Annotated in this window: 115 protein-coding genes, 1 tRNA gene and 2 pseudogenes (1 of these 118 cut by a window edge); 67 read left to right on the top strand and 51 right to left on the bottom strand. The window is 71.3% G+C overall.

Annotated elements, in window-relative coordinates:
- Positions 1-293 carry the 3' portion of an MFS transporter gene (locus tag I4Q55_RS31795; RefSeq protein ID WP_206793015.1) on the top strand. The gene continues 979 nt to the left of window position 1, outside the view, so only the last 293 of its 1,272 coding nucleotides appear in the window; its start codon lies off the left edge, out of view; its stop codon occupies positions 291-293.
- Here the strand turns inward: I4Q55_RS31795 and I4Q55_RS31790 are convergent.
- The 4 genes from I4Q55_RS31790 to I4Q55_RS31775 all read right to left on the bottom strand — a co-directional run bounded on the left by I4Q55_RS31790 (position 290) and on the right by I4Q55_RS31775 (position 2,903).
- Positions 290-1,063 (bottom strand): enoyl-CoA hydratase family protein, encoded by a 774-nt coding sequence (locus I4Q55_RS31790; protein WP_206793014.1) that lies wholly within the window; start codon positions 1,061-1,063, stop codon positions 290-292. The genes I4Q55_RS31795 and I4Q55_RS31790 overlap by 4 nt on opposite strands.
- Positions 1,064-1,101: 38 nt before the next feature.
- Entirely contained in the window at positions 1,102-1,605 is a 504-nt protein-coding gene (locus I4Q55_RS31785; protein WP_206793012.1) for a DUF3291 domain-containing protein, read from the bottom strand.
- A 43-nt stretch (positions 1,606-1,648) separates the two neighbouring features.
- The gene (locus I4Q55_RS31780; protein ID WP_206793010.1) at positions 1,649-2,278 is read right to left on the bottom strand and encodes a cyclase; all 630 of its coding nucleotides are present in this window, start codon (positions 2,276-2,278) and stop codon (positions 1,649-1,651) included.
- A 202-nt stretch (positions 2,279-2,480) separates the two neighbouring features.
- Positions 2,481-2,903 (bottom strand): MerR family transcriptional regulator, encoded by a 423-nt coding sequence (locus tag I4Q55_RS31775; protein ID WP_206793008.1) that lies wholly within the window; start codon positions 2,901-2,903, stop codon positions 2,481-2,483.
- Positions 2,904-2,958: 55 nt separating this feature from the next.
- Here I4Q55_RS31775 and I4Q55_RS31770 point away from each other — a divergent pair, with 55 nt between their 5' ends.
- A complete protein-coding gene (locus I4Q55_RS31770) occupies positions 2,959-3,951 on the top strand; it encodes an SDR family NAD(P)-dependent oxidoreductase (RefSeq protein WP_206793006.1) in 993 nt (330 codons plus the stop codon).
- Here I4Q55_RS31770 and I4Q55_RS31765 read toward each other — a convergent pair.
- From I4Q55_RS31765 to I4Q55_RS51050, 7 genes are all read right to left on the bottom strand, one after another.
- Entirely contained in the window at positions 3,923-4,666 is a 744-nt protein-coding gene (locus tag I4Q55_RS31765) for a sirohydrochlorin chelatase (protein ID WP_206793004.1), read from the bottom strand. The two genes, I4Q55_RS31770 and I4Q55_RS31765, sit on opposite strands and share 29 nt — an antisense overlap.
- Complete coding sequence (locus I4Q55_RS31760; RefSeq protein WP_206793002.1) at positions 4,663-5,925, bottom strand: sulfate adenylyltransferase subunit 1; 1,263 nt, start codon at positions 5,923-5,925, stop codon at positions 4,663-4,665. The genes I4Q55_RS31765 and I4Q55_RS31760 overlap by 4 nt, the downstream gene beginning before the upstream one ends.
- Positions 5,925-6,845, bottom strand: a complete 921-nt coding sequence (gene cysD, locus I4Q55_RS31755; protein ID WP_206793000.1) for a sulfate adenylyltransferase subunit CysD — start codon at positions 6,843-6,845, stop codon at positions 5,925-5,927. The genes I4Q55_RS31760 and cysD overlap by 1 nt, the downstream gene beginning before the upstream one ends.
- Positions 6,846-6,856: 11 nt before the next feature.
- Positions 6,857-7,552 carry a phosphoadenylyl-sulfate reductase gene (locus I4Q55_RS31750; protein WP_206792998.1) on the bottom strand — a complete coding sequence of 232 codons (696 nt, stop codon included), beginning with the start codon at positions 7,550-7,552 and terminating at the stop codon, positions 6,857-6,859.
- On the bottom strand, positions 7,549-7,698 hold the full coding sequence (locus I4Q55_RS31745) for a hypothetical protein (RefSeq protein ID WP_043777745.1): 150 nt from the start codon (positions 7,696-7,698) through the stop codon (positions 7,549-7,551). Before I4Q55_RS31745 ends, I4Q55_RS31750 begins: the two co-directional genes overlap by 4 nt.
- On the bottom strand, positions 7,695-9,383 hold the full coding sequence (locus I4Q55_RS31740; RefSeq protein WP_206792996.1) for a nitrite/sulfite reductase: 1,689 nt from the start codon (positions 9,381-9,383) through the stop codon (positions 7,695-7,697). Before I4Q55_RS31740 ends, I4Q55_RS31745 begins: the two co-directional genes overlap by 4 nt.
- A gap of 105 nt (positions 9,384-9,488) precedes the next feature.
- The gene (locus tag I4Q55_RS51050; RefSeq protein ID WP_368660830.1) at positions 9,489-9,575 is read right to left on the bottom strand and encodes a putative leader peptide; all 87 of its coding nucleotides are present in this window, start codon (positions 9,573-9,575) and stop codon (positions 9,489-9,491) included.
- A gap of 173 nt (positions 9,576-9,748) precedes the next feature.
- Here I4Q55_RS51050 and I4Q55_RS31735 point away from each other — a divergent pair, with 173 nt between their 5' ends.
- The 3 genes from I4Q55_RS31735 to I4Q55_RS31725 are packed head-to-tail and all read left to right on the top strand — an operon-like array spanning position 9,749 to position 12,425.
- A complete protein-coding gene (locus tag I4Q55_RS31735; protein ID WP_206792994.1) occupies positions 9,749-10,165 on the top strand; it encodes a VOC family protein in 417 nt (138 codons plus the stop codon).
- Between the two features lie 46 nt (positions 10,166-10,211).
- A complete protein-coding gene (gene hemW, locus I4Q55_RS31730; RefSeq protein WP_374194502.1) occupies positions 10,212-11,444 on the top strand; it encodes a radical SAM family heme chaperone HemW in 1,233 nt (410 codons plus the stop codon).
- A 60-nt stretch (positions 11,445-11,504) separates the two neighbouring features.
- Positions 11,505-12,425 carry an NADP-dependent oxidoreductase gene (locus I4Q55_RS31725; protein WP_206792990.1) on the top strand — a complete coding sequence of 307 codons (921 nt, stop codon included), beginning with the start codon at positions 11,505-11,507 and terminating at the stop codon, positions 12,423-12,425.
- On the opposite strand, the gene I4Q55_RS31720 is transcribed toward I4Q55_RS31725, so the two are convergent.
- Complete coding sequence (locus I4Q55_RS31720) at positions 12,422-13,123, bottom strand: TetR/AcrR family transcriptional regulator (protein ID WP_307793361.1); 702 nt, start codon at positions 13,121-13,123, stop codon at positions 12,422-12,424. The two genes, I4Q55_RS31725 and I4Q55_RS31720, sit on opposite strands and share 4 nt — an antisense overlap.
- 79 nt (positions 13,124-13,202) lie before the next feature.
- Between I4Q55_RS31720 and I4Q55_RS31715 the strand changes: the two genes are divergently transcribed.
- The 7 genes from I4Q55_RS31715 to I4Q55_RS31685 all read left to right on the top strand — a co-directional run bounded on the left by I4Q55_RS31715 (position 13,203) and on the right by I4Q55_RS31685 (position 20,191).
- Positions 13,203-13,616, top strand: coding sequence for an SgcJ/EcaC family oxidoreductase (locus tag I4Q55_RS31715; RefSeq protein ID WP_206792988.1), 414 nt, complete (start codon positions 13,203-13,205; stop codon positions 13,614-13,616).
- A 499-nt stretch (positions 13,617-14,115) separates the two neighbouring features.
- The gene (locus I4Q55_RS31710) at positions 14,116-14,928 is read left to right on the top strand and encodes a siderophore-interacting protein (RefSeq protein WP_206792986.1); all 813 of its coding nucleotides are present in this window, start codon (positions 14,116-14,118) and stop codon (positions 14,926-14,928) included.
- A 9-nt stretch (positions 14,929-14,937) separates the two neighbouring features.
- Positions 14,938-16,167, top strand: a complete 1,230-nt coding sequence (locus tag I4Q55_RS31705; RefSeq protein WP_206792984.1) for a serine hydrolase — start codon at positions 14,938-14,940, stop codon at positions 16,165-16,167.
- A gap of 46 nt (positions 16,168-16,213) precedes the next feature.
- Complete coding sequence (locus I4Q55_RS31700) at positions 16,214-17,035, top strand: helix-turn-helix domain-containing protein (RefSeq protein WP_206793138.1); 822 nt, start codon at positions 16,214-16,216, stop codon at positions 17,033-17,035.
- Positions 17,036-17,099: 64 nt separating this feature from the next.
- Positions 17,100-17,681: a dihydrofolate reductase family protein gene (locus tag I4Q55_RS31695; RefSeq protein ID WP_206792982.1), complete on the top strand. Its 582-nt coding sequence runs from the start codon at positions 17,100-17,102 to the stop codon at positions 17,679-17,681.
- A gap of 196 nt (positions 17,682-17,877) precedes the next feature.
- On the top strand, positions 17,878-18,819 hold the full coding sequence (locus I4Q55_RS31690; protein ID WP_206792980.1) for a hypothetical protein: 942 nt from the start codon (positions 17,878-17,880) through the stop codon (positions 18,817-18,819).
- A 76-nt stretch (positions 18,820-18,895) separates the two neighbouring features.
- Complete coding sequence (locus I4Q55_RS31685; protein WP_206792978.1) at positions 18,896-20,191, top strand: styrene monooxygenase/indole monooxygenase family protein; 1,296 nt, start codon at positions 18,896-18,898, stop codon at positions 20,189-20,191.
- Here I4Q55_RS31685 and I4Q55_RS31680 read toward each other — a convergent pair.
- The 5 genes from I4Q55_RS31680 to I4Q55_RS31660 all read right to left on the bottom strand — a co-directional run bounded on the left by I4Q55_RS31680 (position 20,122) and on the right by I4Q55_RS31660 (position 26,386).
- On the bottom strand, positions 20,122-21,567 hold the full coding sequence (locus tag I4Q55_RS31680) for an alpha/beta hydrolase (RefSeq protein ID WP_206792977.1): 1,446 nt from the start codon (positions 21,565-21,567) through the stop codon (positions 20,122-20,124). The genes I4Q55_RS31685 and I4Q55_RS31680 overlap by 70 nt on opposite strands.
- A 78-nt stretch (positions 21,568-21,645) precedes the next feature.
- On the bottom strand, positions 21,646-22,644 hold the full coding sequence (locus I4Q55_RS31675) for a TIGR03842 family LLM class F420-dependent oxidoreductase (RefSeq protein ID WP_206792975.1): 999 nt from the start codon (positions 22,642-22,644) through the stop codon (positions 21,646-21,648).
- 7 nt (positions 22,645-22,651) lie between these two features.
- Positions 22,652-24,034 carry a dihydropyrimidinase gene (gene hydA, locus I4Q55_RS31670; RefSeq protein ID WP_206792973.1) on the bottom strand — a complete coding sequence of 461 codons (1,383 nt, stop codon included), beginning with the start codon at positions 24,032-24,034 and terminating at the stop codon, positions 22,652-22,654.
- Positions 24,034-24,816, bottom strand: coding sequence for a nitrilase-related carbon-nitrogen hydrolase (locus tag I4Q55_RS31665; protein WP_242547159.1), 783 nt, complete (start codon positions 24,814-24,816; stop codon positions 24,034-24,036). The genes hydA and I4Q55_RS31665 overlap by 1 nt, the downstream gene beginning before the upstream one ends.
- Before the next feature lie 10 nt (positions 24,817-24,826).
- Positions 24,827-26,386 (bottom strand): NCS1 family nucleobase:cation symporter-1, encoded by a 1,560-nt coding sequence (locus I4Q55_RS31660; protein ID WP_206792969.1) that lies wholly within the window; start codon positions 26,384-26,386, stop codon positions 24,827-24,829.
- 241 nt (positions 26,387-26,627) lie between these two features.
- Between I4Q55_RS31660 and I4Q55_RS31655 the strand changes: the two genes are divergently transcribed.
- From I4Q55_RS31655 to I4Q55_RS31645, 3 genes are all read left to right on the top strand, one after another.
- Entirely contained in the window at positions 26,628-27,299 is a 672-nt protein-coding gene (locus I4Q55_RS31655) for a response regulator transcription factor (RefSeq protein ID WP_374194506.1), read from the top strand.
- Entirely contained in the window at positions 27,296-28,288 is a 993-nt protein-coding gene (locus tag I4Q55_RS31650; RefSeq protein WP_206792965.1) for a HAMP domain-containing sensor histidine kinase, read from the top strand. Before I4Q55_RS31655 ends, I4Q55_RS31650 begins: the two co-directional genes overlap by 4 nt.
- Before the next feature lie 208 nt (positions 28,289-28,496).
- Positions 28,497-29,993: a DUF4153 domain-containing protein gene (locus tag I4Q55_RS31645; RefSeq protein ID WP_206792963.1), complete on the top strand. Its 1,497-nt coding sequence runs from the start codon at positions 28,497-28,499 to the stop codon at positions 29,991-29,993.
- A gap of 104 nt (positions 29,994-30,097) precedes the next feature.
- On the opposite strand, the gene I4Q55_RS31640 is transcribed toward I4Q55_RS31645, so the two are convergent.
- Both I4Q55_RS31640 and I4Q55_RS31635 read right to left on the bottom strand, forming a co-directional pair.
- On the bottom strand, positions 30,098-30,430 hold the full coding sequence (locus tag I4Q55_RS31640; RefSeq protein ID WP_206792960.1) for an SSI family serine proteinase inhibitor: 333 nt from the start codon (positions 30,428-30,430) through the stop codon (positions 30,098-30,100).
- A gap of 58 nt (positions 30,431-30,488) precedes the next feature.
- The gene (locus I4Q55_RS31635) at positions 30,489-32,126 is read right to left on the bottom strand and encodes a PucR family transcriptional regulator ligand-binding domain-containing protein (RefSeq protein WP_206792958.1); all 1,638 of its coding nucleotides are present in this window, start codon (positions 32,124-32,126) and stop codon (positions 30,489-30,491) included.
- A gap of 141 nt (positions 32,127-32,267) precedes the next feature.
- On the opposite strand from I4Q55_RS31635, the gene I4Q55_RS31630 reads away from it, so the two are divergent.
- The gene (locus I4Q55_RS31630) at positions 32,268-33,758 is read left to right on the top strand and encodes a CoA-acylating methylmalonate-semialdehyde dehydrogenase (protein WP_206792956.1); all 1,491 of its coding nucleotides are present in this window, start codon (positions 32,268-32,270) and stop codon (positions 33,756-33,758) included.
- Here I4Q55_RS31630 and I4Q55_RS31625 read toward each other — a convergent pair.
- From I4Q55_RS31625 to I4Q55_RS31610, 4 genes are read right to left on the bottom strand one after another with little or no spacing between them, the layout of a single operon-like run.
- Positions 33,755-34,249 (bottom strand): hypothetical protein, encoded by a 495-nt coding sequence (locus I4Q55_RS31625; protein ID WP_206792954.1) that lies wholly within the window; start codon positions 34,247-34,249, stop codon positions 33,755-33,757. The two genes, I4Q55_RS31630 and I4Q55_RS31625, sit on opposite strands and share 4 nt — an antisense overlap.
- Positions 34,246-35,439 carry a hypothetical protein gene (locus I4Q55_RS31620; RefSeq protein ID WP_206792952.1) on the bottom strand — a complete coding sequence of 398 codons (1,194 nt, stop codon included), beginning with the start codon at positions 35,437-35,439 and terminating at the stop codon, positions 34,246-34,248. Before I4Q55_RS31620 ends, I4Q55_RS31625 begins: the two co-directional genes overlap by 4 nt.
- Positions 35,436-35,753 (bottom strand): type VII secretion target, encoded by a 318-nt coding sequence (locus tag I4Q55_RS31615; protein ID WP_206792950.1) that lies wholly within the window; start codon positions 35,751-35,753, stop codon positions 35,436-35,438. Before I4Q55_RS31615 ends, I4Q55_RS31620 begins: the two co-directional genes overlap by 4 nt.
- Positions 35,753-36,151 (bottom strand): YbaB/EbfC family nucleoid-associated protein, encoded by a 399-nt coding sequence (locus I4Q55_RS31610; RefSeq protein ID WP_307793360.1) that lies wholly within the window; start codon positions 36,149-36,151, stop codon positions 35,753-35,755. The genes I4Q55_RS31615 and I4Q55_RS31610 overlap by 1 nt, the downstream gene beginning before the upstream one ends.
- Positions 36,152-36,361: 210 nt before the next feature.
- Between I4Q55_RS31610 and hrcA the strand changes: the two genes are divergently transcribed.
- From hrcA to I4Q55_RS31505, 21 genes are all read left to right on the top strand, one after another.
- Entirely contained in the window at positions 36,362-37,387 is a 1,026-nt protein-coding gene (gene hrcA / locus I4Q55_RS31605; protein WP_206792948.1) for a heat-inducible transcriptional repressor HrcA, read from the top strand.
- Positions 37,388-37,418: 31 nt separating this feature from the next.
- The gene (dnaJ, locus tag I4Q55_RS31600; RefSeq protein WP_206792946.1) at positions 37,419-38,585 is read left to right on the top strand and encodes a molecular chaperone DnaJ; all 1,167 of its coding nucleotides are present in this window, start codon (positions 37,419-37,421) and stop codon (positions 38,583-38,585) included.
- A 2-nt stretch (positions 38,586-38,587) separates the two neighbouring features.
- A complete protein-coding gene (locus I4Q55_RS31595; protein ID WP_206792944.1) occupies positions 38,588-39,340 on the top strand; it encodes a 16S rRNA (uracil(1498)-N(3))-methyltransferase in 753 nt (250 codons plus the stop codon).
- Between the two features lie 235 nt (positions 39,341-39,575).
- Entirely contained in the window at positions 39,576-39,944 is a 369-nt protein-coding gene (locus I4Q55_RS31590; protein WP_206792942.1) for a histidine triad nucleotide-binding protein, read from the top strand.
- An 86-nt stretch (positions 39,945-40,030) separates the two neighbouring features.
- Positions 40,031-41,098, top strand: coding sequence for a PhoH family protein (locus I4Q55_RS31585; RefSeq protein ID WP_206792940.1), 1,068 nt, complete (start codon positions 40,031-40,033; stop codon positions 41,096-41,098).
- On the top strand, positions 41,095-41,673 hold the full coding sequence (gene ybeY, locus I4Q55_RS31580) for an rRNA maturation RNase YbeY (RefSeq protein WP_206792938.1): 579 nt from the start codon (positions 41,095-41,097) through the stop codon (positions 41,671-41,673). The genes I4Q55_RS31585 and ybeY overlap by 4 nt, the downstream gene beginning before the upstream one ends.
- 125 nt (positions 41,674-41,798) lie before the next feature.
- Positions 41,799-43,142, top strand: a complete 1,344-nt coding sequence (locus I4Q55_RS31575; RefSeq protein WP_206792936.1) for a hemolysin family protein — start codon at positions 41,799-41,801, stop codon at positions 43,140-43,142.
- Positions 43,135-43,473 (top strand): cytidine deaminase, encoded by a 339-nt coding sequence (locus tag I4Q55_RS31570; RefSeq protein ID WP_206792934.1) that lies wholly within the window; start codon positions 43,135-43,137, stop codon positions 43,471-43,473. The genes I4Q55_RS31575 and I4Q55_RS31570 overlap by 8 nt, the downstream gene beginning before the upstream one ends.
- Positions 43,470-44,366: a GTPase Era gene (era, locus tag I4Q55_RS31565; protein WP_206792933.1), complete on the top strand. Its 897-nt coding sequence runs from the start codon at positions 43,470-43,472 to the stop codon at positions 44,364-44,366. Before I4Q55_RS31570 ends, era begins: the two co-directional genes overlap by 4 nt.
- A 189-nt stretch (positions 44,367-44,555) precedes the next feature.
- On the top strand, positions 44,556-44,927 hold the full coding sequence (locus I4Q55_RS31560) for a CD225/dispanin family protein (RefSeq protein WP_206792931.1): 372 nt from the start codon (positions 44,556-44,558) through the stop codon (positions 44,925-44,927).
- A gap of 26 nt (positions 44,928-44,953) precedes the next feature.
- Positions 44,954-45,307, top strand: coding sequence for a CD225/dispanin family protein (locus I4Q55_RS31555; RefSeq protein ID WP_206792929.1), 354 nt, complete (start codon positions 44,954-44,956; stop codon positions 45,305-45,307).
- Positions 45,304-45,756 carry a DUF2752 domain-containing protein gene (locus tag I4Q55_RS31550; RefSeq protein ID WP_206792927.1) on the top strand — a complete coding sequence of 151 codons (453 nt, stop codon included), beginning with the start codon at positions 45,304-45,306 and terminating at the stop codon, positions 45,754-45,756. Before I4Q55_RS31555 ends, I4Q55_RS31550 begins: the two co-directional genes overlap by 4 nt.
- 184 nt (positions 45,757-45,940) lie before the next feature.
- Positions 45,941-47,095: an RDD family protein gene (locus I4Q55_RS31545; protein WP_206792925.1), complete on the top strand. Its 1,155-nt coding sequence runs from the start codon at positions 45,941-45,943 to the stop codon at positions 47,093-47,095.
- Positions 47,096-47,163: 68 nt separating this feature from the next.
- A complete protein-coding gene (locus I4Q55_RS31540) occupies positions 47,164-47,631 on the top strand; it encodes a CD225/dispanin family protein (RefSeq protein ID WP_206792924.1) in 468 nt (155 codons plus the stop codon).
- Positions 47,632-47,680: 49 nt separating this feature from the next.
- A complete protein-coding gene (recO, locus tag I4Q55_RS31535) occupies positions 47,681-48,442 on the top strand; it encodes a DNA repair protein RecO (RefSeq protein WP_206792922.1) in 762 nt (253 codons plus the stop codon).
- A 41-nt stretch (positions 48,443-48,483) separates the two neighbouring features.
- Positions 48,484-49,299 (top strand): isoprenyl transferase, encoded by an 816-nt coding sequence (locus I4Q55_RS31530; protein WP_091315980.1) that lies wholly within the window; start codon positions 48,484-48,486, stop codon positions 49,297-49,299.
- Positions 49,296-49,721: a YbjN domain-containing protein gene (locus tag I4Q55_RS31525; protein ID WP_206792920.1), complete on the top strand. Its 426-nt coding sequence runs from the start codon at positions 49,296-49,298 to the stop codon at positions 49,719-49,721. Before I4Q55_RS31530 ends, I4Q55_RS31525 begins: the two co-directional genes overlap by 4 nt.
- Before the next feature lie 120 nt (positions 49,722-49,841).
- A complete protein-coding gene (locus I4Q55_RS31520) occupies positions 49,842-50,855 on the top strand; it encodes a permease (protein WP_206792918.1) in 1,014 nt (337 codons plus the stop codon).
- Positions 50,852-51,589, top strand: coding sequence for a TIGR03943 family protein (locus I4Q55_RS31515; RefSeq protein WP_206792915.1), 738 nt, complete (start codon positions 50,852-50,854; stop codon positions 51,587-51,589). The genes I4Q55_RS31520 and I4Q55_RS31515 overlap by 4 nt, the downstream gene beginning before the upstream one ends.
- A 45-nt stretch (positions 51,590-51,634) precedes the next feature.
- The gene (locus tag I4Q55_RS31510) at positions 51,635-52,438 is read left to right on the top strand and encodes an alpha/beta fold hydrolase (protein WP_242547129.1); all 804 of its coding nucleotides are present in this window, start codon (positions 51,635-51,637) and stop codon (positions 52,436-52,438) included.
- Between the two features lie 10 nt (positions 52,439-52,448).
- A complete protein-coding gene (locus I4Q55_RS31505; protein ID WP_307793359.1) occupies positions 52,449-53,279 on the top strand; it encodes a helix-turn-helix domain-containing protein in 831 nt (276 codons plus the stop codon).
- Between the two features lie 89 nt (positions 53,280-53,368).
- Here I4Q55_RS31505 and I4Q55_RS31500 read toward each other — a convergent pair whose 3' ends face one another.
- A complete protein-coding gene (locus tag I4Q55_RS31500; protein WP_206792914.1) occupies positions 53,369-53,782 on the bottom strand; it encodes a Fur family transcriptional regulator in 414 nt (137 codons plus the stop codon).
- Positions 53,782-54,147 (bottom strand): metalloregulator ArsR/SmtB family transcription factor, encoded by a 366-nt coding sequence (locus I4Q55_RS31495; RefSeq protein WP_206793130.1) that lies wholly within the window; start codon positions 54,145-54,147, stop codon positions 53,782-53,784. The genes I4Q55_RS31500 and I4Q55_RS31495 overlap by 1 nt, the downstream gene beginning before the upstream one ends.
- A 263-nt stretch (positions 54,148-54,410) precedes the next feature.
- Between I4Q55_RS31495 and I4Q55_RS31490 the strand changes: the two genes are divergently transcribed.
- The 13 genes from I4Q55_RS31490 to I4Q55_RS31430 all read left to right on the top strand — a co-directional run bounded on the left by I4Q55_RS31490 (position 54,411) and on the right by I4Q55_RS31430 (position 67,687).
- On the top strand, positions 54,411-55,499 hold the full coding sequence (locus I4Q55_RS31490; protein ID WP_206792912.1) for a hypothetical protein: 1,089 nt from the start codon (positions 54,411-54,413) through the stop codon (positions 55,497-55,499).
- Complete coding sequence (locus I4Q55_RS31485; RefSeq protein ID WP_206792910.1) at positions 55,500-56,141, top strand: class F sortase; 642 nt, start codon at positions 55,500-55,502, stop codon at positions 56,139-56,141. It abuts the gene before it with no gap.
- A 79-nt stretch (positions 56,142-56,220) separates the two neighbouring features.
- Entirely contained in the window at positions 56,221-56,874 is a 654-nt protein-coding gene (locus I4Q55_RS31480; RefSeq protein ID WP_206792908.1) for a class F sortase, read from the top strand.
- An 87-nt stretch (positions 56,875-56,961) separates the two neighbouring features.
- A complete protein-coding gene (locus I4Q55_RS31475) occupies positions 56,962-58,350 on the top strand; it encodes a glycine--tRNA ligase (RefSeq protein WP_206792907.1) in 1,389 nt (462 codons plus the stop codon).
- 191 nt (positions 58,351-58,541) lie between these two features.
- Positions 58,542-59,474: an ABC transporter ATP-binding protein gene (locus tag I4Q55_RS31470; RefSeq protein WP_206792905.1), complete on the top strand. Its 933-nt coding sequence runs from the start codon at positions 58,542-58,544 to the stop codon at positions 59,472-59,474.
- Positions 59,471-60,211, top strand: a complete 741-nt coding sequence (locus I4Q55_RS31465) for an ABC transporter permease (RefSeq protein WP_206792902.1) — start codon at positions 59,471-59,473, stop codon at positions 60,209-60,211. The genes I4Q55_RS31470 and I4Q55_RS31465 overlap by 4 nt, the downstream gene beginning before the upstream one ends.
- Positions 60,212-60,236: 25 nt before the next feature.
- Positions 60,237-61,430, top strand: a complete 1,194-nt coding sequence (locus tag I4Q55_RS31460) for a sensor histidine kinase (RefSeq protein WP_206792900.1) — start codon at positions 60,237-60,239, stop codon at positions 61,428-61,430.
- Positions 61,427-62,032: a response regulator gene (locus I4Q55_RS31455; protein WP_206792898.1), complete on the top strand. Its 606-nt coding sequence runs from the start codon at positions 61,427-61,429 to the stop codon at positions 62,030-62,032. The genes I4Q55_RS31460 and I4Q55_RS31455 overlap by 4 nt, the downstream gene beginning before the upstream one ends.
- Positions 62,033-62,056: 24 nt before the next feature.
- Entirely contained in the window at positions 62,057-62,710 is a 654-nt protein-coding gene (locus I4Q55_RS31450) for a YdcF family protein (protein WP_206792895.1), read from the top strand.
- A gap of 34 nt (positions 62,711-62,744) precedes the next feature.
- Positions 62,745-64,019: a deoxyguanosinetriphosphate triphosphohydrolase gene (locus tag I4Q55_RS31445; RefSeq protein ID WP_206792893.1), complete on the top strand. Its 1,275-nt coding sequence runs from the start codon at positions 62,745-62,747 to the stop codon at positions 64,017-64,019.
- A gap of 241 nt (positions 64,020-64,260) precedes the next feature.
- On the top strand, positions 64,261-65,340 hold the full coding sequence (locus I4Q55_RS31440; RefSeq protein WP_206792891.1) for a serpin family protein: 1,080 nt from the start codon (positions 64,261-64,263) through the stop codon (positions 65,338-65,340).
- Entirely contained in the window at positions 65,337-67,157 is a 1,821-nt protein-coding gene (locus tag I4Q55_RS31435) for a glycosyl transferase (protein WP_374194501.1), read from the top strand. Before I4Q55_RS31440 ends, I4Q55_RS31435 begins: the two co-directional genes overlap by 4 nt.
- A complete protein-coding gene (locus tag I4Q55_RS31430) occupies positions 67,154-67,687 on the top strand; it encodes a DinB family protein (RefSeq protein ID WP_206792889.1) in 534 nt (177 codons plus the stop codon). Before I4Q55_RS31435 ends, I4Q55_RS31430 begins: the two co-directional genes overlap by 4 nt.
- 19 nt (positions 67,688-67,706) lie before the next feature.
- On the opposite strand, the gene I4Q55_RS31425 is transcribed toward I4Q55_RS31430, so the two are convergent.
- Positions 67,707-68,156, bottom strand: a complete 450-nt coding sequence (locus I4Q55_RS31425) for a MarR family winged helix-turn-helix transcriptional regulator (protein WP_206792887.1) — start codon at positions 68,154-68,156, stop codon at positions 67,707-67,709.
- Between the two features lie 24 nt (positions 68,157-68,180).
- Here I4Q55_RS31425 and I4Q55_RS31420 point away from each other — a divergent pair, with 24 nt between their 5' ends.
- The 3 genes from I4Q55_RS31420 to I4Q55_RS31410 all read left to right on the top strand — a co-directional run bounded on the left by I4Q55_RS31420 (position 68,181) and on the right by I4Q55_RS31410 (position 70,961).
- A complete protein-coding gene (locus tag I4Q55_RS31420) occupies positions 68,181-69,539 on the top strand; it encodes an MFS transporter (protein WP_206792885.1) in 1,359 nt (452 codons plus the stop codon).
- A 22-nt stretch (positions 69,540-69,561) separates the two neighbouring features.
- On the top strand, positions 69,562-70,128 hold the full coding sequence (locus I4Q55_RS31415; RefSeq protein WP_206792883.1) for a carboxymuconolactone decarboxylase family protein: 567 nt from the start codon (positions 69,562-69,564) through the stop codon (positions 70,126-70,128).
- Positions 70,129-70,190: 62 nt separating this feature from the next.
- A complete protein-coding gene (locus I4Q55_RS31410; RefSeq protein ID WP_206792881.1) occupies positions 70,191-70,961 on the top strand; it encodes a hypothetical protein in 771 nt (256 codons plus the stop codon).
- Here I4Q55_RS31410 and I4Q55_RS31405 read toward each other — a convergent pair.
- Positions 70,933-71,886 (bottom strand): sigma-70 family RNA polymerase sigma factor, encoded by a 954-nt coding sequence (locus I4Q55_RS31405; RefSeq protein WP_206792879.1) that lies wholly within the window; start codon positions 71,884-71,886, stop codon positions 70,933-70,935. The genes I4Q55_RS31410 and I4Q55_RS31405 overlap by 29 nt on opposite strands.
- A 59-nt stretch (positions 71,887-71,945) precedes the next feature.
- Between I4Q55_RS31405 and dnaG the strand changes: the two genes are divergently transcribed.
- Genes dnaG through I4Q55_RS31390 form a run of 3 tightly spaced genes read left to right on the top strand, consistent with a single transcriptional unit; the run spans position 71,946 to position 75,190 of the window.
- A complete protein-coding gene (dnaG, locus tag I4Q55_RS31400) occupies positions 71,946-73,850 on the top strand; it encodes a DNA primase (RefSeq protein WP_307793358.1) in 1,905 nt (634 codons plus the stop codon).
- A gap of 1 nt (position 73,851) precedes the next feature.
- Positions 73,852-74,373, top strand: coding sequence for a hypothetical protein (locus I4Q55_RS31395; protein ID WP_206792874.1), 522 nt, complete (start codon positions 73,852-73,854; stop codon positions 74,371-74,373).
- 49 nt (positions 74,374-74,422) lie between these two features.
- Positions 74,423-75,190 carry a trans-aconitate 2-methyltransferase gene (locus I4Q55_RS31390; RefSeq protein ID WP_206792872.1) on the top strand — a complete coding sequence of 256 codons (768 nt, stop codon included), beginning with the start codon at positions 74,423-74,425 and terminating at the stop codon, positions 75,188-75,190.
- On the opposite strand, the gene I4Q55_RS31385 is transcribed toward I4Q55_RS31390, so the two are convergent.
- A complete protein-coding gene (locus I4Q55_RS31385) occupies positions 75,180-75,350 on the bottom strand; it encodes a hypothetical protein (RefSeq protein WP_003097798.1) in 171 nt (56 codons plus the stop codon). The two genes, I4Q55_RS31390 and I4Q55_RS31385, sit on opposite strands and share 11 nt — an antisense overlap.
- A 167-nt stretch (positions 75,351-75,517) precedes the next feature.
- Here I4Q55_RS31385 and I4Q55_RS31380 point away from each other — a divergent pair.
- Positions 75,518-75,590 (top strand) — tRNA-Asn (locus I4Q55_RS31380).
- 622 nt (positions 75,591-76,212) lie between these two features.
- On the opposite strand, the gene I4Q55_RS31375 is transcribed toward I4Q55_RS31380, so the two are convergent.
- A complete protein-coding gene (locus I4Q55_RS31375) occupies positions 76,213-77,727 on the bottom strand; it encodes a lectin (protein WP_374194505.1) in 1,515 nt (504 codons plus the stop codon).
- Here I4Q55_RS31375 and I4Q55_RS51045 point away from each other — a divergent pair.
- A complete protein-coding gene (locus I4Q55_RS51045) occupies positions 77,639-77,977 on the top strand; it encodes a hypothetical protein (RefSeq protein ID WP_374194507.1) in 339 nt (112 codons plus the stop codon). The two genes, I4Q55_RS31375 and I4Q55_RS51045, sit on opposite strands and share 89 nt — an antisense overlap.
- Before the next feature lie 179 nt (positions 77,978-78,156).
- On the opposite strand, the pseudogene I4Q55_RS31370 reads toward I4Q55_RS51045, so the two are convergent.
- Both I4Q55_RS31370 and I4Q55_RS31365 read right to left on the bottom strand, forming a co-directional pair.
- Positions 78,157-78,288, bottom strand: a pseudogene (locus I4Q55_RS31370) (IS701 family transposase); the annotation flags it as partial.
- A gap of 122 nt (positions 78,289-78,410) precedes the next feature.
- The gene (locus I4Q55_RS31365) at positions 78,411-79,382 is read right to left on the bottom strand and encodes an NAD(P)-dependent alcohol dehydrogenase (RefSeq protein ID WP_242547127.1); all 972 of its coding nucleotides are present in this window, start codon (positions 79,380-79,382) and stop codon (positions 78,411-78,413) included.
- Between the two features lie 396 nt (positions 79,383-79,778).
- Here I4Q55_RS31365 and I4Q55_RS31360 point away from each other — a divergent pair, with 396 nt between their 5' ends.
- Entirely contained in the window at positions 79,779-80,189 is a 411-nt protein-coding gene (locus I4Q55_RS31360) for a hypothetical protein (RefSeq protein WP_206792868.1), read from the top strand.
- Between the two features lie 193 nt (positions 80,190-80,382).
- The gene (locus I4Q55_RS31355; protein ID WP_206792866.1) at positions 80,383-81,429 is read left to right on the top strand and encodes a glycoside hydrolase family 43 protein; all 1,047 of its coding nucleotides are present in this window, start codon (positions 80,383-80,385) and stop codon (positions 81,427-81,429) included.
- Between the two features lie 20 nt (positions 81,430-81,449).
- Here the strand turns inward: I4Q55_RS31355 and I4Q55_RS31350 are convergent, their stop codons facing one another.
- From I4Q55_RS31350 to I4Q55_RS31330, 5 genes and pseudogenes are all read right to left on the bottom strand, one after another.
- The gene (locus I4Q55_RS31350; protein ID WP_206792864.1) at positions 81,450-82,259 is read right to left on the bottom strand and encodes a CPBP family intramembrane glutamic endopeptidase; all 810 of its coding nucleotides are present in this window, start codon (positions 82,257-82,259) and stop codon (positions 81,450-81,452) included.
- Positions 82,260-82,376: 117 nt separating this feature from the next.
- A pseudogene (locus I4Q55_RS31345) lies at positions 82,377-83,867 on the bottom strand (non-reducing end alpha-L-arabinofuranosidase family hydrolase).
- Between the two features lie 191 nt (positions 83,868-84,058).
- Positions 84,059-84,835 carry a hypothetical protein gene (locus I4Q55_RS31340; protein ID WP_206792862.1) on the bottom strand — a complete coding sequence of 259 codons (777 nt, stop codon included), beginning with the start codon at positions 84,833-84,835 and terminating at the stop codon, positions 84,059-84,061.
- Positions 84,832-85,362 (bottom strand): SigE family RNA polymerase sigma factor, encoded by a 531-nt coding sequence (locus tag I4Q55_RS31335; protein WP_206792860.1) that lies wholly within the window; start codon positions 85,360-85,362, stop codon positions 84,832-84,834. Before I4Q55_RS31335 ends, I4Q55_RS31340 begins: the two co-directional genes overlap by 4 nt.
- Before the next feature lie 104 nt (positions 85,363-85,466).
- The gene (locus I4Q55_RS31330; protein WP_206792858.1) at positions 85,467-88,139 is read right to left on the bottom strand and encodes an RICIN domain-containing protein; all 2,673 of its coding nucleotides are present in this window, start codon (positions 88,137-88,139) and stop codon (positions 85,467-85,469) included.
- A gap of 150 nt (positions 88,140-88,289) precedes the next feature.
- On the opposite strand from I4Q55_RS31330, the gene I4Q55_RS31325 reads away from it, so the two are divergent.
- A complete protein-coding gene (locus I4Q55_RS31325; protein WP_242547126.1) occupies positions 88,290-90,527 on the top strand; it encodes an autotransporter-associated beta strand repeat-containing protein in 2,238 nt (745 codons plus the stop codon).
- Positions 90,528-90,789: 262 nt separating this feature from the next.
- Complete coding sequence (locus tag I4Q55_RS31320; RefSeq protein ID WP_206792856.1) at positions 90,790-91,062, top strand: hypothetical protein; 273 nt, start codon at positions 90,790-90,792, stop codon at positions 91,060-91,062.
- Here the strand turns inward: I4Q55_RS31320 and I4Q55_RS31315 are convergent.
- The 4 genes from I4Q55_RS31315 to I4Q55_RS31300 form a co-directional block, all read right to left on the bottom strand.
- Positions 91,028-91,537, bottom strand: coding sequence for a hypothetical protein (locus I4Q55_RS31315; protein ID WP_242547125.1), 510 nt, complete (start codon positions 91,535-91,537; stop codon positions 91,028-91,030). The two genes, I4Q55_RS31320 and I4Q55_RS31315, sit on opposite strands and share 35 nt — an antisense overlap.
- Before the next feature lie 111 nt (positions 91,538-91,648).
- Positions 91,649-91,858 carry a hypothetical protein gene (locus tag I4Q55_RS31310; protein ID WP_206792852.1) on the bottom strand — a complete coding sequence of 70 codons (210 nt, stop codon included), beginning with the start codon at positions 91,856-91,858 and terminating at the stop codon, positions 91,649-91,651.
- Positions 91,859-91,948: 90 nt separating this feature from the next.
- The gene (locus I4Q55_RS31305) at positions 91,949-92,296 is read right to left on the bottom strand and encodes a hypothetical protein (protein WP_206792850.1); all 348 of its coding nucleotides are present in this window, start codon (positions 92,294-92,296) and stop codon (positions 91,949-91,951) included.
- A 352-nt stretch (positions 92,297-92,648) separates the two neighbouring features.
- Positions 92,649-93,272, bottom strand: a complete 624-nt coding sequence (locus I4Q55_RS31300; protein WP_242547124.1) for a TetR family transcriptional regulator — start codon at positions 93,270-93,272, stop codon at positions 92,649-92,651.
- A 59-nt stretch (positions 93,273-93,331) separates the two neighbouring features.
- Between I4Q55_RS31300 and I4Q55_RS31295 the strand changes: the two genes are divergently transcribed.
- Positions 93,332-94,192, top strand: coding sequence for an SDR family NAD(P)-dependent oxidoreductase (locus tag I4Q55_RS31295; protein WP_206792846.1), 861 nt, complete (start codon positions 93,332-93,334; stop codon positions 94,190-94,192).
- On the opposite strand, the gene I4Q55_RS31290 is transcribed toward I4Q55_RS31295, so the two are convergent.
- The 4 genes from I4Q55_RS31290 to I4Q55_RS31275 all read right to left on the bottom strand — a co-directional run bounded on the left by I4Q55_RS31290 (position 94,156) and on the right by I4Q55_RS31275 (position 99,000).
- Entirely contained in the window at positions 94,156-95,610 is a 1,455-nt protein-coding gene (locus tag I4Q55_RS31290) for a glycoside hydrolase family 43 protein (RefSeq protein ID WP_206792844.1), read from the bottom strand. The genes I4Q55_RS31295 and I4Q55_RS31290 overlap by 37 nt on opposite strands.
- Positions 95,611-95,661: 51 nt before the next feature.
- Positions 95,662-97,431 (bottom strand): DUF1996 domain-containing protein, encoded by a 1,770-nt coding sequence (locus tag I4Q55_RS31285; protein ID WP_206792842.1) that lies wholly within the window; start codon positions 97,429-97,431, stop codon positions 95,662-95,664.
- 262 nt (positions 97,432-97,693) lie between these two features.
- Entirely contained in the window at positions 97,694-98,422 is a 729-nt protein-coding gene (locus tag I4Q55_RS31280) for a cupin domain-containing protein (RefSeq protein ID WP_206792840.1), read from the bottom strand.
- A gap of 20 nt (positions 98,423-98,442) precedes the next feature.
- Positions 98,443-99,000: a TetR/AcrR family transcriptional regulator gene (locus I4Q55_RS31275; RefSeq protein ID WP_206792838.1), complete on the bottom strand. Its 558-nt coding sequence runs from the start codon at positions 98,998-99,000 to the stop codon at positions 98,443-98,445.
- 100 nt (positions 99,001-99,100) lie between these two features.
- Here I4Q55_RS31275 and I4Q55_RS31270 point away from each other — a divergent pair, with 100 nt between their 5' ends.
- A complete protein-coding gene (locus tag I4Q55_RS31270) occupies positions 99,101-99,478 on the top strand; it encodes a DoxX family protein (RefSeq protein ID WP_206792836.1) in 378 nt (125 codons plus the stop codon).
- Between the two features lie 14 nt (positions 99,479-99,492).
- A complete protein-coding gene (locus I4Q55_RS31265; RefSeq protein ID WP_206792834.1) occupies positions 99,493-100,365 on the top strand; it encodes an RNA polymerase sigma-70 factor in 873 nt (290 codons plus the stop codon).
- A gap of 39 nt (positions 100,366-100,404) precedes the next feature.
- On the opposite strand, the gene I4Q55_RS31260 is transcribed toward I4Q55_RS31265, so the two are convergent.
- From I4Q55_RS31260 to I4Q55_RS31230, 7 genes are all read right to left on the bottom strand, one after another.
- Positions 100,405-101,226 carry a hypothetical protein gene (locus tag I4Q55_RS31260; RefSeq protein WP_206792833.1) on the bottom strand — a complete coding sequence of 274 codons (822 nt, stop codon included), beginning with the start codon at positions 101,224-101,226 and terminating at the stop codon, positions 100,405-100,407.
- Entirely contained in the window at positions 101,223-101,852 is a 630-nt protein-coding gene (locus I4Q55_RS31255; RefSeq protein ID WP_206792831.1) for a hypothetical protein, read from the bottom strand. Before I4Q55_RS31255 ends, I4Q55_RS31260 begins: the two co-directional genes overlap by 4 nt.
- 20 nt (positions 101,853-101,872) lie before the next feature.
- Positions 101,873-102,823 (bottom strand): tryptophan dimethylallyltransferase family protein, encoded by a 951-nt coding sequence (locus tag I4Q55_RS31250; protein WP_206792829.1) that lies wholly within the window; start codon positions 102,821-102,823, stop codon positions 101,873-101,875.
- Between the two features lie 312 nt (positions 102,824-103,135).
- Entirely contained in the window at positions 103,136-103,690 is a 555-nt protein-coding gene (locus I4Q55_RS31245) for an ATP/GTP-binding protein (RefSeq protein WP_086851220.1), read from the bottom strand.
- A gap of 16 nt (positions 103,691-103,706) precedes the next feature.
- The gene (locus tag I4Q55_RS31240) at positions 103,707-104,078 is read right to left on the bottom strand and encodes a DUF742 domain-containing protein (RefSeq protein WP_206792827.1); all 372 of its coding nucleotides are present in this window, start codon (positions 104,076-104,078) and stop codon (positions 103,707-103,709) included.
- Entirely contained in the window at positions 104,075-104,500 is a 426-nt protein-coding gene (locus tag I4Q55_RS31235) for a roadblock/LC7 domain-containing protein (RefSeq protein WP_086851216.1), read from the bottom strand. The genes I4Q55_RS31240 and I4Q55_RS31235 overlap by 4 nt, the downstream gene beginning before the upstream one ends.
- Positions 104,501-104,553: 53 nt before the next feature.
- Entirely contained in the window at positions 104,554-106,947 is a 2,394-nt protein-coding gene (locus I4Q55_RS31230; protein ID WP_206792825.1) for an ATP-binding protein, read from the bottom strand.
- A gap of 441 nt (positions 106,948-107,388) precedes the next feature.
- Between I4Q55_RS31230 and I4Q55_RS31225 the strand changes: the two genes are divergently transcribed.
- Positions 107,389-108,798, top strand: coding sequence for a fatty acid desaturase (locus I4Q55_RS31225; protein WP_206792824.1), 1,410 nt, complete (start codon positions 107,389-107,391; stop codon positions 108,796-108,798).
- Between the two features lies 1 nt (position 108,799).
- The gene (locus tag I4Q55_RS31220; protein WP_206792822.1) at positions 108,800-109,426 is read left to right on the top strand and encodes a TetR/AcrR family transcriptional regulator; all 627 of its coding nucleotides are present in this window, start codon (positions 108,800-108,802) and stop codon (positions 109,424-109,426) included.
- The last annotated feature ends 258 nt before the right edge of the window (positions 109,427-109,684 follow it).

Genomic DNA, 109,684 nt, shown 5'->3' with positions numbered 1-109,684 from the left:
TCGTGGTCGTGGCGATCCCGCTCGGGCTGGCGGTGACCGGGATCGGGGTGGGCATCGCGGGACCCGCAATGGGCGCGGCGATCGCGTCGGCGGCCCCGCCGGGACGGGCTGGGATGGCCGCGGGAATCCTGACGACGACCCGGCAGTTCGGGCAGACGCTCGGCGTCGCGGTGCTCGGGATCGCTTACCAGGCCGGGGGTTTGACGCCGGTGTACGTGATCGCCGCGCTGTGCGGCGGGGTGACGGGCCTGCTCGCGCTGGTTTCGCGCCGGCAGGCCCGCGTCGCGGCCTAGTCCTGCGGCACCCACTTCGGCTCGCGCTTCTGGGCGAAGGCCAGGATGCCCTCCTGGCCTTCCTCACTGGCGAAGAACTTCGCCGACAGGCCGAGCATCTCGTCGAAGCCGTCCGACGGTGTCGCCGGGCGGGGACGGCTCAGCAGCGCCTTCGTCTCCGCCAGTGCCTTCGGGCCGCCGGCCGCGAGGGCCTTGACGTACCGGGCGACCTCGGCGTCGAGCCGGTCCGCCGGGACCGCCGAGTTCAGCAGGCCGATCTCCACCGCGCGGTGGGCGTCGAACGTGTCGCCCGTCAGGAACAGCTCGTGGGCCGCGCGGGGGTTGAGGCGGGGGAGGACCGTCAGCGAAATGATCGCCGGCACCACGCCGATGCGGACTTCGGAGAAGGCGAACGTCGCTTCCGGTACCGCCACGGCGATGTCGCACGCCGCCACCATGCCGATGCCGCCGGCGCGGGCGGGGCCGGCCAGGCGGGCGACGACCGGCTTCGGGCTGGTCCACAGCTGCTCGAGAATGCGAGGGAACTCGTTCACGCCCTGGTCGCCCGCGCCGGCGCCGCGGGCCTCCTTGAGGTCCATCCCCGCGCAGAACACCGGCCCGGTGTGCGTCAGCACGATCACGCGCACGGCGTCGTCGGTGGCCGCCTTGGCGAGCGAGTCCGAGAGCTCTCGGCGCAGCTGTGCCGAGAGCGCGTTGCGGTTGTGCGGGGAGTCCAGGGTGATCGTGGCGGTGCCGCCCACCACGTCGTAGTGCACCAGTTCGTCAGCCATGCCCGTCACCCTCGCACATCCGCGGCGCGCGGCCGGTGTTACGCGGGGCACAGCCAGCCGGGATCACCCTCGCGCACATCGGCGGCCGGGGAGAAGTGCTGCTTGAGCGTGAACGCCGCCGGTGCCGGGCCGTGGACGCGCAGGTGCTTGATCTTCTCCTCGGCCTCCGCGGTCGTCGGCCGGTGGCCGGCGGGGACCCACCAGAGCACGGTCATCGCCTCGCGGACGTGGTGGAACCATTCGCGGCGGCGCTTGAGGACCGCCAGGTGCTCGCCGGAGAACACGAAGTCCGCCAGCGCCTCCACCGACGTCCACACGGACATGTTGACCAGGATCCCGGACGTGCCGCGCACGTCCCATTCGAAGGCCCGGATCGAGGTGGCGTCACCGTCTTCGGTCTGCAGCCGCCACACGAAGCCGGGCGCCCGGTCGGCGACGGCGTTGACCGGTTCGAGAGCGGCGACGAAGTCGCGGAACGACGCGTCGTCGAGCGGCGCCTTCATCCGGCTGATGTTCACCTGAGCGAGTTCGAAGTTCCCCATGGGGCCACCCTACGGGCGCCGGGCCCGCAGGGTGGCCCGTTGCTCAGCCGATGGTCGTCGTGGTGAAGACCGGGCTCGGGTTGGGGAAGCAGGCCGTCGGCGCGGTGAGGTCACCGATGATCGTGCTCGCCACCGCCTTGAACGTCAGCCCGGGGTCGCTGTAGCTGGTGCCGCCCAGCTTCGTCTCGATGGTGCCCGACTGGCCCGCGGTCAGGTGCGCCGTCACCGTGGGCAGCTCGAACGTGGCGCCACCGGCGATCGGGCCGGGGAAGCTGAGCGTGGCGACGCCGTTCGCGACGGAGATGGCCGGCGGCGTGGAGCCGAGCCCGGAGCCGCCGGCCAGGTCCGCGCCGACGTACGACGAGTTCGCCGGGATCGGGATCTTGAGCGCGAAGGTGTTGATGTTCTTGACCTTGTTCCCGCTCACCTCGGCCGGCACGGTGTTCGGAGCCGGGTCGATGACGACGTCGAACGCGGCGCCGGGCGCCACCGTCGGCGGTGCGGTCACGTCGGCGACCTGGTCCAGCGCGACCTTCTGCGGTCCGACGATGGGGGCGTCGGCCTGGCAGTCGAAGGTGACGGTGGTGGCCGCCGACGCCGGAGCGGCGAGGGCGATCGGAAGTACTGCGGCCGCGGTCAGCGCGGCGAGCCGGGAAAAGTGAAGAGCTTTCATCTGTATCCACCTACCTGCGGTTTCACGAGGGGAGGGAAGAAAGCTGCGCAGCAGTTCAGATAGTTACCGGCAAGTTAACTAGTGCGTCAAGGATTTACCGTTCCCATGCACCTGGAGTAACCAGAAATGTGAATGAGACTCACCTTTTGGCGGTGGTGCGGGTGCTCCGGGTACGCAGGGTCGCCGACGTTGCCGGCGCGGTTCAGGTCGTGGGGTCCCAGAGCCCGCCGGCCTGGCCGCGGGCGAGGTGGTCGGCGTAGACGCCGACCTTCCAGGTGATGACGGACCGGCACTCCTCCAGCGCCTGGATTTGTGCGTCGACGCGCCGCTGGTGGGTTTCGAGGAGCTGCAGGCGTTCCGCCTCGTTTCCGGGACCCTGCCGCACCAGCTCGGCGAACTGCTTGAGGTCGGTCAGCGGCATGCCGGATTCCCGCAGCTTGACGCAGATCAGCAGCCAGTCGACGTCGAGCGCGCTGTACCGCCGCCGGCCGCCGGCAGTTCGCTGGACCGGCCCGACGAGCAGTCCCGCGCGCTCGTAGAAGCGCAGCGCGTGGACGCTGAGTCCGGTCCGCTCGGCCACGTCGCCGATGCTCAGGGGCGGTGCGGGAGTCTCGGTGCCGGCCATGCGTCGCAGTCTAGGACTTGATCTAGACCTCGCTCTAGATCGTAGGTTCGACGGCATGAGCAAGATCGATCAGCAGCCGCTCGGCTCGCCCTTCTCCGCCACCAGCACGGCCCAGGACGTCACCGCGGGCTTCGACCTGTCCGGCACGAGCGCTGTGGTGACCGGGGGCTACTCCGGGCTCGGCCTGGAAACCACCCGTGCCCTCGCGGCCGCCGGAGCCCGCGTCATCGTTCCGGCGCGCCGGCCGGACATCGCGCGGGCCGCCCTCGCGAACGTGCGGGGCTGCGAGGTCATCCCCATGGACCTCACCGACCTCGCCGGTGTGCGGGCCGCCGCCGCGCACATCCGCGACTCCCTGACCAGGCTCGACCTGCTCATGGCCGTCGCCGGGGTCATGGCCACGCCCGAACGGCGCGTGGGACCCGGCTGGGAGGGCCAGCTCGCCGCCAACCACTTCGGCCACTTCGCCCTCACCTGCGAGCTCTACCCGCTCCTGGCCGCCGCCGACGGTGCACGCGTCGTGGTCAACAGCTCTGCCGGCCACACCCTGACCGACATCCGCTGGCACGACCCGCACTTCCGCACCGGCTACGACAAGTGGCTGGCCTACGGTCAGGCCAAGACCGCCAACGCCCTCTTCGCCGTCCACCTCGACTCGCTCGGGCGAGGCGACGGCGTCCGGGCCTTCGCACTGCATCCCGGCAAGATCATCACCGGGCTGCAGCGGGAAATGGCACTCCAGGAACAGATCGAGCGCGGCTGGGTGGACGAGCACGGCACCGTGATCGCCGCCGACTTCAAGACCCCCTCCCAGGGGGCCGCCACCGGTCTGTGGGCCGCCACTTCCCCGCTCCTCGCCGACTGCGGCGGCCGCTACCTCGAGGACTGCGACATCGCCGGCATCTCCGCCCCCGAAGCGTCCATGGACGACGGCGGCGTCCGCGCCTACGCCGTCGACCCCGAGTCGGCCGCGCGGCTGTGGGATCTGTCCCTCGCCGCGACCGGCGCCACCCCGATCACTACGCGTATTGCCGTAGCAGCCCGCTGACCGCGGACGCGTACCGGCTGACCACCACGTCCGCGACGCGCGGGTCGTCGGCCAGCGGCGCGGCGATGAACGCCTTCGGATCCGCCTCGCGGGCCAGCCGGGCGATCCGGTCCGGGAGCAGGCCCGGCGCCAGGAACCACGACGCCACGACCAGGTGCCGCACCCCCCGCGCCCGCAACGCCGCGGCGGCCGCCGGGATGTCCGGCTGGGTGGCCGAAGCGAACGCCTCGCTCACCGGCACACCCAGCCGCGCTTCCCAGCGCGAAGCCAGCGAAGCGACGACGGCGTTGGCGGACGCGTTCGACGAGCCGACCGCGCTGACGATCACACCCCGGTCGTCGAAGGCGAAGCGGGGCGCCGCGGCCAGCCGGTCGAGGGCGACCGCCTCCAGCGCCGGATCGGCACCCAGCACGTCCGACGTCCGCACCACAAACCCCGGGCAGTCCGTGACGACCGAGTCGATCAACGCCGGCAGGTCGACCCGGGCGTGGAACGCGCTGCCGAGCAGCAGCGGCACGACGACCGCCGTCCGGTGGCCGGTGTCGTACAGCCCCCGGAGCACGTCCGTGACCAGCGGGGCCGACAGGTCCAGGAAGGACTCGTACACCGAAACACCCGGTGCCCGGTCGCGCACGACGTCGACGAGCGCCCGCACGGTCGCCGCCGAGCGGGGGTCACGGCTGCCGTGCGCGACGGCGACCAGGGGTGGCGTCACGAGAAGCGCTCACCCACCAGGCCCGCGGCGAGGGTGTCGCCGTCCTTCGGGTCGATCACCAGGAACGCGCCGGTGCGCGGGCTGACGCCGTAGTCGTCGACGCCCAGCTCCTCCGCCAGCCGCAGGGAGACGCGGCCGATGTCGTTCAGCTCCAGCGTGTCCGGCGAGTCCACACTGGACAGTGTCTGCTCGTCGAAGCGGGCGTGCAGCTCGTCGACCAGCGCCTGCACCGTGCGGGTGCCGTGCTTGACCAGCACGCGCGCGCCCGGCTTGAGCGGCTTGGACGACAGCCAGCACAGCGTGCCGGTGATCTCGTCGGTCACGCGCGGCGGCGCGTCCGCGGCGGCGATCAGGTCGCCGCGGGAGATGTCGATGTCGTCGGTCAGCAGCAGCGTCACCGACGTCCCGGCGCCGGCTTCCGCCAACGGCCCGTCCGCGGTGTCGATCCGCTCGACGCGGCTGCGGATGCCCTGCGGCAGCACGACGACCTCGTCGCCCGGCCGCACGGTGCCCGCGGCGATCTGGCCGGCGTAGCCGCGGTAGTCGAGGTACTCCGGTGTGCGCGGCCGGATGACGTACTGCACCGGGAACCGCAGCGCCGAGTCGTGCGGGTCGGGCGCGACCGGCACGTCCTCCAGGTGCTCCAGCAGGCTGGGCCCGGTGTACCACGGCGTCCGCTCCGAGCGGGTCGCGACGTTGTCGCCCTCCAGCGCCGACACCGGGATGGCCAGCACGGACCCGCGCTCGTAGCCCAGTGAGAGGGCGTGCGCGGCGAACTCCTCGGCGATCACCGTGAACGTCGCCTCGTCGTAGCCGACCAGGTCGATCTTGTTCACCGCCAGCACCAGCTGCGGCACGCCGAGCAGGGCCAGCACGGCCGCGTGCCGGCGGGTCTGCTCGATCACGCCCTTGCGCGCGTCGACCAGCAGCACGGCCAGCTGCGCGGTGGACGCGCCGGTGACCGTGTTGCGCGTGTACTGCACGTGCCCCGGCGTGTCGGCCAGCACGAACGACCGCTTCGGCGTCGCGAAGTACCGGTACGCGACGTCGATCGTGATGCCCTGCTCGCGCTCCGAGCGCAGGCCGTCCACCAGCAGCGACAGGTCCGGTGTGGACAGTCCCTTGTCGACGGACGCGCGGGTGACGGCGTCGAGCTGGTCGGCCAGCACCGACTTCGTGTCGTACAGCAGGCGTCCGACCAGGGTGGACTTGCCGTCGTCGACGCTCCCGGCGGTGGCCAGGCGCAGCAGCGAACTCATCAGAAGTACCCCTCACGCTTGCGGTCTTCCATGGCCGCCTCGGACATCCGGTCGTCGGCGCGGGTCGCGCCGCGCTCGGTCAGCCGGGACGCCGACACCTCGGCGATGACCTCTTCGACGGTGGCCGCGGTGGATTCGATGGCGCCGGTGCACGAGCCGTCGCCGACGGTCCGGTAGCGGACGGTCAGCTCGCGGACCTCTTCGCCCGGCCGCGGACCGCCCCACGGGCCCTCGGCCAGCAGCATCCCGTCGCGCAGGTACACCTCGCGCCGGTGCGCGTAGTAGATCGACGGCAGTTCGACCTTCTCGCGGGCGATGTAGTTCCAGACGTCGGCCTCGGTCCAGTTGGACAGCGGGAAGACGCGGACCTGCTCGCCGGGACGGTGCCTGCCGTTGTAGAGGTTCCACAGCTCGGGCCGCTGCCGCCGCGGTTCCCACTGGCCGAAGGCGTTGCGGAGGCTGAAGATCCGCTCCTTCGCGCGGGCGCGCTCTTCGTCACGGCGGCCGCCGCCGAACACCGCGTCGAACTTGTGCTCCGCGATCGTGTCGAGCAGCGGCGTGGTCTGCAGCGGGTTGCGCATCCCGTCGGCGCGCTCTTCCAGGCGCCCGTCGTCGATCCAGTCCTGGACCTTCGCGACGACCAGGCGCAGGCCGTGGCGCTCGACGACGCGGTCGCGGAACTCGATGACCTCGTCGAAGTTGTGCCCGGTGTCCACGTGCAGCAGCGGGAACGGCACCGGCGCCGGCCAGAACGCCTTGATCGCCAGGTGCAGCAGCAACGTGGAGTCCTTGCCGCCGGAGAAGAGGATCACCGGGCGGTCGAACTCGCCTGCCACCTCCCGGAAGATGTGGATGGCTTCGGACTCCAAAGCCGCGAGGTTGTCCTGCGCCGCATCGGTAGCGGGCTCCAAGGTCGTCATGCGTCCCTTCCTCAGCCGTGCAGTCCGCACTCGGTCTTCGACTGGCCTGCCCACCGGCCGCTGCGCGGGTCCTGCCCCGGCTCGACCCGCGCCGTGCAGGGCGCGCAGCCGATCGACAGGAACCCGATGGACACCAGCGGGTTCTCGAGGATCCCGTGCTCGCGGATGTAGCCGTTGAACTCGTCGTCGGTCCACGCCGCGATCGGGTTGATCTTGACGAGGCCGTTGCGGTCGTCCCAGGTGACGATCGGGGTGTTCGCGCGGGTCGGGGCGTCGACGCGGCGGACACCGGTGACCCACGCGGAGTAGTTCGCCAGTGTCTTGCGCAGCGGCACGACCTTGCGCAGGTTGCAGCAGAGCGTCGGATCGCGGTCGTGCAGCTTCGCGCCGTACTCCGCGTCCTGCTCGGCGACGCTCTGCTCGGCCTGGGCGTTCACGATGCGGACGTCCGGGTAGACCGTCTGGACGGCGTCGCGCGTGCCGATCGTTTCGGGGAAGTGGTAGCCGGTCTCGAGGAACAGGACGTCCACATCGGACTTCACCTTGGCGGCGAGGTCGATGAGCACGGCATCCTGCATGTTGGACGCGACGATGAAGTCGTCGCCGAACGTCTCGACGGTCCAGCGGATCGCTTCGTCGGCGGTCGCGTCGGCGAGCTCCTTCGAGGCGCGCTCGGCGAGGGTCTTGTAGTCGGCGGTGGCGGTCATCGGGAAACCTCCGGGAGGGACAGGCCGAGGAACTTGACCGAGAAAACCCGGCGACAACCGGAACACAGCCAGCCGCCGTTCTCTTCCGGCCGGAGGTCCTCGTCGCCGCAGTAGGGGCAGTAGAACGGCGTGGCGCGCTCGGTCACTGGAGGGCACTTTCCTCGGCGCGCGCGGCCCACTGCGGGAACCGTTCGCCCGGTTCGCGCCCGGCGACGTAGTTGCGCACGACTCGCTCGACGTACCCGGTCAGCTCGCCCGAAGTCACCTTGTGCCCGCGCAGCTTCCGGCCGAACCCGGCGTCGAGGCCGAGGCCGCCGCCCAGGTGCACCTGGAAGCCTTCGACCTGGTTGCCGTCGGCGTCGGTGACGATCTGGCCCTTGAGGCCGATGTCCGCGGTCTGGATCCGGGCGCAGGAGTTGGGGCAGCCGTTGAGGTGCACGGTGACCGGCGTCTCGAGGCCGTCCTGGATGTCGGCGAGGGACTTCTCCAGGTCGGCGACGAGCTGCTGCGCGCGGGCCTTCGTCTCGACGATGGCGAGCTTGCAGAACTCCAGCCCGGTGCAGGCCATCACGCCGCGCCGCCACGGCGACGGCTTCGTCTCCAGCCCCAGCTCGGCCAGCTCGGCCGACAGCGTGGCGACCTGGGCCTCGGGGACGTCGAGCACGACGAGCTTCTGCTGCGGGGTGAGCCGCACGCGGTTCGAGCCCGCCCGTTCGGCGGCCTTGGCGACGGCGACGAGCGTGCCCCCGGAGGAGCGGCCGGCGATCGGCGCGGCCCCGACGTAGAACTTGCCGTCGACCTGCGGGTGCACGCCGACGTGGTCGATCGGGACGGCCGGGTCGACCGGCGGCGGGCCGTCGATCAGCTCGCGCTTGAGGTACTCGTCCTGCAGGATCTGCCGGAACTTCGCCGCGCCCCAGTCCTTGACCAGGAACTTGATCCGGGCGCGCGAGCGCAGCCGCCGGTAGCCGTAGTCGCGGAAGATCGAGATGACGCCTTCCCAGACGTCGGGGACCTCGGCCAGCGGCACCCAGGCGCCGAGGCGCTGCCCGAGCATCGGGTTGGTGGACAGGCCGCCGCCGACCCAGACGTCGAAGCCGGGCCCGTGCTCCGGGTGGTCGACGCCGACGAAGGCGACGTCGTGGATTTCGTGGGCGACGTCGGACTGCCCGGAGATCGCCGTCTTGAACTTGCGCGGCAGGTTGGCGTACTCGGGCTTCCCGATGTAGCGGCGCTTGATCTCCTCGATCGCCGGGGTGCCGTCGATCACCTCGGCCGCGGCGATGCCGGCGACCGGCGAGCCGAGGATGACGCGCGGGCTGTCGCCGCAGGCCTCCATCGTGGTCATGCCGGCGTTCTCGAGCTTGGCCCAGATCGTCGGCACGTCCTCGATCCGGATCCAGTGGTACTGGATGTTCTGCCGGTCGGTGATGTCGGCGGTGTCGCGCGCGTACTGCTGCGAGATCTCGCCGAGCACGGTGAGCTGCTCGGTGGTCAGCGCGCCGCCGTCGAGCCGGACCCGCAGCATGAAGTAGCGGTCGTCGAGCTCTTCGGGCTCCAGCGTCGCCGTGCGGCCGCCGTCGATCCCCGGCTTGCGCTGGGTGTAGAGGCCGAACCAGCGGAACCGGCCGCGCAGGTCGCCCGGGTCGATCGCGTCGAACCCGCGGTGGGCGTAGATGTTCTCGATGCGCGCCCGCACGTTGAGCGGGTGGTCGTCCTTCTTGGACCGCTCGTTCGGGTTCAGCGGCTCCCGGTAACCGAGCGCCCACTGCCCTTCGCCGCGCTTCTGCTTGACGCGCGCGGGGCGGGCCTGGGTGGGGGGCGTGGTCATGGCGGCGTCCTCCGAGAGGCTTTCGTGGCGGCGGAGGACCACCGGCTCGCGGGGTTCCTCCGGCGCCGGCTGTCCGAGATTCGTGGCAGGTGGTGGCGACGGCAGTCAGCGAACGGGTGCGCAGAGGGCGCTGGCGACCCGCAGCAGGTCGACGTGGCGGCGGGCCACGAGGAGAACACCGGCATGAGTCACGACGTCAGCGTGCCACGCGTCCACAATGTGGTCCAGGCCTGCCCGGATGGTGGGAGAAGGGTCACTTACCTGCGGAAACCGTGTCAACCGTGCTTGTGCACACCTTCTTGCGCGCTCAAACCACTACATGTAGAGTACTCCAAGTACAGTGCTTTGGAGAGAGGAACTTGGGGATGCAGGTCAAGGGTTTCGGGGCGGGTTACCTGGTCGACGACGTCGCCGCGACCACCCGCTTCTACGCGGACGTCGTCGGCCTGCCGGTCACCGTCGAGCTCGACTGGTTCGCCAGCGTCAACGCCGGCGCGCCGGGCTACGAGATCAGCTTCGTGCGGCGCGGGCACGAGTCGGTGCCGCCGGCTTACCGCGCGCAGCAGCCGGCGGGGCTGCTGTTCGGGCTCGTCGTCGAAGACGCCCGCGCGGAGGCGAAGCGGCTGGAGGCGGCGGGTGTCGAGCTGGTGACCCCGGTCGTCGACGAGGTCTACGGGCAGCGGCACTTCTACGTCGCCGACCCGAACGGCGTGCTGCTCGACGTCATCGAGATGATCCCGGTCGACCCGGACTGGGCGGCGGCCAACCTTCCGACGACGTAACGGGTGTTCACCCGATCGGCCCCTTGAGGCGACCGGGCGTGACGGGGTGGACAATTCGAGCGTGCCCCAGCTGCGTCCCGACCCCGCCACGCCGATCGATCCGGCGTTGCCGGAAACCGCGCTCAAGGGGCTCGGCAGCAGAGCGTTCGGCGTCTACGTGCACGTCCCGTTCTGCGCCACGCGCTGCGGGTACTGCGACTTCAACACCTACACCGCGGGTGAGCTCGAAACCGGTTCGTCGCCGCAGTCCTGGCTCGAAGGGCTGCGGCGCGAGCTGGAGCTCGCCGCGCGCGTGCTCGTCGTGCCGCCGGCCGCCGACACCGTGTTCGTCGGTGGTGGCACGCCGTCGCTGCTGGGGGCGGCCGGGCTGCGCTCGGTGCTCGACGCCGTCCGCGACGTCTTCGGGCTGGCGCCCGGGGCCGAGGTCACGACGGAGTCGAACCCGGAATCGACCTCGCCGGAGTTCTTCGCCGGGATCCGCGAAGCGGGCTACACGCGGGTGTCGCTGGGCATGCAGTCGGCCGCGCCGCACGTGCTGAAGATCCTCGACCGGGTGCACACCCCGGGCCGTCCGGGGAAGGCCGCCGCCGAAGCGCGGTCGGCCGGGTTCGAGCACGTGAACCTCGACGTGATCTACGGCACGCCGGGGGAGCGCGCCGACGACCTGCGCGCGACGCTCGACGCCGTGCTGGCCGCCGGTGTCGACCACGTTTCGGCGTACGCGCTGATCGTCGAGGAGGGCACGGCACTGGCCCGCCGCGTGCGCCGCGGCGAGCTGCCCGCGCCGGACGACGACGTGCTGGCGGCGGACTACGAGATGATCGACGCCATGCTGTCCTCGGCGGGCCTGCGCTGGTACGAGGTCTCGAACTGGGCGGCGTCCGACGCGGCCCGGTGCCGCCACAACCTCGGCTACTGGCGGGGTGACGACTGGTGGGGCGCCGGGCCGGGCGCGCACAGCCACGTCGGCGGGGTGCGCTGGTGGAACGTCAAGCACCCGGCGCGCTACGCCGCGCTGCTGGCCGCCGGTGACTCGCCCGCGGGTGGGCGCGAGGTGCTCACCGACGACGACCAGCACCTCGAGCGGATCATGCTCGAACTCCGCGTCGCCGAAGGACTACCGCTCGACGTGCTCGACGAGCCCGGGCTGGCCGAAGCGCGGGCGGCCGCGGCCGAGGGGTTGCTCGATCCGTCCGCTTTGGACTCGCGGGGCCGCGCGGTGCTCACCGACCGCGGTCGGCTGCTGGCCGACGGGGTGGTCCGCCGCCTCGCCGGTTAGGGATTAAAACCGGGGAGCCGGTCGTTGCTTGTATTCAGCAACGACTTTCGAGGAGGCCCCGTGGCGCGCGCGATCAGGTTCGACGAGTACGGCGACGTGGAGGTTCTCCGGGTCGAGGACGTCCCGCGGCCGGTCCCGGGACCGGGTCAGGTGCTCGTCGAGGTGCGGGCCGCCGGGATCAACCCGGGCGAGGCGGCCATCCGGAAGGGACTGCTGCACTCGCGGTTCCCGGCGACGTTCCCCTCGGGGCAGGGCAGCGACTTCGCGGGGGTTGTCACTTCGCTCGGCGAAGGCGTCTCGGACATCGCTGCCGGCGACGAGGTGATCGGGTTCGTCGACACGCGGTCGAGCCACGCGGAGTTCGTCGTCGCGGAGGCCGTGAACCTCACGCCGCGGCCCGCCGGTGTCCCGTGGGAGGTCGCCGGCTCGCTGTTCGTCGCCGGCACCACCGCCTACGCCGCGGTGGGCGCGGTGTGTCCGCGTGAAGGCGAGACCGTCGTCGTCTCGGGCGCGGCGGGTGGCGTGGGCTCGCTCGCGGTACAGCTGGCTCGCCTCGCCGGCGCCACCGTGATCGGCCTGGCCGGCGAGGCGAACCACGCGTGGCTGCGCGAGCTCGGTGTGATCCCGGTGGCCTACGGCGAGGGCGTGCTGGACCGGATCCGCGAAGCCGCTGGGGGCGGGGTGCACGCGTTCGTGGACACGTTCGGTTCCGGGTACGTGGAACTGGCGCTGCACCTGGGGATCCACCCCGGGCGGATCAACACGATCAGCGACTTCGCGGCGGCGGAGAAGTACAACGTGAAGACCGAGGGCAACGCGGCCGCGGCGTCGGCAGACGTGCTGCGTGAGCTGGGCCTGCTGCTGGACAAAGGCTTGTTGACGCTGCCGATCGCCCGCGTCTACCCGCTCGACGAGGTCCGGGACGCCTACCGCGAGCTGGAGCGGCGGCACACGCGCGGCAAGATCGTGCTGCGGCCCTAGTTCTTCGCCAGCGTTTTCAGCCCGGCGAGGAACGCTTCGAGCGCGAACTCGAGGCGTTCCTTCGCCGTCTCGGCCGAGAAGAACTCGCCGACCTGCAGCAGGTTGGGGAACGACGCGGCGGGCAGTGACCGCATGTACGCGACCATCTGCTCGCCGCGCTCGTCGGCTTCGTCCTGGTCGATCTCGCCCCAGCTCCAGCCGCTCGCTTCGTAGGCGTACGCCTTGGCGTAGAGGGAAAGGGCGTCACCGGCGAAGGCCGCCTGCTTGAGCGTCAGGCCGCCCGCGCGGAGCAGGGCGAGCATTCCCTCGCCCTGCTTCAACGTGTTGGGCGTGACCGGCACGGCGATGTCCCACGCGATCCGCGCGATGCCGCGGTGGGCGGCCATCACCTGGACCTGGTCGCGGACGAGGTCCTTGACCTGCTCGTCCCAGCGCTCCGGGTCCGGCTCGGGGACCACGATGTCGGCGAGCACGGCGTCGAGCATCAGCTCCGCCAGCTCGTCCTTGTTCGACACGTGCGCGTAGAGCGACGCGGGCCCGGTCTCCAGCTCCTGGGCGATCCGCCGCATGGTGACCGCGTCGAACCCTTCGTCGTCCAAGACGATCAAGGCCGCGCGCACGATCGAGGCCTGGGAAAGAACGGGTTTCGCGGCGCGGCGGCGGGGCGGCCTGCGCCACGGCGGCGGGGGAGCAGTCACCCGAACACTGTACTTGACGCGAACAGTGTTCGAGAGTAGAACGGTGTTCGTAGGACGAACACCGTTCGAGAGGATTCTGATGACTACTGCTGCCGAGGCCGATGTCCGTGGGGTGCTGGGCCGGCTCGCCGACGCGTGGAACTCCGGGGACGCCGCCGCGTACGGGCGGCTGTTCGCCGAAGACGCGGACTACGTGACGTTCTTCGGGGTGAACTTCCCGGGCCGGGAAGTCATCGAGAGTTCGCACCGGGCCTTGTTTGAAGGGCCGTTACGGGGGTCGAAGCTGACCGGTTCCCCAGGCCAGGCGGCGAAGGTGCGGTTCGTCCGGCCGGACGTCGCCGTGGCGGTGGTCGACGGTGGCTCGTCGCTGACCGGGGCGGAGGTCGGCGATCAGGGGCGGGAGTCGACCGTTTCCGTCGTGCTCGTACGGGAGGAGGGTGAGTGGCTGATCACGGCGTTCCAGAACACGCGGGTTTCGGATCCGCGCGGGTGAAAACGCTTGCGGAGGCGGCCGGGGTCGTCGCGCGGCCGCCCGCGGAGGTGTTCGAACGGCTGCGGAGCCGGCTTGCCGGAGGTCGCTACCCGATGCGGATGGAGGTCGACCGGGAGCGGGGATTCGTCGCGGTGCAGGGCGGCTGGTGGTACCGCGGCGGGTACCAATCCGGCCCAAAAGTAGGCCGACCCTCCGCGCGGCAGGTGACCGTTGCTGCAGAGCTATCCGGCCGTGACTGTGGTCGGATTGGTACCGGTCGGCACGGTATCGCGTCACCGAGGATCTGGCGGGGGCGCGTGTCGAGCACCGGGTGGTCAACGCGGCGTCCCGGGGGCGGTGGGGCGTGCCGTTGGCGAACCGGTTCTTCGTCGGGTTCCGGAAGGAGGTGAGTGCGGGGTTCGGGCGGTTGCTCGTGGAACTGGGCACATCTGAGTAGCCGTGCGGCGATCTCGGCGCGTAGGCTGAGTTAGGTAAGCCTTAGCGATGGTTGGAGTGGCCGATGGCTGAAGCACCCCGGCGGTCCGGACGTCCCGCGGTGCGGCTGCGGGTGCTGCGGACCGAACGGCTGACCCCGCACATGATCCGGATCGTCGCGGGCGGCGAGGGGATCGCGCAGTTCACGCCGAACGAGTTCACCGATGCCTACGTGAAGGTGCTGTTCAAGGTGCCCGGTGTCGAGTACCCGGAGCCGTTCGACGTCCAGGAGTGCCGGGCGAGCATGCCGCGCGAGCACTGGCCGCGGCAGCGTTCCTACACCGTCCGCGCGTTCGACGCGCAGGCCGGCGAGCTCGTCCTCGACTTCGTCCACCACGGCGACGAGGGCATCGCCGGTCCGTGGGCGGCGTCGGCCCAGCCGGGTGACGAGCTGTTCGTGCTGGGCCCGGGCGGCGCGTACGCGCCCGGCGCCGAGGCGGACTGGTACCTGCTGGCCGGGGACGAGAGCGCGTTGCCGGCCATCGCGGCGTCGCTCGAAGCGCTGCCCGCCGGTGTCCCGGCGCACGCGGTGATCCTCGTCGAGAACGCGGCCGAGGAACAGCCGCTGGTCACCAAGGCGGACACGCAGATCACCTGGCTGCACCGGGCGTCCGGCGGCGATGTCGCGGCCGCGGTGCGCGAGCTGCCGTGGCGCGATGGCGTCGTCCAGGCGTTCGTCCACGGCGAGGCGGGGTTCGTGCGCGAGCTGCGGCGCTACCTGCTCGACGAGCGCGGGATGCGGCGCGAGCTGCTGTCGATTTCGGGCTACTGGCGTTACGGCAAGAACGACGAAGCCTGGCGCGAGGAGAAGGCGGCCGAGCGGGCGCGGGAGAACTAACCTCGCCGCATGGCGGATTTCGACGTGGACGTCGACCCGGCCGAGGCCGGCTTCGACGCGGCGCGGCTTTCCCGGATCGACGCGCATTTCGACCGGTATGTCGAGAGTGGACGGTTGCCGGGCTGGCTCGTGGTGGTGAGCAGGCACGGCCGCGTTGTCCACGTGGGCCGCGGCGGGTACCGGGACGTCGAAGCGTCGTTGCCGGTCGAGACCGGCACGCTGTGGCGGATCTTCTCGATGACCAAGCCGATCACCTCGGTCGCGGCGATGATGCTCGCCGAAGAGGGCTTGCTGGAGCTGGACGACCCGATTTCGCGGTGGCTGCCGGAATTCGCGGCGCCGCGGGTGTACGTCAAGGGATCGGCGCTGGCTCCGGTGACCGAGCCCGCGACGTCGCCGATCCGCGTGTGGCACCTGCTGACGCACACGGCGGGCCTGACGTACGGCTTCCACCACGGCCACCCGGTGGACGCGATCTACCGCGCGGCGGGCTTCGAGTGGGGCACGCCGCGCGGCGCGGATCTGGCGGAGTGCTGTGCGCAGTGGGCGGCCCTGCCGCTGCTCTTCCAGCCCGGCGCGGAGTGGAACTACTCGGTGGCGACGGACGTGCTGGGCCGGCTCGTCGAGGTGGTGTCGGGTGTCCCGCTGGACGAGTTCTTCGCGTCGCGGATCTTCACGCCGCTGGGCATGACGGACACGGGGTTCGTGGCCCCGGCCCCGGCCCGCCTGGCGGCGATGTACGTCCGAGACCCGGCGTCGGGCCGCGCGGTCCGCAACGACGCCTTCGGCCGCCTGGGCACCGCCCGCCCGGACTGCCTGTCGGGCGGCGGTGGCCTGGTGTCCTCGGCCCCGGGCTACTGGCGTTTCACGGAGATGCTCCTGCGTGGCGGGGCCCTGGACCGAGTCCGGTTGCTGTCCCCTCGCACGGTGTCGCTGATGGCGAGCAACCACCTCCCGGGGCACGTCGACCTGGAGGCGTTCGGCCGCCCGCTGTTCGCCGAGATGCCCTTCGACGGCCACGGCTTCGGCCTGGGCTTCTCGGTGCTGGAGGACCCGGTGAAGGCCCGGACCCTGGCCTCGGCGGGAGAGTTCGCCTGGGGCGGCGCGGCGTCGACGGCGTTCTGGGTGGACCCGGACGAGGACCTGACGGTGGGCTTCTACACGCAGCTCCTGCCGTCGAGCACCTACCGGCTCCGGCCCCAGCTGCGGCAGCTGGTCTACCAGGCACTGGTGGACTGAGCGCCGGGGCGTCGGCGATGCTGGGGGCGTGCAGTACGTGTCCAGAGTGCCGCGACCGCCGCTGGACGGGCTGATCGACGACCTCTACTACCTGGAGGGTGCGCCGCCGTACGCCCGGCTGACTCTCCCGCCGGCGCCGTCGGCGTTGCTCATCGTCAACCTCGGGGCGCCGTTCCGCATCCGCGCCGGCACCGACATCGAGACGGCCGAGTACGCCGACGGCTGCGTCGTCACCATGCCCACCCGCGCGTTCGAGTTCGGCTATCCCCACCCGACCCGGTCCGTCGGCGTGCACTTCAAGCCGTGGGGGCCGGCGCCGTTCCTGCCGATGCCCGTGACCGAACTGTGTGACCGGCCGGTGACCATCGAGCAGGTCTGGGGCCGGGCCGCCGTCGCCGAGCTGCGAGACCGGCTGGCCACGGCGGACGAACCACACGAGATGCTGACGCTGCTCGAAGCGGAGCTGCTGCGACGGCTGCGCGAGACCACCGGCCTGGGACTGGTCCGCCACACGAGCAACGTCATCGCGGCGGCCCGCGGCGCGGTGGCGATCAGCGACCTGAGCACGGCGGCCGGGGTCAGCGGCACTCATCTGGCCCAGCGGTTCAAGGAGCTCGTCGGCGTCACGCCGAAGCGGCTGGCCCGCACCTACCGCTTCGCCGCCACCGTGTTCGCGATCGACCCCACCGGCCCGGTCGACTGGGGCCGCCTCGCCGGCGGCGCGGGCTACTTCGACCAGGCCCACTTCGGCCACGAGTTCCGGGCGTTCACCGGGCTCACGCCGACCCGGTACGTCGAAGTCCGGCGGCGGTTCCTGCGCGAACACCCCGGCCACGCGTTCGAGGGCTGGCCGCTGCCCGCAGATTGATTTCTTACAAGAGCGACGGCTCACGACACGCTAACTTCGGGGCACCCCAAGCAGAGGAGACCCCGTGGGCAAGGTCGTCATGTACAGCTCGGTGTCGGTCGACGGCTTCATCGCGGACGAGAAGGACCAGCCCGGCCCCCTGTTCGACTGGTTGACGAGCGGTGACGTCCCGTTGGACGACAGCGGCGCGCTGAAGGTGTCGCAGACGTCCTACGACTACACCCGGCCGTACTGGGACGAGATCGGGGCGACCATCGCCGGCCGCCACGTCTTCGACCTGACGGACGGCTGGGACGGAAAGCCACCGGGCAGCGTCGACCACGTGGTCGTGGTAACGCACCGGCCGCCACCCGAGGGCTGGGACCCCGAGGCGCCGTTCTGCTTCGTCGACGGCGTCGAGGCAGCCGTGGCCAAGGCACAGGAGCTGGCGGGCGACCGCGTGGTCGAGGTCGCCGCCGGCGACGTCGGCGGCCAGGCACTGGCCGCGGGCCTGGTCGACGAGGTGCGCATGGACGTCGCCCCCGTCGTGTTCGGGTCCGGCAAGCGCTACTTCGGGTCGGTCCGGGCGCAGCACCTGCTGGAGGATCCCGAGGTGGTGATCCAGGGCAGCCGGGTGCTGCACCTGCGCTACCGGGTGCGCCGTTGACCGAGCGCCGCGGCACCGGCCCCGGCCTCGGTTGAGCCGGGAAATCTCCCAGCGGGTCAAGAAAGAACGCGGAGTTCGGCCTGAAGGCGAATTCCACCCCGGGCGCGAGGTCCGCCGCCATCGGCGTGAGCGTGACACTTCCCGGTGAGGTCCTGTGGCCCTGTCGGCAAGCAGTGGCCAGGCGGACAATTCCGGCATGAAACGTGAGCCGTCCGTGCGGGAAGTTCTCGATCGGCTCGTCGGGGATGCCGTGTTGTCCCCGGGGCAGGCCGATGCCGTCGAGCGTGCGCTGCGGGTTCGTGAGGCCCGGCGGTCGCGGATTCCCTGGGCGGAGGTCGCCGGCTACCTCGGGGGCGGGCTCGTCCTCGTCGGGGCCGTGCTGCTCGTTGCCACGTCGTGGGGGCGGTGGGGCGAGTTCGCCCGGACCTTCGTCACCGGTGCCGCCGCCGTTGTGCTGCTGGCTGCCGGGGGTGTCGCCAGTGGGGGGCTGGGCCACCGGTCGGCCGTGCGCGGGCGCGTTTCCGGGACCCTGCTGGCGCTCGGTGCCGGGGCCGTGGCCGCCGCCGTTGCCGTGGCGCTGACCGGCCGGGCCGGGAACGGCGCCGTCGCCTGTGGGGCCGGGTTGGTGGTCGCCGTCGTCGGGTATGTGCTCGTGCCCTCCGTGCCCGGGGTGCTCGCTTCCGCCGGGCTCCTCGCCGCGACGACCCTCTTCACCCTCGATGCCACCGTCGGCGTCACCTCGCTGAACGCGGGACTCGCGGTCGCCACCGGTGGGCTGCTCGTCGCCGGGCTCGCCTTCGGGCGGGTGCTTCCGCACCGGCAGACCGGGCTCGTCGCGGGACTGGCGCTCGCGGTCGCCGGCTTCCAGCAGCTCCTCGGCGACGAACGGGCCGTGCCGGCGGCCTACCTGCTCACCTTCGTCCTGGGTGCCGGGTGCCTCGCCCTGCTGCGGTGGGAACGGAACTGGGTGCTGCTCGTCGCCGGAGTCGCCGCTGTGAGCATCGCCGTCCCGGAAGCCGTCTGGGACCTGACCGGTGGTGCCGTGGGCGGTGCCCTGCTCGTCCTCATCGCGGGTGCGGTGCTGCTGCTCGTCAGCTTCGCCGGCTTCCGGCTGCACCGCGACGCCGCCGGGGACTGATTCCGCCCGATCGGGCAGGGATTTCCGCCGCGCGCCGAGTACGTTGGCAGTAAAGGGTTTCCGGGGAGGGGCGGCCATGCGGCGGATCGGGATCGTCGGAGCGGGGCAAGCGGGACTGGTCCTCGCCATCGGGTTGCGGCAACGGGGCTACGACGTCACGGTGTTCGCCGAGCGTCCCGCCGGCGAGGTGCGGGCCGGGCGGCTGATCTCCAACCAGTGCCTGTTCGCCCCGGCCCTGCAGCGCGAACGCGAACTCGGCATCAACTTCTGGGACGCCGAAGCGCCGCCGGTCCGCGAAATTTCCTTCGCCGCCGCGGGCGAAGGCACCGAGCCGTCGATGGCGTGGCGGGTCGGGCTCGACCGGCCGGCGCAGTCGGTCGACCAGCGCGTGAAGGTGTCGGACTGGCTGGCGGAGTTCGAACGCCTCGGCGGCGACCTGCGCGTCCGCCGGGTCACTCCGGCCGAGCTCGACGAATGCGCCCGCGAGTTCGAGCTGCTCGTCGTGGCCGCCGGTCGCGGGCCGCAGTTCGACGCGCTCTTCCCGCGCGACGACGAGCGTTCGCCGTACCGCGAACCGCAGCGCGCGATCGGGATCCTGTACGTCACCGGGACACTGGACGCCGTACCGGGCCTGACGTTCGGCATGTCGCCCGTCGGCGAGTGCTTCCTGCTGCCCGTGCTTTCGGTGCACGGGCCGGTGCACGGCATCGGCTTCTTCGGCGTGCCCGGCGGCCCGATGGACGTCTGGGACGACGTCGCCGACGTCGAGCAGCACTACGAGACGGCCCGGAAGCTGCTGCGCGCGCACTACCCGTGGCAGGCCACGCTGCTCGACGACGCGCGGCCGGTGGCGCCGACCGAGCTGCTGCACGGCCGGATCACACCGGTGGTGCGCGACCCGGTGGGCACCCTGCCGTCCGGGACGAAGGTGCTCGCGATGGGCGACACCGCGGTCACCAACGACCCGGTCGGCGGCCAGGGCGCCAACATGGCCGCCCGGGCGGCCCGCGCCTACCAGGAGGCCATCGTCGACCGCGGCGACCGGCCGTTCGACGAGGAGTTCATGCACGACGCCTTCGCCCTGTACTGGCACCACGCCCGCCACGCGACGCGGTTCAACAACGACCTCCTGGCCCCGCCGCCGGAGCACGTACTGGCCACTTTGGACACTGCGCAACGCGTGCCCGAGGTGGCGCACCGGTTCGCGCACCTCTTCGAGAACCCGGCCGATTACGAGGACTGGCTGGGCAACCCGGAAGCGGCGATGCGGTACCTCCGCGAGGTGGACCGCCCAGCGAACGTTCAGCCGAACGGGCCTCGGTCCGGGGCGCAGAGCGTGCCGGGGGCCGGCACCGCGCCGGTGGTGAAGTAGCGGTCCAGCCACGCGTCGATGCAGGCGCTCTTACCGCGGGCACCGTGGCCGTACGCGTCCAGGCTCAGCAGGCGCGCGTTGCCCAGCAACTGTTCCGTTCGCCGGGCTCCGGCGTACGGCGTTTCGAGGTCGCCCCGGCGGTTGGCCAGCAGCAGGATCGGTGCCGTCGGGCGGTTCCACGGCCCGGCGTACCGGCCCGGGTCGGCCACCTCCCAGGTTGCGCACGGCAGCGTCTTGTAGACGTCGTACGGCCCGAAGCCACGGGCATCCCGGTCGGCGCGGCGGGCGTAGTTCCACCAGACAGCCGGATCCCGCGGATTGGCGGCGTCCGAACACAGGGTGGCGCCGCCGCCCAGGAGTGAGTCGATGTCCGGTGGGGCGCCCGGCGCGGCAGGTGCGGGAGAAGCCGGGTCGGCCAAAGCCCGGAGGAACGCCGCGAGCGACGGCGCGGACTGGGCATCGGTCAGGGAGTCGTGGATGCGGGCGATCGCGCTCTGGTAGGTGACGACGACCTGCCGTCCGGTCGTGTCCGTCACCGTGATCGGTCCCGCTTCGAGCCGGTCCAGGATTTCGTCGTAGTCGAACGGGCAGCGGGTGCCGCAGGCGTCCAGAAAGGACTCGAGGGCCCGCGGGGCGTCGGCGAAACCCTCGAGGCGGTAGCTCATCGGGCCGGGGCCGGTCGACCAGCGGACCGGGTCGTCCACCGCGTCGAGGGCCAGCGAACCCACCCGGCCGGGGAACAGGTTCGCGTACGTTTCGCCGAGGTACGTGCCGTACGACTTCCCGTAGTAGCGCAGCTTCGGCTCGCCGAACGCCGCGCGCAGCCGGTCGAGGTCGCGGGCGATCGTGCCCGTCGAGAGGTGGCCGGCCAGCGGACCGGCGTTCCGCTCGCACAGGTCGGTGACCGTGCGCGTGTCCGCGATCTGCTGCCGCTCGGCCGCTCGGGTCAGCGGAAACGTGCCCAGCGCCCGCTGCAGGACTTCGAGCTGCGCCGGGTCGGTGAAGCAGTGGATCTTCGAACTGGCCCCGACGCCGCGTGGGTCGAACCCGACGATGTCGTAGCGGGCGTGCAACGCGGGTGTCAACGCCGGCGCGAACCGGCCGGACGAGCCCGGCCCGCCCGGGTTGTAGAAGATCGTGCCCAGCTTGCCTGCCTGGTCGGTGGCGGGCAGCCGGGCCACCGCGATGCGGACCGTGCCGGCGGCCGGGTCCTGGTAGGACAGGGGGACGTCGAGGTGGCCGCATTCGTAGCCGGCCCGGCAGGAGGCTTCCCAGGCGATCCGGGCGGGGCTCGCCGCGGCCGCGGGGGCGAGGGCGCCCACCGCGAGCGCGGCGGCCCCCAGCGCCGTCGCCGTGCGGAGTTTCCGAGAGGTCATGCCATGATCGTCCCGCCCGGACCCTGCGGGCGCATTGGGGTAAACCGCAGGATCCGGGTGGGGTAAACCTCACCTCGATCAGGTGGTGAGCTTCGGGATGATCTGCGCCCCGTAGGCCGCCAGCGTCGCTTCGCGGTCGTCGTGCATCAGGTACAGCGAGAACTGGTCCACGCCCAGCTCGGCCAGTTCCTGCAAGCGCGAGATGTGCGCGGCAGCCGGTCCGAGCAGGCAGAACCGGTCGACGATCTCGTCCGGGACGAACTCCGTCGACGGGTTGCCCGCCTTGCCGTGGTGGCTGTAGTCGTAGCCCTCCCGCTCGCGGATGTAGTCGGTCAGCTCGCGCGGCACCGCACCCGACGAGCCGTACCGCGCCACCAGGTCCGCGACGTGGTTGCCGACCATCCCGCCGAACCAGCGCAGCTGTTCACGCTGGTGCGGCAGGTCTTCACCGACGTACGCCGGCGCCGCGACGCAGATCGTGATGCCGGCCGGGTCCCGCCCGGCCGCCCGGGCCGCGTCGCGGACCGCGCCGATCGTCCAGCGGGCGATCGCCGGGTCCGCGCACTGCAGGATGAATCCGTCGGCGTGCTCGCCGACCGTCTTCAGCGCCTTGGGCCCGTACCCGGCCATCCACATCTCGAGCTGCCCGTTCGAGATCCACGGGATCCGCACGGTCTTCTCGTTCATGGTCACCGCGCGGCCCTCGGCGAGGTCCTTGACCACGCGCATGCAGTCGCGGACGGTGGCCAGCGTGGACGGCGGTTTGCCGACCACCCGGTGCGCCGAGTCGCCGCGGCCGATACCGCACACCGTGCGGTTGCCGTACATGTCGTTGAGCGTGGCGAACGTCGACGCCATCACCGACCAGTCCCGCGTGCCGGGACTGGTCACCATGGGCCCGACGACCAGTGACGACGTCGCCGCGAGGATCGCCGAGTAGATGACGAACGGCTCCTGCCACAGCACGCAGGAGTCGAACGTCCACCCGTACCGGAACCCGGCGTCCTCCGCGTCCTTCATGAGCCGCACGACGTCCCGCGCGGGCGGGTCGGTCTGCAGCACGATCCCGAAGTCCATCACTACCTCAGTTCAGGTACTGGTTCAGCGAGCGGGACAGGAACTTCCCGTGCGACGTCGACCCGGTGAACCCGTCCGGCGAGACGACCACGCGGCCACGGGACAGCACCGTGTGCACGCGGCCGGTGATCTCGAATCCTTCGTACGCCGAATAGTCCACGTTCATGTGGTGCGTCGAAGCCGACAGCGTCTGGGTTGCCGCAGGGTCGTAGATCACGATGTCCGCGTCCGAACCCGCCGCGATGACGCCCTTGCGGGGGTACAGGCCGAACATCCGCGCCGGGGTCGCCGAGCACGTCTCGACCCAGCGCCCGAGCGTCAGCTGACCGGCGACGACACCCTGATGCAGCAGGTCCATCCGGTGCTCGACGCCCGGTATGCCGTTCGGGATGGCCCGGAAGTCGCCGCGGCCCATCTCCTTCTGGTCCTTGAAGCAGAACGGGCAATGATCGGTGGACACCACGGACAGGTCGTTCGTCCGCAGCCCGCGCCACAGGTCGGCCTGGTGCGACTTCTCCCGCAACGGCGGTGAAGCGACGTACTTCGCGCCCTCGAAGTCCGGCTTCGCCAGGTCCTCAATGGACAGGTACAGGTACTGCGGGCACGTCTCGGCGAAGACGTTCTGGCCGTCGTTGCGCGCCTCCGCGACTGCCGCGAGCGCTTGCGACGCCGACAGGTGCACGATGTACAGCGGTGATCCGGTGACCTTCGCGAGCTGGATCGCCCGCGACGTCGCCTCTCCTTCCAGTTCCGGCGGCCGCGTCAGGCCGTGTTGGACGGGGTCGAGGTTGCCCGCTTCGAACGCCTGCGCCGCCAGCTGGTCGATCGCGATGCCGTTCTCCGCGTGCATCATGATCGTGGCGCCGATTTCGCGGGCTTTCTGCATCGCCAGCAGGATTTCCCCGTCCGTGGAGTAGAACACCCCCGGGTAGGCCATGAACATCTTGAAGCTGCCGACGCCGCCGTCGATGCAGGCTTCCATCTCCTTCAGCGACTGGTCGTTGACGTCGCTGATGATCATGTGGAAGCCGTAGTCGATCGCGCAGCTGCCGTCGGCTTTCGCGTGCCACTTGTCCAAAGTGGACAACAGCGACGTGCCCTTGGCCTGGACGGCGAAGTCGATGATCGTCGTCGTGCCGCCCCACGCCGCCGCCGTGGTCCCGGTCGAGAACGTGTCGACCGAGTGCGTGCCGCCGAACGGCATTTCCATGTGCGTGTGGGCGTCGATGCCGCCGGGCAGGACGTACTTCCCGGTGGCGTCGATCGTCTCGTCGCCGGACAGCGTCCCGGGCGCCCCGACGGCGGCGATGGCCTCGCCGTCGACGAGGACGTCCGCGGTCACAGCTCCGGATGGTGAGACGACCTGGCCACCACTGATGAGCGTGGTCATCAGGCCTCCGCGAGGGGGCCGTAGGTGTCCGGGCGGCGGTCGCGGTAGAACGCCCACTGGTTCCGGACCTCGTCGAGCAGGCCCAGGTCGAGGTCGCGCACCACGACCTCGTCGTCGGTGTCGGACGCGGCGTCGCCGACCAGCTGGCCGCGTGGGTCGACGAAGTACGTCTGACCGTAGAAGTCGTTGTCGCCCAGCGGTTCCACGCCCACCCGGTTGATCGCGCCGACGAAGTACTCGTTCGCCACCGCGGCCGCCGGCTGCTCCAGCCGCCACAGGTACTGCGACAGGCTGCGGCTGGTCGCCGACGGGTTGAACACGATCTTCGCCCCGGCCAGGCCGAGCGCGCGCCAGCCTTCGGGGAAGTGCCGCTCGTAGCAGATGTAGACGCCGATGCGGCCGACAGCCGTGTCGAACACCGGGTAGCCGAGGTTGCCGGGGCGGAAGTAGAACTTCTCCCAGAACCCCTTGACCTGCGGGATGTGGTTCTTGCGGTACTTGCCGAGGTAGGTGCCGTCGGCGTCGATCACCGCGGCGGTGTTGTAGTAGACGCCGGGCTGCTCGACCTCGTACATCGGCACGATCAGCACGACGCCGTGGCGTTCGGCCACCTCCTGCATGAGCTTCGTGGTGGGCCCGTCCGGGATGGCCTCGGTGTAGGAGTAGTAGTCGGCGTCCTGCACCTGGCAGAAGTACGGCCCGTAGAACAGCTCCTGCAGGCAGACGACCTGTGCGCCCTGGGAAGCGGCGGTGCCGATGTGGTCGACCGCCGCCTTGATCATGGACTCCTTGTCACCCGTCCACCGCTGCTGGATCAGGCCGGCTCGAACCACGCTCACTGATTTCCTCCTTCGTTGTGGACAAGGGCAGGGACAGGGCGGCGAAGACGACGAAGGCGCCGACCAGGCCGACCACCCAGTTGTAGTCGTACAGCGGCTTGAGGAACGGGATGAGCCCGTCCGCGGGGAACGGACCGCCGTAGGCGCCGCCGACCGCGAGAACGGCTCCCACCAGCGTCGCGACCAGCGCGCGCCAGTTCCAGCCGCCGGTGAACCAGTACACCCCATCGGGTGTGTACAGGTCCTTCAGCCGCAGCTTCGTGCGGTTGATGACCCAGTAGCCGGCGACGAGCACACCGGCGACCGCGCCGAGCAGGCCGCCGTAGAAGCCGAGCCAGGCGAAGATGTAGATGTTCGGGTCGGAGTACAGCCGCCACGGCTGGATGAGGATGCCGATGACGCCGGTGATCCCGCCGCCGACCGCGAACGTGATCTTCTTCGGGAACGCGTTCGAGAAGTCGTAGGACGGGCTGACGACGTTGGCCGCCAGGTTCGCCGAGATCGTGGCCAGCACCAGCGCGATCAGGGCCACGACGACCACGATCGGGCTGGAGAACCGGTCCGCGAGCTTCGACGGGTCCCACAGCTCTTCGCCGTAGAGCAGCTTGCCGCCCGACGTCGTCAGGATGGCCACGATCGCGATGAACGTCATGGTCGTCGGCAGGCCGAGGATCTGGCCGCGGACCTGCTTGCGCTGGCTGCCGCCGAAGCGGGTGAAGTCGGGCATGTTCAGCGAGAGCGTCGACCAGAACGCGATCATCGCCATCAGCGCGGGCGCGAACACCTTCCAGAAGTCCGGGCCCCAGCCGAGCTTGCCGCCGTCGGACAGGATCGGGCCGAGGCCACCCGCCTTGACCAGCACGTAGGCGAGCATGATCAGGAAGCCGACCGACACCAGCGGCGCCGTCCAGTTCTCGAACCGGCGGACCGCCTCCATGCCGCGCCAGATGATGAGCATCTGGCCGATCCAGAAGACCACGAAGGACAGCCAGAGCGTCCAGTGCTGCCCGGCGACGACGGCCGAGTCACGCCACCACGAGCCGAGGAGCCGGCCGAGGATGACGTAGATGGCCTCGCCGCCGACCCACGTCTGGATGCCGAACCAGCCGCACGCGATGAACGCACGCAGCAGTGCGGCGAGGTTGGCGCCGCGCAGGCCGTAGAACGCGCGGGCGAACACCGGGAACGGGATGCCGTACTTCGTGCCGGCGTGGCTGTTGAGCAGCATCGGCGCGAGCACGACGATGTTGCCGATGGTGATCGTGATCAGCGCCTGCACCCAGTTCATGCCGAGCGCGATCAGCGAGGCGGCCAGGGCGTAGCTGGGGATGTTGTGCGCCATCCCCATCCAGAGCGCGAAGTAGTTGTAGGTGGTCCAGGTCCGTTTTTCGACGGGGACGGGGGCCAGTTCCTCGTTGAAGAACCGGCTGCCTTCGAGAGACCGGACGTCGGCGGGGTCGAGCTCGACCCGGCCGTCGTCGTGCACGCGCTGGTCTGCGGGTGTCGGCGCCATTGCGGAATCCTGCGCGCCTGGTCATCCCCGGGGCAACGGCAGTCTGTTCACTCTTCGCTGATCAGGAGTGCAGTCTGTCGATTGCGCGAAGGGCCCCCGAAGTGCATGACCTGCGTCACACCTCCGGCCGTTACGAACCGGCAAAGCGGGTGAAACGTCTCCACAGGATCTTCACACTTCACGCGAAACGTCTCCACCGGGGGTGCTTAGGGTCGTGGCCATGGAACTGGGTGGGCGGCGCGTGCTCGTCGTCGAGGACGACGTCACGATCGCCGCGTCGATCGCGGCCCGGCTGCGGGCCGAGGGGTTCGGGGTGGACGTCGTCCACGACGGACCGGCCGCCGTCGAGGCCGACGCGGCGTCCGAGCCGGACCTGGTGGTGCTCGACGTGATGCTGCCGGGGTTCGACGGCCTGGAGGTCTGCCGCCGGATCCAGGGCCGCCGTCCGGTGCCGGTGCTGATGCTGACCGCGCGGGCCGACGAGACGGACATGCTGGTCGGGCTGGGGGTCGGCGCCGACGACTACCTCACGAAGCCGTTCTCGATGCGGGTGCTGACCGCGCGGGTGCACGCGCTGCTGCGGCGGGTCGAGCGGTCCGCCCGGCCCGACTCGGCCCGGATCGTGCTGGGCGACCTCGAGATCGACGTCGACCAGCGGCGCGTCGCCCGGGCGGGGGTGCCGGCGCAGCTGACGCCGATCGAGTTCGACCTGCTGGTGCACTTCGCGCGGCGGCCGCGGGTGGTGCAGCCGCGGGAACGGCTCCTGTCGGAGGTGTGGGACTGGGACGTCCACGGCACGTCCGCGGGCACGCGGGCGGTGGACAGCCACATCAAGGCGCTGCGGCGGAAGCTCGGCGCGGACCTGATCCGGACCGTGCACGGCGTCGGCTACGCGTTGGAGGTGGGAACGTGAACCTCGTTCCGCGGCCGCTCGACCGGATCCGGTCGATCAAGCTGAAGCTGGCGATCCTGATGGTCGCCTCCGGCGGCATCGCCTTCGGCTTCTTCAACTGGCAGATCGGCTGGCTGCCACCGAAGACGACGGCCGGCGCGATCCTGCTCGCGTTGCTGCTGTCGCAGGTGCTGGCCCACGGGATGACGCGGCCGCTGCGGGAGATGACGGCGGCGGCGCGGGCGATGGCGAAGGGCGACTACACGCGGCGGATCCGCGCCACCACGCGGGACGAGGTCGGGGTGCTGGCGCAGGCGTTCAACCAGATGGCGGGCGATCTCGGGAACGCGGACCGCCAGCGCCGCGAGCTGATCGCGAACGTGTCCCACGAGCTCCGGACGCCGATCACGGCGTTGAACGGCGTGCTGGAGAACCTGGTCGACGGCGTCGAAGACCCCGACCCCGCCACGTTGAAGACGGCCCTGCAGCAGACCGAGCGCCTGGCGACGCTGGTGGACGAGCTGCTGGACCTGTCGCGGCTGGACGCGGGTGCTTCTTCGCTCCACCTGACGTCGTTCTCGTTGTGGTCGCTGTTGTCCGAGGTGGTCGGGGAGGCGGCGTTCGCGGGTCGCGGGGTGACGTTCGAGGTGTCGGTGTCCCCCGAGGGGGCGGTGGTGACGGCGGACCGCGGCCGGTTGTTCCAGGTGGTGGCGAACCTGCTGGAGAACGCGGCCCGCCACGGCCCGGCGGGCGGCCAGGTGCGGGTGGTGGCGCAGGTGCGGGCGGGGGAGGTGCGCATCGACGTGTGCGACGAGGGCCCGGGCATCGCGCCGGCGGACCGCGAGCGGGTGTTCGAGCGGTTCACGCGGGGCGAGCGGCCGTCCGGCGGGGGAACGGGGCTGGGGCTCGCGATCGCCCGGTGGGCCGTGGAGCTGCACGGCGGGACGATCGGGGTGGTGGACCCGTCGCCGGGGACGGGCAGCCGGATCCGGGTGACCCTGCCGGCTTAGTTTCCGCCCGGCCCCGGTGTCGCGGCGCGGGGCTCGGACAGTGATATTCGCAAAAGCGAACACGAAAGTGAGCGAGATGCCGAAGAGCAGTGTTGGTGGGGCGAAGGTGCCGCGGGGGAAGCGGGCGGTGCGTGAGGCGGGGGCCACGGGTGCGCCGGTGGGCGTTGGTGGGGTGGCTGGGGCCGGTGCGCCGGCCGCGGCCGGTGGGATGTCAGGCGCTTCGGTGGCAGGCGGGGTGGCCGTTGCTGCGGTGCCCGTTCTCCTGCAGCCGGTGGTGCCGCCGAAGTATGCCGTCGTTCCCGTGCCGCCCGCGGTCCTGCCCGCCGCCGGGCTGGCCGGGGTTGCTGGGGCTCTCCTGCTGCCCGTCGACCGGCCCGGGATCGGGTGGCTGCTGTCCGGGCTGGCCGTCGTGGCCGCCGTCTTCGTGGCCGATCGGCGGTCGCGGGAGGGGCAGCCGGGGGCCCTCACCTGGCGGAACGCCGCGTGGGCCGGGCTCGCGCTCGCGCTGCTCGCCGTGGGGTTCGTGCGGGCGTCGGGGTGGCTGTTCACCCTCTGCGTCCTCGCCGCCGTGGTGGCCGGGTCGCTGGCCGTCGTCGGGGAACGGACCGTGCACTCCGTCCTCTACGACATGCTCGCCGTCCCGATCGAGGCCTTCCGCGCCATTCCGTGGGTCGCGCGCGGGGCCGGACAGTTCGGCGCCCGCCGCGATGGGGTGGCCCGGCGGATCGCGCTGGCCGTGCTCGCCGCCGCCGGGCTCGTCGGGGTCTTCGTGCCGCTGCTCGCCAGCGCCGATGCCGCCTTCGCCGCCGTTGTCAGCGCCGTTCTCCCCGAGCTCAGCGTCGCGACGCTCGTGCGGTGGTGCTCCGTCTTCGCCGTCGTCACCCTGGTCGCCGCCGGGGCCTGCTACTTCCTCGCCGCACCCGAACCGCGGGCGTCGGCTGTCCGTCCACAGCGGACGAAGTATGGTCTGGAGTGGACGGTCCCGCTCGCCGTTCTCGTCCTGCTCTTCGGCGTCTTCGTCGGGGTTCGGCTGGTCGTGCTGTTCGGCGGCACCGAATACGTCCTGCGCACCGGCAACCTGACGTCGGCGGAGTACGCCCGCGGCGGGTTCTGGCAGCTGTGCGCCGTCACCGTCCTGACCTTGGCCATCGTGGCCGCCGCGCTGCGGTGGGCGCCGAACGCGACGAAGGCCGACCGGGTCCGGCAGCGCGTCCTGCTCGGGACGCTCAGCGCGCTGAGCCTGGTGCTCGTCGGCTCGGCCTTGAGTCGCATGTGGACCTACCAGCAGGCGTACGGCTTCACCGTGCTGCGGCTGCTGGTCGAGGTCTGCGAACTGTGGTTCGGCGCGGTGTTCGTGCTGGTCCTGGCGGCCCTGGTCCGGCTGCGGTCGGCGTGGCTGCCGCGCGCGGCGATCGGCACGGCCGCGGCGGCGCTGCTCGTCCTCGCCGTCCTCGACCCCGAACGCCTCATCGCCGACGCCAACCTCGACCGCGCGGCCGCCGGCAAGGCACTGGACGACCGCTACCTGGCCGGCTTCTCGGCCGACGTGGTCCCGGTCGTCTCGGCCCGCCTGGCGGAACCGCTGCGCACGTGCGTGCTGCAGCAGGTGCTCCGCGACGACACCCCGGACGGGTGGCCGGCCTGGAACCTCAGCCGCTCGGCGGCCCGCGATGTGACGTTCGGCCCCGACGCGCCGTGCCGCTGAACCGGACGGGCGGGGAGCGCGTGGTTAAGAGGTGCGCGGAAGCCACCGGGCCGTCGTGGGGGCGGCCCGGCGGCTTCCGCGCGTTCGAATGCTCCTCGGGAGCGTCAGAACGCGAAGACCTCGTCCGAATCGCGATCGGCCTCGCACCGGTTGGCGTACGTCGTGTGGAACGACACCGGCTTGCCGTGCCAGGTCCCGATCGCCGTGGCTTCCACCGGGGCGTAGATCAACGTGCACGCCTGGTGCCGCGCGGTGATCCGCGAGAAGTCGCCCCCGGCCGCCGACAGCACCGCGCACGCCTTGTCGCGCTGGGGGTGCGTGCCACCGGCCGGGTCGCACGTCAGCACCGCCGAGCCGGTCCGGCCGGCGGTGTCGTGGGTGGTCAGCTGCAGCGTCGAGGCCGGGGGGTGCGCCGGCGCGAGACAGCCGAGGCTCATCAGACAGGCTGCGAAGGGGATTAGGGCCATATCGGTGTCATCGGCCGACCCCAGTCGATCACTGCACGGCACGTCCGGGTGAGTCTTCTTCGCTCGGCTGGGTGATGTCCCGTGCCAGCAGTGCCACATACAGCGACAACATCGACTCCGGGTCCTCCAGCCGGACGCCGAGGACCTGCTCGATCCGGGCGAGCTGCTGGTAGTAGGCCGTCCGGGACGTGTGGGCCGCCGCGGCCGCCGCCGACTTGTTGCCGCCCTGCTCGCAGTAGTGCCGCAGCGCCTGGACGAGCCGGCTGCCCGACGCCGCGTCGCGCTGGAGCAGCGGCCCGAGCTCCCGCGCCGCGAAGGCTGTCACGCGCTCGTCGCCGGACAGCAGGTGCAGCAGCCCGCGCAGCCGGACGTCCGACAACCGGTGCACCACCCGCTCCGCGCCCGCGCCCAGCGCCGCCGCCGCGACCTGGCTCGCTTCCAGCAACGTCCGGCGGGCCTCGGCCGGGGACGACACCGTCGTGCCGACCGCGAGCACGCCCGGCGCGCTGCCGCGGGCCTCGTGGACGTCGGTGGCGAGCCGGTGCAGCACCGCGTCGGCGTTCGCCTCCGGGGACAGCGCGATCAGCGCCCGCACACCGAGTTCGTCCGTCGCCACCAGCGCCGACACCTTCGCGCGGCGGGCCGCCAGCACCGTCGCCTCGGCCAGCTCGCGCAGCACCGGCGGGGTCGACAACGCCGGCCGCGCCGTCCCGGTCAGCCGCGGCCGCACCGCCAGCCCGACCAGCTGCCGCCCGGGCAGCGGCACGGCCAGCGCCGACGCGCGGGCCAGCAGCTCCGCCGTCGGCGCGGGCGAGGCGAGCAGCTCGGCGAGCACCGCGCGGTGGGCCTGGCGCTCGAGACCGTCGGAATCCTTGGCGACCAGCCGGTGCACGGCCAGCGCGGACGCGGCCCGCTCGGCGACCACCCGGTGGCGGTGCGGCGGCTGGTCGGCGCAGACGAGGATCAGCCGTCCCCAGTCGTGCCCGCGCGCGCCGACCACGGTCACCAGCCAGCCCGACCCCGGGTGGTAGCCGGTTCGCTCGCCGACCTGGACCACCCGCGACCGGGACGGCCAGCCGGTGAGCAGCTCGCCCGGGTCGGTGCCGGCCGCGTCGTAGGCGAGGACTTCGTGGGAGAGCGTCTCCAGGACCACCGGCTGCTCGGTGAGCCGGGCGACCTCGCCCAGGACGACGCCGGGTTCGGCGCCCGCGACCGTCAATGCGGTGAACGTCTCGTGGACGCGCTCGGCGGCACGCAGCTCGGCGACCTGGGCGTCGACGATCTGGCCGTTCACCGCTTCGGTGACGCTCACGAACCGCGTCTCGCGGGAGAGCGTCACCAGGGGGAGCCCGTGTTCCTCGGCCGCGCCGACCAGCGCGGCGGGCAGCTTGTCGCTCCAGTGCCGGACCAGCTCGACGACGACGCCGGCCGCGCCGACCCCGGCCAGGTCCGCGACGTACCGGGCGAGCGCCGGGCCGTCGTCGGGCAGCGCGACGCCGGTGGTCAGCACCAGCTCGCCGCCGCGCAGCAGGTGCGCGATGTCGGCGACCTCGGCGACGTGCGCCCAGCGCACCGGCGCGTCCAGCCCGGCGGCGCCGGCGACGACGTGCGGGCGGCCCTGGCGCAGCACCGGCAGCGCGAGGACCTCGGCGACGGTCGGGTACATGGCTCCTCGGCGTTGTTACCAGTCGGCAGGGGACAGACTGTACGGCCGCGGCGGCGAGTCCGTACACGTTGCTGATGGCCTGGCGTGGCGCCCGCCCGGAGACTCGTGACGGGATGTTGCCGAGTGCGAGGAGTGCCCGCCGTGACCGACCGCATCAGCCACTGGATCGACGGCAAGCCGTTCGGCGGGACCGCCGCGCGCTCCGGCGAGGTGTTCGACCCGGCCACCGGGGAGGTGCGGGCGCACGTCGACTTCGCCGGCGACGCCGAGATCGAAGCCGCCGTCGCCGCGGCCAAGGCGGCGTTGCCGGGCTGGCGCGGGACGTCCCTGGCCGGCCGGACGCGGGTGCTGTTCGCCTTCCGCGAGCTGCTGTCCGCCCGCAAGCACGAGCTGGCGAAGATCATCACGAGCGAGCACGGCAAGGTCGAGTCCGACGCGGCCGGGGAGATCGCCCGCGCGATCGAGAACGTCGAGTTCGCCTGCGGCGCCGCCCAGCTGCTCAAGGGCGGGTTCAGCGAGAACGCCTCCACCGGCGTCGACGTCTACTCGATCGCCCAGCCGCTCGGCGTGGTCGGCGTGATCTCGCCGTTCAACTTCCCGGCGATGGTGCCGCTGTGGTTCGTCCCCAACGCGCTGGCCTGCGGAAACACCGTCGTGCTCAAGCCGAGCGAGAAGGACCCGTCGGCCGCGGTGTTCATCGCGGAGCTGTTCGCCGAGGCCGGGCTGCCCGCGGGGGCGCTGAACGTGCTGCACGGCGACAAGGTGGCCGTGGACGGGCTCCTCGAACACGCCGACGTCAAGGCGATCTCGTTCGTCGGGTCGACGCCGATCGCGCGGTACGTCTACGAAACCGGGACCCGGCACGGCAAGCGCGTCCAGGCCCTCGGCGGGGCGAAGAACCACATGGTGGTGCTGCCGGACGCCGACCTCGACCTCGCCGCCGACGCGGCGGTGTCCGCCGGGTTCGGCTCGGCGGGCGAGCGGTGCATGGCGGTGTCGGTGGTCGTGGCGGTCGACCCGGTCGGCGACGCGCTGGTGGCGAAGATCGCCGAGCGGATGGGCCGGCTGCGGGTCGGCGACGGCCGTGACCCGCAGTCGGAGATGGGCCCGCTGGTGACGGCGGCGCACCACGCCCGGGTCGCGTCCTATGTGGACGCCGGGGTCTCGGCGGGTGCCGCGCTGGTGGTCGACGGCCGCGGGATCGAGGTGCCCGGAGACGGCTTCTGGCTCGGCCCGACGCTGTTCGACCACGTCCGCCCGGCGATGTCCATCTACACGGACGAGATCTTCGGCCCGGTGCTGTCGGTGGCCCGCACGGCGTCGTACGACGAGGCCTTGGAGCTGATCAACGCCAACCCGTACGGCAACGGAACGGCGATCTTCACCGGCGACGGGGCGGCCGCGCGGCGGTTCCAGAACGAGGTCGAGGTGGGCATGGTCGGGGTCAACGTCCCGATCCCGGTCCCGGTCGGCTACTACTCGTTCGGCGGCTGGAAGGACTCGCTGTTCGGCGACAGCCACGCGTACGGGCCGGAGGGGTTCCACTTCTTCACCCGGACGAAGGTGGTCACCTCGCGCTGGCCGGACACCTCGCACGCCGGGGTCAACCTGGGCTTCCCGCGCAACTCCTAGGCCGGGAGGACGTTGATCAGCAGCTTGGCCCGCGGGGCGACCAGGACCGTGTTGACCTGGTCCGGCCGGATCCGCTCGCGCAGCTTCCGCGCCAGCGGGTAGGTCCGGCCGCCGGCCCGCAGGCTGAACGACTCGAGGCTCTTGAACCCCTCCGGGCTGCGGTGCAGGCCGATCGGGTACTCGTCGGTGAGGCGCGCGGTGCCGAAGTCGTGCGTCCAGCCCGTGATCGCGGTCAGCCGGCCGCCGAAGGCGTCGGCGAGCCGGCGGCCGCAGACGTACGCGAACCAGCCGGTGATCGCCAGGAGCGGGACCACGGTGCCCAGCACTTCGCCGGCGGTTTCCGCCACGAGGGCGAGGCTCACCGTCACCACCAGGCCGGCGACGACGAGGGCCGCCGCCACCCAGAAGGTCAGGTCGAGCAGCGCGCCGCGCTGCGCGGGGTGGAGCCGGCCGGCGCGGTTGGCCAGCTCCACCTCGGGCCGGTCGTTCACTCGCCCTCGCCTTCGGGGTGTTCCTTCTCGTAGGCCTCTCGAGTCTCGTGGTAGCGGTCGTACTGCTCGTTCTCCTGGCGGCGCGCCTCGGCGCCCACGCCGACCCCGTCGGCGAGGGTGAACCCGGGGACGCCGGTTCCGTCCCGCCAGTGCTTCTGGTTGAGGAAGCTGCGGCCCTCCTCGGAGTACCTGCCCGGGCCTTCCAGCTTCTCTCGGCCCGGGACGTGCTCCTTGGCGGCGTCGCTCCAGGTCTTCGCCGTCTCCTCGGCGGACTTCGCCTCGCGGCCCGCCTGCTTCAGCTCGTTCGCCCTGCGCTCGATGCCCGCCGCCGTCTCGACGCCGCGGTCCACGATCCGGTCGGCCGCCTTGCCCGCCTTCTTCAGCGCGTTCGCCGCGCCTTCGAGGGCCGCCCTCGACCTGCCCGCGCCCTTCGCCAGGCCCTCGAGCTTCTCGACGATCTTCGCGATGCGCGTGCTGATCTTCTCCGCCAGCACGCCGCCCTCGATCACCGTGTCCGCGATGAACGCCGCGATCGTGCCGCCGAAGGTGCACCACGACGCCGCCAGCGCGGCCAGCGCCTTGACGATCAGCTCGCCCACGAACGACGAGATCAGGTCGCGGATCAGCCCACGCTCGGTGCCGACCAGCGCCGCGCCGACGTTCATCGCCGTCGATGCGCCCTCGGCGTGCGAAGCCGCGCCGCGCAGGACGCCGACGTAGCTCTCGGCCGTCCGCTGGTATGCCTCCGCCGACCCGCAGTCGCTGAACGACTGCTGGACCTTCTTGGCCTTCTGCTCGTAGCTCTCGGCCGTCTCGGTGAGCTGCTTCGCGATGTTGGTCCAGGTCACGGCCTTGGCGGTGATGGCTTCGGGCTTGCCGGCGAGCTTGTCGAGGCCGTCCTTGAGGAAGCTGATGTGCTCGATCAGCCAGCCGACGCCGGCGCTCGCCAGGGTGCCGAGCGGGTCCATCGCCGCGCCGAGCAGGTCGAGGGCGTCGGTGCCGACGTCCATGGCGAGGTTGCCCCAGTCGCCATTGCGGGCGTCGGTGAGCGTCGACGCGGCGTCGTTGAAGATGCCCGCGCCGCCGGTTCGGGCGTTGAGGTTGGCCGCCTCGCCCTTCGAGCCGTCGCCCATGCCGCTCCAGAAGCCGCTCGTCGGCTCGGCCGTCGCGACCAGCGAGTTCTCCGTCATGCGGGCAGCTCCTTGCCGATGCCTTCGATCAGGCACTTCGTCGTGTGCTCGTGCTCGCGGAACGCCGTGTGCGCGGTCTTGACCCGGTCCGCGACCTCGTGACCGGCCTCGACCGCCGCGGCGAGGAAGCTGTCGGCCGTGTCGATCCAGGCCTGGATGGGGAGCGCGAAGACCTGGCCGACCAGGCCGAACGCGTCGAAGTCGAGGGCCTGCGCGGTGCCGGCGGCGTCGAGCGCCTGCCGGACCTTGCCGGCGATCTCGCGGATCTCGTCCTCGTGCCCGCCGAGGACGTCGAAGTCGACCTTCATCGCCATCACAGCCCCCGGCGCAGGATCGAGCTGCCGAAGTCGTCGTCGGACGGCGGTTTCCGGCGCGGTTCTTCGGGTGCCGGAATTTGTTCCTTGAGGAATTCCATGGCTTCGCTGCCTTCGCCGACGACCGGCGCCATGATGCCGGTCAGCTGCTGTGCGGCGTCGATCTGGGCCCGGCGGGCGGCGGCGAGCACAGCCTGGGCGAGCCGGGTCCGCGGCAGCTCGTCGGCACGCGGCCCGAAGGTGAGTTCCTGCAGCGCACCGGCGGTGTTGACGGTGACCGTGACGGCCCCGTCGGCGCTCGTGGCGGTCGCCGAGACACGCTGGAGACGAGCCTTCGCCTCGGCCGCCCGCCGGGCGATTTCGGGCATACCGGCCGAAGCCGGGTCAAAATTGTTCACGGCGACCTCGTCAGTCGGGGAAGGATGCGTGGCTCAGAGGGAGCAAACCGGTTTTCGGTTCCCCATTCAAGCGGGAAAAGTATTTCCAGAACAATGCATGGGAAAAGGTTTTGGCACTCTTTACCCGCCGGGGACGGCCCGCGTTGAGCGCGACCGGCTCAGGCTTCCGTAAACTCGGATCGAGCAGCGAGCGAGGTAGGTGAGGAACCGGTGGCCAACGCGGAGGAACGCCGCTTCGACGTGCTGCGCGCGATCGTGGCCGACTACGTGTCCAACCAGGAACCCGTCGGGTCCAAGGCGATCGTCGAGCGGCACAACCTCGGTGTGTCGAGCGCCACCGTGCGCAACGACATGGCGACCCTCGAAGAAGAGGGCTACATCACCCAGCCGCACACCAGCGCCGGGCGGGTGCCGACCGACAAGGGCTACCGCCTCTTCGTCGACCGGCTCTCCGAGATCAAGCCGCTGAGCGCCGCGGAGCGGCGGGCCATCACCACCTTCCTCGACAGCGGCACCGACCTCGACGACGTCCTCCGCCGCTCGGTCCGGCTGCTCGCGCAGCTGACCCGGCAGGTCGCCGTCGTCCAGTACCCGATGCTGACCAACGCCAAGGTGCGGCACCTCGAAGTGGTGCCGCTCACGCCGGCGCGGCTGATGCTGGTGCTGATCACCGACAACGGGCGCGTCGACCAGCGCACGGTCGACCTCGGCGACGTCGTCACCGAGGAGGACGTCGCCCGGCTCCGCACCGTCCTGAACGCGGCCATGTCCGGGCGGCGGCTCAACGACGCCGCCGCGCGCGTCGCCGAGCTGCCCGACAAGTCGCCCGGCGAGCTGCGGGACGCGCTCATCCGCGTCACCACCGTGCTGGTCGAATCGCTGGCCGAGCACCCCGAAGAGCGCCTGGTGCTCGGCGGCACCGCGAACCTCACCCGCAACGTCGCCGACTTCCCGGGGTCGCTGCGCCAGGTCCTCGAGGCCCTCGAGGAACAGGTGGTCGTGCTCAAGCTGCTGGCCGCCGCGCGCAACCCCGGTGCGATCACGGTGCGCATCGGTGAGGAAAATGAAGACGAGCAGATGCGCAGCACCTCGGTCGTCTCGATCGGCTACGGCCGCGACGACGTGGTGCTCGGCGGCATGGGGGTGGTCGGGCCGACCCGGATGGACTACCCCGGCACGATCGCCGCGGTGCGGGCGGTCGCCAACTACGTGGGGCAGATCCTGGCCGGCCGCTGAGCCGGGCAGAGCAGAAGGAGAAGCAGAGACGGTGGCGAGGGACTACTACGGCATCCTCGGGGTGGCCAAGAACGCGAGCGATCAGGAGATCAAGCGCGCGTACCGGAAGCTGGCCCGGGAGCTGCACCCCGACGTCAACCCGTCGGACGACGCCCAGCACAAGTTCGCCGAGGTCACGACGGCCTACGAGGTGCTGTCCGACCCGCAGAAGCGCAAGATCGTCGACCTCGGCGGCGACCCGATGGACGGCGGCGCGCGCGGCGGGGGCGGCGGCGACCCGTTCGCCGGCTTCGGCGGCCTCGGCGACATCATGGACGCCTTCTTCGGCGCGGCCGGCGGTGGCGGGGGGCGCGGGCGCGGCCCGCGCAGCCGCGTCCAGCCCGGCTCCGACGCGCTGATCCGGCTCGGCCTCACCCTCGAGGAGTGCGCGACCGGCGTCGACAAGGAGATCGCCGTCGACACCGCCATCGTCTGCGACCTGTGCCGCGGCGCGGGCACCAGCGAGGGCACCTCGGTCAAGACCTGCGACACCTGCGGCGGCGCCGGCGAGGTCCAGTCCGTCCAGCGGTCGTTCCTCGGCCAGGTCGTCACCGCCCGCCCCTGCCCGGTCTGCCGCGGCTTCGGCGAGGTCATCCCCGACCCCTGCCGCCAGTGCGGCGGCGACGGCCGCATCCGCGCCCGGCGCAACGTCACCGCGAAGATCCCGCCGGGCGTCGGCGACGGCATGCGCATCAGGCTGTCCGGCCAGGGCGAGGTCGGCCCCGGCGGCGGCCCGGCCGGCGACCTGTACGTCGAGATCGACGAGACCCCGCACGAGGTCTTCGTCCGGCAGGGCCACGACCTGCACTGCAACTTCCGCATCCCGATGACCACGGCCGCGCTCGGCGCCACGGTGCCGATCTCGACCCTCGTCGACGGCGACTACGAGCTCGACGTCGAGCCGGGCACCCAGCCCAACGCCGAGCTGGTCCTGACCGGCAAGGGCATGCCGCGGCTGCGGTCCTCCGGCCGCGTCGACGGCCGCGGCGACCTGCACGTCCACATCGACGTCGTCGTCCCGACCAAGCTCGACGACGCCCAGCGCGAACTGCTCATGGAGCTGGCCCAGCAGCGCGGCGAAGAGGTGCCGACGCTGGCGTCCAACGGCACCAAGCACGGCGGGCTGTTCGCCAAGCTCCGCGCCAAGAACCACCGCTGACCGTGCCTGACACCACCCTGCCGGTCTTCCTCGCCGCGTCGGTGCCGGCTTCGGGCCGCGCGCTCCTTGACGGCGAGGAGGCCCGGCACGCGGCCACCGTCCGCCGCCTGCGCGTCGGCGAGCGGCTGGTCCTGTCCGACGGCGCCGGCGCGATGGCCCGGTGCGTCGTCGAGGGCGTCCAGGCCGGGCGGGACGCGCAGCTGACGCTGGCGGTCGAGGAGCACTGGACCGAGGAGCCGCCGGCGTTGCGCGTCCTGGTCGCGCAGGCGCTGGCCAAGGGCGACCGCGGGGAGCTCGCCGTCGAACTCGCCACCGAGGCCGGCGTCGACGCGATCGTCCCGTGGCGGGCGGCCCGGAGCGTCGCGAAGTGGGAAGACGGCGGTCGCGGCGAAAAGGCGCTGGCGCGCTGGCGTGCCACGGCCCGCGCGGCGGCGAAGCAGGCCCGGCGGGCCCACGTCCCGGAGGTCACCGAGCCGGTGACCACGGGGGAGCTGGCCGGGCTCGTGGCGACGATGTCGCTGGCCCTCGTGCTGGAGTCCGACGTTCCCGAGCGGCTCACCGACCTGGAGCTGCCCGGCAGCGGGGACGTGCTGCTGGTCGTGGGGCCCGAGGGCGGCGTCACGGACGAGGAGCTGCGGGTGCTGCGGGACGCCGGCGCGCGGGCCGTCCGGCTCGGGACGACCGTGTTGCGGACGTCCACCGCCGCGGCCGTCGCGCTGGGGGCGCTCGGCGCGCTCACCACCCGCTGGCGGTAGCTCGCGGCGAAAACAGGGGTACTTTTTCGCGCCCAGTTATGGCGCGATCACGCTCCGACCCGTTACTCTCATTTACTAACGCACCGTTCATCGTTTCGGTGCGCCACTGGGAAGACACAGACCCCGCCGGGCACCTCCCCCCTCGGTCCGGCGGCCGCCGCGGTTGCGGTAGATCGACCCCCAGGGTCTACCGCGCCGCGGCATCTCGGATTCTCCGGTCGATAGGGTGCTCGTCATGAGCGAAACCGACGCCGACACCCTCTTCGAACGGATCATCGCCGGCGAGATCCCCGCCGATGTCGTCCACCAGGACGAAACCACCTTCGCGTTCCGCGACATCCGCCCCCAGGCGCGGGTGCACGTGCTCGTCGTGCCCCGGAAGCGGTACCGGAACGTGGCCGAGCTCGCCGCCGCCGATCCCCAGCTGCTGAGCGATGTCGTGGCCACCGCTCGCAAGGTCGCCGAGCTCGAGGGCATCGTCGAGAGCGGCTACCGCGTCGTCTTCAACACCGACGAAGACGCCGGGCAGACCGTGTTCCACGTGCACGCCCACGTGCTCGGCGGGGAGCCGCTGGGGTTGTTCGGGGCCCCGGAGCAGGACTAGGGAAACCGGCCTGCGTCTTGCCGGTGGGTGCCAGTAGCATCGGTGGGGTCCGTAGTCCCTCACCGAGAAAGCAGGCCTGAGGCCACGTGGCCGGAACCGTACCGGGTGGAGCCGCCCGACCCGACGTCCCGGGGGACGTCGCCAAGGCCGAGGATGCCGCCGTTCAGGCCGCGCAGTCCCGGTTCCCCATCCCCGACGCCGCCGCCCTGAGCCTGCTCGGCTCCCGTGACGAGAACCTGCGGGTCGCCGAAGAGCTGCTGGCTGCCGACGTGCACGTCCGCGGCAACGAAGTCACCCTGACCGGGACGCCGGCCGACGTCGCGTTCGCCGAACGCGTCTTCGCCGAGCTCGTGCAGCTCGCGGCCGGCGGCCAGCAGGTCGGGCCCGACACCGTCCGGCGCACCGTCGGCATGCTCTCCACCGGGGACGCGTCGCCGGCCGAGGTCCTCAGCCTCAACATCGTCTCCCGCCGCGGCAAGACCATCCGCCCCAAGACGCTCAACCAGAAGCGGTACGTCGACGCCATCGACAAGCACACCGTCGTCTTCGGCATCGGCCCCGCCGGCACCGGCAAGACGTACCTCGCCATGGCGAAGGCCGTCCAGGCGCTGCAGGCCAAGCAGGTCACCCGGATCGTGCTGACCCGCCCGGCCGTCGAAGCCGGCGAGCGCCTCGGCTACCTGCCCGGAACCCTCAACGAGAAGATCGACCCGTACCTGCGGCCGCTGTACGACGCGCTGCACGACATGGTCGAGCCGGAGTCGATTCCGCGGCTGATGCAGGCCGGCACGATCGAAATCGCGCCGCTGGCCTACATGCGCGGGCGCACGCTCAACGACGCCTTCATCATCCTCGACGAGGCCCAGAACACCACGCCCGAGCAGATGAAGATGTTCCTCACCCGGCTCGGCTTCGGGTCCAAGATCGTCGTCACCGGCGATGTCACGCAGGTCGACCTGCCCAGCGGGCAGCGCAGCGGCCTGCGCGTCGTGCGCGACATCCTCACCGGCGTCGACGACCTCCACTTCGCCGAGCTCACCAGCCAGGACGTCGTCCGGCACCGGCTCGTCGCGAGCATCGTCGACGCCTACGAGAAGTGGCAGGCCGTGCAGGACGCCCAGCAGACCGACGGCTGGAAGGGCAACCGGCGTTGAGCATCGAGATCGCCAACGAATCCGGCGTGAACGTCGACGAGACGTCCATCGTCTCCGCCGCCCGCTACGCCCTCGACAAGATGGAGGTCAGCCCGCTCGCCGAGCTGTCCATCCTCCTCGTCACCCTCGACGTCATGGAAGACCTGCACGAACGCTGGATGGACCTCCCGGGGCCCACCGACGTCATGGCCTTCCCGATGGACGAGCTCGACTCCTCCCGCCGCCCGGACGCGCCCGACGCGTCGCCCGCGCTGCTCGGGGACATCGTGCTCTGCCCGGCGTTCGCCAAGGACCAGGCCAAGACCGCGGGCCACTCGCTGATGGACGAGCTGCACCTGCTCACCGTGCACGGCTGCCTGCACCTCCTCGGCTACGACCACGCCGAACCCGCCGAGGAGCGCGAGATGTTCGCCCTCCAGAAGCGCATCCTCGGCGAGTACCAGGACGCCGTCGCCGCCCTGGACAAGCGGGACGCCCAGCGCAGCACCGACGACCGCGTCCTCGGCATCGCCGGGCTGGAGGCCCCCGCGCCGGCCGTCGCCCCCGCCGAACCACCCGCCGGGGAAACGCCCTAGTGTCCCGCCTCCCCGGTCCCGGCCCCGGACCAAGCGCCCCAATGTGGCCTTGGTTGCGTTCAACGCACCGAAGGCCACATTGGGGCGCTTGCGGCCAGGCCTCGGAAACGCCCTAGGCGCCAGCCATGGACCAGCTCTTCTTCGCGATCGCGCTCGTCCTCCTGGCCGGCGTGTTCGCGGCGGCGGACGCCGCCATCAGCACCGTGTCGCAGGCCCGGGCCGACGGCCTCGCCCGGCTCGGGCTGCCCGGTGCCCGGCATCTCGCCGCCGTCGTCGCCGAACGACGGCGGCACATCAACCTGCTGCTCCTCCTGCGGCTCGGCTGCGAGCTCACCGCCACCGTGCTCGTCACCGTGTTCGTGGGCACCCGCCTGGCGCCGCTCGGCCTCGCCGTGCTGGTCGCCGCGGTCGTCATGGTCGTCGTCAGCTACGTCCTCATCGGTGTCGGCCCCCGCACCCTCGGCCGCCAGCACCCCTACCGCATCGGCCGCTACGTCGCCGGGCCCGTCCGCGTCCTCGGGTCCGTCCTCGGCCCGCTGTCCCGGCTGCTCATCCTCATCGGTAACGCCATCACCCCCGGTCAGGGCTTCCGCGAAGGCCCGTTCACCTCCGAGGTCGAGCTGCGCGAGCTCGTCGACATGGCCCAGGAACGCGGCGTCGTCGAGGACTCCGAACGCGAGATGATCCACTCGGTGTTCGAGCTCGGCGACACCGTCGCCCGCGAGGTCATGGTGCCGCGCACCGAGATCGTCTGGATCGAGCGCACCAAGACCGTCCGGCAGGCCCTCGCGCTGGCGCTGCGCACCGGGTTCACCCGGCTGCCGGTGATCGACGAGTCCGTCGACGACATCGTCGGCGTCGTCAACATCAAGGACCTGATGACCGGCTACCTCGACCCCGACGGGCCGAGCACCGTCGTCGACTCCGTCATGAACCCGGCGTCCTTCGTCCCCGACTCGAAGCGGCTCGACGAGCTGCTCAAGGAGATGCAGCGGTCGCACAACCACATGGCGATCGCCGTCGACGAGTACGGCGGCACGGCCGGCCTGCTCACCATCGAAGACGTGCTCGAGGAGATCGTCGGCGAGATCACCGACGAGTCCGACGCCGACGAGCGCCCCGAGGTCGAGGAGCTCGACGGCGGCGCGGTCCGCGTGTCGTCCCGGATGACCGTCGACGACCTCGGCGAGCTGTTCGGCATCGACCTCGAAGACCACGACGTGGAGACCGTGGGCGGGCTGCTCGCGGAACGACTGGGTAGGGTCCCGCTGCCGGGGGCCGAAGCCGAGGTCGCCGGCCTTCGGCTGTTCGCCGAAGGGGGCAAGGACCGGCGCGGCCGCATGCGGATCACCTCCGTGGTCGTGCACCCGGCCGACGCCGAGGCGATGACCGACCCCGTCGACCGGACGCGCCGCCGCACGCGCCTGCCCCACCCCGACGAACGCGACAGGAGCGTCGAACATGCCTGACCTCGAGGCCGAGGACCAGAAACTCGTCACGCTGGCCCGGTCCTCGCGCGCCCGCATCCAGGCCCCCGAGGGGGCCGCGGTCCGCGACACCGACGGCCGCACCTACGCCGCCGGCACGGTCGACCAGCCGTCCTTCAAGCTGACCGCGCTCCAGGCCGCGGTGGCCGCCGCGCTGTCCAGCGGCGCAGAGGGCATCGAGGCCGCCGCCGTCGTCACCGGCGAAGGACTGCTCAAGGGCGCGTCCGTGCACGCCGTGCGTGACATCGCGAAGCACGCGCCGATCATCCTGGCGAACCCGGCGGGCGAAGTCCTCGAGGTGCTCACCCGATGACCGAGCACCGTTCCGGCTTCGCCTGCTTCGTCGGCCGGCCCAACGCCGGCAAGTCGACGCTGACCAACGCGCTCGTCGGCACCAAGGTGGCGATCACCTCCAGCAAGCCGCAGACCACCCGGCACGCGATCCGCGGGATCGTCCACCGGGAGGACGCCCAGCTCGTCCTGATCGACACGCCCGGCCTGCACCGCCCGCGCACGCTGCTCGGCGAGCGGCTCAACGACATCGTGCACACGACGTGGTCCGAAGTGGACGTCGTCGGCTTCTGCGTGCCGGCGAACGAGAAGATCGGGCCCGGCGACAAGTTCATCGCCGCCGAGCTGCAGAAGATCGCGAAGCGAACCCCGGTCGTCGGCATCGTCACCAAGACGGACCTCGTCCAGCCGCAGCAGGTCGCCGAACAATTGCTTGCCCTGCAGCAAGTGATGGAGTTCGCCGAGCTCGTCCCGGTGTCCGCGGTGGACGGCTTCCAGGTCGGCACCCTGGCCGACCTGCTGGTCCAGCGGCTGCCCGAGGGCCCGCAGCTCTACCCGGGCGGCGAGCTCACCGACGAGCCCGAGCAGACCCTGGTCGCCGAGCTGATCCGCGAGGCGGCCCTGGAGGGCGTCCGCGACGAGCTGCCGCACTCGATCGCCGTCACCGTCGAGGAGATGCTGCCCCGCGAAGGCCGCGACGACCTCATCGACGTGCACGCGTTCCTCTACGTGGAACGGCCAAGCCAGAAGGGGATCATCCTGGGGCACAAGGGCGAACGGCTGCGCGAGGTCGGCGCCGCCGCCCGCCGGAACATCGAGCGGCTGCTCGGCTCGAAGGTCTACCTCGACCTGCACATCAAGGTCGCCAAGGAGTGGCAGCGCGACCCCCGTCAGTTGCGCCGGCTCGGCTTCTGACCTGCGTCTTCCGCGGTTGCGCGAGCCGCAGCCGAATTCCTGATCTCGATTCGGTCGCGGCGGGATGAATCACCGGACACGCGGGCGCGCCGCCCCCTACAGTCTCGGCTTCGACCACACCGCGGCCGATCGGGGCGGCGGCGGTTCCGGTGGTCGTCCGTGGAGCACGACGAAGGGGAACAACCGATCATGACCGACAGCCAGGGCATGCCCAACTACCCCGGCGACCAGCCGAACCAGCCCGGCGGGCAGCCGAACTACCCCGGTGGGCAGCCGGGCGGCTACCAGCCGGGCCCGCCCCCGAGCAACAACCTCGTGTGGGCGATCCTGACCACGATCCTGTGCTGCCTCCCGTTCGGCATCGTGTCGATCGTGCAGGCCGCGAAGGTCAACGGCCTGTGGGCGCAGGGCCAGACGGCCGCCGCGCAGGAGGCCGCCGACTCGGCCAAGAAGTGGGCGATCATCTCGGCGGTCGTCGGCGTCGGATTGTCCGTGCTGTGGATCATCCTGATCATCGCGGGTGTCTTCACGTTCGGCACCGGCACGTCGACGTCATACTGACGTAGCCGAGCAGCAGGAGGATTCCGGTGACCGACCAGTACCCGCCGCCGTACCCGCCCCCGGGCGGGCCGAACCACGGCTACGGCTACCCGCCGCCCAACCCCTACGGGCCGCCGCCGGACAACAACATGGTGTGGGCGATCCTGAGTACCGTGCTCTGTTGCCTGCCCCTGGGCGTGGTGGCGATCGTGAAGTCCAGCCAGGTGCAGTCGCTCTGGTTCCAGGGCCTCCACGCCGAGGCGCAGAAGGCCGCCACCGACGCCCGCAAGTGGGCGATGTGGTCGGCCATCTCGGCCGGGAGCCTCCTGCTGCTCTACGTCATCTTCCTCGTGGTGATGCTCGTGATCGTCGGCGTCAACGCGAACCAGCTGACGCCGTGACCACGACCGTCTACACGGGATACCCGGCCCGCGGCGCGAAGGCCAGGCTGCGTGCGCTCAGCGCGCCGATGGCCGTCGTCGCCGGGCTCGGCGCGTGCTGTGTGGCGGTCTGGGTCGGCGACCCGACCACGCCGGGCGGGTTCCTGCCCGTCTGCCCGACGAAGGCGCTGCTCGGCATCGACTGCCCGGGCTGCGGCGGCATGCGGATGGCGTACAGCCTGATGCACGGCGACATCCCCGCGGCCCTGCACTACAACGCCGTGTCGTTCGTCGTCGTGCTGATGATGGTGTGGAGCATCGTCGCGTGGACACTCGGACGGCTGCGCGGCCGCGCGATGAACAGCTGGCTCCACTGGCGGTGGACGCCACTCGTGTTCTCCATCGTGTTCGTCGTCTGGTTCGTCATCCGCAACCTGCCGTTCGCGCCGTTCACCGGCCTGCGGGTCTGATCTCCGGCAGCCGGGAACCGGGGCGCCGCGCACTGCGTCGCACCCGCATGCGATTCACCCGGACAGCTGAAGCCTGGGCGGCGCGGCCGAAGGTGAACCGAGTACGCTCCCGCGGACCGCGCCGTACACACGGGACGGTCCCGCACGGGGCGTGCGGCGGAGTGACCAGCGAGGGGGAGACCCAATGACCGATCCCTACGGCCAGCAGTCCTTCGGGCAGCAGCCCGGTGGCCAGCAGCCGTTCGGGCAGCCGCAGCCGGGGCCGGCGCCGTTCGGGCAGCCCGCGCCCTACGGGCAGCCGGCCCCGTTCGGGCAGCAGGGCAACCCCTTCGGCCCGTCGCGCAACTACGCGAGCTGGGGCCAGCGCGCCCTCGGCTGGCTCGTCGACTTCGGACCGGTCGTCCTGCTGTACGCGATCGTCATCCCCGTCACGGTGAACGAGGGCGAGGCCGGCGGGGTGCTGGCCCTGGTCGGCGGGCTCGCCTGGATCGGCTGGTGCGTCTACAACCGGTGGATCCAGCAGGGCAACACCGGGCAGTCGCTCGGCAAGAAGGTCGCGAAGATCAAGCTCGTCCGCGAGGACAGCGGGCAGCCGATCGGCGCCGGCATGGCGTTCGTGCGCGATCTCGCCCACTTCGTCGACAACGTCCTCTGCTACGTCGGCTGGCTGTGGCCGCTGTGGGACGACAAGAAGCAGACCCTCTCCGACAAGATCGTCGGCACGGTCGTCGTCAACGCCGACGACGCCGCGGCCGCGCCGTTCGGCCAGCCCGGCATGGGCCAGCCCGGAGCGCAGCCGTTCGCCGGCGGCTTCCCGCCGCCGGGACAGCAGCCGGGCCAGCCCGGTCAGTTCGGCCAGCCGCCCTCCGGTGGCTTCCCGCAGCAGCCCGCGTCCGGTGGGTTCGAGCAGCCCGCGCCCGGCGGTTTCCCGCAGCAGCCCGCCTCCGGTGGTTTCCCGCAGCAGCCGCAGTCCGGCGGCTTCGAGCAGCAGCCGTCGTCCGGCGGCTTCGAGCAGCAGCCCGCGCCGGGTGGCTTCGGCCAGCCGCAGCCGGGCGGGTTCGGCCAGCCGCCGTCCTCCGGTGGCTTCGCGCAGCCCCCGCAGCCGGGCGGCTTCGGGCAGCAGCCGGATCAGCCGCTCGCCCCGCCGCCGGGTGGCGGTGCCTTCGACGAGCAGGCGGAGCGCACCCAGATGCTGCGCCCGGGCTCCGGTGCGGGAAGCGCCTTCGACGAGCAGGCCGAGCGCACGCAGATGCTGCGTCCGGACGCCCAGGGCGAGCCCGAGGCGACCCAGAAGATCCAGCCCGGCCAGTTCGGCCAGCCGCCGAACGAGCAGCGCTGACCAGTTCCTTTCCGCACCACCGCCGGAGTCGCCCGGCGGAAGTTCACGAATAGTTGGGGTAGAACGTCATGACCAATCCCTACGGCCAGCAGCAGCCCTACGGCCAGCAGCCGCAGCAGCCGGGTTACGGCCCGCCGTCCGGCGGCATGCCCGCCGCGCCCTACGGCCAGCCGGCGCCGTACGGGCAGCCCGCGCCGTACGGCCAGCCGCCCACCGGTGGCTTCGGCGCCCCCGGCTACGGCGCGCCCGGCGGTGGCGACATCAACGCCATCAAGGACTACAAGGGCTGGGCGATCGGCTGCATCTTCCTCTGCTGGATCCTCGCGATCTTCGCGATCATGAAGTCCAACGAGGTCGGCACCTACAAAATGCAGGGCAACTACGCGATGGCGGAGCAGGCCTCGCGCACCACGAAGACGCTCTGCCTGATCGCCAGCATCATCGGCGCGCTGGGCTGCGTGTTGACCATCGTCTGGATCATCGTCGCGATCGTGGCGGCGTCCAGCGTCAGCTACTGCACGGGTTACTACTGCTGAAACCGGGTCGGTCCACCCCGGCATCACCCCGAAGTGGGACGATGTCGGGGTGGTGAACCTCTACCGCGACACCGGGGTGGTGTTGCGCACGCACAAGCTCGGTGAGGCCGACCGGATCGTCACCCTGCTGACCCGGCGGCACGGCAAGGTCCGCGCCGTCGCGAAGGGCGTGCGGCGCACCTCCTCGCGGTTCGGGGCGCGGCTGGAGCCGTTCGGCCACGTCGACGTGCAGTTCTACACCGGGCGCACGCTCGACGTCATCACCCAGGTCGAGACCGTCGACGCCTTCCAGCTGCCGCTGGTCGCGGACTACCAGAGCTACACCGCGGCCAGCGCGATCGCCGAAACCGCGGACCGGCTCTCGGCCGAAGAGGGCGAGCCGGTGCTCAAGCTGTACCTCCTCGTCGTCGGGGCGCTGCGGGCGCTGGCCGAGGGGCAGCGTGATTCCTCGCTGGTGCTCGACGCGTTCCTGCTCCGCGCGATGTCCTACGCCGGCTGGGCGCCCGCGCTCACCGAGTGCGCCCGCTGCGGCCTGCCGGGCCCGCACACGGCGTTCAGCATCGCCGCGGGCGGCTCGATGTGCCCCGACTGCCGGATCGCCGGCTGCGTGCACCCCGCCCCCGAGGTCCTGGACCTGCTCACCGCGCTGCTGCACGGCGAGTGGCCGCTGGCCGAGGCGACCCTGCCCGGCACCCGCCGCGACGCGAGCGGCCTGGTCGCGGCGCACCTGCAGTGGCACCTGGAGCGGCAGCTGCGCTCCCTGCCCCTGGTCGAGCGACGTGCCCGGGAGTCGGCCGCGGCAAAGCAGTAGGGTCGGCCCCGACCGGTTTCACCCATCCAGGGAGGCTCGCAGTGCTGCGCAGGGGACGCGAGAACAAGGCGTCGCGATACGAGCTGCGGGCCCCGGATCCGCACCCGTCGGGCGCGAAGCCGCCGGAGATCCCGCGGGAGCTGGTGCCGAAGCACGTCGCGCTGGTCATGGACGGCAACGGCCGCTGGGCCAACCAGCGCGGCCTGCCACGGATCGAGGGCCACAAGCGCGGCGAAGCGGTGATGATCGACGTCGCCAGCGGGGCGGTCGAGCTCGGCGTCAAGTGGCTCTCGGTGTACGCGTTCTCGACGGAGAACTGGAAGCGCAGCCCCGAAGAGGTGCGGTTCCTGATGGGCTTCAACCGCGACACCATTCGCCGCCAGGTCGACTACCTCGGCTCGATCGGCGTGCGCATCCGCTGGGCGGGGCGGCGGCCGAAGCTGTGGGCGTCGGTCATCAAGGAGCTGCAGGCGGCCGAGGAGAAGACCAAGCACAACACGGCGCTGAACATGACCATGTGCGTCAACTACGGCGGTCGCGCCGAGCTGGGTGACGCCATGCAGCGGATCGCGCAGGACGTCGCCGCCGGCAAGCTGAACCCCGACAAGGTCAACGAGAAGACCATCGGGAAGTACCTGTACCAGCCGGAGATGCCGGACGTGGACCTGTTCCTGCGGCCTTCGGGCGAGCAGCGGACGTCGAACTTCTTGCTGTGGCAGTCGGCGTACGCCGAGATGGTGTACCAGGACACGCTGTTCCCGGACTTCGACCGGACCCACCTGTGGCGGGCCTGCCTGGAATTCGCGAAGCGGGATCGCCGCTTCGGGGGCGCCGTCGACCAGGCGGCTTCTTCGTGAGCGCGACGGAAGCGGTCGAGACCGCGGAGCTGCTGACGCGGGCCCGGGAGGCGCTGGAGCGCTACCTCGAGGTGCACGTCGACGACGACGGCGCGCTGACGTTCTCCCACGGCGGCGTCCCGTGCGTGATCCAGGCGACCCGGCTCGGCGAGGGCCTCACGGTGCTCACCCTGACCTGCGTGGTCGGCTGGGATCTGACGGACGCGCCTGCGCTTTCGGTCGCCGTCGCCGAGCGTGCGGGGCAAGGCCTGTTCGGCACGCTCGGGATCGGGCACTCGGACAACGGCGTCGACGTGACGCTGCGGTACGCCTTCCCGGCGGCCGGGCTGGACGCGGCCGCGCTCGGGACGCTGCTGATGCTCGTGGTGTCGACGGCCTCGCAGCTGCGGACCGATCTGCCCGGAATCGTGCCCGGCGACTGACCCGTCCGGGGTGGATTTTCCGCCGCGAACGGAGGATCGGGTACCAAAACCGACCGTGATCCTCCGTTCGCGGCCCGTGCGGCTCACCCGCTGTCGGACGGTCCTGGCATCATCGCCGTCGTGAGCATCGTTTCCGACACCGAAACCGAGCCCGGCCGGCGCACCCGCCGGTTCCGGATCAGCTCGGTCGAAGTGCTGTGCGCGATCCTGCTGATCGCGATCCTCGCCCAGGGCTGGCTGCAGCAGGTGTTCGACGTGCCCGCGTTGCGCACCGGCTCGACCGTGTTCGTCGCCGTCTGCGTGCAGGCGCTGCCGTTCCTCGTGCTGGGCGTGCTGATCAGCGGCGCGATCGCCGCGTTCGTGCCCGCCCGCGTGCTGGAGAAGGTGCTGCCGCGCCGGGCCGGCGCGGCGGTCGGCGTCGCCGGGCTGGCCGGCGTCGCGCTGCCGGGCTGCGAATGCGCGTCGGTACCGGTGGCGCGGCGGCTGATGGGGCAGGGCGTGGCCCCGGCGGCGGCGCTGACGTTCCTGCTCGCGGCGCCGGCGGTGAACCCGGTGGTGCTGGTGGCGACCGCGGTGGCGTTCCCCGGCAAGCCGGAGATGGTGCTGGCGCGGTTCGCGGGCTCGCTCGCCACGGCGATGGTCATGGGCTGGCTCTGGGCCCGGTGGGGGAAGCTGGAGTGGATCACCGCGCGGGCGCTCAAGCGGCTGCCCGACGTGGCGGGCGGGCAACGCTGGCGGGTGTTCGCCGAGACGGCGCGCACGGACCTGGTCGAGGCGGGCGGGTTCCTGGTGCTGGGGGCGCTGATCTCGTCGGCGTTGAACGTGCTGGTGCCGGCGAAGTGGTTCGGGGTGCTGGGCACCCAGCTCGTGCTGGGCGTGGTCGTGATGGCGGTGCTGGCGGTGGTGCTGGCGCTGTGCAGCGAGGCGGACGCGTTCGTCGCGGCGTCGCTGACGGCGTTGCCGCTGCTGCCGAAGCTGGTGTTCCTGGTCGTGGGCCCGGCGATCGACGTCAAGCTGTTCGCGCTGCAGGCGGGCACGTTCGGGAAGTCGTTCGCGGTGCGGTTCGCGCCGGTGACGTTCGTGGTGGCGGTGGCCTGCGCGATCGGGGCCGGATTCCTGGTGGGGGTCGCGTGAAACGGGAGACACAGAACATCCTGCTGATCCTGCTCGGCGGGGCGCTGGTCAAGATCGCGGTCAACGGCGACTACCTGCGGTACGTCAAGCCGGCGCAGCAGCCGTGGGTCATCACCGGCGGTGCGGTGATGGTGCTGCTGGGTGCCGTCGCGATCGTGCGTGACCTCCTCGCCGCACGGGCCGCCGCCGCTCCCGCCGGGCCCGAGGACCACGACGGCCATGCGCATTCGCACTCGGCGCGGCCCGCCTGGTTGCTGCTGGTGCCGGTGCTGGCCGTGTTCCTCATCGCCCCGCCGGCACTGGGTTCGGACTCGGTGATCCGCACCGAGGCCCGGGTCCCGGCGAGCGCGGCGGCGGCCAACGCGGCGGCGTTCCCCCCGCTGCCGGAGGGGAACGTGGTGCCGTTGACGGTGAACGAGTTCGTCAGCCGCGCGGGCTGGGACTCGGCGGGCACGCTGAACGGCCGCACGGTGTCGCTGACCGGCTTCGTCGTCCACACCGAGGGCAGCACCCTGCTGGCCCGCTTGGTGATCAGCTGCTGCGCGGCGGACGCGTTCCCGGTGACGGTCCGCCTCCGCGGCGGCGGCGCCGACCACCTGGCGAGCGACGCGTGGATCCAGGTGACCGGCCAGGTCGTCCCGGGCACGGCCACGAAGGACAACAGCTACACCCCGGACTTCAGCCCGGCCTCGGTGACCCCGGTCGCGGCACCGAAGGATCCCTACGAGTACTGACATTCGTCCAAGACGCGCGGCCGGCGTCGCCCTACCGTCCGGTGCATGATCGTTCGAGACGCTGTTCACGCGCACGGGATGCGCGTCGTCCACGACGGCCCGCGGCAGGCGCCGCCGGTGGTGCTCGTCCACGGATCGGGTGCTTCGGGCGCCTCCTGGGGGCGGGTGACCGAGATCCTGGCTGTCCGGCACCACGTCGTCCGCGTCGACCTGCCGGGGTGCGGCCAGTCGCCGCCCGCGCCGTCGTACGCCGTGCCCGGGCAGGCCGCCCGGCTGGCCGCGCTGCTCGACGACCTCGGGCTGCGGCAGGTCGTGGTGGCCGGGCACTCCAGCGGCGGCTACGTCGCGACGTCGCTCCTGGAACAGCGGCCCGACCTGGTGCGGTCGCTGGCGCTGGTCAGCACCGGCCCGAGCCTCGGCGCGCTGCTGCCGCAGCCGTGGCTCATCCGGGCCCTGTCGGCCCCGCCGCTCGGCCCGCTCCTCTGGCGGTTGCGCTCGGACGCGGTGATCCGCAAGGGAATCAGCGCGACGACCGCGCGTCCGGTGGACGTCCCGGACGACGCCGTCGCCGAGCTGAAGACCATGGCTTACCGCACGTTCCGGAGGATCCTGCGGGAAAACACCGCGTACGTCGCCGAGCGGAGTGTTCCCGAGCGCCTCGCCGGACTCGGCCGGCCCGTGCTGGTCGTCTTCGGCGCGGCGGACCCCCGCTGGAACCCGCGCTCGGCCCACGACTACGAGTCGGTGCCGGGCGTGCGCGTCGAAATGCTGCCCGGCGTCGGGCACGTGCCCCTCTTCGAGGCTCCCGAGCCGACGAGCGAACTCCTGCTCCGCTTCGCGGCGGCCTAGGCTGGGCAGGGTGACCGGCTGGCAGTGGGCGGACGTGGACGTCGCCGTGCCGCGCCCGGAGCTTCGCCTGCCGGGGGTCGCGATGGCCGGGTTCCGGGCCCGCGGGAACGCCGGCACCGCCGGGATCGCGATGGTCGCGCACCCGGCCGTGACGCTGTTCCTCGACCTGAGCGAGACCGGCGGCATCGTCCGCGACGCCGACGGGACGTCCGGGCGCGGCAGCTTCGTCGCCGGGCTCCTCCCGGGCCGCCTGCGGACCGGCGGGCACGAGGGCGTGTGCCTCCAGATCCGGTTGTCGCCGGCGGTCGCGGCCGCGGTGCTCGGCGCCCCGGCGGAGCTCACCGGCACGGTGGCCACCCTGGAGGAGGTCTGGGGGCGCGACGCCGGACGAGCCGAGGACCGGCTGCGCGCGGCCCCGACCTGGGACGACCGCTTCACCATCGCGACGGAGATCCTCGCCCGCCGCCTGGTGGCGGCGCCCCGGGTCGAGCCGGAGGTCGCCCGGGTGTGGCACCGGACGCAGGCCGCCCGCGGCCGGGTGCGGATCGACGGACTGGCCGAGGAGGTCGGCTGGAGCCGCAAGCGCCTGTGGTCCCGCTTCCGGGCCCAGCTCGGTCTCACGCCCAAGCGAGCGGCCGGCCTGGTCCGCTTCGACCACGCGGCCCGCCTCCTGGCGGCGGGTCACCCGGCGGCGACCGCGGCCGCGTTGAGCGGTTACGCGGACCAGCCCCACCTGAACCGCGAAACGCGGGCGATCACCGGCCTGACACCGGCCGCCCTGGCGACGGCCCCCTGGCTGGCCATCGACGACGTGGCCTGGCCCGCGGCATCGCGCCCCTGACCGAGCCCGCCGCGCCGACCGCCTGGGTGCGCGGGCCGGCCCTCCGGGTACGCGGGCCGACCGCCCGGCTGTCCGCCCCGCCGGCGAGGTCAGTGCTCGGCGCAGGTCCCGGTGATCTCCACCGTGTGGGAGATCTCCGAAAAGCCGTGCTCGGCCGCGATCTTCTCCGCCCAGCGTTCCACCGCCGGTCCCTCGACCTCGACCGTGCGGCCGCAGATGCGGCACACCAGGTGATGGTGGTGGTGCGCCGAACAACGGCGGTAGATCGCCTCGCCCGAATCCGTGCGGAGCACGTCGATCTCGCCGGCCTCCGACAGCGACTGCAACGTGCGGTACACCGTCGTCAAGCCGATGCCGTCGCCGCGTTTGCGCAGCTCGTCGTGCAGTTCCTGGGCCGAACGGAAGTCGTCGATCGTGCTCAGCAGTTCGACGACCGCGGCCCGCTGCCGGGTGGATCGGCGGCCGGGCACCGGGGCCTGGCCGCGCGACGCGGCGGGGTTCATCACTTTCCTTCCTGCACGTGGGCGACGGCGTCGACCACGATATGGGCCAGGTGGTCGTCGGCGAGGCGGTACACGACCTCGCGGCCGCGGCGCTCGCCCTGGACCACCCCGGCCGTCTTCAGCACCCGCAGGTGCTGGCTGATCAGCGGCTGGGCGACGTCGAGCGCGTCCACCAGCTCGTGCACACACCTGTCGGCCGCCCGCAGCTGCAGTACGATCGCGATCCGGACCGGGGCCGCCAGCGCGCGCAGCAGGTCGCCCGCGTCGGTCAGCACCGACTGCGGGGGGTGGGCCGGAGCCGCTTCGGCCGCCGGGGCGCAGTCCGCGAGCCCCGGCTGGGCGCCACTCCCGGTGACCGTCGCCATTCCCGCCTCCACGCTGCCCGCGACCATGAATTCCGTAGTCATTGCCGATAACGGTCCCGCCTATCCTAGTGTTCCCCCGTCCGGGACCCCCGCCGCGGCGTCGAGCTGCGGGGTACGGCTGGTCGTATTACCCCGAACGGGTGAGTTCGTGGGATATTGGCCCTGCGGCTTCGCATGTCGTGGCCGACGGTGCAAGGTTGTCGCGGGGCGTTTCGCCGTTTCTCGGACGCCGGAGACCCGCCCGAGCGAAGCAGTGGGGAGACATGACGCGTTTCGTGACAAAGGCAGCCGCCCTGGTGGCCGCGGTGTTTCCGCTGGTCGGCGTGGGTGTCGCCGGTGCGCAGACCCAGGCGGTCGACGAGCGGACCGGCCCGGTGTCGTTCGCGAACATCGCGTCGGTGCGGATCGGCGACGAGGGCCAGCGCGGCGGTGCCCTGATCACCGAAACGCAACGATCGCCGCTGCTGCCCGGCCAGTCGAAGCTCGCCGCGGACCGCGTCTCGGTCCCCAAGGACGACGGCGAACGCGCCACCTTCGGCGGGCACTACCAGATCGCCCTCGGCCGGTACAGCGCGTCCCAGAACCCGTACCCGCCGGGCGTCGCGAGCCGTGACCACAACGTCTTCGCCGCGCTGCAGACCACCACCGTGCCCACCGCCACCGCCGAGACGAACTACGCGCTGCGGGACACCTGGCAGGGCGGCACCAAGCCGGCCGACAACACCGTGCTCGTGCTCGAGGGCGCCAAGACGTCGGTGGACTGCACCAGCCCGGCGAAGCTGGCGTCGACCACGTCGGTGACACGGCTGTGGGTGCGCCAGGCCGGCGGCGGGCTCGGCATCGTCCCGATGCCCGGCGGCAACGCCGGCCTGCAGCTCACGAACCTGCGGCTCGGCCCGCCCGGCGACATCGCGAACGCCGACCGGGCGACCACGGTCTCCGATCTCAAGCTGACCCGCGTCGCCGCCTTCGACCAGCTGATCCGCCAGGACGGCTGGCGCGGGGGCGACTTCACCGCCGTCGCCGGCTGGCGGGTGGAGATCACCACCCACGTGAAGGACGCCGGCGGCGCCGCGCTGCAGGACGTGAAGACGAACATCGTGCTCGGCGGGGTCAGTTGCTCGATCCCGAAGGGCTTCGTCGCGAAGGCCGGTGGCCCGGCGGGCGGCGCGAACGCCACCCAGCCCGCGGTGCCGACGCAGGTTCCGGCCGGTTACCTCGGCGCGGCCGCGCCCGACACCGGCGGTGACGGCTCCCGCGTCCCGCTCGGCATCGGCCTGCTCTTCGGCGGGGTGTTCTTCGCCGCGGTCGCCCTGCTGCTGGGCAGGCGGCGCGGGACCGGGGCGGACTGAGTGCTGCGGACCGCGCTGGCCGCCGTCTCGGCGGCGCTGGCCGTGGCCGCCTTCGCGGCCGGGATCGTGGTGCTGACCTGGCTGCCGCCGGCCGCGACGCCGGGGGTGGCGGCACCCCCGCCCGGCACGCTGCCGGGGGAGAACGCGGCCCCGGCCGTGCTGCCGGCGGACAGCGAGACCGCCACGCAGCAGCGGCCGGGCACGGTCCGGCTGCCGGACGGCGGCACCGCCCGCCTGGTCCGCACCGAACTGACCGACACCGGGGTGCTGCCGATCCCGCGCGGCCTCGACGACGCCGCCTGGTGGGGTGCCAAGCTGGGGGCGGCCCAGGGGGCGGCCCTGCTGTCCGGGCACGTGAACTGGGAGGGCAGGCGCGGGCCGTTCGACGAGCTGTGGCGCATGCGCGACGGCGACCAGGTCAGCGTCGTCGACGCGCGCGGCGGCCGGTGGGTCTACCGCGTCGACGACATCGTCACGCTGCCGAAGGAGACGTTGCCGGCCCAGGCCGCGCGGTGGTTCGGGCAGGACGGCCCGCACCGGCTGGTGCTGGTGACCTGCGGTGGCGACTACGTCGGCGGCACCGAAGGGTACGACGAGAACCGCCTGGTCACGGCCACGCTGGTGACGCGCCCCACCGGCTGATCGAGTTCGCTGCAACCTGACGCGCCCTTCGCGGCATGCCTTCCGCGCACTGCCCACGACAGCGAAGGAGCGCAAGCCCATGCAGGAGCGGAACCCGGCGGAGCCGAAGAAGGGCTCCGGCCGTTGGTGGATCGTCGGCGTCGCCGGGGCCTTCGTGGTCGCGGCCCTCGTCGCGACCCTGCTCGTGTTCACCGGAAAGGATGAACCCGCCGTCGCGAACGGCACCGGTGCGCCCGGAACCGCCGCGAACCAGCCGGCCCCGCAGGGCACCCCGGCGGACACCGGCAAGGTGCCGGCACAGCTGTCCCTGCCCGGCGGCGGCACCGCGAAGCTGATCCAGGAGGACCTGGACGCCGCGGGGGCGCTGAAGATCCCGGAGGGGCTCGACGAGGCCGCCTGGTGGGGCGCGAAGCTGGGCGCCGACCGCGGCGTCGCGCTCCTGTCCGGGCACGTGAACTGGAAGGGCAAGAAGGGTCCGTTCAACGAGCTCTGGCAGGTCAAGCAGGGGCAGGAGGTCAAGCTGACCGACGCCGCGGGCGGGGCGTGGGTCTACCGCGTCGAGGCGACGGAAACCATCCACAAGACGGACCTCGCCGGCCGGTCGGAGCAGCTGTTCGACCCGGACGGGCCGCACAAGCTGCTGCTCGTCACCTGCGGCGGCGAGTACGTCGGCGGCAGCGAGGGGTACGAGGACAACCGCGTCGTGACGGCGTCGCTGGTGTCGCGGCCGTAGGCTCACCTGCGCGAAAAGCGGTGGGCCCCGGCGGATACCCTGGACGTTCAGTCCTGAACCGTCCCCGCAAGCTTTTCGGAGCGTGGAGTGCCCACGAACACCATTGAGAAGATCATCAGCCTGTGCAAGCGCCGTGGTTTCGTCTTCGCCAGCGGAGAGATCTACGGCGGCACCCGCTCTGCGTGGGACTACGGGCCGCTCGGGGTCGAGCTCAAGGACAACATCAAGCGCCAGTGGTGGAAGACCGTCGTGCAGGGCCGCGACGACGTCGTCGGCCTCGACTCCTCGGTGATCCTGCCGCGCCAGGTGTGGGTGGCCTCGGGGCACGTCAACGTGTTCACCGACCCGCTGATCGAGTGCCTGTCGTGCCACAAGCGGTTCCGCGCCGACCAGCTCGCCGAGGAGTACGAGGCGCGCAGCGGCAAGCAGACCACCGAGGACGACCTGTCCGACGTGCCCTGCCCGAACTGCGGCACGCGCGGCAAGTACACCGCGCCGCGGGACTTCAACATGATGCTGAAGACCCACCTCGGCCCGGTGGAGACCGAAGAGGGCCTGCACTACCTCCGCCCGGAGACCGCGCAGGGCATCTTCGTCAACTTCTCGAACGTCCAGACGACGTCGCGGATGAAGCCGCCGTTCGGCATCGGCCAGATCGGCAAGTCCTTCCGCAACGAGATCACGCCGGGCAACTTCATCTTCCGGACGCGCGAGTTCGAGCAGATGGAGATGGAGTTCTTCGTCGAGCCGGGTGAAGACGAGACCTGGCACCAGTACTGGATCGACGAGCGCACCAAGTGGTACACCGACCTCGGCATCAAGGCGGAGAACCTGCGCCACTTCGAGCACCCGAAGGAAAAGCTCTCGCACTACGCGAAGCGCACCGTCGACATCGAGTACCGCTTCGCGTTCAACGCGGGCCAGGAATGGGGCGAGCTGGAAGGCATCGCCAACCGCACCGACTTCGACCTGACCACGCACTCGAACCACTCGGGTCAGGACCTGTCGTACTTCGACCCGACGTCGAAGCAGCGGTACCGCCCGTTCGTCATCGAGCCGGCGGCCGGTGTCGGCCGGTCGATGATGGCGTTCCTGATCGATTCCTACGTCGAGGAGGAGGTGCCGAACGCCAAGGGCGGCACCGACACCCGCGTGGTGCTGCAGCTCGACCCGCGGCTGGCGCCGTTCAAGGCCGCGGTGCTGCCGCTGTCGCGCAACGCCGACCTCACGCCGAAGGCGAAGGCCGTCGCCGAGCTGCTGCGCAAGCACTGGAACGTCGACTTCGACGACGCCGGCTCGATCGGCAAGCGCTACCGCCGCCACGAGGAGATCGGCACGCCGTACTGCGTGACGGTCGACTTCGACAGCCTCGACGACAACGCCGTCACGGTCCGCGACCGCGACAGCATGGCGCAGGAGCGGGTCGCGATCGACCAGCTGGAGTCCTACCTGGCCGGCCGCCTCATCGGCTGCTGACCCATCCGGGCTTTCGAGCGCCCCAATGTGGCCTTCGGTGCGTTGAACGCACCGAAGGCCACATTGGGTGCGTTGGACGCAACCAAGGCCACATTGGGGCGCTTGCGGGCCGGGTACCCCTGACACCTGTCACGGCCAGGTCGTGACGCACGGTCTGGGGACCCGGGCCTTCCCGGCGGCAGCCTGGGGGCATGCGAGAAGCAGACACCCAGGCGGTGGCGGCGGGGGCCGCGGTCCACCTCACCGGCCTGCGCAAGCACTACGGCGAAGTCCACGCGGTCGACGGCGTCGACCTGACGATCGCCCCGGGCGAAGTGGTCGCCCTGCTCGGCCCCAACGGCGCCGGCAAGTCCACCACCGTCGACATGATCCTCGGCCTGACCACGCCCGACACCGGCGAAGTGCGCGTGTTCGGGCGCACGCCGATCGACGCCGTCCGCGCCGGCCTGATCGGCGCGATGCTGCAGGGCGGCGCCCTGATGGACGACCTGACCGTCGGGGAGACCGTCGGCATGGTCGCGGCGCTGCACCACCGGCCGATGCCGGTGGCCGGGGCCCTGCGCGCCGCCGGGATCGAGGAGCTGGCCGGCCGCCGCGCCAACAAGCTCTCCGGCGGGCAGAAGCAGCGCGTGCGCTTCGCCGTCGCCCTGGTCAGCAACCCCGACCTGCTCATCCTGGACGAGCCCACCGCGGCGATGGACGTCGGCACCCGGCGCGAGTTCTGGCAGTCTATGTACTCGTTCACCGAGTCCGGCCGCACGGTCCTGTTCGCCACGCACTACCTCGAAGAAGCCGAGGAGTTCGCCGACCGGGTGGTGCTGATGCGCCGCGGCCGGATCGTCGCCGACGGCAGCGTCGCCGAAGTCCGCGCGCTGGCCGGCGGCCGCACGCTGCGCGCCGCCGTCCCGGGCGCCACCGACGCGGTCATCGCGGCGCTGCCCGGCGTCAAGGAGTTCGAGCTGCGCGGCGACCGCGTCGCCATCTCCAGCACCGACTCCGACGCCACGCTCTGGGCGCTCAAGGCCGCCGTGCCGGCCGTGCACGACGTCGAAATCGGCGCAGTCGGCCTCGAAGGCGCCTTCCTGTCCCTGACCGCCGACGACACCGCGGAGCCCGTCCGATGAACGCCACCTACCTGCTCACCGAGATCCGCCGGAACTTCCGGGCGCCGCGCTTCCTGGTCTTCGTCGTGGCCTTCCCGGTGCTGATGTTCCTGTTGCAGGCCAACGTCTTCACGAAGACGAGCGATCCGCACCACGCCGAGATCGCGGCCGTGCTCATGATCAACATGATGACGTTCGGGACGTTCGCCGCCGCCAACACCAGCGGCGGCAGGCTCGCGCTCGAACGGGCGCTCGGCTGGCAGCGGCAGCTGCGGCTGACCCCGCTGACCGGGTTCGGCTACCTCGGCGGCAAGACCCTGTCCGGGATGCTCGTCGGGCTCCCCGCGCTGATCCTCGTGCCGGTGCTGGCCGTGACCGTCGAGGGCGTGCACCTGGACGCGGCCGGCTGGGTCCGGATCCTGGCCGGCATCTGGCTCGGCACGCTCCCGCTGGTGCTGCTCGGCCTGCTCATCGGCCAGTTCGGCACCCCGGACTCGATGCAGCCGATCAGCATGATCGTCACCCTCGGCATGGGCTTCCTCGGCGGCCTGTGGATCCCGCTGGAGGGCATGCCCACCTGGATGCACGACGTCGCCCAGATCATGCCGACCTACTGGGTGCTGCAGGTGGCGCGACCCGCCGTGACCAGCGACATGGTGGTCTCGCTGCCGACGGCGGTGGCGGTGCTCGGCGCGTGGACCGTCGTGCTCGGAGCACTGGTGATCAGGCGTTACCGTAAGGACAGCGCCCGCGTCTGAGGGCCGGGGAAGGGCGAGGACGGCGATGGCGAAGCGCAGGTTCGGGCTGGACAACCGGGAAACGTGGTGGGGAGACCCGCAGGACGATCCGAAGCGCCGCGGCCCGCACAGCTGGCGGTGGCCGATCGTCGCCCTGGCGTTCCTGCTGCCGTTCCTCGTGCCGGTCACCCGGTCGCTGCTGGCCGGGCCCGGTGTCACGGTCGAGGCCGTGGTCACCGGCGTGGTGATCTACGCGTATTCGCTGTGCTACCTGGCGTTCCCGCTCTTCTCCGGCCGGGAACGCCGGGAGCGGCTGGCCTTCGGGATCGGGATGAACGTCCTCGGGCTCGCCACCCTGGCGACGACCAGCGCGAGCGCGTTCGTCCTGCTCTACGGCACGGCGGTGGTGGTGTTCCTGGTGGCGCCCGCCTGGGCGGTGATCATCGACGTGACCGCGGTGCTGGCCGGGGTGGTGATCCTGCTGGCGGAGGGCCGGTTCCTCGAGGACTACGGCGACCTCATCACGGTCGCCTCGGTGACGCTGGCGATGTTCTTCATGGGCAACCTCGTCCGCGCGATCCGGCGGCTGGAACGCGCGAACGAGGAGATCGCCACGCTCGCCGTGGCGAACGAGCGGGAGCGCCTGGCCCGCGACCTGCACGACCTGCTCGGGCACAGCCTCACCACGATCACCGTCAAGGCCGGGCTGGCGCGGCGGGTGCTGGAGAGCGCCGGTGACATCCCGCGCGCGGTCGAGGAGATCCGGGCGGTCGAAGGCCTCACCCGCAGCGCGCTTTCCGACGTCCGCGCGACCGTGTCGGCGAACCGCGAGGTGTCGCTGTCGGTGGAGCTCGTGGGTGCCCGGGCGGCGCTGCGGGCCGCGGAGATCGACGCCGACCTGCCGCACGCCGTCGACAACGTCCGGCCGGAGTTCCAGAACGCCTTCGGCTACGTGCTGCGCGAAGCCGTCACGAACGTGCTGCGGCATTCCGGGGCCAAGCGGGTGCGCGTGCGGCTGGGCGGCACCTGGCTGGAGATCGAGGACGACGGCACCGCCACCGGCGTCGTCGCGGGCAACGGCCTGCGCGGGCTCTCCGAACGGCTGGCCGCGGTCGGGGGCACGCTGACGACGTCGGTCCGGGCCGGGGGAGGATTGCTCGTGCGGGTGGAGGTCCCGCGACCCGACCCGAGCCCGGCCACCCCGGCCGTGCGCGCCGAACCCGCGGGAGGACTCGCTTGATCCGGGTGCTGCTGGCCGACGACCAGGCCATGGTCCGCGGGGCGCTGGCCACCGTGCTGGGCCTCGAGAACGACATCGAAGTGGTCGGGCAGGTCGGCTCCGGCGACGAGGTGGTCGCCGCCGCGCGGGCGGCCAAGCCGGACGTCGCCCTGCTCGACGTCCAGATGCCGGGCAAGGACGGCCTGGCAGCGGCGGCCGAGCTGCGGGCCGCGCTGCCGTCGTGCCGGGTGATCATCTGCACGACGTTCGGCCGTCCCGGCTACCTCGCCCGCGCGATGGCGGCGGGCGCGGCCGGGTTCGTCGTCAAGGACGCGCCACCGGAGCAGCTCGTCGAAGCCGTCCGCCGGGTCCACAGTGGACTGCGCGTGGTCGACCCGGCGCTGGCCGCGGAGTCCCTCGCCACCGGTGTCAGCCCGCTCACCGGGCGGGAGCGGGACGTGCTGCGGGAGGCCAGGGACGGCAGCACGGTGGCCGACGTGGCGCGCGCCCTGCACCTCTCGGAGGGCACCGTCCGCAACCACCTGTCCGCCGCGATCGGCAAGACCGGCGCCCGGACGCGGGCCGAAGCGGTGCGCGTCGCGGAGGAGCGTGGCTGGCTCTGAACCGCCTCTGAAAGAATGGGCCGGGTGGGTACCGCTGAACGCAGCAAACCGTCGCTCGCGAGCTGGGCGCGCCGGATCGCGCTCGGCACGGTCCTGGTGCTGCTGGCGCTCGTCGGCGGCACCGCGTTCCGCGTCTGGCAGGTCGCCCGCGAGAACGACCGGACCCCCGCCGACGTCATCGTGGTGCTGGGGGCGGCCCAGTACAACGGCAAGCCGTCGGACATCTACGCGGCGCGGCTGGCGAAGGCCAAGCAGCTGTACGACACGGGTGTCGCGAAGACGATCGTCACCGCGGGCGGGAAGAAGGCCGAGGACAACTTCACCGAGGCCAGGGCCGGCCAGCTCTGGCTGACCCGGCGCGGCGTGCCGGCGTCGGCGACGCTCGCCGTCGGCGAAGGCAGCGACACGCTGCGGAGCCTGCGCGCGGTCGCCCAGCAGGTCGAGGCCCGCGGCTGGCGGACGGCGGTGCTGGTCAGCGACCCGTGGCACTCCTTCCGCGCCCGGACCATGGCCGACGACCTCGGGCTCGACGCCTGGACGGCGCCGACGCACAGCGGGCCGATCGTCCAGGAGCGCGTCACCCAGGTGCGGTACATCGTCCGCGAGACCGGCGCGCTGCTGTACTACCGGCTGACGAAGACACCGGCGGACGACCTGTTCGCCACCTTCCTGGGTTGAGCTTTTTGTCGGTGGTCGCCTTTACGCTGGTCACGTGGACTACACCGAGCACGACACCGCCCGCCTGCTGCCGGAGCCGGCCAAGGGCGCGGCGCTGCCCGGCGCCCGGGCGGACGGGCGCAGCGCGTTCTCCCGCGACCGCGCCCGGGTGCTGCACTCCGCCGCGCTGCGGCGGCTGGCCGGCAAGACCCAGGTCGTCGGGCCGGGGGAGGGCGCCGAGGTCACCGGCGTCCCGCGCACCCGGCTGACGCACTCGCTGGAGGTCGCCCAGATCGGCCGCGGCATCGCCGAGGAGCTGGGCGCCGACCCGGACCTGGTGGACACCGCGGGCCTGGCGCACGACATCGGGCACCCGCCGTTCGGGCACAACGGCGAGCGCGCGCTCGACGAGGTGGCCGGCGGGTGCGGCGGGTTCGAGGGCAACGCGCAGACGTTGCGCATCCTCACCCGGCTGGAGCCCAAGCTGCTGTCCGCCGAGGGCGACCCGGTGGGGCTGAACCTGACCCGCGCGTGCCTGGACGCGACCACGAAGTACCCGTGGCCGCGCCGGCCGGGTCAGGTGAAGTACGGCGTGTACGGCGACGACGCCGGAGTGTTCGAGTGGTTCCGCGCGGGGGCGCCGGAGGGGCAGCGGTGCCTGGAAGCGCAGATCATGGACTGGGCGGACGACGTCGCGTACTCGGTGCACGACGTCGAGGACGGCGTGCTGGCCGGCCGGATCAAGCTGCGCGTGCTCGCCCACCCGGACGAGCGCGCGGCCGTCGCCGAGGCCGCCGCCAAGCACTTTTCGGCGCAGTCGGTGTCCACTTTGGAGCATGCGGCGGCGGAACTGCTGGCGCTGCCGGTGGTGGCGGCACTGGCGTCGGCCGAGCCGGACGGGTCACCGGGCGCCCAGGTCGCGTTGAAACGGCTGACGAGCGAGCTGGTCGGCCGCTTCACGACGGCGGCGGTCACCGGCACGCGCGAGAAGTTCGGCGAGGGACCGCTGGTGCGTTACGGCGCGAACCTGTGCGTCCCGGAGCAGGTGGCGGCGGAGGTGGCGTTGCTGAAGGCACTGGCCCTGCGGTACGTGATGAGCGACCGCCGCCGGCTGGCGATGCAGGAGGGCCAGCGCGAGCTGCTGGCCGAGCTGGTCCACGCCCTGGCCCGCCGGGCCCCGGAGTCCCTCGACCCGCTGTTCGTCCCGGCCTGGAACGCGGCCGCCGACGACGCCGGCCTACTCCGCGTGGTCGTCGACCAGGTCGCCTCCCTCACCGACGCCCAGGCCCACGCCTGGTACTCCTGGCACGTCACCCGCCACCACCGCTGACGTGCTCGAAGGGGCATCACCCGTGATCGGAGAGGCATCACCCGTGTCTGGAAGGGCATCACGTGTGATTGGCGGGGCATCGGGGTGATGCCCGCTCAATCACACGTGATGCCCGCTCAATCACGGGTGATGCCTCTGGGCGCACGGCGGTACTCGCGAAAATTTCGCGAGTTTTGTCATCCTTGGGTGGAGTTGCGCGTGGGCGGCCGGTGGGGGTGGGCGTTCCGGTAGTCTCGCCCGCATGGCCACGGACAGCCACCTCCGGTTCGCCCTCGCCGTCCACGCGGCCCTCGGTGCCGAGGGCGGGAACACCTGCTTTTCGCCGTATTCGGTGGCCAGTGCGCTGACTCTCGCCGCACGCGCCGCACGGGGGCGCACGCGCGACGAGCTCGTCGCCCTGCTCGGTGACCCCGATGAGCAGACCGCTCTGCTGCGGGAGGCCGCCGAGCCGGCCGAAGACGAAGCCGAGCTGGCCGTCGCCAACACGCTGTGGGCCGACGACCGGCTCCCGCTCGAAGACTCCTTCAAGACCGCGCTCGCCGAGTGGCCCGGGGCCGCCGTCGCGAGCGCGCCCTTCGAAAAGGAGCCCGAAGCCGCTCGCGCGCTGATCAACGACGACGTCGGGCGGACCACGCGCGGGCTGATCCCGCAGCTGCTGCCGCCCGGTTCGATCGACTCCGACGTCGCCGCCGTGCTCGTCAACGCGCTTTACCTCAAAGCCGCCTGGAAGCTGCCGTTCCGCGAGGCCAACACCTCGGACGCGCCGTTCCACGCGCCCTCCGGCACGCGGGACGTGCCGACCATGTGGCTCAGCGAAAAACTCGGGTACGCGCACGCCGGCGGCTGGCAGGCCGTGCAGCTGGCCGCGGCCGGGGGCCTGCAGGCCGTCGTGCTGCTGCCCGACGACGACCTCGCCGAGGCGGAAAGCCGGCTCGACCAGGCAAGCCTGACGAACCTGCTCGGCGAGATCAGCTTCAAGCCGGTCGAGCTCGCACTGCCGAAGATCTCGCTCGACGTCCCCAGCGCGCTGACCGGCGTGCTGCGCGGCCTCGGCGTGCGCACGCTGTTCACCGACGACGCCGACCTGACCGGGCTCTCGCCGGATCCGCGGCTGACCGTGTCGGAGGTGCTGCACCAGGCCGTGCTGCGCGTCGACGAACAAGGCTTCGAGGGGGCCGCGGCCACCGCGCTGGTGATGCGCCTGACCTCGATGATGATCGCCGAACCGGTCGCCGTCACGGTGGACCGGCCGTTCCTGCTGCTGGTCCGGCACGCCGGTACCGGGGCGCTCTACTTCCTCGCCAGGGTGGTCGAACCGTGAGCTTGAAGTCCGAAGCCGTCCCCGAGCTGGTGCCGCCGGCTCCCGAACCGCCGGACGGCCCGAAGCGCTGGGCGTGGCAGGACTCCGCCATCGCCGGCGGGTTCCTGCTCTTCACGATCCTGCTCTACAACGGGCTGTGGTTCGACCTCAAGCGCGGCTACCTCTGGAACGGCGGGGCCGACCAGAGCCAGTGGGAGTGGTACGCGACGGTCGTCGCGAAGTCCGTCCTGCACTTCGAGAACCCGTTCACGACGGACCTGCAGAACTACCCGCTCGGCGTCAACATGGCGGCGAACGCGGCGATGTTCGGCCTGAACATCCCGCTCGCGCCCCTCACGCTGACCTTCGGCGCCACGCTCACCTGGGCGATCGTGCTCACCGCCGGCCTCGCCGGCACCGCGATCGGCTGGTACTGGGTGTTCTCCCGCCACCTGGTGCCGAACCGGACGGCGGCCGCGATCGGCGGCGCGTTCTGCGGGTTCGCGCCGCCGATGATCTCGCACGGCAACGCGCACCCGAACTTCGTCGTGCTGTTCGTCCTGCCGTTCATCGCGCTCAAGACGATCCAGGTCGCGCGCGGCGAACGCCCGGTGCGCAACGGCATCGTGCTCGGGCTGCTCGTCGCCTGGCAGATCCTGCTCGGCGAAGAGCCGCTCGCCATCTTCGCCATCACCTTCCTCGTGTTCGCGATCGCCTACCTGATCCCGCACCGCGCGGAGATCCGCGGGATGCTGGCCCCGCTGGGCAAGGGCATCGGGATCGGCGCGGTCATCGCCCTGCTGATCACCGGGTTCCCGTTGTACTGGCAGTTCTTCGGCCCGCAGAGCTTCCACTCGCTGCTGCACGGTTCGGCGGGCAACGACACGGCGGCGTTCACGCGCTTCGCGACGCAGTCGGTCGCCGGCGTGCCCGAAGCGGCCGCGGACGTGTCGATGAACCGCACCGAGGAGAACGCGTTCTTCGGCTGGCCGCTGATCGCGCTCATGGTGATGCTGACGATCTGGCTGTGGCGTGACGTCGTTTCGCGGGCGCTCGCGATCACGATGTACGTGATGGCCCTGCTGTCGCTCGGTATCGAGATCACGGTGGCGCACGAGAAAACCGGCATCGCCGGTCCGTGGAAGTGGCTGGGCCAGCTGCCGCTGCTCGACTCGCTGATCGAATCCCGCCTCGCGATGGGCTGCATCCCGGTGGTGGGCGCGCTCCTGGCGATCGCGACGCACCGCGTCTGGACCGCGGCCGCCGAGCAACCGGAACCCCTCGACGGCAAGCAACGGTTCCCCCTGAAGATGATCTGGACCGGCGCGGTCGTGGCGGTGCTGCTGCCGATCGCGCCGACGGAGCTGGTGACGCACCAGCGGCCCCTTTCGCCGCCGTTCTTCGCCGACGGGATCTGGCGCCAGTACGTCGCCCCCGGCGGTTCGCTGGTGCCGGTGCCGCTGCCGAGCACCGGGGAGGCCGAGCCGCTGCACTGGCAGGTCGACGCGGGCCTCGGCTACCCGATGCCGGAGGGCTACTTCGTCGGCCCGACGTCGCCGGACGACCGCCGCGGCCGCTACGGTGCCGTCCCGCTGCCGACGTCGGACCTGTTCGCGGAGGTGGAGCGCACCGGGCAGGCGGCGGAGGTCACCGAATACGACCGCACCCAGGCGCTCGCGGACCTGCGGACCTGGAAGGCGAGCGTGCTCGTGGTCGGGCCGCGGCAGAACCAGGAAGCCCTGAAGTCCACTGTGGAGCTGCTGCTGCGGAAGCCGGCGGAGTTCGTGGGCGGCGTGTGGATCTGGGACGTCCGCCCGCTGACAGCGTCGGCGTCATGACCACTGTGGACGAACAGGGCCGGCCCGAGCCGCCCCTCGACGGTGACGAAACCGCCACCCTCCTCGGCTTCCTGGACTTCCACCGCGCGACCGTGGCCTGGAAGTGCGCCGGACTGGACAGCGCGGGCCTGCGCGCGACGCACCCGCCGTCCACGATGACGCTCGGCGGGCTGCTCAAGCACCTGGCCTACGTGGAGGACCACTGGTTTTCCCACGTGCTGCTGGGCCGTGACCGGATGGCTCCGTTCGACGCGGTCGACTGGACGACCACTCCCGACTGGGACTGGGACTCCGCCGCCGACGACACGCCGGAACAGCTGGTGGCCCTCTGGGAGGACGCCGTCAAGCGCTCGCGGGCGGCGATGACCGAAGCGAACGGCGACCTGTCGCAGCGGGCCCGGCGCCCCCTGCGTGACGGCAGCACGCCGAGCCTGCGCTGGATCCTGGTCCACATGGTCGAGGAGTACTGCCGGCACAACGGCCACGCCGACCTGATCCGCGAGTCGATCGACGGCGGCACGGGGGAGTAGCCGGACGCGGGGGACGGCGTCAGCCGAGAACCTCGTCCGCGAGCCGGCTCAGATAGCCGGCGAACCGCTCGCGGTCCGCCGCCGGCCAGTGGCCCACCAACCCCTCGAACGCCTGACGCTGGTGGGCCCGCGAAGCGTCGAGGAACTCCTTCGCCGGTTCGGTGAGGGCCAGCACCGCGCGGCGGGCGTCGCGGGTCGACGTCGAGCGTTCGACGAAGCCCGCTCGTGCCGCTTCGGTCACCATCCGGCTGGCCACCGAGCGGTCGATGCCCAGCTGGCGTGCCACGTCCGCGACCGTCACCTCGTCGCCGGTCGCGCCGTCGATCGCCTGGATGACGAAGAGGTTCGGCACCGTCCACGACGGCGGCGCGTCGTCGGCGAAGCGCTCGACGACGTCCGGCGCCCACTGGCGTGCCCAGTGCCGGACCAAGCGGAACAGGGCGGGTCCACCCTCGCTTGATGTGTGCATAAGACACGTTATAACGTGTGCTTTATGCACGCATCTCGGAACCTCGCCTACGCCGGCCTGCTGCTCGGGATGGCCATGGCCCAGCTGGACGGCCTGGTCCTCACCGCGGCCCTGCCCTCGATCGGCGCCGATCTGCACGCTCACACCGGGCTTGTCGCGGTCACCGCCGCCGGCCTGCTGACCCTGACCGTCGCGACGCCGCTGCACGGCAGGCTCGGCGACCTGTACGGCCGCCGGGCCGCCTTCGCGCTGTCGGTCCTCGTGTTCGCCGCCGCGTCCGCGTGGTGCGCCGCCGCGCCCGACGTCGGCTCGCTGATCGCCGCCCGCGCGCTGCAGGGGCTGGGCGGCAGCGGCCTGATCGTCACGGCGATGAGCGCGCTCGGCGAGCTGTTCGAGCGCGACGAGCTGCTGCGCCGGCAGGGCTGGCAGACAGCCGTCTTCGCGGTGGCCACCCTCGGCGGGCCGCCACTGGGCGGGCTGCTCGCGGCCGGCCCCGGCTGGCGGTGGATCTTCCTGGTCAACCTGCCGCTGAGCGTGCCCGCCCTCGTCCTCGGGCTGCGCGGCTTGCCCGCGAAACCGGGGCAGAGCACCGAAAAGTTCGACGTCCTGGGCAGCGCGCTGCTGGCCGCCGCGGGTGCCGCCGTCGTCGCGCTCGGCACGGTCGACGCGCTCGCCCGGAGTCCACTGTGGACGCCGGTGCTGCTCGGCACGACAGTGGTGGCCGGTTTCCTGTTCGTCCGGCGGCAGCGCCGCACGCCGAGCCCGCTGATCTCGCCGAAAGTGTTCGCCGACGTCGTCCTCAAGCGCGCGGTGGTGGTCAACGGCCTGGCGGGCGCCGCGCTCTACGGCACCTTCACCTACGTCGCCCTGGTCGCCGCGCTCGGCGCGCAAGCGGCCGCGACCGGGTTGCTGCTCGTCGCCATGACCGCGGGCCAGCTCGTCCTGTCGACGTCGTTCGCCGCGCAGGCCCGGCGGCACCCGGACATGACGCGGTGGGGCCGGTTCGGCTGCGTGCTCGGCACGGCCGGGCTCGCCGCGATCGCCGCCGCGGCCGCGTTCGGCGGCACACCGTGGCTGCTCGCCCCGGGGCTGTTCGCGATCGGCGCGGCCTTCGCCGTCTGCACGTCCGCCTACACCGTCCTCGGCCAGACGCGGGCGGACCGGACACTGCTGGGTGTCACGCTGGGGTCGCTGACCTTCGCCCGGCAGGCCGGCGGGCTGGCCGGGGCCGCGGTGTTCGGCTGGCTCGCGCTGGCCGGCACCGGCGGGCTGGCCGCGCCGGGCCTGACCGTGGTCTTCGCCGCGGCGGCCGCGACGATGCTGGTGGCGTGGCTCACATCGCCGGCTGTCACGTCTTCGGAAGCCGTCTCGTCCAGCTCGTAGGACCGAGACGAAGGAGACCGAAATGCCGCGCATCCCCGCGAAGAAGACGTCCGAGGCCGGGTTGTTCCTCAAGCTCGCCTACCGGTTCGCCGGCCGCCGCTACGGCGCCGTGCCCGAGCCGCTGGCCGTCACCGCGCACCACCCCGGGCTCCTGCGGACGTCCGTGGTGCACGAGCTGCTGGCCGAGCGCGCGTCGAAGAAGGTCCCGGCGAACGTGCGGGAGCTCGCCGTCTACCGGGTCGCGACCCGGATCGGCTGCTCGTGGTGCGTCGACTTCGGCACCATGCTGCAGAAGCACGACGGCCTCGACATCGAGCGGCTCACGAAGATCGACGACTACGCCACGTCACCCGCCTTCAGCCACCAGGAGCGGCTGGCGCTCGCCTACGCCGACGCGATGTCCGGGGACCAGGTGACCGTGACCGACGAGCAGGTCGCCGAGCTCGAGCGCGAGTTCGGCCGCGACGGCGTCCTCGAGCTGACCTACCAGATCGCGCTGGAGAACTCCCGCGCCCGGATGAACAGCGCGCTCGGCATCGTCGACCAGGGCTTCACCTCCGGCGACGCGTGCCGGGTCCCGCTGCCGTAGGAGGCGGGGAACCCGACTCCGGTGGGACGCGCCGCCGGGATCCGCCGCGGGATCGTGCCCGCATGCACCTCGTCGCCAGTGAACGGATCAAGCTCTTCAGCATCGCCACGCCCTGGGTGTGCGGTGTCTTCACCGTGGTCGCGCTGGCCATGCCGGCCGCGATCACCGCGCTCAGCGCCGGTGAGTCGCGCCTGCCGCCGACGGTCGCCAGCACGCAGTTCGGCTACCAGCTCGCGCTGGTCGCCGTGCTGGTGCTGGCCGCGCTCGCCGTGACCAGCGAGTACCACTCCGGCACGATCCACGGCACCTTCCAGGCCGTGCCGAGCCGGACGCCGGTGCTGCTGGCCAAGGCCGCGCTCGTCGCCGGGTACGCGTTCCTGCTCGGCGAAGCGGCCGCGTTCACCGCCTGGCTGGTGGCCAGGGTCCTCGCCCCGGACGCCGACCTGGCCCTGGACAGCGCCGCCGACTGGCGGATCGTCGCCGGCACCGGGCCGGTGTTCGCGCTGGCCGCCGTCTGCGGGGTCGGTGTCGGCCTGCTCGTGCGCTACACGGCCGGCGCCGTGGCCGTGCTCGTCGCCTACCCGCTGATGGCGGAGAACGTCGTCCAGCTGATCCCGCGGGCCGGGGCGGCGATCCACCGGTGGCTGCCGCTGAACGCCGTCACGAAGTTCCTGAGCGGGAGCGGCGAGGCCAACGCGGGCCGGGACGGCGGCAACGCGGCCGTCCTGTCCGACTCGCCGCTGAGCCCGGGCTGGGCGCTGGCCTACTTCGGCGCCTTCGCCGCTGTCCTCCTCGCCGCCGGGATCACGACGGTGCGTCGCCGGGACGCGTGATCCGGGCCAGCTTGTCGGGGTTGACGACGTCGTAGATCGCCACGATCTTCCCGTCGCGGACGGTCATCGCCTGCACGTGCTCGTCGAGGGCGAAGAAGCCGTCCTCGCCCGGCTGCGGAGCGAGGTGGAACCCCAGGTCGCCGTTGACGAGCACCGGCGTGCCGCCGGTGAGCACGCCGGGCGGGTACTTGCTCGTGAGGCCGATGAAGAAGCGGGCGATCTTGTCCGCGCCGACGATGCGCTGGCGCGTGGTCCGGCCCTTGCCGTTCGAGTCGCCGATGAGCACGACGTCCGGGGCGAGCAGCTCGGTCATCGCCCGGACGTCCCCGGCCTGCAGCGCGATGACGAACTTCTCGAGGATCTTCGCCTGGTCCTCCAGGGGGACGCGCGGCGCCGGATCGGCGTCGGCGAGGGCCTTGCGGCCGCGCGACGCGTACTGCCGCGCGGCGGCGACCGAGACGCCGAGCGCGTCCGCGATCTCCGTGAACGGCACCGAGAAGGCGTCGTGCAGCACGAACGCGACGCGTTGCTCCGGCGTCAGCTTGTCGAGGACGACGAGCGCGGCCATCCGCAGCCCGTCGTCGCGGACGGCGACGTCCAGCGGGTCCTCGCTCACCGGCCGCCCGAACGGCGTGACGACCGGCTCGGGCAGCCAGTTGCCGACGTAGCGCTCCCGCTGCGCGGCGGCCGACTTGAGCCGGTCGAGGCAGATCCGGCCGACGACCGTGGTCAGCCAGGCCCGCAGGTCGCGGATCCCCGCCCGGCCGGCCTCGTCCAGCCCGGCCAGCCGGAACCAGGACTCCTGGACGGCGTCCTCGGCGTCGGCGCGGGTGCCGGTCAGCCGGTAGGCCACCCCGATCAGGTGGCCGCGGTGCTCGGCGAACTGCGCGGCGAGCGTGTCCTGGGTGGTGGTCGTGGAGGCCATGTCCCGAGTGTGCCGCACACGGGAGGAGCCGGGAAACGGGAAAGACTAGAGTGGGCTGCGTGGCAGGACGGATTCGGGAGAGCGACATCGCGGAGGTGCGCGAGCGGAACCGGATCGACGAGGTCGTCGGGGAGTACGTGGCGCTGCGCCGCGCCGGTGGGGGCAGCCTGAAGGGCCTCTGCCCGTTCCACAACGAGAAGACCCCGTCGTTCAACGTCCGCCCGACGCACGGGACCTTCCACTGCTTCGGCTGTGGCGAGGGCGGCGACGTGATCAAGTTCATCCAGAAGATCGACCTGATCTCGTTCGTGGAGGCCGTCGAGCGGCTGGCCGACCGGGTCGGCATCCGGCTCACTTACGAAGGCGGCGGCGCGACCGTCCAGCGCGACCGCGGCAGCCGCACCCGGCTGGTCGAGGCACACCGCCTCGCGCAGGAGTTCTACGCCGAGCAGCTGGTCACCGACGAGGCGCGCCCGGCGCGGGACTTCCTGTCCGAGCGCGGGTTCGACGCCGCGATGGCGAAGACGTTCGGCTGCGGGTACGCGCCCGGCGGCTGGGACAAGCTGACGAAGTTCCTGCTCAACCGCGGCTTCGAGGTCAAGGAGCTGCTCACCGCGGGGCTGTCCAAGGAGGGCCAGCGCGGCCCGATGGACCGGTTCCACCGGCGGCTGGTCTGGCCGATCCGCGACGTCGGCAACGACGTCGTCGGCTTCGGCGCGCGGCGGCTGTTCGAAGACGACCGCATCTCGGCGAAGTACCTCAACACCGCCGAGTCGCCGATCTACAAGAAGTCCCAGGTCATGTTCGGCCTCGACCTGGCCAAGCGCGAGATCGCGAAGCGGCACCAGGTCGTCGTGGTCGAGGGCTACACCGACGTGATGGCGATGCACGCGGCGGGCGTGCCGACGGCGGTGGCGTCGTCGGGCACGGCGTTCGGCGAAGACCACATGAAGGTGCTTCGCCGGCTGATGATGGACGACGACGCTTTCCGCGGCGAAGTGATCTTCACCTTCGACGGCGACGAAGCGGGCCAGAAGGCCGCCCTGAAGGCGTTCGAGGGCGACCAGACGTTCGCGGGCCAGACGTACATCGCGGTGGCGCCGGATGGCATGGACCCCTGCGAGCTGCGGCTGGCCAAGGGCGACAGCGCGGTGAAGGACCTGGTCGCGCGCCGGACGCCGTTGTTCGAGTTCGTCATCCGCAGCACGCTCAAGAACTACGACCTCGACTCGGTCGACGGCCAGGTCGCGGCGCTGCAGAAGACCGTGCCGATGGTGGCGTCGATCAAGGATCGCGCGGCCCGCGACGGCTACGCGTCGAAGCTCGCCTGGTGGGTGGGCTGGCAGGACGTCGCCCAGGTCGTCAACCGCGTCCGCGGGTCCGCGGGCGCGACGGACAAGCGTGGCGGCGCACCCGCCCGGCAGCCGGCGCGGGCCCAGGCGGCGCCGGCGGCGCCCACCCAGGACGTCGCCCGGCCTGCTCCGAAGGACCCGCGGTTCGCGGTGCAGCGCGAGGCGCTCAAGGCCGCGCTGCAGCAGCCCGCGATCGCCGGACCCGAGTACGACGCGCTGCCCCTGGAAGCCTTCACGCACCCGGTGTACGTGGCCGTCCACGAAGCCGTTTTGAAGGCCGGTGGCGCGGGATCGGGCCTGACCGGGCCGGCCCTGCTGGACGCGGCCGCCCCGCACTGTCCGGAAGGGACGGTCCGGCGGGTGCTGTCGGAGCTGGCCGTGGAACCGTTGCAGGCCAAGGACGAGGTCGATTCCCGGTACATCTCGTCGATCCTCGCGCGCCTGCAGGAGGGGCTCGTCGGGCGGCAGATCGCGGAGATCAAGGGCAAGCTGCAGCGGCTGTCGCCGGTCGAAGCGCCGGACGACTACCGCGCGCTGTTCGGCGACCTCGTCGCGCTGGAGCAGTACAAGAAGTCGCTGGGCGAGCAGGCGGCCGCCGGCGCGTGGAGCTGAGATGAGTTTCCTGCGCCGGTTGCTGGGCGACCGCACGCCTCCGGGCTTCGCCGGCGCGCTGGCGCCGGGCGAGGACGTCGTCGTCAGCGCCCCGGTCGAGGGCGGCGGGCACCTGGTCGTGACGGCGCTGGGCCTGTGGGTCCCGGCCGAGGAGGGGGCCCGCCGCGTCGGCTGGCACCTCGTCGGCAAGGCGGCCTGGGCGGACGGCGTGTTCACGCTGACGGAGTCGGCCGAGGCCGGGACGGCGGGCTCGGCGGTCGTGCTGGCCGACCTGCCGCCGGTGCGGTTCCGGCTGCCGTCGCCGGGCAAGCTGCCGCGCGAGGCCTACCAGCGCGTCGAGGGCTCGATCCGCTCGCGGCACCGGCAGGAGATCGGGTCCGGGGGAGCGTGGTTCGTCCAGCGCAAGGTGCCCGGCCGCGACGGCACGGTGCTCCAGGTCCGGCCGGACCCGGGCACGGACGTCGCGCTGGTCGAGGCCATTGCCGAGCAGGTCGCCGCGAAGCTGGTCAACCCGGCGGAGTAGCAGTACGCTCGTACTCAGTACAGGCGTACTGTTTCTTTGGGAGGCGGCCGTGTGGGATCCGGGCAAGTACCTCGACTACGCCGACCTGCGGGCCCGGCCGTTTTACGACCTGGTCGCGCGCATCGGGGCGGCGTCCCCGCGGCGCGTCGTCGACCTCGGCTGCGGCCCGGGCAACCTGACGGTGTCCCTGCGTGACCGCTGGCCCTCGGCCAGCCTGGAGTGCGGCGACAGTTCACCCGAAATGGTGGCGGCAGCGCGGGCCCGCGGCCTCGACGCGGCGCTGCTCGACGTCCGCGACTGGAGGCCGGCGCCCGACACCGACGTCGTGGTGTCGAACGCCGTCCTGCAGTGGGTGCCGGACCACTTGCCCCTGCTCCGCCGCTGGGTGTCCCAGCTGCCCGCGGGTGCGTCCCTGGCGGTGCAGGTCCCGGGGAACTTCAACGCGCCTTCGCACGTGCTGACCCGCGAGCTGGCGGCGTCCCTGGCCTGGGCGTCGCGCCTGGCCGAGGTGGTGCTGCGCGAGGACGACGCGGTCTCGGCCCCGCTGGAGTACGCGGACCTCCTCGCCGACGCGGGCTGCGAGGTCGACGCCTGGGAGACGACGTACGCGCAGCCGTTGCGCGGGCCGTCCCCGGTGCTGGAGTGGATCACCGGGACGGCGTTGCGCCCGATCCGCGCGGCGCTGTCCGACGCCGAGTGGGAGCGGTTCCGCGCCGCACTCGCGCCGCTGCTGGACTCGGCGTACCCGGCGCGGCCTGACGGCGTCACCTGGTTCGAGTTCCGCCGGGTGTTCTTCGTGGCCCGCGTCAGCGCTTGAGCTTCTCCCCGATCTTCGCGCGCGCGACACCGGCGGCGCCCTGGACCATCGGGTGGTCGACGACCCGGCGGTAGGTGCGCACGAGCTGCTCGTACCGCCCCCGGCCTGCCTTGGCGCCCAGTACGTACCCCAGGCCTGCCCCCAGCAGGAACTTCTTCATCCGCGTCCACGCCTTCCGTCGTTAGGTCGTCCGACTGTCCATTGTCCAGGAAAACCGCCGGCGCGGGGGCGGTTGCGCTAAGTGGGGGGTGGTGCGAGGCGCTTCCGGGGCATGGGCTAAAGTTCTTCTTGTCGGTCGGAGAGACCGGCACCGGAAGTGAGCGACATTCCCCTGTAGCTCAACTGGCAGAGCATTCGGCTGTTAACCGGAGGGTTCTTGGTTCGAGTCCAAGCGGGGGAGCAAAGCCCAGGTCGATGACCTGGGCTTTTTTGCTACCCGGGAGTAGGGGCGATTTGGTGTCGATCTTGATGATCGTCCAAGCGGCGGCCTGACCGGCTGTCTCCGCTGGCCGGTGGCGCCGTTGGCCGGTGCCGGCGGGTGCTCGCTCGACGACCTGACCAAGATGCCGGCCTCGCTCGCGGAACGCGAAGGCTCGACGCCGAGGAAGCGCTGACTTTGGCCACCGTCACCATTGCCGCGATACGTGGTTTGCTCCTGCAGGAGGTTCTGACGCCGGCAGCTCACTCGGAGGACGCGGTCGCCTTGATCCTGCGCATGAGCAAGGACCGATCCGTTCCACGGACACGCTCGGCGGTTCGTCGCTTATGTTGACGTCCAATGATTCTGGCGGTGGCGCTGAACATCCACCCAGCGTGTTCCCACGTCGGTACCCACCGCATGAGCGTGGTGAACCACAAGTAGAGCGGATGGTCCGTGGCCTGCCGGCTGTGCCGGTGGTGCGCGGTCATGCGCGGTCATGTGCTCGTTCTCGCCGGTCGTGCCCGGGTGGGTCCCAGCCGCGGACCGCGGCACGGAAGTCCGGTCGGCGGCGACCGCGGAGTTCGCGGTCGCCGCCTGGGGATCAGGTGCGGGTCCACCTCTGGTTGGTGCCGCCGTGGCAGTCCCAGATGATGACCTTCGTCCCGTTGGCGGTGGCGCCGCCGTTGACGTCCAGGCACTTGCCCGACGCCACCGCCGTCACGCTGCCGTCGGAGTTGACGCGGAACTGCTGGTTGCCCTGGCCGTTGCAGTCCCACAACGTCACGGCGGTGCCGTTGGCCGTGCTCTGGTTGTAGACGTCCAGGCACTTCGCGCCGTCGTAGGCGCGCAGCTCACCGGCCGCTGTCGTGGTGAAGCGCTGGTTGGCCTGGCTGTTGCAGTCCCAGATCTGGGCCAGGGCGCCGTTGGCCGGCGTGCTGCCGGAGATGTCCAGGCAGCGGCCGGAGCTCTGGCTCACCAAGGAGAACGACGTGGGCGCGGGGCCCCCACCGCTGACGACGTACACCGCGGTGCCGTGCGCCGGGACGCTGGCCGAGATGGCGCCGGACGTGGTGGTCGTGCCGTTGGTCCAGGCGTCGCGCAGCGTGAACGAGCTGCCCGACAGGCCGATCGCGCTCGCCGTGGTCGAGATGGTGGTCGTGCCGCCGCCCTGGTTGAACAGGGCGACCGCGACGTTGCCGTTGGCCAGCGGCTTGGCCAGGACGCGCCGGGTGCCGTCGTTGGAGACCTGCCTGGCCTGCAGGCCGAGGCTGTCCTGGTTGATGGCGATGAGGTTCGCGTTCTTCAGGATGGTCGACGTGGCGGCGTCCATGTTGCGCAGGTCGTTGCCCGCGATGAGGGGCGAGGCCATGACGGCCCACAGGGCGAAGTGGCTGCGCATCTCGGTGTCGTTCATGCCGCCGCGCCCGACTTCCATCATGTCCGGGTCGTTGAACCCGCCGGGCTTGGCGTAGGAAGCCAGGGGCACGGTGACGTTGACGATGTTCTGGATGCCCATCGGGTAGCCGTTGGTCTGCCCGGTGTCCCATTTGTTGGTGATGTCCTCGGTGGTGCGCCACATGTTCGCCACGTCGCCCCAGTTGCGCCGGGGTCCGGTCTTGTCGTGGATGCTGTTGGAGTTGATGCTGTAGACGATCGGGCGGCCGGCGGCGCGCAAGGCGTCGCGCATCTTGGCGAACGTGCGCACCTGGTCGTCGATCGTGCCGCTGGGCGAGCACCAGTCGTACTTGAGGAAGTCCACGCCCCAGGCCGCGAACTGGCGGGCGTCCTGCTCCTCGTGGCCCAGCGCCCCGGTCGAACCGGGGTAGGAGTTGAAGTACTGGGCGCATGTCTCGGCCAACGGCGCCTGGTAGATCCCGAACTTGAGGCCCTTGCCGTGGATGTAGTCGCCGAGCGCCTTCATGCCGCTGGGGAACCGGCTCGGGTCGCCTTGGAGGTTGCCCGCCGAGTCCCGGTTCGGGTTCATCCAGCAGTCGTCCACCACGACGTACTCGTAGCCCGCGTCACGCATGCCGGAGTTGACCATCGCATCGGTCATCTGCCTGATCAACGCCTCGTTGATGTTGCAGCCGAACGTGTTCCAGGAGTTCCACCCCATCGGCGGCGTGCGCGCCACACCGTTCTCCAACGCCTCCGCGGACGACGTATGCAGTACCGTCGTCATCGCGGACATCAGCACGCCTGCCGCCAACAGCGTTGCCGCCCGGCGAGGACGGGGAAGTCGTGTTGCTGTCACGCTGATCTCACTCCTCGGTGCGTACGACGTTCCGGCTGCCATCCGTGCTGCCGCACAGCGCTGCCCGTTGCTCCGGAATTCCGGGTTCGACAAATTCGCCGGCGGGCCGTGATGCGGCGACTTCCGTCAGCGGCGCAGGCTTCGGCGGAGACAGTGTGGCACTCGATGTTCACGCTCACAAGAGTGCTTCCGCAAGAAGGTATGTGGCAATCCGGGTGAACCACCGTTCGGAAACGGAGCTCTCGTTCAGTATTGCAACGGCAGTTAAGTGAGTGGGTAGTCGCGGCGTTTGTAGGCTCGCCAGGATCGGACCTGGTAGTGGTCGAGTCCGGCTTCCTTCTTGGCCTTCTGGAAGCACTCCTCGATCCGCCGGCGAGCTCCGGCGATCCAGGCCAGGTCCAGCAGCGTCGAGCGGCGGGGTCCGACATCCTGCCTTTCTTCAGGAACCCGGTGTCATCCACGATCAGCACAACACCACTAACTGCCGTTGCGGTACTGGTTGCTGCGTGACCTGCGGCTGTTCCCCTGAGTCGCGCCGCCGTCGGTCAGTCTGCTTGCGCGACGGTGATCACGACGTTGCCGATCTTCTGTCCGGTCTCCACATACCGGTAGGCATCGACGATCTGGTCCAGTGCGTACCGGCAGTCGATGACCGGCGTGAAGTCCCCGGACTCGATCAGGTCTCGCAGGTGGCGAACGATGGCCTGGTTGTCCCGCGGGAACGCGAACTTCACCTTCCTGCCGCGCAGCAGCGGGGTGACCAATGCCAGCATGAGGTTCTGAGCCCAGGGCCCCAGCTCCGAGGACAGGTACACCCCGCCGGGTTTGAGCAGTCGTCTGCAGCGGCCGAACGTGCTCTTGCCCACCGCGTCGAACACCGCGTCGTAGGTCTGCTCGTCCTCGGTGAAGTCCCCTGCCGTGTAGTCGACGACCCGGTCCGCGCCCAGGTGTTTCACCAGCGCCAGGCTTTCCGTGGCGCACACCGCGGTCACGGTGACGTCGAGACTCTTCAGCAACTGCACGGCTGCCGAGCCGATCCCGCCGGTCGCGCCGTAGACGAGGACGTCCTGTCCGGCCCGGGTCCCCGCGTGCCTGATGCACGCGAGCGCGTAGTGCGCCCCCTCGGTACCGGGAGCGGCCTGCTCGAAGGTCACGCCCGCCGGCATCGTCGCGATCGACCCGTCCTCCGGCACCGACAGGTATTCGGCATGCGCGCCGAACGCGCCCTCGTTGTACCCGAACACCCGGTCGCCGAGCGAAAAGGACGTGACACCACGGCCGACCGCCTCGATCTCCCCGGCGAACTCGGTTCCCATGATCGTCCGGCGAGGCCGGGCGATGCCGGTGAGCAGTCGCATGAAGAAGGGCTTGGCCGCCCGGTAGGCACAGTCCGTCCGGTTCACCGTCGTCGCGTGCACCCGGACGAGCACGTCCCGGTCCCCGACCGACGGCCTGGCCACCTCGCGGATCCGAACGACCTCTGGCGGGCCGTACCTGGTGTGCACCGCAGCCTTCATGCGAGGCCCCCTTCGGCCCTTCTCCACCTTACCGCGTAAGGTAACCATACGTTGTAAGGCGCAGGCAAGGGTCAAGGAGGGTTCAGTGGCTGCGAAGGCGTCCCGGACACCGCTCAGCCGTGAGCGCGTGCCGGCGGCGGCTGCCGCCCTGGCGGACGCGGAAGGAATTCAGTCGCTGACGATGCGCCGCCTCCGGTGCGCGGCGAACCTGAACCGGTATACCGCCGGTGGACTTTGTGTGTACCACCTGGGGGCACGCTCATTACCCACCGCCGGGTGGAAGAACAAACCGGGAAAGGGGGATGCGGTGAGTTGGTTCGACGGTACGCCGGGCGCTGTTGTACTCGGCCTCTGGTGGTGTGCTGACCGTCCTGTGCAGTGCGCTTGGGGTCGCTGATGCCGAAGCTGCGCCGAACAAGACCCCGCCGGCCGACGCGGGCGCAGGCAAGGCGGTTGCGGGCGCGGGATGTGCGGGCTGCGCGTGAGGGTGAGAAGAAGCCGGGGAAGGGCCACGAGAAGCACGACGACTTTCTCGCGAAGGTGCAGGGTCTGATCAAAGAAGGCGTGCGGGCGAAAGAAAAGGATCCGATCGAACGAATGAGCAAGCCTCGCCACCGCGCGGACGATCTGCGTGAGCGCAAACAGCGGGCGGAAGAAACGGCGCGGAGGGCGGCGCCGCAGGCACCTGCGGGAAGGGTGGCCGAGCAACGGTACGAGGATGACCCGAGCCGGTTCCGGTTGCCCAAGTCGGTGGGCGTGTGCGGCAGTGTGGACGGCTTCCGCCGGTCCGGCGATAGGTGTCCGTAGGCCGGGTGGCGTGGAGCTGCAATACACGCAGTCCAGTCGGCTGTTCGACTGGACGTGCCGGAGTGGTTCCTGCGTGCGAAGCAGGAGACGTCTCCGGTTCGGCCAGGGCACGGCAACCGCTGAGCAGCTGACGGGTGGTCTTTTGACGAGTTCCCGGCTCCACCCGGGCCGGGACCGACCGAGGAGTGTCATCATGAAGTTACGGCGTTTTGCCGTCTCCATCGTCCTTTTCGCCGCGGCTGCCATCAGTGCCGCGCCGGCTGCGGAAGCCGGGCAGACCAGCCTGCGCGCGGCCGATCCCAGTGTGCTGCGGGTCGGCTCGGTCTACGTCGGCGTGCAGTCGGTTGGTGACGGCATCGTGGTCCGGCAGGCCGCGTCGCCCGACGGCTTGGCGAGCGCGCCCGCCCGGGAGATCTGGTCGGCCGAAGGCAGCGATGTCTGGGCGCCGGAGATCGTCGTCGACGGCGGCCGGTTCTACGTCTACTTCGCGGCCGGAGCCGGGAATCTGCGCCGGATGTACGTGATCAGCTCGGTCAGCGCCGACCGGGGCTACACCACCAACCCGATCCAGCTCGCGCTGCCCGACGGCAAATGGGCCATCGACGGCACCTTGTTCACCTTCAACGGGCAGCGGTGGTTCGTGTGGTCCGGGTGGGCCGGCGACACGAATGGCGAGCAGAATCTCTACATCGCCCGGATGAGCACGCCGACGACCCCGACCGGCCCGCGGTACATCATCTCCCAGCCGCGCGAAAGCTGGGAACGCGTCGTCGGTGACCCCTACGTCAACGAAGCTCCCGAAGTGATCAAGGACCCGAACGGGCAGCTGCACGTCGTCTACTCGGCCAACGGCAGCTGGAGCGACCAGTACTGCCTCGCCGACCTGCGCCTGCGCGCCGGCGGGGACCCGGCCTTTGTGTGGGACTGGTACAAGTCGAACGGATGCCTGTTCGGGTCGAACCGCGCGACGATGATGGCCGGCTGGGACCCCACCCTGCACGCCAACGGGCCGGGGCACCACAGCTTCGTCCTGCTGAACGGCGACATCGCGACCAGCCCGCCCGCCGGCCCCACGTTCCCGCTCGTGTACCACGCCGTCCCCAAGGGCACGCCGTACTCGTGGACCAACCGGTACTGGTACACGGGCACGTTCTGCTGGTGGGGCTCGACCACGTACAGCCGGGCCAACGTCCCCAGCGCGAACACCAACACCGGCTGGGGCCTCAAGTTCTTCGAGTGAGCCGGGGCACCGGATCTCGATTACACGATGTTCAACGCCAGCGCGATGATGCCGCCGGCCGTCGAGATCGAGGTCGACCCGACGTGCATCCCGATCGAAAGCCGGATGTCCTTCTTCTTCCACACGAACCAGGGACCCGGGAAGAAGAAAACCAGCTTCGACAAGAACGTCCACGGCGCCCAGAAGTGGTACAGCGAGAACAGGACCGTGCTGAGCACCGGCGCCCCTCGGCCCAGGTGGGCGAGGCGGGGCATGAGGAACCCGCGGAAGTAGAACTCCTCGATCAGCGGCAGCGAGATCCCGGTCAGCGGCAGGCATATCACCAGCGTGGTGAGCATGGCCGAGCGACCGTTGCCCTGGAGGTACGTGGTGGCGCTGCCGCCCGCGTCGGCGAACGGGAGCCAGGTGAAGAAATGGTCGAAGACGAAGCTGTCCAGGGGGATGAGCGCGGTCGACAGCACCATCATCCACAAGAACATGGGAATGGCCATGGCGACGAGCTTTCCCCTCGGCAACGGCCTGTCGGTGTAGTGCAGCACGCCGCGCAACGAGAACCGTCCGTTGCGCTTGTGCCCCAGCCAGTACAAGCCCGCCATCAGCGGTCCGAGGACCAGGCTCAGCGCGATCGCCCAGCCCAGGAACACCGGAGCTCCGATGGCCAGCACGAAAGGTTCGGCGAACAGCAGGTAGACCGCGACGATCAGGGCGCCGGGGACCAGGTGCAGGGCGATGGACAGCGGCAGCGAGTGCCGGTCGGCCAGCAGCCGCTTGGCTGTTCCGTGGAGTGGGCGGGGCTCAGTTGCGGCCGTCGGCCGATGCGTGTCATCCATACCGACGGATGGTGGCCATGGCCCCTGACACGGCCCTGACACGAGGCGGACGTCAAGCGGACAGCGCCCGTCCCCGGGGTGAGGCGGGCTCGGCCGTGGGCCGAGCCCGCCCCGTGGCTAGCGCTGCAGGGTCAGCACGCCGGGCTTGTACGGCAGGAGGCCGTAGTCGACGCCGTCGGAACTGGGGTCGCGGCCCTGGTACAGGAACTGGAGGTTGCAGGGGTCGATGGTCTTGGTCTGGTCGGGATTGGTGCGGACCAGGTCACCGTGGCTGATGTCGTTGGTCCAGGTCGCTCCGCTGTTTGCCTTGCCCGCGAACGGGTTGCTCTCCGTGGCCGCCTGCGGGGTCCACGTGCCGCCCAGGCTGGTGGCGGTGAACGAGCGGAAGAAGCGGCGCTCGTTCGTCCCGCGCGCCTCGACGATCATGAGGTACTGGTTCTGGCCCTGGACCTTGTAGACCTCGGGCGCCTCGAACAGGTTGAGCGCGGTGTCGCTCATGATCTTCGTGTAGCTCGAGCCGAAGCTGCCCGGGAAGCTGCCGATGGGCATGGTGGCGCGGTAGATGCCGCCGTTGTCGTCGGCGAAGAACAGGTACATGTTCGTGTCGTCGCCGATGATGGTCTGGTCGATCGGGGCGCCGCCGGGGAGCGTGCCCGTGAACAGCGTCTGCTGCGCCGACCAGCTGTTGGGGTTGGTGGGGTCGCTCGAGGTGCGGTAGGAGAACGTGTCGGGCCAGCCCCACTGGTAGGCGAGCACCCAGATGTTCTTCGGGGCGAAGTAGAACAGCGTCGGCGCGACGGCGTTGAACGGCATCGAGTTCTGGCCGGCGGTGGCCATGTCGGACCAGTTCGTGAACGGCGTGAAGCTCATGGACTTCCAGCTCGACCCGGTGTCATGCGTCGTGGCGTAGACGACGTGCTTGCCGTTGTGGACCACGTTGGTGAAGTCCTTGAGCGAGACCCAGCCCGACTTCGGGTTCGCCAGCGGGCCGGTCGACGACCAGCGGTAGGTCGACGGCAGCGTGCAGGCGCCGGTGCCGTTGCCCCCGTCGACCTTGACGAGCTGCCACTGCTGGTCGTTGGCGGTGGAGCCGGTCTGCTGCACCACGGCGGCGCCGTCGGCGGTGGAGGCGCCCCGTACGTCGAGTGCCTTGCCGCTGTTGCGGTTGACCAGCCGGACGTACCCGGTTCCGGCGTCGGCGAGGCTGAACTGCTGGTTGGCGCCGCCGTTGTCGCTTCACTGCACCACCGCGGCGCCGTCGGCAGTGGAGGCGCCCTGCACGTCGGCCACCTTGCCGGAGTGCCGCGCGCGGAGCTTGTAGTTGCCGCCGCCGGCGTCCACGAACTGGAACTGCTGGTTGGTGGCGTTGCTGCGGCTCCACTGGATGAGGCCGGCGCCGTCGGCGGTGGACGCGCCGCTGACGTCGAGTGCCTTGCCGCTGTTGCGGTTCAGCAGGACGTACCAGGCGGCGGTGTCCACTGTGGCGGCCGACGCCGCGGTCGGGGCGACCGTGAGCAGCCCGCCCACGACCGGCACGACGACCGCGCCGGCCAGCGCCGACCGCCACCGGCGGCGCCACCCCGCGACACGCGAGAATCCAACCGACATAGCATCTTTCCCTTCGTTGGGCACCGTCGACCGACGATTGTTAGCGCTAACAGTTTGGGATCCGGCAGGGATATGGCGGAGTGAAAGGGGACAGTTGGTCTAGAAGAGGTGCGGCTGAGCGCACCAGAGGACTTTGAACGATAACCTCGGCGACGTCAAGATGTAACCACCAGGTTTCGGGCGAACGACCGTCAGGGCGTGGTGAAGCCGCCCCGGAGCGTGTGGCTGCCGTCGGTGGTGGTGGCCTGGACGAGGTAGCTGTCGAGGCCGGCCTGGCGTGCGCCGGCGGCGTGGTTGTACTGGACGGCGAAGACCTGTTCGGCGGCCGGGAGCGTTCTCCCCGGCTTGAGCTCCCAGCGGTAGACCACGGCGTCGCCGCTGTCCTGCGTGGTGACGGTGAAGTCGTCGGCGGGCCCGGTCTGCCACTGGCCGGTGCGCTGCACGCCGCCGGTCTGCGTGATGCGCACTTCGACGACGAGCGCGGTCAGCGGCCGGGTGGTGCCGAAGGTGAGGGTGCTCTGGGCCCAGTAGACGGTGCTGTGCGGGTCGATGGCGCCCTGCGCCGAAAGCGGCCCGTCCGTGACCCGGTTGCCCCCCGGGGCGGACGGGGGCGCGCTCGACGACGGCCGGGCGGTGGTCGCCGGAGCCGGGCGTCCCGTCGCGGGCGGCGGGACCGGGCCGTCGGGGGAGGGGGTGGAGCTGGGCGCTTCGCTCGTGGTCGGGACCGTGAGCGTGGTCGCCGCCGGCGGGGTCTGCCCGCTTCCGGCGACGGCGAAGCCGGCGACGGCCAGGATGCCGGCCGCGGCGGAGCCGGCGAGCACCACCTTGGGCCAGGACCTCGCGATGCCCGGCCGCCGCCGGACCGTGGTGCCGGCCATGCCGCGGTGCACGCGGGCCAGCATCCGGTCGTGGTCGGGCTGGTGTGCCTCGGCGGCCTCGCGCAGCCGCCTGCCGATCTCTTCGTTCACCGGCTTCCCCTCTCCGTCGCCAGGTGCCCGGCCGCGCCGGCGCCGAGCAGGCGTTCCAGCTCGGCCAGTCCTTTCGAGGTCTGGCTCTTGACCGCGCCGACCGAGATGCCGAGGGCACGCGCGGTTTCCTTTTCCGGCAGGTCGAAGGCGTGCCGGAGGATGACGCAGGCCCGCTTCCCGAACGGCAACCGGTTCAGGGCCGCCCGCACGTCCACCACGGCGGCCACGTCGGGACTCCGTTCCTGGTGCGAACCCGGCGACCAGAACAGGGCGATCCGGCGGCGCTCGCGCGTCATGCTGCGGACCCGTTCCCGTGCCAGGTTCGCGACCACTCCACGGGCGTACGCCAGCGGGTGCTCGGCCTTGCGCAGCCGGTCCCAGCGTTGCCACAGGGCGATCAGGGCGTCGGCGGCGAGGTCGTCGGCGGCGTCCGGTTCGCCGGTCAGGAGAAAGGCGAACCGGGCGAGCCCGGCGTAGTGGCGTTCGAAGAAGTCGTGGAACTCCGCCGACGTGTCATCGAGGAGCATGTGTCTCGGCTGTCCTCTTCCTTCCCGTGCCCCCCGTGCGAGGGCGGCGGCCTGCCAGTGTCGGCTCCGCGGCCGGGCCGGCGCGGTCGCCGGCCCGGCGCGGGTCAGGACGGCTCGGCGTACAGTACGCCGCGGCCGTTCGTGCCGACGTAGACCCGGCCGTACACGTCCGGATCGCCGGTGATGGCGGTGGAGCCGGCCCCGCCGCCGTACTGGTGCCGGTCGTCGTTGATCCGCTTCCAGGCGCCGCCGCCGTCGGTGGAGCGGAAGATCCCGGTGCCGCCGTTCACTGTGCCGACGAGGTAGATCGCGGGGTAGCTCGCACCGGGGGCGGCCTTGCCGAAGCCGACGGCCCGAGCTGCCCGGACGCTGCCGAGCCTGCGGAAGCTCGCTCCGCCGTCCGTGGAGTGCGAAAGCCCGCCGCCGTCCACGATCCACAGGTCTCCGGCACGGCCCGGGGCCGCGGTGAGACGTCCGCCAGGGAGACCGCCGGCGCGAGGGCTGAAGGTGCGGCCACCGTCGCTGCTGGCGAACAAGGTGCCGTTGGCGAGCGCGTAGAAGGTGCCCGCCTCGGCGCGGTCGGCGACCACGGCCGTCCCCGGCGGCAGGCCCGTGGCCGCCGTCCAGGTCGCGCCCCGGTCGGGGGAGGAGGCGGGCACCTGCCCGGACGCGGTCCACACCACGGTGGCGCCGTCGGCCGAGATCGCCACGGTGCCGCCGCCCGCGCCGCTCACCGGAGCCCCGGCGAACGGCCGCCAGGTGACGCCGCCGTCCGTGGACCAGGCGCCGCGTGCCTGGTCGCCGTAGCCGACGCGGACGACGGTGCCCGGCTTGGCCTGGGCGAAGTCGATGCCGGTGGTGTTGGTGAAGCGCGGTCCGGACGACGCCCCGGCCGGCACCTTGTCGAGGTCGTCGTGACGGAACCCGCCGACGTCGCCGAGCGCGCTGATCAGCTTGCCGCCGGGCGGGGCCACCAGGCCGAGGACCGCGGTTTCCTCCAGCCCCTTGACCGGGGCCGTCCAGTGGGTGGCGCCGCCGCGGTCCGCCGCGGTCACGTCGCCGCTGGCCCACAGCCCCGATCCGGTGCCGTAGAGGACGTGTCCCGAGTCGAAGGGGTCGATCGCGAGCGCCCCCATCCAGTGACCGATGCCGGTGCCGACGTACGGCGCGGCGGAAGCGTCCCGGACGGCTGTCGCGCCGAGGGCCTTCCAGGTGGTGCCGCCGTCGGTGGAGCGGTACAGCTCGTCCGACGGCCACCAGCGGTCGAGGGTGGTGACCATGACCGTGGCCGGGTGCCGCGGGTCCACCGCCAGCCCGGCGAAGCCGAACCCGTCGCCGGGAATCGGGGAGATGTCCTTCCAGGCGTTGGCCGACGGCGTGTACTTCCACACCGAACCGGCTTTCACCCCGTTCGGGCCGGGGACGTCGGTGTAGGTCACGTACAGCGAACCGTCACCGGACAGGACGCCGTGCTGCGGCAGCTGCCCGGTGGGTTGGCCCGGGACGGCCTGCCAGGTGGCGCCGCCGTCGGTGGAGCGGTACAGCGAGGTGGTCTTGTCGGCGGCACCGACGTAGATCGTCTTGCTGCCGGCCGGGCCGAAGGTCACGAAGGACAGGCCGGCGCCGCTGCTCGCGCCGCCGGTGACGGGGAAACCGGGGACCTGGTGCCACGTCACGCCGTAGTCGGTGCTGCGCCACAGCCCGTTCTTGCGGGTGCCCAGGTACAGCGTCCGGTGGTCGGCGGGGTCGATCGCGAGCCGTTCCCCCATGGAGCGGCCGTCCTCGTTGCCGCCCAGCTTGAACGGGAGATCGGTGCGCTGGAACGTCCTGCCCTGGTCGGTGGAGCGCAGGATCGCGCCGGTGCCCGCCCAGTCGTTGGTGTAGGTGCCGGTCGCGAGGTACAGGCGGTCGGGGTCGGCCGGGTCGGTCGCCACGCTCTCGATGCCCAGGAGGTTCCAGTCCGCCACCCAGTCCGTCAGCGGGACCCAGCTGCCGGCGCCGCCGTCCCAGCGGTACGCGCCGCCCATGTCGGTGCGCGCGTACAGCAGGCCCTTGCGGCTCGGGTTGAACACGAAGCCGGTGACGAAGCCGCCGCCCCCGATCTGCGCGTTGCGCCAGGTGTAGCCACCCGAAGGGGCCGCGGGCGCGGTCGACGTCGTGGGGGCGGGCTTCGCCGCGGCGGCAGCCACCGCCGGTGCCGACGGCCGGGCGGCCGTGTCGGCTTTCGCGAGGTTCCACCGCTGGTCGGCGCCGCCCCGGTCGTGGAGCTGGAGGACCGCACGGCGGTCGGTGCCGCCGGTCACGCCCAGGACCATCCCGCTGTCGCGCGAGACGATCTTCACCTGCCCGTCGCCGGTGTCGAGGAGCTGCCATTGCTGCGCCGCGGCGCCGGTGTCCGACTGCTGTTCGACGTCGGCCTCCGCCGTGGCGAAACCCCGGACTCCCAGCACCTTGCCGCTGTTGTGGTTGACCAGCTGACAGAAGCCGTCCTTGAGGGGCTTGAGCTGCCACTGCTGGCTCGCGGCGCCGGTAGCGCGTTTCTCCTGCTGGATCCGGGCACCGTCCGCGTCGTCGGCCCCGGCCACGTCCAGCGCGCTGCCGTCGCGCACGGAGACGAACTGGTAGTAGGCGGCCGAGTCCACCTGCACCGGCTCCGCGTCGTCCCGGGTGAGCACCAGGTAGGGGACGACGAGCGCGGGTACGCCCGCCGCCAGGGCGATCGCCGTCCAGCGGCCGCGGCGGCGCCCGCGCGTCACGGTGGACCTGGTCTTTCTCACAGCGGCACTCCTCGGGTCGTCCTCGGTTTCGCCACCCAGTTGCCGCCGAGGCCCGAAAGGTTGCCGCCCGCCACGGGGTTGACACGGATTCGCCGGCCACGAACACTGACCCCCGGAAAAATGTTATCGCTAACATCTCTGAGGTACGTCTTGCGCACACGGCGTGGTGGTTGCCGGATTTCCGTGGTGGTGACCGTGCTCGTCCTCGTCACCCTGGTTTCGCCGGGTGCGTTCGCGCAGGCCGGGGGCCGGGACGTCACCGGCGACATCCTCGCGAACCGGGACGTGACGCTGAGCGGGGACGCGGTCGTGCGGCTCACCGGCGGCGTCACCACCTACACGGGAGTGATCGGCGGCGAAGGCGTCTTCACCGTCGGCGGAACGGGCACGTTGGTGCTCGTGAAGAACAGCGATTTCACCCTGCCGGCCGATCGCCGCCGGCAGAAGATCGTCACGGTGGGCGGCAACCACCCGGTGACCACGATCGAGAACCCCGACCCGCCCGCGGTGATCGTGCAACGCGGAGCGACGCTCCAGTACGGGAGCGGCTCGGGTGGGGACGGTGTCCTCGGGCACTTCGTCCAGGCACCCGGGGTCTCGCTGAACACGCTCAACCACCGGGTCGACGGGACTCTGGACCTCGCCGTGCACCGGGCGGTGAGCCTGGGCGTGATCAGCGGGGCCGGACTCGTCAAGCAACGGCGGGGCACCTGGCCCGGCATCGAACTGCCGGGTACGCACCCGTTCTCGGGCACGCTGTACGTCGGCACCGGCGCGGACTACGGCAGCGTGAACTACCTCACCGCGATGCCGAACGTGCGCAAGGTGGTCAACCAGGGATCGTTCATCCACAACGCACCGGACGCCGAAGTGGTCACCGACGCCGCCGACATCTACTCGCAGTACTACGGCAACGACATCAACTTCCACACCTGGGGTTCCGGTGTGGTGCGGATGTCGGGCGTGTACAGCTGGTCGGACAACGGGTCGGACACCGATCCCGCGCTCAGCGAGCCGGCCCGGAACTTCGCCACCGTGCCGCACCGGGACAACAAGCGCGGCATCAACATCGAGGGCGCCACGGTGACGTGGGGCGACGGCACGAACAACCGGTTTTTCCTGCCGGGCAACGAAAACACCGTCTACATCAACCTGCACGCGGAGCGGAACGGCACCCGCAGCGTGCTGACGTTCGACTACAACGGCCCGGTCACCCTGGACGCGCCCATCTCCGGCGGCCGGTACCACGACACGATGGCGGACGTCGGCCGCGGCGACGTCGTCATCGCGGCGACTCGCGGCAACGCGGTCACCTTCACGGCGCCGCAGAACTACGACGGCGACACGACGATCGGCGACGGCGCGTCGCTGCGGCTGGGCGACGGCAGCCCGCAGGGCGACAGTTCGCTGCTGCCGACCGGCAAGATCGTCGACAACGGCGAGCTGATCGTGCAGAACGCCGGCCAAGGTGCCCGACTGGCCCGGATCGGCGGGAAAGGCGCGGTGACCCAGGCCGGCCCGGCCACCACCATCCTGACCGGCGAGCTCACCTACACGGGCAGGACCACGGTGAAGGCGGGCACGCTCGCGGTCACCGGCGGTTCCCTCGCCGCGAGCGCCGCGGTCGACCTGCCGGCGGCCGGGACGAAGCTGGACCTGACCCGGAGCGACGACCCGACGGTGAACAACCTTTCCGGCGCCGAGGGCAGCACCGTGGCGGCCGGACGAGCGCTGACCGTCCGCGCCACCACCGCGACGACGTTCGGCGGCACCCTGAACGCCACGGGCGAGGTCACCAAGACCGGGGCCGAAACGCTCACCCTGACCGGCAAGCACACCACCCCGGACAGCGCCTGGACCGTCGGGGAAGGAACGCTCGCGCTGGCCGGGTCCGTCCAGGCCCGGCAGCTCGCGGTGGCGCCCGCCGGCACGCTGCGGTCCACCGGCACGGTGCAGGCAGCGGTGGACAACGCCGGGACTGTCGAGGCCACCGGCCTGACCGTGCGCGGCGCCTACACCCAGCGGCCCGGCGCACGCCTGACCGGCACCCGGCTGACCGTGACCGGCGCGGTGCAGCTTGCGGGCACCTTCGCGCCGAGCTCGGCGCAGGGCCCCGGCGTGCTCATCGACAACCAGGGAACCGAACCGGTCAGGGGCACCTTCGAAGGGCTGCCCGAGGGAGCGGGCATCACCTACCACGGCGGCGACGGCAACGACGTCGTCCTGACGGGCGGTTCGGGCCCGGTCCGCTCCGACACCGCGACCCCGCACGGAGCGTCCGTGTCGCGTTCCGGGGCGTTGTGGTGGGTTGGGGTGGCCGCCGCCGCGCTGGTGCTGCTGACCGCCGTCGTGTTCCTGGTGCGCAGGCGGGCACGGGCTGGGAAGTGAGTGCTCCCGCGCGTCACGCAGGTTCGCATCTCCAGACCCCGATGCCGATCGCCCGCAGGGCGGCGGTGGCAGCGGCGAGTAGGTCGGTTTACCCGTGGGGCCCTTGCCTTTGCGCGTCGGGGAGGGATGCGTGGTTTCGTGATGCGGTCATGACCGCACTGACGTCGCGCCGTTCAGGAAGGCGACCGCCACCGCTTCGCAACCGGTCAAGCGCCCGCAAACCCTCACCGAGCCGGCGGAGTCACCGGCACGGAAAGACGACATGTTCGAACCGTGGACCGAAACCTCGATCGACGGCCTGCCCGTCATCGTCGACCACCAACGTGGCAGCACCGGCGACTGCACGGTCACCGACCAGCAGATGCCGACCTTCGAGATCTTCGGGAAGGAATCGGCCGCTGGCCGGCCGACGCTGTCGGGCCGGGGTCTGGCGTTGGCCGAGCACCTTGCCTTGTCGTGGGCGGTCGCGGCCGGCAGGCCTACTCGTGGAGTGAATTCCCTTACAGGGGTTCGTATTCGTCGCCGTTCTCATTGAGCAGCACGTAGCCGGGCGACAGTTCGGTCAGGCACCTGCTCAGCGACGCCAGCACCTCCTCGACGGTGGCCGGGCCGAGTTCCAGCTCCGCGGTGATCTCCGCGCGTGCCTCGTCGATCCGGGGCTCGTACGAGCTCATCTCGGCGTAGGAAGAGCCGAAGGCGTCGCGCATGGCGTCGAGGCCGGGTGCGGCCGGCACGACATCCTGCCAGGTGGGCACGCCCACGATCAGGCGCAGGAGGCCGGCCACGTCGGTGGCGATGATCCCGGCGCCGCCTTCCGAACTGGCGTAGAGCACCGGTCCGTCGTCGCACACGAAGAACGTGCCGCCCGAGGCGTCGCCGGCGATCGCGCGCAGTTCGCCGCCCGACGCCGGCCGCACCGGTTCGACGGGGTCGAGGCGGGCGATGTCGAAGTCGAACACGTCCCGCAGCAGCGTGGCAGCGCGGGCGCTCTTCCGGATGCTGTCAAGCATGGCGGAACGATAAACCATGCGTCGCCGGGAAAGAGATCGAAGGCCCGCTTCCGCCGCGAGGGCGGGAACGGGCCTTCGGCCACCACGTCGAACCGGATCGGGAACTCACTCTTACCGGCCCCCGGGCGGGGTCGGCATGGGGGCCGGTTGCGCCCCGCGCACGCGTTCCCCGGTCCAGCAGTCCGGGTCGGTGTGCACCGCCGGGCCGGCGGGTGCGGCCGGGTCACCTGCGCCCAGCAACCCGGCGACCGCGGAGGCGCCCAGCGCGACGGCCGCCACGGCCAGCGCCACCACCACGACCGTGCGCCTGCGGGAGGTCACGGCTGCCTCCTTACGGGGTGTGGTCCTTCGCCGCGTTGAAGACGTCCAGGACGGCTGTCGTAATACGGCCCGGAATTGTTTCCGTTGAGGTTACCCGTGCATGGCACTGATCACGTAACCCAAGCCGTTGGGCTGGTAGTCCTCGAGCCACGGTCCACCGCTCGAACCGCCGCCGAAATTGCAGCCGAGGCGATAGGCGTTGGCGCTCGGCCACCGGTCGGTCGTTCCCCAGCAGTACCACTGCACCTCGCCGCTGTCCCGGTCGCCCGGATATCCCGCGATGTGCACGTACCGGCTGTAGCTGCCGTTGACCCGGAAACCGTGGCCGCCCGCCGCGTTGACCGGGTCGACGTAGTAGACCTTGCCGTTGGTGTAGGAGAACCAGGCGTCCCGGGCCGACTTGTCGCCGGTCGGCGTCGCCGGATCGGCGGCGGTCACGGCTTTCGCTGTCAGCGCGGGCAGTTCCTTGTTCGTCGTGCCGGCCCGGTGACGATCCGCTGAGCTTCCTCGGCGGAGACTTTTCGCCGGACTCCCGCGCTTTCGTCTCAGGCCGGAACGGTGATCAGCGTTGACGCCGCGAGCGTCAGCGCGGAAATGGCGGCAAGCATCGATCTTCGCTTTCGAACAACCCGCCGGTTGGCACAGGGGCTTGCGCGGCACGGCCCAGGTTCGGTTGCTCGACTGCGGCCGGGCAGGCCGAGCGTGCTCGCCAACGTCCAAAACGGACGCCTCGACGTCCTGGCGGCGAACGGCCGAGGCTGAAGGTGGATGGTAGGCGACAGCGCGGGGTTCAGCCGGCGCCCTTGACCAGCGCGGCCAGGATCTCCGTCAACCGCGGCTCGACGTCGACGAGCGCGTGGCTCAGCTCCGGGTGCGACCGGTAGAACTCGCGCAGCTGCGTGCCGGGGGCCGCCATCTGCCACAGTGCCCCCGCCATGCTCGTCGCGGTCGTCGTCAGCAGAGCCGTGCCCTGCTCGCTGATTCCCCGCTGCCGCAACGCTTTCCGTACCGCGTCGACCTCGGCCAGCACGGTCGTCTTGAACTCGTGCACCGCCGCCCACGACACGTTGCGCTCCAGGTTCATCGGGGCCTGGGCGAGCAGGTCGCAGAACAGCGGGCGCGACACCAGTGACCGCGCGAGGAGGGCGGCGACCTCGGCACGGCCGGCCGTGGCCAGCTCGGCTCGGACCGCGGCCGACCACTCCTGCCAGGCCTCGGCCGTGATGCGCAGGAAGATCTGCTCGCGCGTCTCGAAGTACCGCAGCATCGCCGACTTGTGCATGCCGACGGCCGCCGCGATGTCGGTCAGCGTCACCTCGCGGACGCTGCGCCCGGTGGCCAGCGCGCGGGCCGCGTCGAGGATCGCCCGCTCGCGCTCCTGCTTCGCCGCCGCGCTTCGTGCCCGTTGTGTCATGCCACACATCGTAGCGCAACACAGTTGCGTTATTAACGAAACAGGGTTGTACTAACTGCATGACTCAGACATGGTTCATCACCGGCTCGTCCCGCGGCTTCGGCCGCAACCTCGCCGCCGCCGCCCTCGAGGACGGCGATCGGGTGGTCGCCACCGCCCGCAAGCCGGAGCAGCTCGACGACCTCGTGCGGCAGTACGGCGACCGCGTCCTGCCGCTGGCCCTCGACGTCACCGATCGCGGCGCGGCGGAGGCCGCGGTGCGGGCCGCCGTCGCGCGGTTCGGCCGTATCGACGTCGTGGTCAACAACGCCGGCTACGCCAACGTCGCGCCCGCCGAGACCGCTTCCGAGGCGGACTTCAGGCGGCAGTTCGACACCAACTTCTGGGGTGTCTACCACGTTTCCCTCGCGGCTCTCCCGGTCCTGAAGGCCCAGGGCGCGGGCACGATCGTGCAGTTCTCGTCGATCGGCGGCCGGGTCGGCGGCACGCCGGGCCTGGCCTCCTACCAGGCCGCGAAGTTCGCCGTCGACGGCTTCACGCGCGTGCTGGCGGCCGAGACCGGGCCGCTGGGCATCCGGTACGTCGTGGTCGAGCCGAGCGGGTTCGCCACCGACTGGGCCGGCCCGTCCATGCAGGTCCACGACGTCCCCGCGGAGTACGCGGCCACCGTCGGCGCGATGACGTGGGATCACCCGGCCGTCACCGCGGGCGACCCGAAACGGGCCGGCGAGATCCTGGTGCGCGTGGTCAAGAGCGGGAACCCGCCGTCCCACCTGCTGCTCGGCGAGAATGCCGTCGGCCTCGCCCAGTCCTATTCGCGGCAGCAGCTGGCGGAGGCCGAGACGTGGGCGGCGGTCAGCCGGTCGGCCGACTTCGCGCACGACTACCCCGTGGCGCTCCCGGGCCGCTCCGCCGAGTAGCGGAATTCCCGCAGCACCACGCTTCCCCCGCGCACTTCGACACCGATCATCCGGCCGGTGAAGCCCGCCGCTACCTCGGTGGACAGGTACCTCCCGTCGAACGTGCCCAGGACCTCCGCCCGGTCGTCGTCGCGCAGGACCGACAGCTCGACGAGGTCCGGCTCGGCCGCCTCGTGGAACGGGCCGGAAAGGGGCGGCTCGAGCGCACGGATCCGCAGGGCGACGACCGGCCCGGCCGCGACCGTCGTGACGGCCTGCACGACCGGGCCGATCGCGACCGTCGCCGTCACGGTGGCGCCGTCCGCCGTGAGGCCGTACCAGTGCCGGTCGTCGATGCGCACCACGAACGCGGCTGTGCCGAGGGAAACGTCGAGGCGGGCCACCGCCGTCCAGTACTCGTCGAGGGCCCTGGTCAGCAGGGCCCGCGTCAGGACCAGCTCACCGGGGGCGGTCCAGTGGGTGCGGGGAGCCGCGCCCGGGGCCACCCAGCGCGGGTGCGTTTCCGCCGTCGGAAAGGTGTCCGTGAAGCTGTTGTCCGCCGGGGTGACCGGGAACCGGTGCTCGTCGACGACGGGCCAGCCGTCGACCCAGTCCACGCCGGCCAGGAAGGTTTCGCGGCCGTTGACGTGGAACTGCGGTGTCTTGCCGCGGGGCCGGACGCCCAGGTACACCAGCGCCCAGCTGCCGTCGGCGCACTCGACCAGGTCGCCGTGCCCGGTGTTCTGCACCCGGTGCGTCGTGCTGCGGTGGGTCAGGATCGGGTTCGCCGGCCCCGGTTCGTAGGGGCCCTCGATGGTGCGGGCGCGCGCGATGGTGACGGCGTGGCCGCGTTCGGTGCCGCCTTCGGCGAGCAGCAGGTACCACCAGCCGTCGACGCGGTACAGGTGCGGGCCCTCCGGTGCGGCCAGGCCCGTGCCGTTCCACAGCAGCCGCGGCTCGGCGAGCATCGCGCCCGTCGCCGGGTCGATCGGCACGCTCGCGATGCCCGGCAGGTCCGGCCGGAACGACGCCCACGTGAGGTGGCAGCCGCCGGCGTCGTCCCAGCACAGGTCCGGGTCGATGCCGGCGGTGCCGCGCACGTGCACCGGGTCCGACCACGGGCCTGCCGGGTCCTCGGCGGTCACGATCAGCTGGCCGCGGTGGGCTTCGAGGATGTTCGTGGTCACGACGTGAAAGCGGCCGTCGTGGTGCCGCAGCGTCGGCGCGTAGATGCCCGTGTTCGCCGCGCCCTCGCTCGGCGGCAGCTGGCTCGGCCGGGTCAGCGCGTGGCCGGCCAGCTCCCAGGAGACGAGGTCGGTGCTGCGCCGGATCGGGACGCCCGGCACGTACTCGAAGCTCGAATTCGCCAGGTAGTACGTGTCGCCGACCCGGCAGATCGACGGGTCGGGGTGGAATCCCGGAACGATCGGGACCGTCATCGTGTCTCCTCACGGGTGCCCGCCGCCGTCCGCGGCGGGCACCCGCGCGGGTCAGGCGTTGCAGGTCTTGTTGCGGTTGATGCAGTTGACGACCTGGTTCATGATCCTCTGCGACATCACGTTCGCGAAGTCGTTGTGGTCCGACAAGGGGTTGTGCTTCTCGGACGGGAACGAGTCCACTTTGTACTGCCGCTTGACCTGGATGTCGTGCGGGATGTCGTAGACGAGCGTGATCCGCAGCTGCGGCACCGCCTTGAACCCGGCCTGGCAGCGGCCGGCCTTGTCCGGGAACACGATGTGCGTGCGGTGGTTGGCGCTGTCGGTGTTCTTGCCGTCCCAGCAGCTCGGGAAGTCGTGGATCCGCGCCACCTTGCTGCCCTGCGGGCAGATCGGGTACTTGTCGGTGATCCGGTTTTCGAAGCCGGTGCAGGTCCACGCCGCCCGGGTGTTCTTGGTGCCGTTGATCGACGGCTTGGCGTCACCGGTGAGGGCGCGCAGGAACTTCGGCATCGCGACGACCTTGCCCACGGCGCTGCCGCGGAAGGTGATGCCGACCTTGGCCGGGCGCTGGATCTCGCCGTCGTTCTCCGGCAGCTCGTTGTTCGCGTCCGGACCGGGCAGCGGCGGCGTCGCCGTCGCGCCACCGTTGTTGCCGTTGCCGCCGCCCTGGCCGAGGGTGCACGGCGCGAGGGCGTCGAGGCCCTGGGGCCGCGCGGCGGTGCGGCCGATGGCGATGGCCATCCGGTCGATGGTGGCGACGCGCTTGTCCTTGAGCGGGCCGAGGATGGCGTTCTGGACGAAGTTCGGGCCGCCCTGGCCCTGGGTGCTGACGAGCCGCTGGTTGGCCTCCTGGAGCTGCGTGTTCAGCAGCTGGAGGTTGCGGTCCACTTCGGCCTTGGCCGACGCCGGGACGGCGGGGAGCTTGCTCGCGACGTCCGGGCAGGTGATCTGCTGGGCCGCGCCGCCGGGGGCGCCGCCGCCGTTGCTCGCGGGGTTGCCGCCGCTGCCGGCCTGCTCCTTGAGCGCGCAGGGAGCGAGGGAGCCGAGCCCCTGGGGCTTGGCCGCCGTGCGGCCGATGGCGATGGCCATCCGGTCGATGGTGGCGACGCGCTTGTCCTTGAGCGGGCCGAGGATGGCGTTCTGGACGAAGTTCGGGCCGCCTTGGCCCTTGGTGCTGATCAGGCGTTTGTTGGCCTCGTCGAGCTGGGTGTCGAGCAGGTCGAGGTTGCGGTTGACCTCGGCCATCGCCGAGTCGGGGACGTCCGGCAACTTGCTCGCGACGTCCGGGCAGGTGATCACCGGGGAGACGGCGTCCTGGGCCGCCTGGTCGCGGTCGCCGTCCGGGGACTTCGCCGGCGGGTTCTTCTCTTCGTCATCGGTGTCGATGCGGACAACCGGCCAGAAATAGGCGGATTTGTCCCCGTTCTTGCACGTGGTCCCGGCGGCTTCGAGGCTCTTGTTGTTCGAGTCCGCGTTGGACGAGAGGTTGCCGACGTAGTCGTGCAGGTGCTGGGCGCCGTTGCGGACGCCGGGCTGGGCGACGAAGTTGTCCGGGTTGAAGTGGCCGTTCTCGTTGCGGCCGCAGTCCACGGTGAAGGTGCCGGTGGACGCGCCGCGCGAGTTCGCCGGCTCGTTGTTGTTCGGCGCGACCTTGAGGATGTCGATGTAGAGCGACGCGTCGGCCTCGTCGGCGCTGGCCTGGCCGGGGTCGCCGAAGGTCGTCGACACCGCGATGCCGCCGGCGGCCACGGCCAGCGCGAGGACGCCGGTGGCGATCTTGGTTCGTCGGGAGATGCGGTGCTTTCCCGTGTTTCCGGGCATGAAGGGACTCCATGGGGTTCAAGGGGAAGAGAATCCACTGGCCCGACACCAGTGGAGCGGTTCTCTGTTAGCGATAACAATGTCCGCCTTGTGAAAAGCCAACCGATTCTTTCCGGGAGGTCAACGAGGGGCGGGCACGGCGTAATCGTGACTCGTGCGCGCCCCGTTGTCCAGAACTTTGTCTGTGAGGAAAGAGTTCGGAAATGTGGTGAACCGCAATGAACCCGCAGCCGTGTACCCCGGTGAGGCATGGAGTGTGGAGTCAGCTGTCCAGCATGGTCAGGCTCGGCGTCTCGCCTGGTCCGGCCGGGAAGTAGGCGAGGAACGTGACCCCGTCGCCCTGGGGGTCGAACCGGGCGATCCGCGCCGATTCGGGCTCGTGGAAGACGTCGCCGGGGGTGAGCACGGTTTCGGGTTCGCCCTCGATCTGGTAAACGGCCGAACCCGTTTCGATGCTGCCGAACACCGGTCCGTTGTGGACGTGCAGGCCGAGGTGCTCGCCCGGCGCGATGGTGATCCGGCGGATTTCGACGTGATCGATCACGCGGGGCGCCGGGAGCCGCTGGTCGAGCAGCAGCGTGCGGGTGAAGGCCGGGACGGCGGCCGGTTCACCTTCGCCCGCCGGCTCGCCGAGCTCGGTCGGGGTGCCGTCGGCGGGGAGCTCCTCGATGGCCAGGTGGGTCAGCGACGTCGTGTCGGTGGCGCCGTGCCAGTGCCATTCGCCGGCGGCGACGCGGACGGTGTCGCCCGGCCGGATCAGCTGGGCCGGGCCGCCGCGGCGCTGGACGTAGCCGGTGCCGTCGGTGACGACGAGGACCTGGCCGAGCGGGTGCCGGTGCCAGCGGGTGCGGGCGCCGGGGGCGAACTGCACGCGGTCGACCCGGGTGCGGGACGGGCCTTCGGGGACGGCGAGCGAGGTGATCCACGCGCTGCCGCTGACCGCGTCGGCGGGCGCCGGGGTGCTGGTGGCCGGGACGTGGCTGACGTGCATTTCGGGTTCTCCCTGGGGGTTCAGCAGGCGGTGAGCAGTGCGAGCACGCCGGAGACGGCCTGGTCGAACGGCTCGGGGGAGTTCGCGGCGCGGGCCAGTACGTAGCCGCCCTGCAGGACGGCGACGATGGTGGTGGCCAGCGCCGCGGTGTCCAGGCCGGCGGGCAGTTCGCCCGCGGCGCGGCCTTCGTCGAGGACCTCGGCGAGCCGGGCGCGCACGCGGGTGAGCGTCTCGTCGACCGGGGCGCGCAGCTCCGGGTCGGCCACGATGTCGGGGTCCTGGCTGAGCCTGCCGATGGGGCAGCCCTTGAGCACTTCGCGCTCGCGCCGCAGGTAGGCGGTGATCCGCTCGACGGCGGTGCCGGGGGTGCTCAGCTGCGCGTCGGCGGCGGTCAGGAGTTCCTCGGCACTGCGCCGCACGGCGGCCAGCGCCAGGTCCTTCTTGCCGGCGAAGTGGTGGTACATGCTGCCCTGGCCCGCGCCGGCCCGCTGCTGGATGGCCTTGGGGCTGGTGCCGACGTAGCCGCGTTCCCACAACAGCGCGCGGGCGCTGTCGACGAGCTGGTCCCTGGTTCCCATGGGGCCTGACTGTACATACCAGTAGGTACAGAAACAAGGCTGTCACAACTTCCCGCCGGGCGGTGTCTGGTGGCCGGACACCGTTCGAGAGGAGAACGTCATGGACGTGGCCCTGTGGATCGCGGCCGGTTTGCTCGCCGTCGTGGCCTTGACCGGAGGCGTCGGCAAGGTCTTCGTGCCCCGGGCGAAGCTGGCGGCCGCGCCGGGTGGGGAATGGACGGCCGCCGCCGCTCCCGGCTTCGTCAAGGGCCTCGGGACGCTGGAGCTGCTCGCGGCGCTCGGCCTGATCCTGCCCGCGGCGACCGGGATCGCGCCGGTGCTGGTGCCGGTGACCGCCGTGTGCTGGGTGCTGTTGATGGTGGGTGCGATGATCACCCACGTCCGGCACGGCAGTGCCGCGTTCGCCGTGCTGAACCTGGCCTACCTGGCCGTGGCGGCGTTCGTCGCCTGGGGCCGGTTCGGGGACTTCGTCGCGTGAGGGGAACAGACGTCATGACCGAAGCCTTCGTCGCCCACCGGAACCTGCTGTTCACCGTCGCCTACGAGATGCTCGGTTCGGCGGCCGACGCGGAGGACGTCCTCCAGGAGACGTGGCTGCGCTGGGCCGAGGTCGACCTGGCCGGGGTGCGCGACGAGCGCGCGTACCTGGTCCGGATCACGACCCGGCTCGCGCTCAACCGGCTGCGCACGGTGCAGCGCCGCAGGGAGGCGTACGTCGGGCCGTGGCTGCCCGAGCCGCTGTTGACGACGCCGGACGTCGCCGAGGACGTCGAGCTGGCCGAAAGCGTGTCGATGGCGCTGATGCTGGTGCTCGAGACGCTGGCGCCGACCGAACGCGCGGTGTTCGTGCTGCGCGAGGTGTTCGACGTCGGGTACGACGAAATCGCCGAAGCGGTGGGAAAAACGCCCGCCGCGGTCCGCCAGATCGCGAGCCGCGCGCGGCGGCACGTGGACGCGCGACGGCCGCGTGAGGTGGTTTCGGCGCGGGAGACGCGGGCGGTGCTGGAGTCGTTCCAGCGGGCGCTCGAGGGCCAGGACATGCAGGGGCTGCTGGACCTGCTCGCCCCGGACGTGGTCCTGATGAGCGACGGCGGCGGCGTCAAGCAGGCGGCCCTGCGCCCGGTGTCGGGCGCGGACAAGGTGGTCCGGTTCATCGTGGGCGGCATCGGCAGGGCGGCGGTGGCGGTGGCCGGGATGCCGACGGTGGTCAACGGGAACCCGGCGCTGGCCCTGCACGTCAACGGCGAGTTCGACGGGATCATGGCGGTGCGCGTGGAGGGTGGCCGGATCAGCGGGCTGTATTTCGTCCGCAACCCGGAGAAGCTGACGCGGGTGGCGTCGGAGACGCCGTTGACCCTGCGGTGAGACCGGCGGTGTGCTTCCCCGCACACCGCCGGATCCGCTTCATCCCAGCCGCTTGTCCCAGCCGGCGAAGGCGTCGACCAGCTCCTGCGGCGCGCCCGACTCCTGCAGCCGCCGGGATTCCGCCGCGATGTAGTACCGGTACAACGGAACCAGCCCCGCCGCCAGTTCCGGCTCGACCTCCGCCGGCTCCAGCGGGTGACCCGCGCGGACCTGCTGGGCCAGCCGCACCAGCGACGCCGCCGGGGCGTCCTCCCGCGTCAGGTACCACTCGATCGCTTCGTCGTTGTTCGCCGCGCGGCCCGTCGACGTCGTCCCGGAATACAGGAACCGCACCGGGAACAGGACCGCCTTCGTGAACCACACCTTGTCCACCAGCAGCCGCTTCGGCGACGTGAACTCGGCTGTCACCTCGTCGGTCGCCAGGACCGCGATCGCGAAGCCCGCGCTCTCCAGCAACAGCTCCGCCGCCTCGGGACGGGCGACCTCCGCGCGGACGTCCTCGCCGGCCAGCACCCGGCCGTCGTCGGCGAGCTGCAAGCGGTCCAGGGCCGGGAAACGGCCGTCGTCGCGGCCTTCGCGCAACGCCGGCAACGACGCCCAGAACACCGAAAGCTTGCGGTGCAGCGGGCTTCGCTCCTGCAGTGCCGCCGTCGTGCGCTCGACCGCCGAGCGGGCGTCGTCGCCGGTTTCGGTGAGCACGAGGGCCAGGTCGATGTCGCTCGCGGCCGCGGAGTAGCCGCCGTACGCCAAACTGCCCAGCAGGTAGACGCCGATCAGGCGGTCTCCCAACGCTTCCTGGTACGCGCCGGCGGCCTCGACGGCGATTTCGCGGGCCGCGGCGGCCGGTTCGGTGGTCGTCATGCCGCCACCGTATCGCGGCGGGCGCACTCGGCGATGCGGTCGGAAACCACGCCGATCACCTGCCATGCCCGGTCCAGCACCGTGATCACCGCTTCCGGCGTCCAGTCGCCGCGCCGCCGCAGCAGCTCGTACCCCATCTCGAGGTGCTCGACGTCGGCTTCGTCGTGCAGGCCGAAGTATTCGTCGTCGGGGAACGCCTTCGTGCCCGCCTGGCTGAACACCAGGCTGCCCGCTTCGAGGGCCAGGTGCGCCAGGACCGCGCGCTGCACTCCCGGCAGGATCGCGAACTGGTCGACGAACCAGGACGCCCCCATCTCGATCACCGGGTCCCACACCAGTTCCCGGTCGTCCGCGCGGCTGCGGGCCAGGATCTTGTCGTGGCCGACCTCTTCGGCCTGGTGCTCGCACGCGAGCGCGCGCAGCTCCGGGTCGCTCTCGAAGGTCACCCGGGCGCTGATCATCCGCTGGAAGGCGTTCGACCACGGCTGCAGGTACGTGAGCACCGCCTTCTTCGTCTCGGGCGTGGTGTTCTCGTCGGTCAGCAGCCGGATCAGGTCCGACGCCTCGTACTCCCGTTGCCGCTGCTCGTTGTGGCGGGCGACACGCTCGACGTCCTGCTCGGTCACGATCTGCTCCTTACGGTGGTCTATCCGAGGTCGACGGGCGAAAGCGGGGAGGGAGCCGGCCGGTCGAAGACCGGGAACCGGAAGTACGTGGTCACGTCGCCGCGGCGGCCCGCCGCGCGGAAGCTGACCAGTTCCAGCACGCCCCGGCTGTCGCTCGGCGGCGCGGGTGCCAGCGCTGCGGCGAGGGTGCGGAACCGGCCGGGGTCGACGCCTTCGCCGTGCAGCAGCGCGGCCGTGCGGTCCACGGCTTCGCGGTCGTCGGGTGCCAGTGCGGGCAGCCGCAGGTACGTCGTGGACTCGGCGGCGCGGTCCACACCGGACCGGAACGCCAGGCAGCTCAACGCCGCTTCGCCGGCGTCGGTGCTTTCGCCGGCCAGCGTCCGGTAGGCCGCCTGCGCGCGGCCGGAGTCGTGGTGCCGCGCCACGGCGGCGACGCGCTCGACCTCCGCGAGCCCGGCCCCGTGGTTGCGGTAGTAGATCTTGACGCGGGCCTGCGCTTCGTCGGTCAGGTCGACGGCGAAGAACTCGATTTCGCGGTCGCCTTCGACAGTTTCGACGTGACGCCGGGTGGTGTCCCAGGCTTCGGCCATGCCGAGCCGCGCCATGGCTTCGGCGACGGCCGCTTCGCGGTGCGCGTGCGGCCAGGAGTACAGCCCGAAGTACGTCTTGTGGACCACCTCGGACGGTGGCCGCCAGGCGATCGAATGCCACAGCGGCGCCGGCGACGGCCGGCCCGCGCGTGGGGTGAACGTCTCGCGGACGTGGTCGAGGCGCCGGCTGTGGAAAACGCTGTCGCCGGGCCAGGCCACTTCGTGGCCGAGGCTGTCGAACAGCACCCGCAGTTCCGGCCGCGCGCCGGACCAGTTGACCGACATCTCGGCCGGGAAGCCGTCGTCCGCCACATAGGACGGCCGGGCGGGAACCGGCCCGATCCGCTCGTGCGACCACGCCGGCAACAGGGTCCGCAGCATCCGGGTGGTCCGGACAGACTGCTCCAATGGGACATCGAGCGCTTCGCAGGCGGTAGACCACATGCCGCACAGGAAGTCGCCGAAGAGACGACCCTGTGCCGGATAGTTTTCCCTTATATATTCAGGAAACTCCGGCACGCGACTCGTCACGAGCGGATGCTATCAGTTGGATGCGTGCTCAACTAAAAGTCTGCACCCGGGTGGTCCAGTCAATTGGGCCATGTGGGTACGCCGGTGCCCGTCGCGGCCACGCAGGGCCACAACGGACACCGGGGATGTCCAGTGCGGACAAAAGCGGACAACGCGCAGGTCTCAGACCCGCGCCGGCACCACGGTCATCGCGTGCTTGACGAGCCGGATGAGCGCGAGCTTGCTGGAGTCGCGGTCGCGTGCGTCACACATGACGATCGGCACACGGTCCGGGACCACCAGGGCCTCGCGGATCTCGTCGGCCGTGTAGCGCGGGGCGTTGTCGAAGCAGTTCACCGCGACGACGAACGGGATCTTCCGGCGCTCGAAGAAGTCGATCGCGGCGAAGCTGGTCTCCAGCCGCCGGGTGTCGACCAGCACGACCGTCCCGATCGCCCCGCGGGCCAGGTCGTCCCACATGAACCAGAAGCGCGCCTGGCCCGGCGTCCCGAACAGGTACAGCACATGCCGCGGCGAGATGGTGATCCGGCCGAAGTCCAGCGCGACGGTCGTCGTCGTCTTCCGCTCGACACCGGACAGGTCGTCGACGCCGGCGCTCGCCTCGGTGAGCACCTCCTCGGTGGTCAGCGGCGGGATCTCGCTGACCGAACCGACCATCGTGGTCTTCCCGGCGCCGAAACCACCCGCGATGATGATCTTGACCGGCGTGGGGACCATGTCCGCCCCCGTGCCGTCAGTACTTGATGAGGCCATCGAGAACCGCCTGGAGAGTTTCGAGGTCCGGCGCCTGCGCCGGGTTGTGGGCAGGGGACCGCGTGATGACGAGGCCGCGTTCGATCAGGTCGCCGACGAGCACCCGCACGACCCCCAGCGGGATCTTGACGTAGACGGCGATCTCGGCGATCGACACCGGGTGGCGGCACAGCTGCACGATCGCGTTGTGCTCCGGGCCCAGCCCGGCCGGCTCCTGTTCCGACCGCAGGGTCATCACCTGCGTCGACAGGTCCAGCCGCGCGGTGCCGGCCGGCGTCCGGCCGCTGGTGATCGTGTACGGCCGGACCAGCGGCCCGGCGGCTTCGTCGTACCAGCCGTCTTCGGCACTCATGTGGCCTCCCGGAGCACCGACGCCGCTTCTCGCGGCGCGGACGCCATGTAGTCGCCGACGCGCTTGACGAGCCGGCTCATCTCGTAGGCGATCATTTCGACGTCGACGTTGTCGGCGGCCAGCACGGCGAGGCAGGCGCCCTGCCCGGCCGCGGAGACGAACAGGTAGCCGCGCTCCATCTCGATCATGTTCTGCAGCACCGGGCCGCGGTTGAACTGCTTGCTCACCCCCTTGGCGAGGCTCTGCAGGCTGGAGGCGATGGCCGACAGCTGGTCCGAGTCGTCCTTGCTCATCCCGGCCGACTTGCCGATGAGCAACCCGTCGGCGGAGAGCACGATGGCGTTCTGCGCGCCGACCACGCGGTTCACCATGTCGTCAAGCAGCCAGTTGAGATCGGGTTTGGGGTTCCCGTACTCGTTCATTCGACTTCAGACCCTGACTTTCCTGTGTGGACTTTCCGTTGTGTGGCCGGGGATTACGAGTCGTCTTCCGGTCCGCCGCGCCCGCGGCGGGTGCCCTTGTGGAACGCCGCGAGCGTGCGCGCGGTGCCTTCCCCCGGCGCCACGACGTCGTCGGCGCTGTCGTCGGGTTCGTTCTCGAGCTGGGCGACGAGGTTCTGCTGCGGCTCCCGCCGGGGCAGCCGGGGCCGGTCGTCGGTCGGCTTCACCTCCGTGGCCGGCGTGATGGCCGGCTCCGGCGCCGCCGCCGGCACGTCGGGCAGGGCGTCGGGCGGGGTGAGGGCACGTGCCGGGTACGGCCTCGGCTTGCTCTCTCGCTTCATCGGGATCTGGCCGCTGAACGAGCTGGGCGTGTCCATCGTGCGGAGCGAGCTTTCTGCCGCTTGGGGTGCCGGGGCACCCACCGGGGCGAGGACCGCGGTGGTCTCGGCCGGTGAGGTCTCCGGGGCCTGACCGCCGTCCTCGCCGGCCAGGTGCTGGGTGGGGATGAGCACGGTGGCGCGGAGGCCGCCGTAGCGGGACGGGTCGAAGGTGACGGTGATGCCGAGCCGGGCCGCCAGCCGCGCGACCACGAACAGGCCGAGGCTGGAGTCGGCCCGCAGGGCCATCGCGTCGAATTCGGGTGCCTCGGCCATCATCGCGTTGGCCCACTCGCGGACGCCGTCCTTCATGCCGAGCCCCTGGTCCGACACGTCGACGACGACGCCGCGCGCGACCATCCGGCTGGTCACCTCGACCGGCGAGCCGGGCGGCGAGAACGACGTCGCGTTGTCGACCAGCTCGGCGACCAGGTGGATCGTGTCGGCCACCGCGGCGCCGACGATGGCGACGTCGGCGACCTGCTCGACCTGGACCCGGGCGTACTGCTCGGTTTCCGAGACGGCGGCCCGCAGGACCTCCATCAGCGCGACCGGCTTGCGCCAGCGGCGGCCGGGCTGCTTCCCGCCGAGGATGATCAGGTTCTCGGTGGTGCGGCGGGCGCGGGCGGCGAGGTGGTCGAGCTGGAACAGCGCCGCCAGCTGCGTCGAGTCGTCCTCGCGCGCTTCCATCTCGTCGAGGATCTGCAGCTGCTGGTGGACCAGGACCTGGTTGCGGTGCGCGATGCCGAGGAACACGTTGTGCACACCGCTGCGGGCCTTGGCCTCGCTCGCCGCGGCGTTGACCGCGGTCAGCTGGGCGACGTTGAACGCCTCGGCCACCTGCCCGATCTCGTCGCGGCCGTGGTCGAGCCGGGGGAGTTCTTCCTTCAGGTCCACGGGTTCGCCGCTCTTCAGCCGCTCCACGATGTCGGGCAGCCGGTTGCGGGCGAGGTCGAGGGAGTCGTTGCGCAGCCGCGCGAGGCGCGTCATCAGCGCGCGGTCGACGAGCGAGCGGGACACCCGCACCGCGACGATGATCGCGGCGAGCGAGGCGAGCAGGGCCACGATGCTGCCGAGGATCACGTTGCGCAGCTGGGCGTCGCCGGCGTCGATCGCCGCGGCCGAGACCTTGTCCGCCTGGGTGATGGCGAGGTCGTTGAGGCCCTGGGCGACCTGGTTCGTCGCGTTCTGCCAGTCCGTTTCGGACACCGGCACGGAGTTCTGCTCGCCGGCCGACCACGGGCCGTGCTTGACGATCGCCTCTTCGGCGGTCGCCAGCTGCCGCCAGGCGGTGCTGGTGGTCAGCGCCTGGTACTTCTGGCGGACGCCCGGGTCGAGGAACGGCGCGACCTGCTCCAGCTGCGTCCGGTAGATCCCGGACAGCTGCGCGAACTGGGCGAAGTCGCTGGGCGCGAACGTCCCGGCGGCGAAGGCGGTCGAGACCAGCGACGTCTCGCGCGACATCATGTCGCCGGCGCGGAAGACCGTCGTCGCCGTGATGCCGCCGGTCGCGGCTTCGGAGTCGGGGACGATCCGGGCCTGGGTGTCGAAGAGGTTGGACGCGGTGTCCATCACGCCGTTGTAGTAGGCGTTGACCTGCGCGCGGTCGATGCTGCGGAAGCTGATCTGCGAGCGCAGCACGGGCAGCTGGTCGAACTGGGACTTCAGCGCGTTCACCTTGGACGCGATCTCGTCCGGCGAGTTGGAGATCGTCGCGGCGAAGGCGTCCTTCAGCGTGGCGAGCTTTTCGTCGGTGGCCTTCTGCTGCTGCTGGAGCCGGGCCGGGCCGAGCGCCGGGTCGTCGAGGTACTGCAGCGCGGTCTGGCGTTCCTTTTGGAACTCGGCCAGCGCTGTGGCGGCGGGGATCGAGACCTCACGGACGGACGCCGCGACCAAGCGGACATATACGCCATTGAAGAGGAAGTAGGACGAGACGGCGATCCACAGCACCAGCAGTGTCACGCTGGGAATGAGAACGGTCCTGGTCAGCCTTTTGCGGATCGACTTGTCGTACGGCTTGTCCGACTCGTCCCTGGGGTCTTTGTTCAGCACGGCGGTTCACGAACTCCTGAGTGACGGTCGGCGAGGAAAGGGGACCCGGACGAGGAAGCGGACACGACGATGGGACACAGCGGCCGCCGTCACCCGTCTTCGCCTCACCCTCCGTGTTGCCGCGGAATCGATCAGGGTCCGTTTTTTACCACGAACCCCGGACACCTGTTCGGCGCGACCCGGCTTGCGGACACTCGTCCGGCGGGCGGCGAACGGCGTTTACTGTCTGCTCCGGGGCGATTACCGGTATTTCCTCAGGTACTGGCGTTGTGGATTGATTCGCGGTGTCGATCACTGGGCCGAACGGGTGAAAGTGAATTCAGCTGGTTCGGTGTGCGCGAGTTGAGCGCAATCCTGCGCAGCTTTACATCGACTGAGATGTTGTCAAGCTACCTGGACATCGGCTACCGTCTTGTCCACTCAGCCGCCAAGGAGGGTGTGATGAGCGAAGCGACCGGGACCCTGCCCGCCGGCTCGACCGGGCTGTGGCGCGACCGCAAGCGGTACCTCTGGCTGATCGGCCTGGTCGTGCCCTCCCTGGCGTTCCTCGCCATCGGGCTGCACGCCGCCACCGGGTGGGGTGGCTGGTTCTGGATCGGGCCGGTCGTGATCCTCGTGGTCGTGCCCCTCGTCGACCTCGTCGCCGGGCTGGACCGGAGCAACCCGCCCGACGACGTCATCGCGCGGCTGGAGAACGACCGCTACTACCGCTGGATCACCTTCGCCTTCCTGCCTGTCCAGTACCTCGGCTTCGCGGCGGCGTTCTGGCTGATCGCGCGGGGCGACCTCACCGTGCCGGACAAGATCGGCCTCGCCGTGTCGATCGGGTGCGTCGGCGGGATCGGCATCAACACCGCGCACGAACTCGGGCACAAGAAGGAGAGCCACGAGCGCTGGCTGTCGAAGATCGCGCTGGCGCAGAGCTGGTACGGGCACTTCTACATCGAGCACAACCGCGGCCACCACGTCCGCGTGGCCACGCCGGAGGACCCGGCGAGCAGCCGCGTCGGCGAAAGCTTCTACCGCTTCTGGCCGCGGACGGTCTTCGGCTCGCTGAAGTCGGCGTGGCGGCTGGAGCGCAAGCGCTACGCCCGGCGCGACCGCCACCCCTACCGGCTCGGCAACGACGTGCTCAACGCCTGGCTGATGTCCGCGGTGCTGTGGGCGGCGATGGTGGTGTGGCTCGGCCCGGGCATCCTGCCCTACCTGGTGATCCAGGCGGTCGTCGGGTTTTCGCTGCTGGAGGTCGTCAACTACATGGAGCACTACGGCATGCTGCGGCAGCGGGCCGGGGTGCCCGGGCGGCGGCGGTACGAGCGCGTCGACCCCAGCCACAGCTGGAACTCCAACAACATCGCCACCAACGTCCTGCTCTACCACCTGCAGCGGCACAGCGACCACCACGCCAACCCGACCCGCCGCTACCAGACGCTGCGCGACTTCGCCGAGTCGCCGGTGCTGCCCACCGGGTACGCCGGGATGATCGTGCTGGCGCTCGTCCCGCCGCTGTGGCGCCGGGTGATGGACCCGCGGGTGCTCGCCCACTACGAGGGCGACATCTCGCGCGCCAACATCCAGCCCGGCAAGCGGGCCCGGGTGCTGGCGCGCTACGGAACCCGCGTCACGGCGGCTTCGCGGGAGATCGCCGACACCCACGGCGACGCCACCGAGGGCGGCATGTGCCCCGGCTGCGGGTACGTCTACGACGAGCGGCGCGGCGACCCTCGGGAAGGCTTCCCGGCCGGCACGCCGTGGGCGTCGATCCCGGACGCCTGGTGCTGCCCGGACTGCGGCGTGCGTGAGAAGGTCGACTTCGTGGCACCGGGGCGGATGGGCCCGGCCGGGCCCTAGAATGCCGATCATGAGCAGGGCGGTCCCGGCGCCGGCGGAAGGCGGTCAGCACCGGCGCCCGATCATCGCCGCGGCGATCGAGCTGACGGCGAGATCCGGCTGGCAGGCCGTCACGATGGCCCGGCTGGCCGAGCTGGCCGGCGTCAGCCGCCAGACGGTGTACAACGAGATCGGCTCCAAGGCCGCGCTGGCCGAGGCGATGGTCGCGCACGAGCTCGACGGGTTCCTTTCGGTCGTCGGCGCGGCCTTCGACCGCCACCCGGAAGATCTCGTCGAGGCGATCTACGACGCGGTCCGCGGAGTCCTCGAGCTGGCCGACGACAACACGCTGCTCCGCGCGATCGTCTCGGCAACACACGGCACGGCACCGGAGCTCCTGCCCCTGCTGACGACGGACGCGGGCGCGTTGCTCACCCAGGCGAAGCGCATGCTGGCGGGCCGCGTGGCGGCTTACCGGCCCCCGCTGGGCGACGACCGGGTCGCGGTGGTGATCGACCTGGTGGTGCGTGCGGTGTTGTCGCACGTCATGCAGCCGTCGGACACACCGGCCCGGACCGCGGACGCCCTGGCTTGGCTGGTCGCGCGCGTGCTCGGGGTGACGGCGAACCCGCCGCTGCGGCACACCTAGGTCCGCGCGTCCGGGGTCCCGGGATGCACCCAATGTGGCCTTGGTTGCGTCCAACGCACCGAAGGCCACATTGGTTGCGTTGGACGCACCGAAGGCCACATTGGGTGCGTTGGACGCACCGAAGGCCACATTGAGGTTTTCTCAGTAGGGCTGGGCTCGGGTGGGCGTGTTGGCGTGGGATGAGGCGTGGGGCCCCTGGTAGGACTGGATTTGCGAAGATCGAATCCTAGAGTTCCAGAGGCCCCACGTGATCCATTA

It is taken from the genome of Amycolatopsis sp. MtRt-6, from assembly GCF_017308975.1.
In the GTDB taxonomy this organism is placed as follows: Bacteria; Actinomycetota; Actinomycetes; order Mycobacteriales; family Pseudonocardiaceae; genus Amycolatopsis.
The sequence above is the reverse complement of the archived record's forward strand: the minus strand, read 5'-3'. Positions and strand labels throughout refer to the sequence as shown.

Bases quoted from the DNA above. Each gene is read 5' to 3' on its own strand.
- I4Q55_RS31750 (WP_206792998.1), bottom strand. From the start codon at position 7,552: ATGACCGCCACCGCCGACTACAAGACCCTCGCCGAGCGCGCCTCGAAG.
- I4Q55_RS31260 (WP_206792833.1), bottom strand. From the start codon at position 101,226: ATGACGACCACCGAACCGGCCGCCGCGGCCCGCGAAATCGCCGTCGAG.
- I4Q55_RS31275 (WP_206792838.1), bottom strand. From the start codon at position 99,000: ATGGGAACCAGGGACCAGCTCGTCGACAGCGCCCGCGCGCTGTTGTGG.
- I4Q55_RS31320 (WP_206792856.1), top strand. From the start codon at position 90,790: ATGTTCGAACCGTGGACCGAAACCTCGATCGACGGCCTGCCCGTCATC.
- I4Q55_RS31295 (WP_206792846.1), top strand. From the start codon at position 93,332: ATGACTCAGACATGGTTCATCACCGGCTCGTCCCGCGGCTTCGGCCGC.
- I4Q55_RS31395 (WP_206792874.1), top strand. From the start codon at position 73,852: ATGAGTTTCCTGCGCCGGTTGCTGGGCGACCGCACGCCTCCGGGCTTC.
- I4Q55_RS31300 (WP_242547124.1), bottom strand. From the start codon at position 93,272: ATGACACAACGGGCACGAAGCGCGGCGGCGAAGCAGGAGCGCGAGCGG.
- I4Q55_RS31715 (WP_206792988.1), top strand. From the start codon at position 13,203: ATGACTACTGCTGCCGAGGCCGATGTCCGTGGGGTGCTGGGCCGGCTC.
- I4Q55_RS31570 (WP_206792934.1), top strand. From the start codon at position 43,135: ATGCCTGACCTCGAGGCCGAGGACCAGAAACTCGTCACGCTGGCCCGG.
- I4Q55_RS31680 (WP_206792977.1), bottom strand. From the start codon at position 21,567: ATGACCTCTCGGAAACTCCGCACGGCGACGGCGCTGGGGGCCGCCGCG.
- cysD (WP_206793000.1), bottom strand. From the start codon at position 6,845: ATGACGACCTTGGAGCCCGCTACCGATGCGGCGCAGGACAACCTCGCG.
- I4Q55_RS31645 (WP_206792963.1), top strand. From the start codon at position 28,497: ATGTCAGGCGCTTCGGTGGCAGGCGGGGTGGCCGTTGCTGCGGTGCCC.
- I4Q55_RS31710 (WP_206792986.1), top strand. From the start codon at position 14,116: ATGGCTGAAGCACCCCGGCGGTCCGGACGTCCCGCGGTGCGGCTGCGG.
- I4Q55_RS31540 (WP_206792924.1), top strand. From the start codon at position 47,164: ATGACCAATCCCTACGGCCAGCAGCAGCCCTACGGCCAGCAGCCGCAG.
- I4Q55_RS31665 (WP_242547159.1), bottom strand. From the start codon at position 24,816: ATGATCAAGGCGGCGGTCGACCACATCGGCACCGCCGCTTCCCAGGGC.
- I4Q55_RS31265 (WP_206792834.1), top strand. From the start codon at position 99,493: ATGACCGAAGCCTTCGTCGCCCACCGGAACCTGCTGTTCACCGTCGCC.
- I4Q55_RS31425 (WP_206792887.1), bottom strand. From the start codon at position 68,156: ATGCACACATCAAGCGAGGGTGGACCCGCCCTGTTCCGCTTGGTCCGG.
- I4Q55_RS31385 (WP_003097798.1), bottom strand. From the start codon at position 75,350: ATGAAGAAGTTCCTGCTGGGGGCAGGCCTGGGGTACGTACTGGGCGCC.
- I4Q55_RS31240 (WP_206792827.1), bottom strand. From the start codon at position 104,078: ATGAGTGCCGAAGACGGCTGGTACGACGAAGCCGCCGGGCCGCTGGTC.
- I4Q55_RS31640 (WP_206792960.1), bottom strand. From the start codon at position 30,430: ATGAGCCTCGGCTGTCTCGCGCCGGCGCACCCCCCGGCCTCGACGCTG.
- I4Q55_RS31245 (WP_086851220.1), bottom strand. From the start codon at position 103,690: ATGGTCCCCACGCCGGTCAAGATCATCATCGCGGGTGGTTTCGGCGCC.
- I4Q55_RS31235 (WP_086851216.1), bottom strand. From the start codon at position 104,500: ATGAACGAGTACGGGAACCCCAAACCCGATCTCAACTGGCTGCTTGAC.
- I4Q55_RS31470 (WP_206792905.1), top strand. From the start codon at position 58,542: ATGCGAGAAGCAGACACCCAGGCGGTGGCGGCGGGGGCCGCGGTCCAC.
- I4Q55_RS31660 (WP_206792969.1), bottom strand. From the start codon at position 26,386: ATGGCGCCGACACCCGCAGACCAGCGCGTGCACGACGACGGCCGGGTC.
- I4Q55_RS31480 (WP_206792908.1), top strand. From the start codon at position 56,221: ATGCAGGAGCGGAACCCGGCGGAGCCGAAGAAGGGCTCCGGCCGTTGG.
- I4Q55_RS31250 (WP_206792829.1), bottom strand. From the start codon at position 102,823: ATGCTGCGGACCCTGTTGCCGGCGTGGTCGCACGAGCGGATCGGGCCG.
- I4Q55_RS31675 (WP_206792975.1), bottom strand. From the start codon at position 22,644: ATGGACTTCGGGATCGTGCTGCAGACCGACCCGCCCGCGCGGGACGTC.
- I4Q55_RS31560 (WP_206792931.1), top strand. From the start codon at position 44,556: ATGACCGACAGCCAGGGCATGCCCAACTACCCCGGCGACCAGCCGAAC.
- I4Q55_RS31375 (WP_374194505.1), bottom strand. From the start codon at position 77,727: ATGGGGTGGAACTCCTGGAACACGTTCGGCTGCAACATCAACGAGGCG.
- I4Q55_RS31575 (WP_206792936.1), top strand. From the start codon at position 41,799: ATGGACCAGCTCTTCTTCGCGATCGCGCTCGTCCTCCTGGCCGGCGTG.
- I4Q55_RS31315 (WP_242547125.1), bottom strand. From the start codon at position 91,537: ATGCTTGACAGCATCCGGAAGAGCGCCCGCGCTGCCACGCTGCTGCGG.
- I4Q55_RS31285 (WP_206792842.1), bottom strand. From the start codon at position 97,431: ATGCCCGGAAACACGGGAAAGCACCGCATCTCCCGACGAACCAAGATC.
- I4Q55_RS31500 (WP_206792914.1), bottom strand. From the start codon at position 53,782: ATGAACCCCGCCGCGTCGCGCGGCCAGGCCCCGGTGCCCGGCCGCCGA.
- I4Q55_RS31430 (WP_206792889.1), top strand. From the start codon at position 67,154: ATGACCACTGTGGACGAACAGGGCCGGCCCGAGCCGCCCCTCGACGGT.
- I4Q55_RS31790 (WP_206793014.1), bottom strand. From the start codon at position 1,063: ATGGCTGACGAACTGGTGCACTACGACGTGGTGGGCGGCACCGCCACG.
- I4Q55_RS31335 (WP_206792860.1), bottom strand. From the start codon at position 85,362: ATGCTCCTCGATGACACGTCGGCGGAGTTCCACGACTTCTTCGAACGC.
- I4Q55_RS51045 (WP_374194507.1), top strand. From the start codon at position 77,639: ATGCCGGAGTTGACCATCGCATCGGTCATCTGCCTGATCAACGCCTCG.
- I4Q55_RS31460 (WP_206792900.1), top strand. From the start codon at position 60,237: ATGGCGAAGCGCAGGTTCGGGCTGGACAACCGGGAAACGTGGTGGGGA.
- I4Q55_RS31495 (WP_206793130.1), bottom strand. From the start codon at position 54,147: ATGGCGACGGTCACCGGGAGTGGCGCCCAGCCGGGGCTCGCGGACTGC.
- I4Q55_RS31440 (WP_206792891.1), top strand. From the start codon at position 64,261: ATGGCCACGGACAGCCACCTCCGGTTCGCCCTCGCCGTCCACGCGGCC.
- I4Q55_RS31360 (WP_206792868.1), top strand. From the start codon at position 79,779: ATGCCGAAGCTGCGCCGAACAAGACCCCGCCGGCCGACGCGGGCGCAG.
- era (WP_206792933.1), top strand. From the start codon at position 43,470: ATGACCGAGCACCGTTCCGGCTTCGCCTGCTTCGTCGGCCGGCCCAAC.
- I4Q55_RS31350 (WP_206792864.1), bottom strand. From the start codon at position 82,259: ATGGATGACACGCATCGGCCGACGGCCGCAACTGAGCCCCGCCCACTC.
- I4Q55_RS31410 (WP_206792881.1), top strand. From the start codon at position 70,191: ATGCACCTCGTCGCCAGTGAACGGATCAAGCTCTTCAGCATCGCCACG.
- I4Q55_RS31615 (WP_206792950.1), bottom strand. From the start codon at position 35,753: ATGGCGATGAAGGTCGACTTCGACGTCCTCGGCGGGCACGAGGACGAG.
- I4Q55_RS31770 (WP_206793006.1), top strand. From the start codon at position 2,959: ATGAGCAAGATCGATCAGCAGCCGCTCGGCTCGCCCTTCTCCGCCACC.
- I4Q55_RS31225 (WP_206792824.1), top strand. From the start codon at position 107,389: ATGAGCGAAGCGACCGGGACCCTGCCCGCCGGCTCGACCGGGCTGTGG.
- I4Q55_RS31760 (WP_206793002.1), bottom strand. From the start codon at position 5,925: ATGAGTTCGCTGCTGCGCCTGGCCACCGCCGGGAGCGTCGACGACGGC.
- I4Q55_RS31510 (WP_242547129.1), top strand. From the start codon at position 51,635: ATGATCGTTCGAGACGCTGTTCACGCGCACGGGATGCGCGTCGTCCAC.
- I4Q55_RS31415 (WP_206792883.1), top strand. From the start codon at position 69,562: ATGCCGCGCATCCCCGCGAAGAAGACGTCCGAGGCCGGGTTGTTCCTC.
- I4Q55_RS31735 (WP_206792994.1), top strand. From the start codon at position 9,749: ATGCAGGTCAAGGGTTTCGGGGCGGGTTACCTGGTCGACGACGTCGCC.
- I4Q55_RS31705 (WP_206792984.1), top strand. From the start codon at position 14,938: ATGGCGGATTTCGACGTGGACGTCGACCCGGCCGAGGCCGGCTTCGAC.
- I4Q55_RS31690 (WP_206792980.1), top strand. From the start codon at position 17,878: ATGAAACGTGAGCCGTCCGTGCGGGAAGTTCTCGATCGGCTCGTCGGG.
- I4Q55_RS31405 (WP_206792879.1), bottom strand. From the start codon at position 71,886: ATGGCCTCCACGACCACCACCCAGGACACGCTCGCCGCGCAGTTCGCC.
- I4Q55_RS31420 (WP_206792885.1), top strand. From the start codon at position 68,181: ATGCACGCATCTCGGAACCTCGCCTACGCCGGCCTGCTGCTCGGGATG.
- I4Q55_RS31685 (WP_206792978.1), top strand. From the start codon at position 18,896: ATGCGGCGGATCGGGATCGTCGGAGCGGGGCAAGCGGGACTGGTCCTC.
- I4Q55_RS31220 (WP_206792822.1), top strand. From the start codon at position 108,800: ATGCCGATCATGAGCAGGGCGGTCCCGGCGCCGGCGGAAGGCGGTCAG.
- I4Q55_RS31590 (WP_206792942.1), top strand. From the start codon at position 39,576: ATGAGCGAAACCGACGCCGACACCCTCTTCGAACGGATCATCGCCGGC.
- I4Q55_RS31465 (WP_206792902.1), top strand. From the start codon at position 59,471: ATGAACGCCACCTACCTGCTCACCGAGATCCGCCGGAACTTCCGGGCG.
- I4Q55_RS31775 (WP_206793008.1), bottom strand. From the start codon at position 2,903: ATGGCCGGCACCGAGACTCCCGCACCGCCCCTGAGCATCGGCGACGTG.
- I4Q55_RS31635 (WP_206792958.1), bottom strand. From the start codon at position 32,126: ATGTACCCGACCGTCGCCGAGGTCCTCGCGCTGCCGGTGCTGCGCCAG.
- I4Q55_RS31290 (WP_206792844.1), bottom strand. From the start codon at position 95,610: ATGACGGTCCCGATCGTTCCGGGATTCCACCCCGACCCGTCGATCTGC.
- I4Q55_RS31740 (WP_206792996.1), bottom strand. From the start codon at position 9,383: ATGACCACGCCCCCCACCCAGGCCCGCCCCGCGCGCGTCAAGCAGAAG.
- I4Q55_RS31785 (WP_206793012.1), bottom strand. From the start codon at position 1,605: ATGGGGAACTTCGAACTCGCTCAGGTGAACATCAGCCGGATGAAGGCG.
- I4Q55_RS31545 (WP_206792925.1), top strand. From the start codon at position 45,941: ATGACCGATCCCTACGGCCAGCAGTCCTTCGGGCAGCAGCCCGGTGGC.
- I4Q55_RS31780 (WP_206793010.1), bottom strand. From the start codon at position 2,278: ATGAAAGCTCTTCACTTTTCCCGGCTCGCCGCGCTGACCGCGGCCGCA.
- I4Q55_RS31355 (WP_206792866.1), top strand. From the start codon at position 80,383: ATGAAGTTACGGCGTTTTGCCGTCTCCATCGTCCTTTTCGCCGCGGCT.
- hydA (WP_206792973.1), bottom strand. From the start codon at position 24,034: ATGACCACGCTCATCAGTGGTGGCCAGGTCGTCTCACCATCCGGAGCT.
- I4Q55_RS31490 (WP_206792912.1), top strand. From the start codon at position 54,411: ATGACGCGTTTCGTGACAAAGGCAGCCGCCCTGGTGGCCGCGGTGTTT.
- I4Q55_RS31620 (WP_206792952.1), bottom strand. From the start codon at position 35,439: ATGACGGAGAACTCGCTGGTCGCGACGGCCGAGCCGACGAGCGGCTTC.
- I4Q55_RS31365 (WP_242547127.1), bottom strand. From the start codon at position 79,382: ATGAAGGCTGCGGTGCACACCAGGTACGGCCCGCCAGAGGTCGTTCGG.
- I4Q55_RS31280 (WP_206792840.1), bottom strand. From the start codon at position 98,422: ATGCACGTCAGCCACGTCCCGGCCACCAGCACCCCGGCGCCCGCCGAC.
- I4Q55_RS31270 (WP_206792836.1), top strand. From the start codon at position 99,101: ATGGACGTGGCCCTGTGGATCGCGGCCGGTTTGCTCGCCGTCGTGGCC.